This is a genomic window from Microbacterium sp. ZXT2-5 (assembly GCF_055329545.1).
This window is the reverse complement of the sequence record NZ_JBUZWD010000001.1, coordinates 1-112,949: the sequence shown is the minus strand read 5'-3', so window position 1 is coordinate 112,949 and position 112,949 is coordinate 1. Positions and strand designations below refer to the sequence as shown.

108 protein-coding genes (1 of these 108 running past the window's edge) are annotated in these 112,949 nt (G+C 71.4%); 76 read left to right on the top strand and 32 right to left on the bottom strand.

From position 1 onward, the window contains the following. The 3 genes in view from deoC to ACZBH1_RS00530 are tightly spaced (at most 18 nt apart) and all read left to right on the top strand, a layout consistent with a single transcriptional unit that may run on beyond the window. Nucleotides 1-307, top strand: the 3' end of a protein-coding gene (gene deoC / locus ACZBH1_RS00540) for a deoxyribose-phosphate aldolase (protein ID WP_336399089.1). The gene continues 701 nt to the left of window position 1, outside the view; the window shows 307 of its 1,008 coding nt (coding positions 702-1,008); the start codon falls outside the window, past its left edge; it ends in the stop codon at nt 305-307. A gap of 18 nt (nt 308-325) precedes the next feature. Further along, the gene (locus ACZBH1_RS00535) at nt 326-1,822 is read left to right on the top strand and encodes an aldehyde dehydrogenase family protein (RefSeq protein WP_463645179.1); all 1,497 of its coding nucleotides are present in this window, start codon (nt 326-328) and stop codon (nt 1,820-1,822) included. After that, nucleotides 1,819-2,682, top strand: coding sequence for an aldehyde dehydrogenase family protein (locus ACZBH1_RS00530; RefSeq protein WP_336399087.1), 864 nt, complete (start codon nt 1,819-1,821; stop codon nt 2,680-2,682). Before ACZBH1_RS00535 ends, ACZBH1_RS00530 begins: the two co-directional genes overlap by 4 nt. 117 nt (nt 2,683-2,799) lie before the next feature. On the opposite strand, the gene ACZBH1_RS00525 is transcribed toward ACZBH1_RS00530, so the two are convergent. Further along, the gene (locus tag ACZBH1_RS00525) at nt 2,800-3,516 is read right to left on the bottom strand and encodes an NRDE family protein (RefSeq protein WP_463645178.1); all 717 of its coding nucleotides are present in this window, start codon (nt 3,514-3,516) and stop codon (nt 2,800-2,802) included. A gap of 64 nt (nt 3,517-3,580) precedes the next feature. Between ACZBH1_RS00525 and coaBC the strand changes: the two genes are divergently transcribed. From coaBC to ACZBH1_RS00500, 5 genes are all read left to right on the top strand, one after another. Beyond that, nucleotides 3,581-4,804, top strand: coding sequence for a bifunctional phosphopantothenoylcysteine decarboxylase/phosphopantothenate--cysteine ligase CoaBC (coaBC, locus tag ACZBH1_RS00520; RefSeq protein WP_463645177.1), 1,224 nt, complete (start codon nt 3,581-3,583; stop codon nt 4,802-4,804). 80 nt (nt 4,805-4,884) lie between these two features. After that, on the top strand, nt 4,885-5,781 hold the full coding sequence (locus ACZBH1_RS00515) for a glycerophosphodiester phosphodiesterase (protein ID WP_336399084.1): 897 nt from the start codon (nt 4,885-4,887) through the stop codon (nt 5,779-5,781). 113 nt (nt 5,782-5,894) lie between these two features. Next, nucleotides 5,895-6,545: a hypothetical protein gene (locus ACZBH1_RS00510; protein WP_378884727.1), complete on the top strand. Its 651-nt coding sequence runs from the start codon at nt 5,895-5,897 to the stop codon at nt 6,543-6,545. 202 nt (nt 6,546-6,747) lie between these two features. Then, nucleotides 6,748-8,901 (top strand): DEAD/DEAH box helicase, encoded by a 2,154-nt coding sequence (locus ACZBH1_RS00505; protein WP_463645176.1) that lies wholly within the window; start codon nt 6,748-6,750, stop codon nt 8,899-8,901. Nucleotides 8,902-9,045: 144 nt separating this feature from the next. After that, complete coding sequence (locus ACZBH1_RS00500) at nt 9,046-10,074, top strand: 6-phosphofructokinase (protein ID WP_336399081.1); 1,029 nt, start codon at nt 9,046-9,048, stop codon at nt 10,072-10,074. 193 nt (nt 10,075-10,267) lie between these two features. Here ACZBH1_RS00500 and ACZBH1_RS00495 read toward each other — a convergent pair whose 3' ends face one another. Further along, on the bottom strand, nt 10,268-11,239 hold the full coding sequence (locus ACZBH1_RS00495; RefSeq protein WP_463645175.1) for a putative endonuclease domain-containing protein: 972 nt from the start codon (nt 11,237-11,239) through the stop codon (nt 10,268-10,270). A 265-nt stretch (nt 11,240-11,504) separates the two neighbouring features. Next, nucleotides 11,505-13,643, bottom strand: coding sequence for a S9 family peptidase (locus ACZBH1_RS00490; protein WP_452324973.1), 2,139 nt, complete (start codon nt 13,641-13,643; stop codon nt 11,505-11,507). Nucleotides 13,644-13,803: 160 nt separating this feature from the next. Between ACZBH1_RS00490 and ACZBH1_RS00485 the strand changes: the two genes are divergently transcribed. The 5 genes from ACZBH1_RS00485 (at nt 13,804) to ACZBH1_RS00465 (ending at nt 18,559) form a co-directional block, all read left to right on the top strand. Further along, a complete protein-coding gene (locus tag ACZBH1_RS00485; RefSeq protein ID WP_336399078.1) occupies nt 13,804-15,114 on the top strand; it encodes an inorganic phosphate transporter in 1,311 nt (436 codons plus the stop codon). Beyond that, the gene (locus ACZBH1_RS00480; RefSeq protein ID WP_463645174.1) at nt 15,111-15,440 is read left to right on the top strand and encodes a peptidase; all 330 of its coding nucleotides are present in this window, start codon (nt 15,111-15,113) and stop codon (nt 15,438-15,440) included. The genes ACZBH1_RS00485 and ACZBH1_RS00480 overlap by 4 nt, the downstream gene beginning before the upstream one ends. Nucleotides 15,441-15,484: 44 nt before the next feature. After that, nucleotides 15,485-16,390 (top strand): phosphodiesterase, encoded by a 906-nt coding sequence (locus ACZBH1_RS00475; RefSeq protein WP_463645173.1) that lies wholly within the window; start codon nt 15,485-15,487, stop codon nt 16,388-16,390. Nucleotides 16,391-16,536: 146 nt separating this feature from the next. Further along, the gene (locus tag ACZBH1_RS00470) at nt 16,537-18,021 is read left to right on the top strand and encodes an aspartate ammonia-lyase (protein ID WP_378884741.1); all 1,485 of its coding nucleotides are present in this window, start codon (nt 16,537-16,539) and stop codon (nt 18,019-18,021) included. Between the two features lie 61 nt (nt 18,022-18,082). Further along, nucleotides 18,083-18,559 (top strand): DUF4190 domain-containing protein, encoded by a 477-nt coding sequence (locus tag ACZBH1_RS00465; protein WP_336399074.1) that lies wholly within the window; start codon nt 18,083-18,085, stop codon nt 18,557-18,559. A gap of 71 nt (nt 18,560-18,630) precedes the next feature. Here ACZBH1_RS00465 and ACZBH1_RS00460 read toward each other — a convergent pair whose 3' ends face one another. Beyond that, the gene (locus tag ACZBH1_RS00460) at nt 18,631-19,494 is read right to left on the bottom strand and encodes a fumarylacetoacetate hydrolase family protein (protein WP_336399073.1); all 864 of its coding nucleotides are present in this window, start codon (nt 19,492-19,494) and stop codon (nt 18,631-18,633) included. 85 nt (nt 19,495-19,579) lie between these two features. On the opposite strand from ACZBH1_RS00460, the gene ACZBH1_RS00455 reads away from it, so the two are divergent. From ACZBH1_RS00455 to ACZBH1_RS00445, 3 genes are all read left to right on the top strand, one after another. Then, on the top strand, nt 19,580-20,809 hold the full coding sequence (locus ACZBH1_RS00455; protein ID WP_452324931.1) for a PrsW family intramembrane metalloprotease: 1,230 nt from the start codon (nt 19,580-19,582) through the stop codon (nt 20,807-20,809). 170 nt (nt 20,810-20,979) lie between these two features. Continuing rightward, entirely contained in the window at nt 20,980-21,348 is a 369-nt protein-coding gene (locus ACZBH1_RS00450; RefSeq protein ID WP_336399071.1) for an FKBP-type peptidyl-prolyl cis-trans isomerase, read from the top strand. A gap of 164 nt (nt 21,349-21,512) precedes the next feature. Then, nucleotides 21,513-22,076: a YceI family protein gene (locus ACZBH1_RS00445; RefSeq protein ID WP_378884751.1), complete on the top strand. Its 564-nt coding sequence runs from the start codon at nt 21,513-21,515 to the stop codon at nt 22,074-22,076. An 82-nt stretch (nt 22,077-22,158) separates the two neighbouring features. Here the strand turns inward: ACZBH1_RS00445 and ACZBH1_RS00440 are convergent, their stop codons facing one another. Then, on the bottom strand, nt 22,159-23,094 hold the full coding sequence (locus ACZBH1_RS00440; protein WP_378884754.1) for a DMT family transporter: 936 nt from the start codon (nt 23,092-23,094) through the stop codon (nt 22,159-22,161). Nucleotides 23,095-23,178: 84 nt separating this feature from the next. Beyond that, nucleotides 23,179-24,492 (bottom strand): MFS transporter, encoded by a 1,314-nt coding sequence (locus ACZBH1_RS00435; RefSeq protein ID WP_336399069.1) that lies wholly within the window; start codon nt 24,490-24,492, stop codon nt 23,179-23,181. Between the two features lie 177 nt (nt 24,493-24,669). On the opposite strand from ACZBH1_RS00435, the gene rpsO reads away from it, so the two are divergent. Next, entirely contained in the window at nt 24,670-24,939 is a 270-nt protein-coding gene (gene rpsO / locus ACZBH1_RS00430) for a 30S ribosomal protein S15 (RefSeq protein ID WP_039401864.1), read from the top strand. Between the two features lie 117 nt (nt 24,940-25,056). On the opposite strand, the gene ACZBH1_RS00425 is transcribed toward rpsO, so the two are convergent. Then, nucleotides 25,057-26,076, bottom strand: coding sequence for an isopenicillin N synthase family dioxygenase (locus tag ACZBH1_RS00425; protein ID WP_336399068.1), 1,020 nt, complete (start codon nt 26,074-26,076; stop codon nt 25,057-25,059). A gap of 71 nt (nt 26,077-26,147) precedes the next feature. Then, a complete protein-coding gene (locus ACZBH1_RS00420) occupies nt 26,148-27,290 on the bottom strand; it encodes an epoxide hydrolase family protein (protein ID WP_336399067.1) in 1,143 nt (380 codons plus the stop codon). 69 nt (nt 27,291-27,359) lie between these two features. Between ACZBH1_RS00420 and ACZBH1_RS00415 the strand changes: the two genes are divergently transcribed. Beyond that, on the top strand, nt 27,360-28,310 hold the full coding sequence (locus ACZBH1_RS00415) for a helix-turn-helix transcriptional regulator (RefSeq protein ID WP_463645172.1): 951 nt from the start codon (nt 27,360-27,362) through the stop codon (nt 28,308-28,310). Between the two features lie 12 nt (nt 28,311-28,322). On the opposite strand, the gene ACZBH1_RS00410 is transcribed toward ACZBH1_RS00415, so the two are convergent. From ACZBH1_RS00410 to ACZBH1_RS00390, 5 genes are all read right to left on the bottom strand, one after another. Continuing rightward, complete coding sequence (locus ACZBH1_RS00410) at nt 28,323-29,498, bottom strand: acyltransferase family protein (protein ID WP_336399065.1); 1,176 nt, start codon at nt 29,496-29,498, stop codon at nt 28,323-28,325. Nucleotides 29,499-29,603: 105 nt separating this feature from the next. Beyond that, complete coding sequence (locus tag ACZBH1_RS00405; protein WP_378884768.1) at nt 29,604-30,521, bottom strand: carbohydrate ABC transporter permease; 918 nt, start codon at nt 30,519-30,521, stop codon at nt 29,604-29,606. Further along, nucleotides 30,521-31,456, bottom strand: coding sequence for a carbohydrate ABC transporter permease (locus ACZBH1_RS00400; RefSeq protein ID WP_336399063.1), 936 nt, complete (start codon nt 31,454-31,456; stop codon nt 30,521-30,523). Before ACZBH1_RS00400 ends, ACZBH1_RS00405 begins: the two co-directional genes overlap by 1 nt. 1 nt (nt 31,457) lies before the next feature. Further along, a complete protein-coding gene (locus ACZBH1_RS00395; RefSeq protein ID WP_336399062.1) occupies nt 31,458-32,744 on the bottom strand; it encodes an ABC transporter substrate-binding protein in 1,287 nt (428 codons plus the stop codon). Nucleotides 32,745-32,781: 37 nt separating this feature from the next. After that, entirely contained in the window at nt 32,782-34,950 is a 2,169-nt protein-coding gene (locus ACZBH1_RS00390) for an alpha-galactosidase (protein ID WP_463645171.1), read from the bottom strand. Between the two features lie 126 nt (nt 34,951-35,076). Between ACZBH1_RS00390 and ACZBH1_RS00385 the strand changes: the two genes are divergently transcribed. The 3 genes from ACZBH1_RS00385 to ACZBH1_RS00375 all read left to right on the top strand — a co-directional run bounded on the left by ACZBH1_RS00385 (nt 35,077) and on the right by ACZBH1_RS00375 (nt 38,179). Beyond that, nucleotides 35,077-36,192 (top strand): ROK family protein, encoded by a 1,116-nt coding sequence (locus ACZBH1_RS00385; protein WP_336399060.1) that lies wholly within the window; start codon nt 35,077-35,079, stop codon nt 36,190-36,192. 126 nt (nt 36,193-36,318) lie between these two features. Next, nucleotides 36,319-37,530, top strand: coding sequence for an LLM class flavin-dependent oxidoreductase (locus ACZBH1_RS00380; RefSeq protein WP_463646634.1), 1,212 nt, complete (start codon nt 36,319-36,321; stop codon nt 37,528-37,530). Nucleotide 37,531: 1 nt separating this feature from the next. Next, nucleotides 37,532-38,179: an FMN reductase gene (locus tag ACZBH1_RS00375; protein ID WP_336399059.1), complete on the top strand. Its 648-nt coding sequence runs from the start codon at nt 37,532-37,534 to the stop codon at nt 38,177-38,179. Nucleotides 38,180-38,188: 9 nt separating this feature from the next. On the opposite strand, the gene ACZBH1_RS00370 is transcribed toward ACZBH1_RS00375, so the two are convergent. Both ACZBH1_RS00370 and ACZBH1_RS00365 read right to left on the bottom strand, forming a co-directional pair. Continuing rightward, entirely contained in the window at nt 38,189-39,031 is an 843-nt protein-coding gene (locus ACZBH1_RS00370) for a DNA/RNA non-specific endonuclease (RefSeq protein ID WP_463645170.1), read from the bottom strand. Nucleotides 39,032-39,057: 26 nt separating this feature from the next. Further along, nucleotides 39,058-39,666, bottom strand: a complete 609-nt coding sequence (locus ACZBH1_RS00365; protein ID WP_463645169.1) for a DedA family protein — start codon at nt 39,664-39,666, stop codon at nt 39,058-39,060. Nucleotides 39,667-39,805: 139 nt separating this feature from the next. Here ACZBH1_RS00365 and ACZBH1_RS00360 point away from each other — a divergent pair, with 139 nt between their 5' ends. After that, the gene (locus tag ACZBH1_RS00360) at nt 39,806-41,779 is read left to right on the top strand and encodes a GDSL-type esterase/lipase family protein (RefSeq protein ID WP_463645168.1); all 1,974 of its coding nucleotides are present in this window, start codon (nt 39,806-39,808) and stop codon (nt 41,777-41,779) included. A gap of 9 nt (nt 41,780-41,788) precedes the next feature. On the opposite strand, the gene ACZBH1_RS00355 is transcribed toward ACZBH1_RS00360, so the two are convergent. Together ACZBH1_RS00355 and ACZBH1_RS00350 are read right to left on the bottom strand one after the other, a co-directional pair. Further along, the gene (locus ACZBH1_RS00355; RefSeq protein WP_463645167.1) at nt 41,789-42,499 is read right to left on the bottom strand and encodes a response regulator; all 711 of its coding nucleotides are present in this window, start codon (nt 42,497-42,499) and stop codon (nt 41,789-41,791) included. Continuing rightward, a complete protein-coding gene (locus ACZBH1_RS00350) occupies nt 42,496-43,764 on the bottom strand; it encodes a sensor histidine kinase (protein WP_463645166.1) in 1,269 nt (422 codons plus the stop codon). The genes ACZBH1_RS00355 and ACZBH1_RS00350 overlap by 4 nt, the downstream gene beginning before the upstream one ends. Before the next feature lie 182 nt (nt 43,765-43,946). Here ACZBH1_RS00350 and ACZBH1_RS00345 point away from each other — a divergent pair, with 182 nt between their 5' ends. Beyond that, on the top strand, nt 43,947-45,398 hold the full coding sequence (locus ACZBH1_RS00345; protein WP_336399053.1) for a cation:dicarboxylate symporter family transporter: 1,452 nt from the start codon (nt 43,947-43,949) through the stop codon (nt 45,396-45,398). A gap of 52 nt (nt 45,399-45,450) precedes the next feature. Here the strand turns inward: ACZBH1_RS00345 and ACZBH1_RS00340 are convergent, their stop codons facing one another. Next, on the bottom strand, nt 45,451-45,636 hold the full coding sequence (locus ACZBH1_RS00340; RefSeq protein ID WP_336399052.1) for a hypothetical protein: 186 nt from the start codon (nt 45,634-45,636) through the stop codon (nt 45,451-45,453). 64 nt (nt 45,637-45,700) lie between these two features. Then, nucleotides 45,701-45,883, bottom strand: a complete 183-nt coding sequence (locus tag ACZBH1_RS00335; protein ID WP_336399051.1) for a DUF5302 domain-containing protein — start codon at nt 45,881-45,883, stop codon at nt 45,701-45,703. 331 nt (nt 45,884-46,214) lie between these two features. Between ACZBH1_RS00335 and ACZBH1_RS00330 the strand changes: the two genes are divergently transcribed. From ACZBH1_RS00330 to ACZBH1_RS00320, 3 genes are all read left to right on the top strand, one after another. Next, nucleotides 46,215-48,494, top strand: coding sequence for a polyribonucleotide nucleotidyltransferase (locus ACZBH1_RS00330; protein WP_463645165.1), 2,280 nt, complete (start codon nt 46,215-46,217; stop codon nt 48,492-48,494). 291 nt (nt 48,495-48,785) lie between these two features. Next, entirely contained in the window at nt 48,786-49,823 is a 1,038-nt protein-coding gene (locus ACZBH1_RS00325; RefSeq protein ID WP_336399049.1) for an aldo/keto reductase, read from the top strand. Nucleotides 49,824-49,945: 122 nt separating this feature from the next. Beyond that, complete coding sequence (locus ACZBH1_RS00320) at nt 49,946-50,548, top strand: histidine phosphatase family protein (RefSeq protein ID WP_336399048.1); 603 nt, start codon at nt 49,946-49,948, stop codon at nt 50,546-50,548. Between the two features lie 10 nt (nt 50,549-50,558). On the opposite strand, the gene ACZBH1_RS00315 is transcribed toward ACZBH1_RS00320, so the two are convergent. Continuing rightward, nucleotides 50,559-51,032, bottom strand: a complete 474-nt coding sequence (locus tag ACZBH1_RS00315) for a GNAT family N-acetyltransferase (protein ID WP_336399047.1) — start codon at nt 51,030-51,032, stop codon at nt 50,559-50,561. A gap of 71 nt (nt 51,033-51,103) precedes the next feature. Between ACZBH1_RS00315 and ACZBH1_RS00310 the strand changes: the two genes are divergently transcribed. Together ACZBH1_RS00310 and ACZBH1_RS00305 are read left to right on the top strand one after the other, a co-directional pair. Continuing rightward, a complete protein-coding gene (locus ACZBH1_RS00310; RefSeq protein WP_378884803.1) occupies nt 51,104-51,919 on the top strand; it encodes a 4-hydroxy-tetrahydrodipicolinate reductase in 816 nt (271 codons plus the stop codon). Continuing rightward, a complete protein-coding gene (locus ACZBH1_RS00305; protein WP_336399045.1) occupies nt 51,916-52,365 on the top strand; it encodes a hypothetical protein in 450 nt (149 codons plus the stop codon). Before ACZBH1_RS00310 ends, ACZBH1_RS00305 begins: the two co-directional genes overlap by 4 nt. Before the next feature lie 15 nt (nt 52,366-52,380). Here the strand turns inward: ACZBH1_RS00305 and ACZBH1_RS00300 are convergent, their stop codons facing one another. The 4 genes from ACZBH1_RS00300 to ACZBH1_RS00285 form a co-directional block, all read right to left on the bottom strand. Next, a complete protein-coding gene (locus ACZBH1_RS00300) occupies nt 52,381-53,322 on the bottom strand; it encodes a TIGR01777 family oxidoreductase (RefSeq protein WP_463645164.1) in 942 nt (313 codons plus the stop codon). Then, nucleotides 53,315-53,740: an OsmC family peroxiredoxin gene (locus ACZBH1_RS00295; RefSeq protein WP_336399043.1), complete on the bottom strand. Its 426-nt coding sequence runs from the start codon at nt 53,738-53,740 to the stop codon at nt 53,315-53,317. Before ACZBH1_RS00295 ends, ACZBH1_RS00300 begins: the two co-directional genes overlap by 8 nt. Before the next feature lie 103 nt (nt 53,741-53,843). Then, on the bottom strand, nt 53,844-54,386 hold the full coding sequence (locus ACZBH1_RS00290) for a DUF4395 domain-containing protein (protein ID WP_463645163.1): 543 nt from the start codon (nt 54,384-54,386) through the stop codon (nt 53,844-53,846). Beyond that, on the bottom strand, nt 54,379-54,816 hold the full coding sequence (locus ACZBH1_RS00285) for a TlpA family protein disulfide reductase (RefSeq protein ID WP_336399041.1): 438 nt from the start codon (nt 54,814-54,816) through the stop codon (nt 54,379-54,381). The genes ACZBH1_RS00290 and ACZBH1_RS00285 overlap by 8 nt, the downstream gene beginning before the upstream one ends. A 128-nt stretch (nt 54,817-54,944) precedes the next feature. Here ACZBH1_RS00285 and ACZBH1_RS00280 point away from each other — a divergent pair, with 128 nt between their 5' ends. The 17 genes from ACZBH1_RS00280 to dapF all read left to right on the top strand — a co-directional run bounded on the left by ACZBH1_RS00280 (nt 54,945) and on the right by dapF (nt 71,167). After that, complete coding sequence (locus ACZBH1_RS00280; RefSeq protein WP_463645162.1) at nt 54,945-55,754, top strand: thymidylate synthase; 810 nt, start codon at nt 54,945-54,947, stop codon at nt 55,752-55,754. Next, on the top strand, nt 55,751-56,275 hold the full coding sequence (locus tag ACZBH1_RS00275) for a dihydrofolate reductase (RefSeq protein ID WP_463645161.1): 525 nt from the start codon (nt 55,751-55,753) through the stop codon (nt 56,273-56,275). Before ACZBH1_RS00280 ends, ACZBH1_RS00275 begins: the two co-directional genes overlap by 4 nt. Before the next feature lie 19 nt (nt 56,276-56,294). After that, nucleotides 56,295-57,059, top strand: a complete 765-nt coding sequence (locus ACZBH1_RS00270; RefSeq protein ID WP_463645160.1) for an SDR family NAD(P)-dependent oxidoreductase — start codon at nt 56,295-56,297, stop codon at nt 57,057-57,059. Nucleotides 57,060-57,127: 68 nt separating this feature from the next. Next, nucleotides 57,128-58,105 carry a 4-hydroxy-tetrahydrodipicolinate synthase gene (gene dapA, locus ACZBH1_RS00265; protein ID WP_336399037.1) on the top strand — a complete coding sequence of 326 codons (978 nt, stop codon included), beginning with the start codon at nt 57,128-57,130 and terminating at the stop codon, nt 58,103-58,105. A 72-nt stretch (nt 58,106-58,177) separates the two neighbouring features. Further along, complete coding sequence (locus ACZBH1_RS00260) at nt 58,178-59,854, top strand: ribonuclease J (RefSeq protein WP_378884827.1); 1,677 nt, start codon at nt 58,178-58,180, stop codon at nt 59,852-59,854. A gap of 70 nt (nt 59,855-59,924) precedes the next feature. Next, a complete protein-coding gene (locus ACZBH1_RS00255) occupies nt 59,925-60,419 on the top strand; it encodes a GNAT family N-acetyltransferase (protein WP_336399035.1) in 495 nt (164 codons plus the stop codon). A gap of 81 nt (nt 60,420-60,500) precedes the next feature. Continuing rightward, nucleotides 60,501-63,227, top strand: coding sequence for a DNA translocase FtsK (locus ACZBH1_RS00250; protein WP_463645159.1), 2,727 nt, complete (start codon nt 60,501-60,503; stop codon nt 63,225-63,227). Nucleotides 63,228-63,276: 49 nt separating this feature from the next. Further along, nucleotides 63,277-63,849: a CDP-diacylglycerol--glycerol-3-phosphate 3-phosphatidyltransferase gene (gene pgsA / locus ACZBH1_RS00245; protein WP_336399033.1), complete on the top strand. Its 573-nt coding sequence runs from the start codon at nt 63,277-63,279 to the stop codon at nt 63,847-63,849. After that, nucleotides 63,846-64,349 (top strand): CinA family protein, encoded by a 504-nt coding sequence (locus tag ACZBH1_RS00240; RefSeq protein ID WP_378884834.1) that lies wholly within the window; start codon nt 63,846-63,848, stop codon nt 64,347-64,349. Before pgsA ends, ACZBH1_RS00240 begins: the two co-directional genes overlap by 4 nt. Nucleotides 64,350-64,511: 162 nt before the next feature. Further along, nucleotides 64,512-64,820, top strand: coding sequence for a helix-turn-helix domain-containing protein (locus ACZBH1_RS00235; protein WP_109211855.1), 309 nt, complete (start codon nt 64,512-64,514; stop codon nt 64,818-64,820). Nucleotides 64,821-64,861: 41 nt separating this feature from the next. Then, nucleotides 64,862-65,083, top strand: a complete 222-nt coding sequence (locus tag ACZBH1_RS00230) for a DUF3046 domain-containing protein (RefSeq protein WP_336399031.1) — start codon at nt 64,862-64,864, stop codon at nt 65,081-65,083. A gap of 266 nt (nt 65,084-65,349) precedes the next feature. Next, entirely contained in the window at nt 65,350-66,405 is a 1,056-nt protein-coding gene (gene recA / locus ACZBH1_RS00225) for a recombinase RecA (RefSeq protein ID WP_463645158.1), read from the top strand. Further along, nucleotides 66,405-67,235, top strand: coding sequence for a regulatory protein RecX (locus tag ACZBH1_RS00220; protein WP_463646633.1), 831 nt, complete (start codon nt 66,405-66,407; stop codon nt 67,233-67,235). The genes recA and ACZBH1_RS00220 overlap by 1 nt, the downstream gene beginning before the upstream one ends. Nucleotides 67,236-67,298: 63 nt before the next feature. Continuing rightward, complete coding sequence (miaB, locus tag ACZBH1_RS00215) at nt 67,299-68,849, top strand: tRNA (N6-isopentenyl adenosine(37)-C2)-methylthiotransferase MiaB (RefSeq protein WP_463645157.1); 1,551 nt, start codon at nt 67,299-67,301, stop codon at nt 68,847-68,849. Between the two features lie 9 nt (nt 68,850-68,858). After that, entirely contained in the window at nt 68,859-69,821 is a 963-nt protein-coding gene (gene miaA / locus ACZBH1_RS00210; protein WP_463646632.1) for a tRNA (adenosine(37)-N6)-dimethylallyltransferase MiaA, read from the top strand. Further along, entirely contained in the window at nt 69,818-70,240 is a 423-nt protein-coding gene (locus tag ACZBH1_RS00205; protein WP_336399027.1) for a GNAT family acetyltransferase, read from the top strand. The genes miaA and ACZBH1_RS00205 overlap by 4 nt, the downstream gene beginning before the upstream one ends. Nucleotides 70,241-70,279: 39 nt before the next feature. Beyond that, nucleotides 70,280-71,167 (top strand): diaminopimelate epimerase, encoded by an 888-nt coding sequence (dapF, locus tag ACZBH1_RS00200; RefSeq protein WP_336399026.1) that lies wholly within the window; start codon nt 70,280-70,282, stop codon nt 71,165-71,167. Nucleotides 71,168-71,225: 58 nt separating this feature from the next. Here the strand turns inward: dapF and ACZBH1_RS00195 are convergent, their stop codons facing one another. Continuing rightward, on the bottom strand, nt 71,226-71,873 hold the full coding sequence (locus ACZBH1_RS00195) for a class I SAM-dependent methyltransferase (protein ID WP_336399025.1): 648 nt from the start codon (nt 71,871-71,873) through the stop codon (nt 71,226-71,228). Nucleotides 71,874-72,030: 157 nt separating this feature from the next. On the opposite strand from ACZBH1_RS00195, the gene hflX reads away from it, so the two are divergent. After that, nucleotides 72,031-73,548 (top strand): GTPase HflX, encoded by a 1,518-nt coding sequence (hflX, locus tag ACZBH1_RS00190; RefSeq protein ID WP_336399024.1) that lies wholly within the window; start codon nt 72,031-72,033, stop codon nt 73,546-73,548. 68 nt (nt 73,549-73,616) lie between these two features. Here the strand turns inward: hflX and ACZBH1_RS00185 are convergent, their stop codons facing one another. Beyond that, the gene (locus ACZBH1_RS00185) at nt 73,617-75,557 is read right to left on the bottom strand and encodes a S9 family peptidase (RefSeq protein ID WP_463645156.1); all 1,941 of its coding nucleotides are present in this window, start codon (nt 75,555-75,557) and stop codon (nt 73,617-73,619) included. Between the two features lie 269 nt (nt 75,558-75,826). Between ACZBH1_RS00185 and ACZBH1_RS00180 the strand changes: the two genes are divergently transcribed. Together ACZBH1_RS00180 and metE are read left to right on the top strand one after the other, a co-directional pair. Further along, the gene (locus tag ACZBH1_RS00180) at nt 75,827-76,789 is read left to right on the top strand and encodes a methylenetetrahydrofolate reductase (RefSeq protein ID WP_463645155.1); all 963 of its coding nucleotides are present in this window, start codon (nt 75,827-75,829) and stop codon (nt 76,787-76,789) included. A gap of 94 nt (nt 76,790-76,883) precedes the next feature. Beyond that, nucleotides 76,884-79,214 carry a 5-methyltetrahydropteroyltriglutamate--homocysteine S-methyltransferase gene (metE, locus tag ACZBH1_RS00175; protein WP_463645154.1) on the top strand — a complete coding sequence of 777 codons (2,331 nt, stop codon included), beginning with the start codon at nt 76,884-76,886 and terminating at the stop codon, nt 79,212-79,214. Here the strand turns inward: metE and ACZBH1_RS00170 are convergent. Together ACZBH1_RS00170 and lexA are read right to left on the bottom strand one after the other, a co-directional pair. Further along, nucleotides 79,211-80,743, bottom strand: a complete 1,533-nt coding sequence (locus tag ACZBH1_RS00170) for a hypothetical protein (RefSeq protein ID WP_463645153.1) — start codon at nt 80,741-80,743, stop codon at nt 79,211-79,213. The genes metE and ACZBH1_RS00170 overlap by 4 nt on opposite strands. Nucleotides 80,744-80,812: 69 nt before the next feature. Next, nucleotides 80,813-81,493 (bottom strand): transcriptional repressor LexA, encoded by a 681-nt coding sequence (lexA, locus tag ACZBH1_RS00165; RefSeq protein ID WP_336399019.1) that lies wholly within the window; start codon nt 81,491-81,493, stop codon nt 80,813-80,815. A 258-nt stretch (nt 81,494-81,751) separates the two neighbouring features. Here lexA and ACZBH1_RS00160 point away from each other — a divergent pair, with 258 nt between their 5' ends. From ACZBH1_RS00160 to ACZBH1_RS00130, 7 genes are all read left to right on the top strand, one after another. Beyond that, a complete protein-coding gene (locus tag ACZBH1_RS00160) occupies nt 81,752-82,120 on the top strand; it encodes a LysM peptidoglycan-binding domain-containing protein (protein ID WP_378884856.1) in 369 nt (122 codons plus the stop codon). Between the two features lie 61 nt (nt 82,121-82,181). After that, on the top strand, nt 82,182-83,276 hold the full coding sequence (locus ACZBH1_RS00155) for a histidinol-phosphate transaminase (RefSeq protein WP_336399017.1): 1,095 nt from the start codon (nt 82,182-82,184) through the stop codon (nt 83,274-83,276). Next, nucleotides 83,273-83,881 carry an imidazoleglycerol-phosphate dehydratase HisB gene (gene hisB / locus ACZBH1_RS00150; RefSeq protein WP_463645152.1) on the top strand — a complete coding sequence of 203 codons (609 nt, stop codon included), beginning with the start codon at nt 83,273-83,275 and terminating at the stop codon, nt 83,879-83,881. Before ACZBH1_RS00155 ends, hisB begins: the two co-directional genes overlap by 4 nt. Continuing rightward, nucleotides 83,878-84,549: an imidazole glycerol phosphate synthase subunit HisH gene (gene hisH, locus ACZBH1_RS00145; RefSeq protein WP_463645151.1), complete on the top strand. Its 672-nt coding sequence runs from the start codon at nt 83,878-83,880 to the stop codon at nt 84,547-84,549. The genes hisB and hisH overlap by 4 nt, the downstream gene beginning before the upstream one ends. A 52-nt stretch (nt 84,550-84,601) precedes the next feature. After that, a complete protein-coding gene (gene priA, locus ACZBH1_RS00140; protein WP_336399014.1) occupies nt 84,602-85,348 on the top strand; it encodes a bifunctional 1-(5-phosphoribosyl)-5-((5-phosphoribosylamino)methylideneamino)imidazole-4-carboxamide isomerase/phosphoribosylanthranilate isomerase PriA in 747 nt (248 codons plus the stop codon). Then, nucleotides 85,332-86,144, top strand: a complete 813-nt coding sequence (locus ACZBH1_RS00135; RefSeq protein ID WP_463645150.1) for an SseB family protein — start codon at nt 85,332-85,334, stop codon at nt 86,142-86,144. Before priA ends, ACZBH1_RS00135 begins: the two co-directional genes overlap by 17 nt. Nucleotides 86,145-86,243: 99 nt before the next feature. Further along, on the top strand, nt 86,244-87,638 hold the full coding sequence (locus ACZBH1_RS00130; protein WP_463645149.1) for a pyridoxal phosphate-dependent decarboxylase family protein: 1,395 nt from the start codon (nt 86,244-86,246) through the stop codon (nt 87,636-87,638). A gap of 27 nt (nt 87,639-87,665) precedes the next feature. Here ACZBH1_RS00130 and ACZBH1_RS00125 read toward each other — a convergent pair whose 3' ends face one another. Then, on the bottom strand, nt 87,666-88,082 hold the full coding sequence (locus tag ACZBH1_RS00125) for a DUF1844 domain-containing protein (RefSeq protein ID WP_194398005.1): 417 nt from the start codon (nt 88,080-88,082) through the stop codon (nt 87,666-87,668). A 288-nt stretch (nt 88,083-88,370) separates the two neighbouring features. Between ACZBH1_RS00125 and infC the strand changes: the two genes are divergently transcribed. The 10 genes from infC to pheT all read left to right on the top strand — a co-directional run bounded on the left by infC (nt 88,371) and on the right by pheT (nt 97,807). Next, the gene (gene infC, locus ACZBH1_RS00120; protein ID WP_452324978.1) at nt 88,371-89,024 is read left to right on the top strand and encodes a translation initiation factor IF-3; all 654 of its coding nucleotides are present in this window, start codon (nt 88,371-88,373) and stop codon (nt 89,022-89,024) included. Nucleotides 89,025-89,094: 70 nt separating this feature from the next. After that, a complete protein-coding gene (gene rpmI / locus ACZBH1_RS00115; RefSeq protein ID WP_159844935.1) occupies nt 89,095-89,289 on the top strand; it encodes a 50S ribosomal protein L35 in 195 nt (64 codons plus the stop codon). Nucleotides 89,290-89,321: 32 nt separating this feature from the next. Continuing rightward, a complete protein-coding gene (gene rplT, locus ACZBH1_RS00110) occupies nt 89,322-89,705 on the top strand; it encodes a 50S ribosomal protein L20 (RefSeq protein WP_192636104.1) in 384 nt (127 codons plus the stop codon). 115 nt (nt 89,706-89,820) lie between these two features. Continuing rightward, nucleotides 89,821-90,621, top strand: coding sequence for a TrmH family RNA methyltransferase (locus ACZBH1_RS00105; RefSeq protein WP_378884871.1), 801 nt, complete (start codon nt 89,821-89,823; stop codon nt 90,619-90,621). A 90-nt stretch (nt 90,622-90,711) separates the two neighbouring features. Further along, nucleotides 90,712-91,509, top strand: coding sequence for an amino acid ABC transporter ATP-binding protein (locus tag ACZBH1_RS00100; RefSeq protein ID WP_336399010.1), 798 nt, complete (start codon nt 90,712-90,714; stop codon nt 91,507-91,509). A 76-nt stretch (nt 91,510-91,585) separates the two neighbouring features. Continuing rightward, nucleotides 91,586-92,458 (top strand): glutamate ABC transporter substrate-binding protein, encoded by an 873-nt coding sequence (locus ACZBH1_RS00095; RefSeq protein ID WP_336399009.1) that lies wholly within the window; start codon nt 91,586-91,588, stop codon nt 92,456-92,458. An 81-nt stretch (nt 92,459-92,539) separates the two neighbouring features. Then, nucleotides 92,540-93,187: an amino acid ABC transporter permease gene (locus ACZBH1_RS00090; protein WP_336399008.1), complete on the top strand. Its 648-nt coding sequence runs from the start codon at nt 92,540-92,542 to the stop codon at nt 93,185-93,187. Continuing rightward, a complete protein-coding gene (locus tag ACZBH1_RS00085; protein ID WP_378884874.1) occupies nt 93,184-94,134 on the top strand; it encodes an amino acid ABC transporter permease in 951 nt (316 codons plus the stop codon). Before ACZBH1_RS00090 ends, ACZBH1_RS00085 begins: the two co-directional genes overlap by 4 nt. A gap of 95 nt (nt 94,135-94,229) precedes the next feature. Beyond that, nucleotides 94,230-95,270: a phenylalanine--tRNA ligase subunit alpha gene (gene pheS / locus ACZBH1_RS00080; protein WP_336399006.1), complete on the top strand. Its 1,041-nt coding sequence runs from the start codon at nt 94,230-94,232 to the stop codon at nt 95,268-95,270. Further along, nucleotides 95,270-97,807, top strand: coding sequence for a phenylalanine--tRNA ligase subunit beta (pheT, locus tag ACZBH1_RS00075; protein WP_463645148.1), 2,538 nt, complete (start codon nt 95,270-95,272; stop codon nt 97,805-97,807). The genes pheS and pheT overlap by 1 nt, the downstream gene beginning before the upstream one ends. A 25-nt stretch (nt 97,808-97,832) precedes the next feature. Here the strand turns inward: pheT and pdxR are convergent, their stop codons facing one another. Beyond that, complete coding sequence (gene pdxR, locus ACZBH1_RS00070) at nt 97,833-99,257, bottom strand: MocR-like pyridoxine biosynthesis transcription factor PdxR (protein ID WP_463645147.1); 1,425 nt, start codon at nt 99,255-99,257, stop codon at nt 97,833-97,835. Nucleotides 99,258-99,339: 82 nt separating this feature from the next. Here pdxR and ACZBH1_RS00065 point away from each other — a divergent pair, with 82 nt between their 5' ends. The 9 genes from ACZBH1_RS00065 to argH all read left to right on the top strand — a co-directional run bounded on the left by ACZBH1_RS00065 (nt 99,340) and on the right by argH (nt 109,062). Then, on the top strand, nt 99,340-99,930 hold the full coding sequence (locus tag ACZBH1_RS00065; protein ID WP_463645146.1) for a dihydrofolate reductase family protein: 591 nt from the start codon (nt 99,340-99,342) through the stop codon (nt 99,928-99,930). Nucleotides 99,931-99,952: 22 nt separating this feature from the next. Next, complete coding sequence (locus ACZBH1_RS00060; protein WP_463645145.1) at nt 99,953-100,933, top strand: NAD-dependent epimerase/dehydratase family protein; 981 nt, start codon at nt 99,953-99,955, stop codon at nt 100,931-100,933. Between the two features lie 235 nt (nt 100,934-101,168). Beyond that, nucleotides 101,169-102,248 carry an N-acetyl-gamma-glutamyl-phosphate reductase gene (gene argC, locus ACZBH1_RS00055; RefSeq protein ID WP_336399001.1) on the top strand — a complete coding sequence of 360 codons (1,080 nt, stop codon included), beginning with the start codon at nt 101,169-101,171 and terminating at the stop codon, nt 102,246-102,248. Beyond that, complete coding sequence (argJ, locus tag ACZBH1_RS00050; RefSeq protein WP_463645144.1) at nt 102,245-103,402, top strand: bifunctional glutamate N-acetyltransferase/amino-acid acetyltransferase ArgJ; 1,158 nt, start codon at nt 102,245-102,247, stop codon at nt 103,400-103,402. The genes argC and argJ overlap by 4 nt, the downstream gene beginning before the upstream one ends. Beyond that, nucleotides 103,399-104,298 (top strand): acetylglutamate kinase, encoded by a 900-nt coding sequence (gene argB / locus ACZBH1_RS00045; RefSeq protein ID WP_336398999.1) that lies wholly within the window; start codon nt 103,399-103,401, stop codon nt 104,296-104,298. The genes argJ and argB overlap by 4 nt, the downstream gene beginning before the upstream one ends. Next, nucleotides 104,295-105,524 (top strand): acetylornithine transaminase, encoded by a 1,230-nt coding sequence (locus ACZBH1_RS00040; RefSeq protein ID WP_463645143.1) that lies wholly within the window; start codon nt 104,295-104,297, stop codon nt 105,522-105,524. Before argB ends, ACZBH1_RS00040 begins: the two co-directional genes overlap by 4 nt. Beyond that, on the top strand, nt 105,521-106,444 hold the full coding sequence (argF, locus tag ACZBH1_RS00035) for an ornithine carbamoyltransferase (protein ID WP_463645142.1): 924 nt from the start codon (nt 105,521-105,523) through the stop codon (nt 106,442-106,444). The genes ACZBH1_RS00040 and argF overlap by 4 nt, the downstream gene beginning before the upstream one ends. Nucleotides 106,445-106,472: 28 nt before the next feature. Next, nucleotides 106,473-107,579, top strand: coding sequence for a heparan-alpha-glucosaminide N-acetyltransferase domain-containing protein (locus ACZBH1_RS00030; RefSeq protein ID WP_463645141.1), 1,107 nt, complete (start codon nt 106,473-106,475; stop codon nt 107,577-107,579). A gap of 52 nt (nt 107,580-107,631) precedes the next feature. Then, the gene (gene argH / locus ACZBH1_RS00025; RefSeq protein ID WP_463645140.1) at nt 107,632-109,062 is read left to right on the top strand and encodes an argininosuccinate lyase; all 1,431 of its coding nucleotides are present in this window, start codon (nt 107,632-107,634) and stop codon (nt 109,060-109,062) included. Nucleotides 109,063-109,083: 21 nt separating this feature from the next. Here the strand turns inward: argH and ACZBH1_RS00020 are convergent, their stop codons facing one another. Then, complete coding sequence (locus ACZBH1_RS00020; RefSeq protein WP_452324968.1) at nt 109,084-109,680, bottom strand: hypothetical protein; 597 nt, start codon at nt 109,678-109,680, stop codon at nt 109,084-109,086. Between the two features lie 80 nt (nt 109,681-109,760). Beyond that, nucleotides 109,761-110,378: a DNA-binding protein gene (locus ACZBH1_RS00015; protein ID WP_378884907.1), complete on the bottom strand. Its 618-nt coding sequence runs from the start codon at nt 110,376-110,378 to the stop codon at nt 109,761-109,763. Nucleotides 110,379-110,618: 240 nt separating this feature from the next. Here ACZBH1_RS00015 and tyrS point away from each other — a divergent pair, with 240 nt between their 5' ends. Next, nucleotides 110,619-111,920, top strand: coding sequence for a tyrosine--tRNA ligase (gene tyrS / locus ACZBH1_RS00010; protein WP_336398992.1), 1,302 nt, complete (start codon nt 110,619-110,621; stop codon nt 111,918-111,920). A gap of 46 nt (nt 111,921-111,966) precedes the next feature. After that, nucleotides 111,967-112,794, top strand: coding sequence for a DUF4184 family protein (locus ACZBH1_RS00005; protein WP_463645139.1), 828 nt, complete (start codon nt 111,967-111,969; stop codon nt 112,792-112,794). The last annotated feature ends 155 nt before the right edge of the window (nt 112,795-112,949 follow it).

Sequence of the window (112,949 nt, the reverse complement as noted above, 5' to 3'; positions counted from 1 at the left end):
CAAGACGTCGACCGGCAAGGTGCAGCCGGCGGCGACGCTGCCGGTCACGCTCTTGATGCTGGAGGTCGTGCGCGACTGGCACCGTGCGACCGGTGAGAAGGTCGGCGTGAAGCCGGCCGGCGGCATCCGCACGTCCAAGGACGCCATCAAGTACCTCGTCACGGTCGCCGAGACCGTCGGCGAGGACTGGCTGCAGCCGCACCTCTTCCGCTACGGCGCGTCGAGCCTGCTCAACGATGTGCTCCTGCAGCGCCAGAAGCTGAAGTCCGGACACTACACCGGCGCCGACTACGTGACGATCGACTGAGATCAGGGATAACAAGACATGAGTTTCCTCGAGTACGCCCCCGCCCCGGAGTCGCGCGCGATCCTCGATCTGCGCGACGAGTACGGGCTCTTCATCGACGGCGAGTTCCGCCCGGGCGCGGGCGAGTCGTTCGCGACGATCTCACCCGCCGACGAGAAGCACATCGCGACGATCGCCTCGGCGACCGAGGCGGACGTCGACGCCGCGGTGGCGGCCGCGCGCCGTGCCTACAACAAGACGTGGTCGAAGATGAGCGGTCGCGACCGCGGCAAGTACCTCTTCCGGATCGCGCGGCTCGTGCAGGAGCGCGCCCGCGAGCTCGCGGTCGCCGAGAGCCTCGACAACGGCAAGCCGATCAAGGAGAGTCGCGACGTCGACGTGCCGCTGGTGGCCGCGTGGTTCTTCTACTACGCCGGCTGGGCCGACAAGCTCGACTACGCGGGCCTCGGAGCCGACCCGCGCTCGCTCGGTGTCGCCGCCCAGGTGATCCCGTGGAACTTCCCGCTGCTCATGCTCGCGTGGAAGATCGCTCCCGCCCTCGCCGCGGGGAACACCGTCGTGCTCAAGCCCGCCGAGACGACCCCGCTGTCGGCGCTCATCTTCGCCGAGATCCTGCAGCAGGCCGACCTGCCGCCGGGCGTGGTGAACATCGTGACGGGTGCCGGCGCCACCGGGGCGGCCCTGGTGCGGCATCCCGATGTGAACAAGGTCGCCTTCACCGGCTCGACCGCGGTCGGCCGCGAGATCGCCAAGGCGGTCGCGGGAACCGACAAGAAGCTGACGCTCGAGCTCGGCGGGAAGGCCGCGAACATCGTGTTCGACGATGCGCCGATCGACCAGGCGGTCGAGGGGATCGTCAACGGCATCTTCTTCAACCAGGGCCACGTGTGCTGCGCGGGCAGCCGCCTGCTGGTGCAGGAGTCCATCCACGACGAGGTCGTCGACCGGCTGAAGAACCGCCTGTCGACGCTGCGCCTGGGTGACCCGCTCGACAAGAACACCGACATCGGCGCGATCAACTCGCGAGAGCAGCTCGACCGCATCCGCGAGCTCAGCCGCATCGGTGAGGACGAGGGCGCCGAGCGCTGGAGCGCCGACTGCGCCATCCCCGACAGCGGCTTCTGGTTCGCGCCGACGATCTTCACCAACGTGCAGGCCAGCCACCGCATCGCGCGCGACGAGATCTTCGGGCCGGTGCTCTCGGTGCTGACGTTCCGCACGCCCGCCGAGGCCATCGAGAAGGCCAACAACACGCCCTACGGGCTGTCCGCCGGCATCTGGAGCGACAAGGGCTCGCGCATCCTGGCGGTCGCCGACCGCCTGCGCGCCGGTGTGGTGTGGGCCAACACCTTCAACCGGTTCGACCCGTCATCGCCGTTCGGCGGATACAAGGAGTCCGGCTACGGCCGCGAAGGCGGTCGGCACGGCCTGGCCGCCTACCTCAGGAGCGCGCCGCCCGCCGGCGGCGCCACCCGGCTGCTCTCCCGTGCCGCGAAGAAGGAGGTCTCCTCATGAGCACGCGCCTGACGATCCCCAAGACCTACAAGCTCTACATCGGCGGCGCCTTCCCGCGCAGCGAGTCCGGGCGCACCTACGAGGTCGCCTCGCCCAAGGGCGGGTTCCTCGCCAATGCGGCACTCGCCTCCCGCAAGGACGCCAGGGATGCCGTCGCCGCCGCCCGCGGCGCCGTCAAAGGCTGGTCGGGCGCGACCGCGTACAACCGCGGTCAGGTGCTCTACCGGGTCGCCGAGATCCTCGAGGGCCGCCGCGCCCAGTTCGTCGACGAGATCGTGCAGCAGACCGGCGTGTCGTCCTCGGCAGCCACCGCGGAGGTCGACGAGGCGATCGACCGGTGGGTCTGGTACGCGGGCTGGTGCGACAAGTTCGGCCAGGTCGCCGGCAACGGCAACCCCGTGGCAGGTCCCTACTTCAACATCTCGGTGCCCGAGCCGACAGGCGTCGTGGGCGTCGTCGCGCCGCAGGACACCGCGCTCGTCGGGCTCGTGTCGGCCGTCGCCCCGGCTCTGGTCACGGGCAACGCCGTCGTCGTCGTGGCATCCCAGCGCTACCCGCTGTCGGCCATCTCGCTCGCCGAGGTGCTCGCCACGAGCGACGTGCCCGGGGGAGTGGTCAACGTCCTCACCGGCTCGCCCGCCGAGATCGCGCCGTGGCTGGCCTCGCACCCCGACGTGCACGCCCTCGACCTCGTCGGCGCCGGGGACCTCGACTGGATCGACCTCGAGATCGCCGCTGCCGAGACGCTGACGCGGGTGCTCCCGCCCGAGAACGGGTCGGATGCCGCGGCGCCGAGCCTCGCCCGCATCACCGCGTTCACCGAGACCAAGACGATCTGGCACACCAAGAGCCTGGTGTGAGCTGAAGGCTCCGGCGCTGCACAGCGTCGGAGACTTCCGCCGACACGCGGGGGAACGGATGCCGCTCCTCGGCGGGTCGGGCCGAACCTCCGATCCTGTGCGCGGCCGGCGACGAGCTCAGCCGAGCTGGAGGCCGCCCCACTGCCCGGGCTCGCGGAGCTCGCCGTAGTGCACGTCGACGTCGTGCGCCGACACCGACGCGACGCAGGCCAGGAGAGACAGGGTCGGGTAGCCGAGCGGGCGGTTGTCGCGGATGATCGCGCCGTCGTCGGTGGGCGGGAGTTCCGCCGACCGCTCGAGCACCTCGACCCACGGCATCCACCACCGTCCTTCCGATGCCGGCGCGGCGGACTGGAACTCGCCCAGCCACCGGGCGATGCGCGGCGTGCCGGCGTCGTCGACGTCGTCGTGCGCGATCATGTGCGTGCCCGGCGCGAGGTCGGTCGTGCGGAGGGCGGCGCCGTCCCACGTGAGCACGCGGGCGCGGGCGCCCTCGACCTCGACGAGGTTGAAGCCGTGCGTCGCCGGCTCGGCGGCGGGGGAGTGGCCGGCGACGGAGTCCAGCACGATGCCGCCTCGCGACTGCAGCTCGGACTCCGGGCGCTGCGTCTCGTCGGCGCGATTGAGGAGCACGGCCAGGCGCCCCGTCTCAGGGTCGGCCGCGAGCCAGGCGCCGCCCGCCCGCACGTCGCGCACGCCGACGACGCCGTCGTGCGGCTCCGGCCACCAGCGGCCGAGCGGGTTCCACGGGCGCTCGGGATCCTCGTCGCGGATCGCGAGCACGCGGGTCGGCTCGGCGGCGGACTCCGGGACGCGGATGACGACGGTGCACATCGGGGCTCCTCGGGGTTTCGGGCCGCGCGGGCGGCGGGTCGGGCACTCGTGCCAAGATCGGAGGGTGTTCGTCGTGGTCGGGGTCACCGGTGGCATCGCCGCCTACAAGACGGTTCAGCTCGTGCGCCTCCTGGTGAAGGCGGGGCACGAGGTCCACGTCGTCCCGACCGACGACGCGCTGCGGTTCGTGGGTCTTCCCACCTGGGAGGCGATCAGCCGCCACCCCGTGACGACCTCCGTCCACGACGACGTCGCGCGCGTCCGTCACGTCGCGCTCGGCCAGGCGGCCGATCTCGTGATCGTGGCGCCCGCGACGGCGAACACCCTGGCGAAGATGACCGCGGGGCTCGCGGACGACCTCCTCGGAACGACCCTACTCGCCACCACGGCACCGGTCGTCGTGGCGCCGGCGATGCACACCGAGATGTGGCGGCACCCCGCGACGACCCACAACATGCGGGTCCTCCGCGAGCGGGGCGTCATCGTCGTGGGCCCCGAGGAGGGCGAGCTCACCGGCGGGGACAGCGGGCCCGGGCGCATGTCCGAGCCGGAGGCCGTCCTCGAGGCCGCGCTCGCCGCGGCCGAAGGCGGCGCGGGCGACCTGGACGGCCTCCGCGTCGTGGTCAGCGCCGGCGGCACGCGCGAGCCCATCGACCCCGTGCGCTACATCGGCAACCGCTCCAGCGGCCGTCAGGGGGTGGCCGTCGCGCTCGCCGCCGCCGATCGGGGCGCCGACGTCGTGCTGGTCGCGGCGCACCTCGACGACGGCGTGCTGGCCGAGGCATCCGCCGGCGGGCGCATGCAGGTCGTGCGCGCCGGCACCGCGGCCGAGCTCGGCTCCGCGGTCGATGCCGAGGCGGACGCCGCCGACGTCGTGGTGATGGCCGCGGCTGTCGCCGATTACCGGGTCGCCGAGGTCTCGCCCCTCAAGCGCGCGAAGGAGGCCGCCCCGGTCGGCGGCATCACGCTCGATCTGATCGAGAACGACGACATCCTGGCCGGGCTGGTCCGCGCGCGGCGGGCCGGGCAGACGGTCGTCGGCTTCGCCGCCGAGACCCCGGGCGAAGGCGAGACGCTGCTCGACCGCGGTCGGCGCAAGGCCGCGCGCAAGGGGGCCGACCTGCTCGCGGTGAACGAGGTGGGGTGGTCGCGCGGTTTCGAATCCGCCGACAACGCGGTGACGATCATCGACGCCGCCGGAGAGGTCGTCGCCGCCCGCCGCGGCAGCAAGCGCGACGTCGCCGACGCGCTGTGGGACGCGGTCCTGGCGGTCCGGAAGAAAAAGTAACGAAACAGTAACGGCGCATGTAGAGTGGTCCGCACCACGTCGACGAGGACGTGGAGCACGACCCTCGGAGGACATGCCCGATGCCCTACCCTGCGGCATCCGACCGCGCCCGCGACCGGATCCACGCCCTGTTCATCGTGTGCGTGCTCGCGGCCGCGAGCCTCGTCGTCGCGGTGCTGGGCGCCGCGCCGTCCCGCGTCACCGCGCAGGAGCTGCTGGGCGACCCGCGCACTCCCGGCGACGCGGCGTTCATCGCGAGCCACCGGGGCGGTGCCGCCCACGCGCCGGAGAACACGCTGCCGGCGATCCAGGCCGCCCTTGCAGCGGGCTTCGAGTACGTCGAGGTCGACGTCGCGCTCACCGCCGACGGCCACCCCGTGCTCATGCATGACAAGACGGTCGATCGCACCACCGACGGACACGGCCGGCTGTCGGCGCTCACCCTCGCAGAGGTGCGGGCGCTGGACGCCGGCTCCTGGTTCGACGCGGCCTACGCGGGAACCCCCGTTCCCACGCTGCAGGAGTTCCTCGATGCGCTCCTGGCCGACGACGCGCGCGCGATCCTGGAGCTCAAGGGCGAATGGGATGCCGCCGCCGTCGCCGCGGCGGTCTCCGAGGTGTCCGCGCGTGGCCTGGAGCGGCGTGTCGTGCTCGCGAGCTTCGACGCCCGCACGCTCGCCCTCGCCGCCACCGAGTCCGAGGTGCTGTCGCGCCTGCTCATCGTCAAGCACCTGCCGTCCGACGTGGTGAGCGCCGTCACCGAGGCGGGCGCGCGCGGAGTGGTCGTCAGCCGCAAGGCGGTGCTCGCACGACCCGAGATCGTCGACGAGCTCCACGCTGCGGGCGCCCGCGTGGTCGTGTACACCCTCAACGACGACGAGCAGTGGGGCGCGGTCACGGCGCTGGGGGTCGACGGCATCGTCACGGACGACCCCCATACGCTGTCGGAGTGGCAGGCCGCCTACGCCGGTCGGTGACGCGCGCACGGGGGCGGGCGGCGTGCCCCGGTGCATCCGCTCGTGGTGCTCATTAGGGTGAGGGGGAGGGCGCCCCGCACGCGGCGGCGGCGCCGAGCGAGAGGTGTCGGGCGATGGGCGGGCAGAAGGCGATGACGCGGGTCGCGATCGGCGGCGTGGCCGCCGCGGTGGCGGTCGTCGTCCTCACCGGATGCGCCGCGGGGTCGTCGGGCACGCCTACGGGCAGCCCCACCAGCAGCCCGACCGTGACCCTGGAGACCCCGGCGCCGGGTCCCTCGGCGACGCCCATCGAGACGGAGAAGCCGCAGAGCGGATTCACGGTGCCGGAGTCGTGCGAGCAGATCTACTCCGCCGGGATGCTCGGCGAGCTGCAGTCCGAGAACCCGCCGCTCAACGACCCCGGCGTCACGATGCTCTCCACGGAGAACGCCGACCTCCTCGAGATCATCCACGGGGGAGCGCCGACGCTCCGGTGCTCGTGGGGGATGCCGAGCGAGTACGGACTGGCGACCAATGTCACGGCGGTCACCGCCGAGCAGGCCGAGGCCGCCATCGGGGCCCTTCCGGGGGCCGGCTTCGGATGCGAGACGCTCGGCGAGGGCACGGTCTGCCGGATCGAGCAGCGCGGCGTGACGCTCGACGACGAGGAGTACCTCCGCGGCGAGACCCACTACATCGGCGCGGGCGGGCTGGTGACCACCGCGTACATCAACTTCGCGCCGGAGGGCTACACGGAGGACATCGTCGCGACGCTCTGGGGCTGAGGGCCCCGCGTCCCGTAGACTAGTCGCGGGGAGACCTCCGACGACGTCGCAGCTCGCAGAAGCGAGTGCCCGCGACCGTCGGCGGCACATCCCCGATCCCGCGTTCGCGACGGCGACCACGCCGCCCGCGGGAGCACGCAGAACCATCGGTGTCATCCGATCCTTCGCCGGTCCCGATCCGGCACTCACGCTCAGGAGGAGCATGCCGACCACGGCACCCGCCCAGACGGCGCAGCGTCGCCGCAAGTCCTCGTCCGCGCGCCGCGACGACGAGGCACCCATCATCCCGATCCTCGCGCGCAAGGTGCGCGAGGTCGAGGCCAAGGCCCAGCGCGGAAAGCTCGGCCCGACCAACCGCGTCAAGTTCCAGGTCATCGCGTTCCTGGTCCGCGAGGAGCGCGCGCGGGTGAAGGCCGATACCGAGGTGACCGACGCCGCCCGCACCGAGCTGCTCAAGCGGCTCGACGGCGTGGCGACGATCCTCGCGAAGACGGCCGCCCGCGACACCTCCCTCATCCAGCTGCTCGAGGTCGATCAGGCGACGTCGCCGGTCGCCCGGCGCATGCGCCGCGACTGGCTGCTGGAGTCCGGCGCCGAGCTGCCGCCCGACGAGCTGATCATCACCGACGTGGCGCCGGTCGCCGTCCCCGTCGTGCCCGCGGCGCTCGCCGAGCGCCAGGTGGTGCCGCCGCAGGTCGAGGCGCGCCGCGAGGCGAACCCGTTCCTGCCGCCGGACCTGTCCGCGCGCGCCCCCAAGGAGACGCCCCGTCGGCGCCTCGACAGCTGGGAGCTCATGGGCCCGCTGTACAAGGCCTTCGAGACCGGGGCCGGTGGCGGCAGCGCCACGATGGAGCTTCCGCCCGTGCCGGAGTTCGACCGCCTGTCACCCAAGGGCCTGGAGGTCATGCCCCACCAGTCGCGCTTCCTCGAGGCGGTGCGCGCCGGACACCGCACGTTCCTCCTCGCCGACGAGCCGGGCCTGGGCAAGACGGCGGAGTCGGTGCTCGCGGCATCCGTCGCCGGCGCCTACCCGCTGCTGGCGGTCGTGCCCAACGTCGTGAAGATGAACTGGGCGCGCGAGGTGGAGCGCTGGACGCCGCAGCGGCGCGCCACGGTGATCCACGGCGACGGCGAGGGCATCGACGCGTTCGCCGACGTCTTCATCGTCAACTACGAGATCCTCGACCGTCACCTCGCATGGCTCAGCTCGCTCGGGCTGAAGGGCATGGTCGTCGACGAGGCGCACTTCATCAAGAACCTCACGTCGCAGCGCTCGCAGAACGTGCTGGCGCTGGCCACCCGCATCCGCGAGCAGGTGCGCGACCCGCTGCTGCTCGCCCTCACCGGCACGCCGCTCATCAACGACGTCGAGGACTTCGACGCGATCTGGCGATTCCTCGGCTGGACCAACGGCGAGAAGCCGGGTCCGCTCCTCATGGAGAAGCTCGACGAGACCGGTCTGACACCGGCCGACAAGTCGTTCTACCCCGAGGCCCGCGATGCGGTCATCTCGATGGGCATCGTGCGACGCAAGAAGAAGGACGTCGCCGCCGACCTTCCCGACAAGCTCATCGCCGACCTCCCCGTCGAGCTGGACGACGAGTTCGGGCGCTCGATCCGCCAGGCCGAGCGCGAGCTGGGCGAGCGGCTCGCGGCGAAGTACCGGCGGATCATCGAGGCCCGCGGCGACCGCGGGCTCGCGCCCGGCGAGGTCGATGCCGACATCGTCCGCCTCGTGGCGCACAACGAGCTCGAGGAGTCGAAGGCCGCAGGCACCGGGTCCGAGAACGTCTTCACGATGGTGCGGAAGATCGGTCAGGCCAAGGCCGTGCTCGCCGCGGACTACGCGGTGCAGCTGCAGCGCTCGGTGGGCAAGGTCGTCTTCTTCGCCAAGCACATCGACGTCATGGACGCCGCGGAAGCCCACTTCGCCTCGGCGGGGCTCAAGACGGTGTCGCTGCGCGGCGACCAGGCCACGACGGCGCGCCAGCAGGCCATCGACGAGTTCAACAACGATCCCGACGTGGGCATCGCCGTCTGCTCGCTCACCGCTGCCGGCGTGGGGGTCAACATGCAGGCGTCGTCGAACGTCGTCCTCGCCGAGCTCTCGTGGACGGCCGCCGAGCAGACGCAGGCGATCGACCGCGTGCACCGCATCGGCCAGGACGAGCCGGTGACCGCGTGGCGCATCATCGCCGCGCACACGATCGACACGAAGATCGCCGAACTCATCGACTCCAAGCAGGGGCTCGCGGCGCGCGCGCTCGACGGCGAGGCCGTCGACCCGCAGTCGAGCGACTCGGTGCAGCTGTCGGCGCTAATGCACCTGCTGCGGCAGGCGCTCGGCGCGGCGTAGCGGAGCTGCGGACGAAGGGGCGGTGCGGGTTCGCACCGCCCCTTCGTCGTGCCGCCGCCGCGTGTGGCAGGCCGGCCGTTCCGGCACTAGTGTCGGGGGAGGCAGCGTCGCCGTCCCTCATCCCCGACTTGCGAGGAACACAGCATGAAGATCGGCATCCTGACGAGCGGCGGCGATTGCCCCGGACTGAACGCGGTCATCCGCGGTGTCGTGCTCAAGGGCACGACCACCTACGACCTCGAGTTCGTCGGCATCCGTGACGGCTGGCGCGGTGTCGTGGACGGCGACTTCTTCCCGCTCACCCGTCACGAGGTCAAGGGTCTCTCGAAGGTCGGCGGCACGATCCTCGGCACCAGCCGCACCAACCCGTACGAGGGTCCGCGGGGCGGCGCCGAGAACATCGCCAAGACGATGTACGGCCACCGCCTCGACGGCATCATCGCGATCGGCGGCGAGGGCACCCTCGCGGCCGCGAACCGGCTCTCGAACGACGGCATCAACGTGCTGGGTGTGCCCAAGACGATCGACAACGATCTGCGGGCCACCGACTACTCGTTCGGCTTCGACACCGCCGTCAACATCGCCACCGACGCGATGGACCGCCTCCGCACGACCGGCGACTCGCACCAGCGCTGCATGGTCGCCGAGGTCATGGGGCGCCACGTCGGCTGGATCGCCCTGCACGCCGGCATCGCCGCCGGCGCGCACGTCATCTGCATCCCCGAGGTGCCCCTCTCGATCGACGAGATCACCGCCCAGGTCTCCAAGGCCCACGACCGCGGTCGCGCCCCGCTCGTCGTGGTGTCGGAGGGCTTCACGCTCACGGGAATGGACGAGGCCTTCAGCGACAAGGGCCTCGACGCGTTCAACCGCCCCCGCCTCGGCGGCATCAGCGAGGTGCTGGCGCCCGAGATCGAGCGCATCACCGGCATCGAGACCCGGGCCACGGTCCTGGGCCACATCCAGCGGGGCGGCTCGCCGTCCGGCTTCGACCGTGTGCTGGCCACGCGCCTCGGACTGCACGCCGCCGACGCGGTCGTCGACGGCGCGTGGGGCCAGATGGTCGCGCTCCGGGGCACCGACATCGTCCGCGTGCCCTTCATCGACGCGCTCGGCGAGCTCAACACCGTCCCGCTCTACCGCTACGAAGAGGCCGCCGCACTGTTCGGCTGACCCCCTGACGTGCCAGGGACGGATTCCTCGCCCCGAGGCATCCGTTCGCCCCCGACGTGTTCGCTCGGCCCGACGCGCGTCCGCCCGGGCGTCGCCCGCGATCTCCCCGTGGATGTCACACATCTGGTGGCCTGAGGCTCACGGAGGCGGATTCTCGTGTGACACGACGGCCGCGCCCGTCGCAAGTGACCGGTCAGCGGGCCCCGGGGCGCCAGCCGGCCTCGACCAGGGAGTCCGCCACACGGCGCACCGCGACGGTTCGATCGGGATGGAGATGGTGACTCAGGACTCGCACCAGGCGCCAGCCGAGGGCGGGAATGCGGTCCCACCGGTCGGCGTCCCGCGCGAACTGCGCCTCGTCGAACGCGTGCGTGCGCCCGTCGTGCTCCACGGCGACCTTCAGGTCGGGATAGGCCATGTCCAAGCGGGCGACGAACTCGCCGTCGGCGCCTCGCAGACTCCAGTTGAGCTGAGGCTCCGGCAAGCCTGCGCGCACGATGGCGAGGCGGAGCGTGGTCTCCTCCGCGGTCTCGGCGCCGACTCGTATCGCGTGCAGGGCACGCGTCAGCACCCCGCCTGCGACGTCACCCGCCTCCGAGACCTCGCGCCTCAGGTCGTCGAGGGTGACCAGGCGGTTCCGCGGCAGGACCAGGAAGTCACCCGCTGCGATGAGGTCGTCGACATGCCATAGCGCGGCCGCCTGTCGCCACATCCGCGCCGGATGCTCGATCGGCAGGCCGCGAGCGGTCCAGCGGGCCGCTTCCCGCGCCTGCAGCCTGTGGCCGACGACTCCCTCGCGGCGCGGTTTGCCGGCGGGGCGGCGTGCGGACACGTGGAGCTCACGTGCTGCGGCCTTCGTGAACGGAAGCGGCGCGCCGGCGAGGGCGAGGCCGCAATCGTGGCTGAAGAACTGGTCGGGCGTCAGAGCGGGGGCGAAGAGCGCCGCCCGCTCGAACAGCTCACCGCGGAGGCGCGCGAGTCTCTGCGAATGGGTCTCGTCGCCCGATGGCTCGGTCGCCTCACCCCGCGGTGCCCGGACGCCCCGCGTCGGGAGGATGAGGTCGTTCGCGCGGAGGCGCGACGCGGAGACGCCGTGGCCACGCGCTTCCGCAACGGAGAACGCGCGGCCCGCGAGCACATCGGGAAGCGGATTCGCGCGGGACACAGTCCCATTGAGGAGCCTTGCGTACCGGCATCCGTCGCCCAGAGGCGATTGCGTGCATCGCCGGCCCCCATGCGGGACCTGGGGAGGAGCCGCAAGCCACCAACGTGTCCCACTTCACGTGCCCATTCGCTCGCTTCTCCCGCATCTTGTGTGCCATGGCGGAGTGGAGAGTCTCGGTTGCGGGTACCAGAGCGCGCGTGAGGCGCCCCTACTGAGACACGCACGACGGTGACGGATGCCTCGGGCCCGAGGCATCCGTCACCGCTCAGGCGTCGGCGAGGCCGAGCACGTCCAGCAGCCACGCGAGCTCGAAGGCGCGCTCCCGCCAGGCATTGTAGCGGCCGCTGACGCCGCCGTGCCCGGCGACCATCTCGCACTTCAGCAGCGCGTCCGCGCCGACCTCCCGCAGCCGCGCGACCCACTTGGCGGGCTCGACGTACAGCACCCGGGTGTCGTTGAGCGACGTCACGGCGAGGATGCGCGGGTAGGAGGCATCCGTCCGCACGTTCTCGTACGGCGAGTACGACTTCATGTAGGCGTAGACGTCGGGGTTGTGAAGCGGGTCGCCCCACTCGTCCCACTCGATCACCGTGAGCGGCAGCGACGGGTCGAGGATCGTGGTCAGCGCGTCGACGAACGGCACGTCGGCGAGGATCCCGGCGAACAGCTCGGGGGCGAGGTTGGCCACCGCGCCCATGAGCAGGCCGCCCGCCGAGCCTCCCTCGGCCACCAGCTGCGACGGCGACGTGTAGCCGTTGTCGATGAGGTGCAGCGCGCTGTCGACGAAGTCGGTGAACGTGTTGCGCTTGCTGAGGAGCTTGCCGTCCTCGTACCACTGCCGCCCCATCTCCCCGCCGCCGCGCACGTGGGCCACGGCGAACACGACGCCGCGGTCGAGCTCCGACAGCCGTGCCACCGAGAATCCGGGCTCGATCGAGTGCTCGTACGAGCCGTAGCCGTACAGGTGCACCGGCCGCGGCGCGACGCCGGCGTCGCCGAACGAGCGCTTCCACACCAGCGAGATCGGGATCTGCGCGCCGTCCTGGGCGGTGGCCCACACCCGCTCCTGCGCGTATTCGGCGGGGTCGTAGCCGCCGAGCACCGGCTGACGCTTGCGGAGGTGCAGCTCGCGCGTGGCCACGTCGAGGTCGTACACCGTGCCGGGCGTGACGAAGGAGCCGTAGCCGAGGCGCAGCAGCGGAGGAGCCCACTCGGGGTTGCCGCCGGTGCCCACCGAGTACAGCGGCTCGTCGAACGCGATCTCGCTGACGCCGCCGGTGCCGTAGTCGAGCATGCCGAGGCGCGCCAGCCCGCCGCGGCGGTATGCCACCACGCCCCAGTCGCGGAACGTCGAAACGCCCAGCAGGCGCTCGCCGGGACGGTGGGGGATGACGACGGCGCGTTCGCCTGACGGGTCGGATGCCGCGACCCGCACCAGCTCGAAGTCCAGGGCGTCGTCGTTGTGAAGGATGAACAGCACGTCCTCGCCGTCGATGACGGCGTGCTCGGAGTCGTACTCGACGCCCTCGGCGCGCGGCCAGACCACGCGCGGCTCGCCGCGGAGGTCGTCGGCGTCCAGCAGCCACTCCTCCGAGGTGATCGACGAGCCCAGCCCGATCACGAGGTAGCGGTCGCTGCGCGTGAACCCGGCCCCCACCCAGAACCTCTCGTCGGGCTCGTGGAACAGCCGGGTGTCGTCCTCGACGGGCGTGCCGAGCTCGTGCAGCCACACCGTGTCGGGGCGCCACGCATCGTCCACGGTCGTGTACACGATGAACCGGCCGTCCGGCGAGAAGGTGGCGCCCGCGAACGTGCCGGGGATCTCGTCGGGCAGCTGTTCGCCGGTGCGCAGGTCGCGCACGCGCACGGTGTAGCGCTCGTCGCCGGCGACGTCGACGCCGAAGAGCATCAGCGCACCGTCGGTGCTGACCTCGAAGCTGCCCAGCGAGAAGAACTCGTGGCCCTCGGCCTCGACGTTGCCGTCGAGCAGCACCTGCTCGCCGGGAACCTCGACGTCCGGCGACAGCTCGGGCGGGGTCCAGTCATCGGGGGAGGCGAGGGGAGCGCGGCACTGGATCCCGTACTGCTGGCCCTCCACCGTGCGGCCGTAGTACCACCACTCGCCGCGACGCGTCGGCACCGACAGGTCCGTCTCGAGGGTGCGCCCCTTGATCTCGTCGAAGATGCGCGCGCGCAGTCCTTCCAGATGCGCGGTGCGCTGCTGGGTGTAGGCGTTCTCGGCCTCGAGGTGCGCGATGACCGCGGCGTCCTCCTTCGCGCGGAACCACTCGTAGCGGTCCTCGACCTCGTCGCCGTGGTGCGACCGAACGGTGATCCGGTGCTCGGCGACAGGGGGACGGATGCCGGAATCCGGCGTGGACGGGGCGGATGCGGAGTCGCTCAGAGTCACCGTTCCACGCTAGTCGCCCGGCGAGTTGACCGGCAGGTCGACCGATGTAGGATTCTTCTGGCCGGTTGCCGGTTCCTGAATTCCTGGTGAACTCTTCGTTCGTCACGCCGATCCCGTCGGCACCATTCCCTCACTCCCTCACCGAAAGCGAACGGTGGAAACCGCAACCCTCATCACCGCCGTGCTGGTGATCGCACTGGCGCTGTTCTTCGACTTCACGAACGGCTTCCACGACACCGCCAACGCCATGGCGACTCCGATCGCGACCGGCGCGCTCAAGCCCCGCACCGCGGTCCTGCTCGCCGCCGTGCTCAACCTCGTCGGCGCATTCCTGTCGACGGAAGTGGCCAAGACGATCTCGGGCGGAATCATCCGCGAAGAGGAGATCTCGGCCTCCATCTTCCCTGCCGTCATCCTGGCGGGCCTGATCGGCGCGATCACCTGGAACATGCTCACGTGGCTGCTCGGGCTCCCGTCGTCGTCGTCGCACGCCCTCTTCGGCGGACTGATCGGCGCGACCATCGTGGGCGTGAGCGTCACCGCCATCGACTTCGGCGTCGTGATGTCCAAGGTGATCCTGCCGGCCATCATCGCCCCGCTGACGGCAGGGCTCATCGCGTTCACGGTGACCAAGATCGCCTACGCCGCGACCCGCCGGTACGACAGCAAGGCGGACGGCCGGGACGGGTTCCGTGTGGGTCAGATCTTCACGTCGTCGCTCGTCGCGCTCGCGCACGGCACGAACGACGCCCAGAAGACGATGGGGATCATCACGCTCCTGCTGATCACGGTGGGCCTGCAGGATCACCCCGAGCCCGAGTGGTGGGTGATCGTCGCCTGCGCCGTGACGATCGCGCTCGGCACCTACATGGGCGGCTGGCGCATCATCCGCACGCTCGGCAAGGGGCTGACCGAGGTCAAGCCGGCCCAGGGCTTCGCCGCCGAGAGCTCGACGGCATCGACCATCCTCGCCTCCAGCGCGCTCGGCTTCGCGCTGTCGACCACTCAGGTCGCCTCCGGGTCCGTCATCGGGTCGGGACTGGGCCGGCGGGGATCGCAGGTCCGCTGGCGCACGGCCGGACGCATCATGATCGGCTGGGTGCTGACCCTTCCCGCCGCGGGCGGCGTCGGCGCGCTCGCCGCGCTCATCGTCACGTGGCTGGGGTTCTGGGGAATCATCATCGACGCGGTGCTGGCCACCGCCGTGATCCTCCTCATCTTCCTGCGCTCGCGGCGCAACGAGGTCAACGCCTCCAACGCCATGAGCGAGGTGGCCGAGTCCGGTCGCGCGGTCAAGGTCAAGAAGAACCCGCCGCCGACCCGTCGGCAGCGCGCGCTCGCCCGTGAGGAGGCGCGACGCTCGGCCTCGGCGGCCGCCGCGGCGAAGAAGGCGGCCAAGGCCGCCCGGACGCCCACGCCGCCGCAGCCGACGGCATCGGGCTCGAAGGAAGGAGGCGAGCGATGACCATCGACTGGTTCGCCTTCGTGCAGGTGTTCGCCGCGGCGCTCACCGCCGCCGTCCTCGTGGTGGGCTTCTACGCCCTCGGCCTGCGCCTGCTCGTGCGCGCCGGGCGCCCGCCCGTGGTCGCTCCCGTCGAGTTCACCGACGCCATCACGGTGATCACCGAGAAGGAGGCCCGCCGCGCCGAGAAGGCGGCGGCGAAGGCGGCCAAGCGCAGCCCCCTCACCGACGGGCAGAAGCGTCTCGCGCTCGTCGGCGCGTACGCGTGCTTCGCGGTGTGCGCCGCAGCCGTGCTGGGCGGTCTGCTCCTGATCGTCTTCAACCACTGAGCGCGCGGCACGATGCCGCCGCGCGTGCGCAATAGGGTGGGCACATGGTCGCCACCGTCCAGTTCGGTCAGTACCCCCCTGCGCGCCGCACGCTCCTGCATCTGAGCGACACGCACCTGCTCGCGGGCAACCGTCCGCTCGGCGGACGCTTCGACACCGCGGCCAATCTCACCCGGACCCTCGAGGCGGCCGAGGCCATCGGCATCCGTCCCGACGCCATCGTGTTCACCGGCGACCTGACCGATCTCGGCGAGCCGGAGGCGTACGAGGCGCTGCGGGAGGCGGTCGAGCCGGTCGCCGCACGCCTCGGCGCCCCCGTCGTCTGGGTCGCGGGCAACCACGACGAGCGCCCCGCCATGCGCAGCGCCCTGCTCGGGCAGGACCAGAGCCAGCAGCCGATCACCGGCGTCTGGGACCTCGGGGGACTGCGCCTCGTCGCGCTGGACTCGTCCGTTCCGGGGTGGCACCACGGCGACCTCGACACCGCCCAGCTGGAGTGGCTCCGCGGCGTGCTGGCCGCCCCCGCTCCGCTGGGCACCATCCTGGCGCTCCATCACCCGCCGCTGCCGTCGCACGTGCCCCTGTTCGACATCCTCGAGCTGCGCGACCAGGGCCGTTTCGCCGAGGTGGTCGCCGGCAGCGACGTGAGGGCGATCCTCGCCGGTCACCTGCACTACTCCACCAGCGGCACGTTCGCCGGCGTCCCCGTCAGCGTCGCGGCGGCCACGTGCTACACGATGAACCTCGCCCGCGCGGCGGTCGACGTCAACGGGATGGATGCCGGCCAGTCCTTCCACCTCGTGCACGTCTACGACGACACGATCACGCACGCGGTGGTGCCCGTCGTGGATGCCCCGACCTCCGACGTGTTCTCCGCGGAGTGGGTCGAGCGGATGTCGCTTCTCACGCCGGAGCAGCGGCTCGAGGAGTTCTCCCGCAAACGAGCGTGAGGCGGCGCCTCGGAGGCGGCCGTACCTCCGCGGTGTATCGAGATCCGGGGCGCGGTGTACGCGGTGTACAGGTGGGCGGGCATCTCCGCCGAGTAGTCTCGAATCGACCCCCACACCGCTGTGAACGACCCACGAGGACTGCACACATGGCTCTGGACGCAATGATGCGAACCCGCACCGAGACCGATTCCCTGGGATCCCTGGAGATCCCCGCCGATGCGTACTGGGGGATCCACACCGCCCGCGCGCTGGAGAACTTCCCGATCTCCAAGCGGCCGATCTCGGTCTACAAGGACCTCGTGAAGGCCCTCGCCATGGTCAAGCAGGCCTCGGCGCGTGCGAACAAGGAGATCGGGGTCCTCGATCCGTCGAAGGCCGACCTCATTGACCAGGCGGCGCAGCTCGTGATCGACGGGCAGTACCACGACCAGTTCGTCGTCGGCGTCGTCCAGGGCGGTGCCGGCACCTCCACGAACATGAACGCGAACGAGGTCATCACCAACGTCGCGCTCGAGCTCGCCGGTCGGGAGAAGGGCGACTACGCCTTCCTGTCGCCGATCGACGACACCAACCGCAGCCAGTCCACGAACGACGTCTACCCGACCGCCATCAAGGTGGGGCTGGGCCTGGATCTGCTGACCCTGCTGGAGGAGCTCGATCTCCTGCGCAAGGCGTTCCTCAGCAAGGCGGTCGAGTTCCACGACGTGCTGAAGGTGGGCCGCACCCAGCTGCAGGACGCCGTGCCGATGACGCTGGGGCAGGAGTTCCACGGCTTCGCGACGACCCTCGGCGAGGACTACAGCCGTCTCAAGGAGAACGCGTACCTGCTCTGCGAGATCAACATGGGCGCGACGGCCATCGGCACCGGCATCACCACCCATCCCGCGTACAGCCAGGCGGTGCTGGGCCATCTGCGCGAGATCAGCGGCCTCGACCTGGACCTCGCGACAGACCTCGTCGAGTCCACCAGCGACACCGGCGCCTTCATGTCGTTCTCCTCGTCGCTCAAGCGCAACGCCATCAAGCTGTCGAAGATCTGCAACGACCTGCGGCTGCTGTCGTCGGGACCCCAGGCAGGACTCGGCGAGATCAACCTCCCGGCGCGTCAGGCCGGCTCCAGCATCATGCCGGGCAAGGTGAACCCGGTCATCCCCGAGGTCGTCAACCAGGTCGCCTTCGCGGTGGCCGGAGCCGACCTCACCGTCACGATGGCCGTCGAGGGCGGCCAGCTGCAGCTGAACGCCTTCGAGCCGGTGATCGCGCACTCGATCTTCCAGTCGATCACCTGGATGCGCCGCGCCATGTACACGCTGCGGGTCAACTGCGTCGACGGCATCACCGCGAACAGAGAGCGGCTCGGGGCGATGGTGGGATCCAGCGTCGGCGTCATCACCGCGCTGACGCCGTTCATCGGGTACGCGGCCGCCGCGGCGCTCGCCAAGGCCGCCCTGCTGACGGGGCGCAACGTCGCCGACCTCGTCGTCGAGGCCGGCCTCATGTCACGCGACGAGGTGACCAAGCAGCTCTCGCCGGCTCGCCTGTCGGGTCTCGAGACGGTGACCGCCGCCATCCCGCTGGTGCAGGCGCCCGAGGACACCGTCGCCGAGCAGGCGTCGGCAGACACGCGCTGAGCTGTTGCCGCGGGCGGCTCCCGGTCGATAACGTCAGGGAGACTCGAACGAAAGGCGAGAAATGACCGATCCGCAGAACCCGGCCGCGCCGGAGCCGCAGCAGCCCGCGTCGCAGCCGGCTGCGCCTCCGCCCCCCGCCGCCGCCTCGACGCCGCCACCGGCGTACGACGCGCCTCCGCCCGCCTACGGCGCGGCGCCGGCGTACAGCTCCGCCCCGCCCGCCGCCTACGGCGCGCCGGCGGACCAGCAGCCGGTCCCCGGCAAGACGCTCGGCATCGTGGCGTTCATCCTGTCGTTCTTCGTCCAGCTCGTCGCGCTGATCCTCGGCATCGTCGCGCTCGTGCAGAGCCGCAAGGCGGGCGTCAAGAACGGCTGGGCGCTGGCCGCGATCATCATCTCTTCGGTGCTGATCGTCATCGGCATCATCGTGACGATCATCATCGTGACCGTCGTGGCCGGCGGCATGGCGGCGGCGTGCGCAGAGCTCGGACCCGGCACGTGGGAGCTCCAGGGCGGCGGCACCATCACCTGCAACTGACGCAATCCGACGAAGGGCGGGCTCGCAACGGCGGGCCCGCCCTTCGCCGTCGAAGCGCGGGCGCGGACGCCTCAGCCGATGATGCGGCAGTGTGTCGTGAGCGCCCCGATCCCGTCGATGCCCACCGTGACGGTGGAGCGGTCGCGCAGGAACACCTGCGGGTCGCGGGAGTAACCGGCGCCGCCCGGGCTTCCGGTCGAGATGAGCGTTCCCGGCAGCAGGGTCGCCGACGTCGACAGGTGCGAGATCAACGCGGCGACCGGCCGCACCATCTGCGCGGTGGAGGCATCCTGCAGCGTCCTGCCGTCGAGCACCGTCCAGATGTGGAGGCGCTGCGGGTCGGGGACCTCGTCGGCGGTGACCACGAAGGGGCCGGTGGGGGTGAACCCGTCGAACGACTTGCAGCGCGACCACTGGGCCTCGGAGTACTGGATGTCGCGCGCGGTGATGTCGTTGACGACGGTGTAGCCCCACACGTGGTCGAGGGCGTCCTCGGGGGCGACGTCCTTGGCGGGGGTGCCGATGATCACGCCCAGCTCGGCCTCGTAGTCGACGGACTCGCTGAGCGTCCGCGGCCAGATCGTGGTGCCCTGGTGGCCCGCCAGCGAGTTCGGCCAGAGCACGAAGACGGTGGGCGTCGAGTCGGTCTTGAGTCCCAGCTCGCTGGAGTGCGCCGCGTAGTTGAGCCCGATGGCCAGGATCACCGGGGGATCGAGCACGGCCGAGGCGAAGCCCATCGCTCCGAGAGCATGACGCGCCCCTCGGCCCGCGCCGTCGCGCACACGGGACAGCAGCTCGTCGCCGCCTCCGATGAGCTCCTCGAGGGTGCGCGGGGCACCGTCGAAGAGCTGCTCCACGAGGATCGCCTCGTCGTCCTCGATGAGGGCGAGCCTCGGCCTGCCCGACTCGGCCGGCACGACATGGGCGAAGCGCATCCTCCCAACCTACTCATACGGCGAGCGGGCGCGCGTCCCGACCGGATGCGCGTCCGATGCGCGGTCGCAGCCATAGGCTGTGCGCATGACGCACGACCCCGGCGCCTCCCGTCCGCGACCGTCCCTCACTCCGCCGGAGTTCGCCTCCGCGCTCGCGCAGCCCCGTCATGCCGCACCCGCCGCCATCACGCCTCCGGCCACGTCGCCCTCGCCCGTCCCCGTCGGTGCGCCGGCCGTGGCGCGGCGGGGGCGCTCCGCCACGATCTGGATCGTCGGCATCCTCGTCCTCGTCCTCATCGCGCTGGTGGGCTACTTCCTCAACGCGCTCGGGCCGGGGGCGTCGATCGTGGGGATGGTGCTCGCGCTGATCCCTCTCGCCGGGGTGCTCTTCGCCGTCCGCCTCGTCGACCGCTGGGAGCCCGAGCCGCGCGGCCTGCTCATCCTCGCGGTGGCCTGGGGGGCGATCGCCGCGGTCGGCATCGCGCTCGGCGCGGACCTCGTGCTGACCGTGGCCTTCGGCGACGCGGACTCCGCCGCCAGAGACGTGCTGCGCACCGTCGTCCAGGCCCCGGTGGTCGAGGAGCTCGCCAAGGGCATCGGCGTCTTCCTCATCTTCGCCACCGCCCGCCGCGCGTTCGACGGACCCGTCGACGGGATCGTGTACGGCGCGCTCGTCGGCGCGGGCTTCGCGTTCACCGAGAACATCCAGTACTTCGCCGTGAGCTTCATCGAAGGCGGTCCCGCCGAGACGTCCACGACGTTCTTCCTGCGCGGGATCCTCTCGCCGTTCGCCCACGTGATGTTCACGAGCGTGACGGGCTTCGCGCTGGGCCTCGCGGCGCGCCGCGGGCTGTCGACCGGTCAGGCGATCGGCCCGTGGCTCATCGGACTGGCAGGGGCCGTCGCGCTGCACGCGTTCTGGAACGGCTCGGCGATGTTCGGCGACTTCTTCTTCCTCTACCTGACCCTGCAGGTGCCCCTGTTCATCGGGTTCATCCTGGGCATCGTGGCGCTGCGCCGCGAGGAGTCCCGGCTGACCAGACGTCGGCTGGGCGACTACGCCGCTGCGGGGTGGTTCACGCCGCAGGAGGTCGACATGCTGGCCACATCGGCCGGCCGCAAGGCGGCGCTCGCGTGGGCGCGCACCCTGCGCGGCGACCGCTCGGCGCTGATGAGGACGTTCATAGCGGATGCCACGGCCCTGGCCGCGACACGCCAGCGCGCGATCACCGGCCGCGACCCGCTGGCCGCCTCCGAGGAGCGGGATCTGCTGGCCAAGACCGCCGCGGCACGGGCGGCCATGTTCGCCCCGTAGCCCTTGACACCGCGTCGGGGCCCCCGGCAAGCTGAGATCAGGTCAACTCAGCGCTCGGTAGGCACGCAGGCATCGCCGCGGCACCGAGCGCTGAGTCTTTCCGTCCTCCCGGCGTACGCCGGGAGTGAACCCGCCTGCGCCGCCCGTGACAGGCGTGCTTGGATGGAGTCATGACTGACGACCGCACCAAGCCCGAGATCGACGCACCCGCCGGCCCGGCCCCGGCCGACCTCGTCGTCCGCGACATCGTCGTGGGCGAGGGCGCCGAGGCGAAGCCCGGCGACACCGTGACCGTCCACTACGTGGGCGTCGAGTACGAATCCGGCGAGGAGTTCGACTCGTCGTGGAACCGCGGCGAGAGCATCCAGTTCCCGCTCCGCGGCCTCATCCAGGGCTGGCAGGACGGCATCCCGGGCATGAAGGAGGGCGGTCGCCGCGAGCTCGTGATCCCGCCGCACCTCGCCTACGGTCCCGCCGGCGGCCACTTCCTCGGCGGCAAGACGCTGATCTTCGTCATCGACCTCATCTCGGTGGGCTGACGTCTCGACCCGATCGGAGGGAGCGGATGCTGCGGCGTCCGCTCCCTCCGTCATTTCCGCGACCGGGAACTTTTATTCACGGGAATAGAACCATCCTTCGTCGGCGTTCCACCCCGTGTACCCGCAGCAGCGGGCGCTCCCGCGAACCACGACGAAGGACCGATATGACCGACGCCACCGCCATCGACATCCCCGGCTACAAGACGGGCACCTGGGTGCTCGACCCCGCGCACAGCGAAGTGACCTTCAGCGTGCGTCACATGATGATCTCCAAGGTGCGCGGCACCTTCGGCATGAAGAGCGCGACGCTCGTGGCTCCCGAGAACCCGCTCGAGGCGACCGTGGTGGCCAGCGTCGACGTGGCCTCCGTCGACACCAAGGACGAGGGGCGCGACAACCACCTGCGCTCGGCGGACTTCTTCGATGTCGAGAACCACCCCACGATGGAGTTCCGCTCCACCGGCGCACGCGTCGAGAACGGCGACTTCCTCGTCGACGGCGACCTGACCATCCGCGGCATCACCAAGCCGGTCACGTTCGAGTTCGACTTCGGCGGCTTCGGCGTCGACCCGTGGGGCAACTACAAGGCCGGCGCGACGGCGAAGACCGTCGTCAACCGCGAGGAGTTCGGCCTCACCTGGAACGCCGCACTGGAGACCGGCGGCGTCCTGGTCGGCAAGGACATCACCATCACCCTCGACCTGCAGGGCGCGCACCAGCCCGAGTGAGCGATTCGAGAAGCGGATGCCTCGGCGCGAGGCATCCGCTTCTCGTTCGTTCACGTCCGTCCGCCGCGCTGCGCCCCCGCGCTCAAGCGGTGCGGCGGCGGAGGCGGTCCTGGGCGAGCAGGATGCCGAGGAAGATGACGAGCGCGCCGACCGGCTCGTTCCAGGTGATCGTCTCGCCGAGCACCAGGATGCCCAGCAGGACGCCGACGACCGGCGTGATGTACGTGACCGTCGAGGCGCGGGTCGGTCCCCACGCCCGCACCGTGTTCTGGCTCCAGACGTAGGCGATGCCCGTGCCGAGGCAGCCGAGCATCAGCAGGCTCGCGACGATGGACGGGTCCAGGCGCACCGGGGTGAGCACGAGGAACGGCGTCAGCAGCGCCATCACCACACCGGCCATGGCGATGTAGCCGAACGTGAAGGCGAGGGCGGACATCCCGGTGTTCGATGCGAAGCGCCGCATGTAGGCGAGGCTGAAGCCGTAGCTGGCCGTCGCTCCGAGGATCGCGAGCTCGGCGACGAGGCTGCCGTCGAAGGCGATCCCCTCCCACGGCGCGATGATGACGACCGCTCCCACGATCCCCACCCCGATGCCCAGCACCTGCAGCACGTTGAGGCGCTCGACCCGGAACACCAGCCACGCCATGATCGCCGTCATGATCGGAGTGGTCGCGTTGAAGATGCTCGCCACACCCGACGTGACGTGCTGCTGGGCCCAGGAGAAGAGCAGGAACGGGATCACGCAGAACGTGAGTCCCAGCACCGTCAGGTGCCCCCACACGCGGAGACTCCGCGACAGGTGCTCGCGGCGCAGCAGCACGAGGGCGCCGAGCGTCAGCGCCCCCAGCAGGATGCGGGTCCAGGCCACCTGGCCGGGGGAGATGCCGGTGAGCGAGACCTTCATGAACAGGAAGCTCGAGCCCCAGACGATTCCCGCGAGCACGAACTGCACGCTGACCCACCGCGCCGTGGGCGCGGGGGTGGCGCGCACCGGGGGAGCCGTCTGCGTCGTGACCATGGAGCCCACGGTACGACCGCCCGCGTCCCGCGGCGCGCGTCGCGGGATGCGACGTCCGAAATCCGCCGAAGTGCGGCCGTTCGGCTACGGGACCGGGTTCTCGGCGTCGTAGTCGCGGAAGCGGGGGCTGAGCCGCACGAGCGTGGCGACGAGGGCGAGGATGACGAGACCGCCCAGGAGCGGCGGGAACCACAGCGCGGTGAGCGTCGCGAGCACTCCCGCGTAGAGCGCCCCGAGACGCGGCCCGCCCGCGACCACGACGATGAAGATCCCCTGCAGGCGGCCGCGGATCGCGTCGGGCACCGCCGCCTGCACCATGGTGTTGCGGAAGATGGAGCTGATGTTGTCGGCCGCTCCCGCGACGGCGAGCACGACGCACGCGAGCGAGATGAGCACGAGGTTCGGGGTGTCGGCGTCGACGCCCACCGGGGCGAACCAGCCGAGGGCGGCCGCGCCGAGCACGAGCCCGAGCGCGCCGATGGCGCCGCCGTAGACGAGGATCGCCCGCTCGATGCCCAGACCCTGTCGTCGGATGCCGCCGACGCGGCCCGAGAACAGGCTCGACGCGAACGCGCCCGCGGCGATCGCGGCGGTGAGCAGCCCCGTCGTGATCGGTCCTCCGCCGAGGAGGACGGCGCCGATCGCGGGGAACAGTGACAGCGGCTGTCCGAAGGTCATCGCGATGATGTCGAGGACGAACTGGAGGCGGATGTTGGACGCGCGCCTGAGGAACCGCCACCCGTCGCGGAGCGACTCGAGGCCGGGCCGGACGACCGCGCCCTCGGGGCGGAGCGCGGGCAGCGTCCAGAGGCCGAGGAACAGCGACAGCATCAGCACCACGTCGAGGGTGTACGTCCACGCGTAGCCGGTGAGGGCCACGAGCACACCGGCGAGGGCAGGACCGGCCATCACCATGATGCCCACCGTGATACCCCCGAGAGCGGATGCCGCCGGCAGCAGCTCGCGGGGGAGCAGCCGCGGCACGATCGCCTGGCGGGTCGCCAGCACGATCGAGTTCGCCGCGGAGTTGACGATGCTCAAGCCGTACAGCCACCAGACCGTCTCCATGCCCGTCCACGCGAGGACGGCCAGCACGGCGGTCGACGCGAACGTCACGGAGGCGGCGAGCAGCGCGATGGCGCGGCGGTCGAACGCGTCGGCCAGCATGCCGCCGTAGATGCCGGCGACGATCATGGGAACGAGCCCGGCGACCGCGATCATCGAGACGGCGAACGTCGACCCGGTGATGTCGTACATCTGGAGCATGATCGCGACGATCGTGAGCTGGCCGCCCAGACCCGCCAGCGTCGACCCGATCCACATCCGCGTGAACGCGGGACTGGCGCGGAACGGCCGCAGATCGATGAAGTGGCTGCGATGCTCTCCGGGCGCGCTCACTCGCTGACCCCCGCGTGCTGCACGGGTTCGAGCGTACCCGCGCGGGCACGTCGTCCGGTTCGCCGTGGCATCCCGCTGCTGGTAGACTCTTCAGGTTGCCGTTGGATCGGCCGCGGAGAAAGAGAGCTCGCACATCGGGTGACGGGCACCGCGCAACAAGGAGAGAGGGGATCACCTATGGCACTGGATGCAGACGTCAAGAAGGCGATCATCGAAGAGTACGCGACGCACCCCGGTGACACCGGATCCCCCGAGGTGCAGGTCGCGATGCTGACGCAGCGCATCAAGGACCTCACCGAGCACCTCAAGGAGCACAAGCACGACCACCACTCGCGTCGTGGGCTGTTCCTGCTCGTCGGTCAGCGCCGTCGTCTGCTCGGCTACCTCCAGGACATCGACATCAACCGTTACCGGTCGCTGATCGAGCGTCTCGGACTCCGCCGCTAATCGCAGCCAGCGTTCAATCGCGCAAAACATTCTTGAGAAGGCCTCCCCACGGTGTGGGGAGGCCTTCATCGTTGCCGGGAGCGGTCGGCGGCCTCGCTGCGGAGGGGGACGGATGCCTCACCCCGTCGCGGCGCGGGCGGCGACGAGATCAGCGTGGTGGATCCCCGCGACGTCGGGGTGCGCCCGCAGGCGAGACTTGAGGGCGTTCTCGCCGTAGAGGGCGTGGATCGGGTTGGCCGGATCCTGTGTGACGCCGCGAGCCTGGGCGGCGAGGTCAGCAGGCAGCTCGATGAGCGGGAGGCGCTTGTCGAGCGCGGGGTTGAAGAAGAACGGCACCGAGATGCGGTCGTCGGGGTAGCGCGGCGAGATGACCCGGTGCTTCGTCGCGATGAGGTAGCCCTGCGTCGCGTACTCGAGCAGCTCGCCGATGTTGACGACGAACGCGCCCGGCACCGGCGGCGCGTCGACCCACTGTCCGTCGCGCTCGACCTGCAGGCCGCCCTTGCCGGGCTCGACCCACAGCAGCGTCAGCACGCCGGAGTCCTTGTGCGCGCCCACACCCTGCTGGGGCGCCGGGTCGTCCTTGCCCGGATAGCGGACGATCTTGATGAGCGTCGACGGCTCGCCGAAGTGCTCGTCGAAGTACGTCTCTGGGGCGCCGAGCGAGAGCGCCCACGCCCGCAGCAGCTTGCGGGCGACGCCTGAGAGGTGGTCGTGCCACTCCGAGACGACCTCGCGGAGCTCCGGCTGCGCCGCGGGCCACAGGTTCGGGCCGATGAGGCGCGCGAAGTCGGGGGCCGCCGGGTCGGCGACCGCGTCGCGCTCGGGACCGATGTCGATCTGCTCGCGCCAGTCGACCTCGCCCTGCGTGCGCTCGCCGCCGACGCGCGTGTACCCACGGAAGTGCGGGCTGTTCACGTTCTCGATCGCGAGCTTGTCGGCCTCGGGCAGGGCGAAGAAGTCGCGGGCCGCGCGATGCAGCCGACCCTCCAGCTCGGGCGTGACGCCGGTGCCGGTGAGGTAGAAGAAGCCCACGTCGTGGGTCGCGGCGCGCAGGTCGTCGCGGAACCGCGCGGCGGCCTCCGGACCCGCGTCGAGCCGGGACAGGTCGAGGATCGGCAGGTTGAGGTCGGTCATGAGGCGAGGCTAGGCGGATGCCGCGGCATCCGCCCGTTTTGTTGCCTCCCGTTTCTTCCGCCCGTGTTCAGTCAGGGACGGGCGAAGAAGGTGCGGAGATCCTCGACGACGAGCTCGGGCACCTCTAGCGCCGCATAGTGCCCGCCGCGCTCGAAGCGGCTCCAGTGCGCGATGTTCGTGTTGTCGCGCTCGGCGAACACCCTGATCGTCTGGAAGTCGTCCTTGAAGACCGCGACGCCGGTGCGGGCGCCGCTCACGCGGGGCTCCGACTCGAGAAGGGCGTTGTCGCGATAGGCGCGGCTCATGCCGGCCGAGGCGTTGGCGAACCATGCCACGCTCACCTCGGTGAGGATCGCGTCCAGCGGCACGAGCGCCGTCCCGTTGCCGAAGGAGTTGAACAGCTCGGAGTACGCGAGCTGACCGACCGGCGAGTCCGACAGCGCCGCGGCGATCGTCTGCGGCCGGGCGGCATTCATCGTGTTGTACGCCCCCACGGACTGGAACCACTGCATGTGCTCGAGCCCGGCGTAGTCCTGCGGCTCGAGCCTCTCGAACTCGGCCGGATCGCCGGAGGGGAAGGAGAACAGCTGCAGCACGTGCAGTCCCAGGAAGCCCTCGGGATCGAGCAGCCCGAGCTCGCGGGCCACCATCGCGCCGTTGTCGCTGCCGTGGATCCCGTAGGAGTCGTAGCCGAGCCGGCGCATGAGGGTGTCGTACGCCGCGGCGACGCGGGCGACGGTCCAGCCCGCGTCCGTCACGGGCTGGCTGAACCCGAAGCCGGGTGCGTCGGGGACGACGACGTCGAAGGCGTCCTCCGGGCGACCGCCGTGGGCGACGGGGTCGACGAGCGGTCCGATCACGTCGAGGTAGTCGGCGAACGACCCGGGGTAGGTGTGGGCCAGCAGGAGCGGCGTCGCGTCGGGGTGAGGGGAGCGGACGTGGACGAAGTGGATGGTCTGCCCGTCGATGTCGGTGGTGTAGTGCGGCAGCTTGTTCATCCGCGCCTCGACCGCGCGCCAGTCGAAGCCGTCGCGCCAGCGGGCGACCGCCTCGGACAGGTAGTGGTTGGGGGTGCCGGCTTCCCAGTCGTCGCCGGGCGCCGGCTGCGGGAGACGGGTGCGCGCGAGCCGCCCGTTCAGGTCGTCGAGAGCTGCCTGCGGCACGTCGATGCGGAAGGGGCGGATGCCGGCGGGGGAAGTGGTTGCGGTGTTCATGTCTCCGACGTTACGGTCGAATCAGGTACGCTTCCTTCCTGTTATCCGGGCCTTTTCGAATCGAGATCCATGGCCGCGACGTCCGCCCGCATGCTCGCGCTCCTCGCGCTGCTGCAGAGCCGCCCGCGCTGGCCGGGACCCGAGTTGGCGGCCCGGCTGGACGTGTCGGTCCGCACGGTCCGCAACGACGTGGGGCGCCTCCGATCGCTCGGGTATCCTGTCGAGGCCGAGCGCGGCCGCGCCGGCTCGTACCGCTTGGCCGCGGGCGGCAAGCTGCCGCCGCTGCTGCTGGACGACGAGGAGGCCGTCGCCGTCGCCATCGGCCTCCGGGTGGCGCGCGGGATCGCGGGAGTGGACGAAGCCGGGGCGAGGGCTCTGGCGAAGCTGCTTCAGGTGCTGCCCGAGCGGTTGCGTCCGACCGTCGACGCGGTCGCCGCCACGGTCGACAGCGGACCCGAGGACGTCGCGACGGATGCCCCCGATCCGGAGGTCGATCCGCACGTGCTGAGAGCGGTCGCGCAGGCCGTGCACGGGCGGGAGTGGCTGCGGTTCGACGACCGCGGGGTCCCGCGCCGCGTCGAGCCGTACCGGCTCCTCAGCTGGCAGCGTCGCTGGTACCTCGTGGCGCGCGATCCGGACAGCGCCGAGTGGGAGACGTTCCGGCTGGACTGGATCGAGCCGAGGATGCCCACCCGCCGCGTCTTCGAGCCGGTGCCCGTTCCGGGAGGGGACTTCACCGCGTTCGCGCTCCGCTCGATCGCCGCGGGCGGATGGAACGTCCACGCGCGCCTCCGGATCGCCGCGCCCGCCGAGGCCGTTGTCGCACGCATCAACCCCACCGTCGGCGTCGTCGAGGCCGTGGACGCCACCGCCTCGGTCCTGGTCACCGGCGCCGACAGCCTCGAGACGATCGCGGCCTACATCGGCATGCTCGGCATGGACTTCACCGTCGACGCGCCCGCCGAGCTGGTGCCGCACCTCCGCCGCCTCGGCGAGCGGTACCTGCGCGCCGCAGGGTGACCGCGGCGCGGCTCAGCCGTTCTGGCGCGGATCCGCCCGCGGCGTCCTGGGCTGTTCGCGCGGCCGACGCGAACCCGTGGGGTCGCTCCGCCGTCCCTCCCGGCCTGCGAGCGTCCGATCGGCGAACAGCCACGCGGGCCGCGGCTCGATCAGCGGGCGGAACAGCCTGCGGACGGGTCTGGTGGCCAGGCCCAGCGCGATGACCACCGACATGACGATCACCAGCGGCAGCCATAGCCACGTCGGCTCGGCGTTGCGCAGCACCCCGCTCTCGCGGAACGGGTAGAGCACGAACGAGTGCAGCAGGTAGACGTACATCGTGTACTGGCCGAAGTGCGTCCACCAGTGGGTGTCACGGGGAACCAGGGCGAAGAAGGCTGCCGACAGCAGCACGGCGATGATCATGAGCGCGAGCCGCCCGCCGCCGGCCCACCACTGGGTGCCGCCGATCGCCGCGTAGTTCTCGTCGTAGAACAGCCACTCCCGCAGATTCATCTCGCGCCACTGGTCGACGAAGAACCACGCCGCCCACGCCGCGAGCACGAACAGGCCCAGTCCGCCCGCGAACACCCACCAGGGGCGACGGTCGAGCAGGCGCAGGCGCGCGACGACGTCGTGCTCGCGCAGCCACCATCCGAGCGTGAAGAAGGGCAGCAGTCCCAGAGTGCGCGACAGCGAGAACGTCGAGTCGATGTTGGGCAGGTAGCCCGCACCGATCGAGATCACGACCGTCCACACGAGCGGCCAGCGCAGCAGCGCGAGATAGGGGAGGACCACGCGGAAGATGCCGAGCGCGAGCAGGAACCACAGGGTCCACGACGGCTGAGTGAGGTTGGGGTTGGCCTGCCCCTCGACGAGCCACTTCGTGAGCGTCCACAGGCCTTCGAACACCACGTACGGCACGAGGATGTCGGTGATGACCCGGGCCATCTGCCGGCGGGTCGGGGCGTCGGACTTCGAGAAGTACCCCGAGATGATGGCGAACGCCGGCATGTGGAACGCGTAGATCAGCAGGTACAGGCTCAGCGCGATGTCGGAGTCGTATGTCAGGCGCTGCACCGCGTGGCCGAGCACCACGAGCACGATGCACGCGAATCGCGCGTTGTCCCAGAACGGCGTGCGCCGCTTCTGCCGGGGGATCGACCCCGTCGGCGTGGTCGCCGTGGGTGGGCTGCTGCTGCCGGTCATCGTCACCTCTCGCGCGGGCCCAACCAGACTATCCGTGAGGTGACGACGCGACGGATGCCGCCACCGGCGTCGGTGGCGGCATCCGTCGTCCGTTCGCCTGATCGTCTACTTGATGGAGCCCCGGGTGACGCCCGAGATCACCCAGCGCTGGCTGAAGATGTAGACGATGAGCAGCGGCGCCATCGCCATCAGATAGGACGCGAACGCCACCGTGTAGTCGGTGTTGAACTGCCCCTGGAAGACGTACTGCGCGAGTGGCAGGGTCCTCGCCGACGGCTCCGTCAGCACCACCAGCGGCATGATGAAGTCGTTCCACGCCCACACGCACGTGAGGATGCCGACCGTGGCGTTCATCGGCATGAGCAGCGGGAAGACGACCTGCCAGAACACCCGCCACGTGCTCGCCCCGTCGACCCTCGCCGCCTCCTCGAGCTCGATCGGGATCGAGCGGATGTACGCGGTGTAGATGAAGATGTTCAGCGACAGCCCGTAGATCGTGTAGAGGATGATCATGCCGGCCTGGTTGTCCAGCCCCAGGATCGAGGTCTGCTTCACCAGCGGAAGCATGATGATCGGGAACGGGATGAACAGGGCCGCCAGCAGGTAGAAGAACACGCCCTTGAAGAACGGCCGGTGGAGGTTGCGGGCGAGGGCGTAGGCCACGATCGAGCTCGTCAGCAGCGTGAACACCACCGACCCGACGGTGATGATCGCCGTGTTCAGCAGCGCCTGCGGGAAGCTGGTGCGCACCCACGCGTCGGCGAAGTTCTCCCAGCGGATCGGGTTCGGCAGCTCGAACCCGGTGCCCGCGCTGAGCTGGTCGGGCGTCTTGAGCGCGACCACCACCGCGAGGTAGAGCGGGATCAGGACCGTGAGCGAGCAGACTGCGATGAGAGCCGTGGCCCACCAGTTGGTCTTGCGCGTGTCGTCGTCGGGCTCGGTGCGGCGTCGCCGGCGGCCGTTCGCCGTGACGGCGTCGGCCTCCTGCTCGAGCTGCGATGCCGTGTTGGTCATGGTCGTCATCAGAAATCGGCCTCTCTGCGCTGAAGGACCCGGAATTGGAAGAGCGAGACGACCGTGATGACGATGAAGAAGATCACCGCGTTGGCCGTCTGGTAGGCGAACTCCCCGCCGGAGAAGCCGCCGCGGAAGATCAGGAGCGTGACCGATTCGGTCGACGTCCCCGGTCCGCCGTTGGTGAGCGCGACGATCGGGTCGAACACCTGAAGGAAGCCCTTCAGGCTCAGCACGACGTTGATGGTGAAGAAGGCGCCGATGAGCGGGAAGGTGATCGAGCGGAACTGCCGCCAGGGTGACGCACCGTCCAGCGACGACGCCTCGTAGAGCTCTGCCGGGATCGTCTGCAGACCCGACAGGTAGATGATGATCGCGAACGCGCACGCCTGCCAGACGGCCAGCGCGACGATCGCGGTCCATGCCCACGTCTCGTTCGTCAGGATGTTGTCCCGGAAGACCGGGATGCCCGACAGGATCTTCGGCAGCGAGTTCGAGAAGAAGAACTGGAACACGTAGCCGATCACCAGGATCGCGAGGATGTAGGGGACGAAGTAGACGCCTCGGAAGAAGTTCCGCGCCCTGATCTTGGCGTTGAGGCCGAGCGCGATCGCCAGCGAGAACGCGTTCGTGAGGATCGTCGCCACGATCGCGAACAGGAACGAAAAGCCGTACGCCTGCAGCACGCGGTCGTCCTTGAACAGGTTCAGGTAGTTCGACAGACCGACGAAGTTCCAAGCGCCGTACCCGGCGTAGTTGGTGAAGCTGAAGAAGATGCCGACGACGACCGGGAGCGTGTGGAAGGCGGCGAAGGCGATCACCGCGGGCCACACCATCCAGTAGTAGGTCGACGGTGCGCGGCGGCTGTCGCTGCGCAGGCGGGCGGCGCGCTTGCCGGAGGCGCCCGTCGAGCTCGAGCGGACCGCCTGGGTGAGGGTTGTCATGTCACTCCTCCGTCACGGGGATCGTGCGGGCGGCCACCTTGGCCCACTCGCTGTCGAGGGTCTTCAGCGCGGCCTCGGCGTCGCCGTCGAAGAGGAACTGCTGATCGGTGGGGATGAGCGGGATCGACGGCGGGATCTGGTGGTCGATGAAGCCGGTGATCCGCTGATCCTCGAAGTAGGGGCGGACGGACTGCAGGGCGGGGTCGTCGCTCAGCTCGGCGCCCTCGACCGAAGGGATCATGTTCTGCGACGCGGCGAAGCGCTCGATGACGTCGGGCTGGAACACGTACTCGATGAACCGCATCGCCGCGTCGTGCTTCGGGTTGTCCTTGCCGAGCGTGAACACCACGTCGACGCCGGAGACGAGGAGGCTCTCACCGGGCTCGTCGGTCGGGTAGGGGAAGATGCCCATCCGGATGTCGGGGTTCACCTGCGTGATCGGATTCGTCGCCCAGATGCCCTGCAGGAGCATCGCCGACTCGCCGCGGGCGAACGCCGCGTTCCCGTCGTCGTACGTCCTGCCGCGGTAGCCCTCCTGCATGTACGAGTACAGCTGGTACTGCCGGTCCATGACCTCGGCGAAGTCCTTCTGGAACGACACCTCCGAGTCCGGTCCCACGTCCTCGCCCTGTTCGCGCATCTTGTCGAAGAAGCCGTCCTGCGCGGGATACGCACCGAGGGCGTTCCACGACGGGATGGCGGTCCACGAATCGGCGAGCGTGCCGTAGAACGGCTGGATGCCCGCGGCCTCGAGGGCATCGCACACGGCGATGAACTCGTCCCACGTCTCGGGCACCTCGAGCCCCTGCTCCTCGAAGATGTCCTGGTTGTAGATGACGCCGTTGGCGTTGTTGACGTAGCCGAGCCCGTTCACCTCGTCGCCGTAGGTGCCGAGGTCGGCGAGGATCTCCTGCACCGCCGGGTTGATCGTCTCGAGCACCGGCTCATCGGAGAAGTCGTAGAACACGCCGGCCTGCGCCAGCCTGCCGAAGTTCCCGTTGGCGTTGAGCGTGATGACGTCGGGGACGCGGTCCTTCACCAGCAGGGTGCGGATCGCCGTGTCGGCGTCGGCGACCTGGTTCTGCACCACCCTGATGTCGGGGTTCTCGGCCTCGAAGTCCGCGATGATCTCGTTGAAGTCCTCGAGGGCCTCGCCCTTGAACTGGAAGAAGTTCAGCTCGGTCACCCCGTCGCCGGGCTGCTGTGCGCAGCCGCCGATCGCGGCGGCCGCTGCGGCGACGGTCAGAGCCGCGAGCGGCCGGACCCATCGTCGATGACTGGTTCTCATGGTGCGCCTCCTTGCGCGTGGATGGATGGTGGTCCGTTCAGCCCGCTGCGGTGATCTCGATGACCATCGCCTGCTGCGGACGCTGCACGGGAGGACGGACGCCGGTCTCGGCCAGCTCCAGGCCGGTCATCACGATCTCGGCGCCCGCCCATTCGAGGGGCGACTGGCCGGCGTCCTCGCCGTCGCGCATCCGCACCTGCACCCGGTAGACGCGGACGGGGTCGAGCCCCGGCATCCGCACCCGTCCCGCCGGGTAGGCGGCGCTCGAGGCGGTCTGCACGACGGTGAAGACGGCGGAGGCGGTGTCCGCCGCCACGACGCCGCGCACGTCGATGCCGGGCTCCGTGCCGTCGACGTGCACCACGCGCCCGCTCGCGATGAGCGGGCGCAGGCGCTTGGCGAGCGCCACCCACTCCGCGATCTCTTCGCGCTTGCGTTCGTCGACCGTGGTGAGGTCCCACTCGATGCCGAAGTGGCCGAACAGGGCGACCGCACCGCTGAGGCCGAGCGAGACCGTGCGGCCGGACGAGTGGACGACGGGGCTGGTGAGGTGCATGCCGAGCATCTCGGGAGGGACGACCAGCCCGGTGTGCTTCTGGTTCTCGAGGCGCTCGAGCGGGTCGAGGCTGTCGCTGGTCCACACGCGATCGGTGCGGTCGAGGATGCCGAGGTCCACCCGGGCGCCGCCCGAGGCGCAGCTCTCGATCTCCAGTCCCGGGTGGGCGGCCTTGAGCTCGTCCAGCAGGCGGTAGACGGCGAGGGTGTGGGCGTGCACGCGAGCTGCGCCGGCCGGTCCGCCGGCCGCGTCGACGAGGTCGCGGTTGTGGTCCCACTTGAGGTACGCGATGGGGTACTCGTCCAGGAGCGCGTGCAGGCGTGCGGCGATGTGGGCGTATGCGTCGGGGATCGACAGGTCCAGGACCTGCTGCTGACGACCGGACGGCGGCAGCGACATCCGCCCACGGAGGATCCAGTCGGGATGCCGTCGCGCCAGCTCGCTGTCGGGGTTGACCATCTCGGGCTCGACCCAGAGGCCGAACTCCATGCCGAGCGCCCGGACGTGGTCGATGAGCGGGTGCAGGCCGTGCGGCCACACCTCGCGGTCGACGGTCCAGTCGCCGAGGCCCGCGGTGTCGTCGCGCCGGCCCTCGAACCAGCCGTCGTCGAGGACGAAGCGCTCCACGCCGACGGAGACCGCCGCATCGGCCAGCGCCGTAAGGCGCTCGAGCGAGTGATCGAAGTAGACCGCCTCCCAGGTGTTCAGCGTCACCGGGCGCGGGCGCCGCGGGTGCTGGGGGCGGGCGCGCCACTCGTCGTGGAAGCGGTGCGACAGCGCCGTGAGGCCGTCGCCCCACGAGCCGATCACCCACGGCGAGCTGTACGCGGCGCCGGGCGCGAGCACCACCTCACCGGGCAGGAGCAGCTCGCCCCCCGCGAGGAACGCGTCGCCGGTCACGGTCCGCTCGGCGAGGACGCGGTGGTTGCCGCTCCATGCGACGTGGATGCCGTGCACGCGGCCGCGCTCGAAGCCGAAGCCGGGCCGGCCCGCGGCGAGCACGATCGTGGAATCGGCGCCGGTGCGGCCGCGACGGCTCTCCCGCACGTGCGTGGCGATCCCGAGCTGCCGCCGCTGCGGCGAGCGCTCGCGCAGGTGGTGCCCGGTCGTGTCGAACACCTCGGTCGCGTCGGAGGGGACGGGAAACGTCGTCTGGAGCGACTGGAGCGTGTAGTCGGTGGCGCCGGTGTTGCGGACCGTGATCCGCTGGTGGAGCAGACCACTCGGTCCGAGCCGCAGCTCCACCCGGACCGCGAGGCCGGCTTCGGCGTCTGCCAGGGCGATGCTCGCGCGATGCTCGGCGGCCTGCACGTCGACGGTCGCGAGACGGATGCTGACACCGCTGCCGTCGCGGTGTCCCTCGAGCCCGGGCGTCCCGAACCAGCCGTCGGCCGCGACGGGGACGAGCGAGAGAGCGGGGGTCGCGTCCAGGCCGCCCGACACGCGCTGAGCGCGGGCGGCGATCGCCGTCCCCCGCAGGGTGGCGGGCGTGGAGCCGGTCAGCGCGGCGCCCCAGTGCACGATCGACGGACCGGGCGACGCGTCCAGGTCCAGCACGACGCTCGTGCCGCCCCGGGTCAGGTGGAGGACGTGCGGAGCGGAGGTGGTCACGGTCTGCTCGGCGTCGAGCCGCGAGTCGCTGCGGTGCATGAGTTAGTTCTACCATGGAACTAATGCAGGGAGCAAGAGTCGTTTCCAGCGACGATCTCCTGGGGAGAACGCCCCATTGGTGCCACAATGGAAGCATTTCGCTCGGACCGAGGAGGTTCATCGCCGATGCTGACGGACAGTGAACGCGCGCTCGCACGGGCCGTGCTGATCCACGGGCCGATCGCCCGCAGCGCCCTGACGAGCCGCCTCGGCCTGTCGCCGGCGAGTCTCACCCGGCTCGCCAAGCCGTTCCTCGACCGCGGATACCTCGTCGAGCTCGAGGACCTCGCCGACGGCTCGGTCGGTCGCCCGGTGCGCCCGCTGGACGTCGCGCCCGGGCTGGGGCGGTTCATCGGCGTCAAGATCACCGGCGACGCGATCCACGTCGTCGCCACCGACGTCCGTGCGGACCTGCTCGCGCAGCGCACCGAGGCCCTGCGCTCGCACGAGCCCGAGGCGGTCGCGGCGCAGATCGCCGATGCGGTGGCCGCGATCGGCGTGGACGGCGTGATCGGTGCCGGCGTGGCCCTGGGTGGCGCCGTCGACGGCGCGATCGCCCGCTACGCGCCGTTCCTCGAGTGGGAGGACGTCCCCTTCGGCGCACTTCTCCAGCGCGGGCTCGGCGTCCCCGTCGTCCTCGAGAACGATGTCATCGCGCTCAGCGAAGCCGAGAGGTGGTTCGGGCTCGGGCGCGGCATCCCGGGCTTCTTCGTCATCACCATCGGCGCCGGCGTCGGCTACGGGCTCGTCGTCGACGGTGAGGTCGTGCGATCGACCGAGGCCGGGCTGGGCTTCGGCGGCCACATCCCGCTCTCCGACAGCGGCCCGCTCTGTCCGTCGGGCCACCGCGGCTGCTCGCAGGCGATGCTGACGTCCGGCTCGATCGCCGCGCAGGTCTCCGCGGCGCTCCAGCGCACGGTGGGCTACCCGCAGGTCCTCGAGCTGGCGTCCGCGGGCGATCCTGCCGCGCTCGCGGTCGTCGACGCGGCGGCGGATGCGCTCGGGCGGTTCATCGCGCTCGCGGCCAATCTCACGTTCCAGCCCGCGGCGGTGCTCGCAGGGGAGGGGATCGCCCTCTTCGACATCGCCGAGGAGCGCGTCCGCGCGGCGATCGCGGCGGGGCGCGATCCGCGGGCGGACGCGGTGCGGCTCTATGTCGACGACTCGGGGTTCACCGCCTGGGCGCGAGGCGCCGCCGCCGTCGCGATCCAGGCGGCCGTCGATCGGCTCCGCCTGGATTAGGGAATAACCTCGACCTGCACACGTTGCACGATATACATTCATTTGCATAGATTCGTCCGCGACGGAGAACCCGCACGGCGAAAGAGCGGAGAAGCGATCGTGAGCGAGAGCACCACGTGGTCGGGAATGCAGTTCGGAATCTTCACGGTGAGCGACATCACCGAGGACCCGACGAACGGCACCACCCCCAGTGAGGCCGAGCGCATCAAGGCGACCATCGAGATCGCCAAGCACGCCGAGGAGGTGGGGCTCGACGTCTTCGCGCTGGGCGAGCACCACAACCCGCCGTTCTGGTCGTCGTCGCCGACGACGACCCTCGCGTACATCGCCGCGCAGACCGAGCGCCTGATCCTGTCCACCGCGACGACCCTCATCACCACCAACGACCCGGTGAGGATCGCCGAGGACTACGCGATGCTCCAGCACGTGTCGGACGGTCGCACCGATCTCATGATCGGCCGCGGCAACACCGGCCCGGTGTATCCGTGGTTCGGCAAGGACATCCGCCAGGGTCTGCCCCTGGCGATCGAGAACTACAACCTGCTGCACCGCCTGTGGCGCGAAGACGTCGTGGACTGGGAGGGTCAGTTCCGCACCCCGCTGCAGGGGTTCACCTCCACGCCCCGGCCGCTCGACGGCGTCGCGCCGTTCGTCTGGCACGGATCGATCCGCACGCCCGAGATCGCCGAGCAGGCGGCGTACTACGGCGACGGGTTCTTCGCGAACAACATCTTCTGGCCGAAGGAGCACTACCAGCGTCTGATCGCGCTGTACCGCCAGCGCTTCGCGCACTACGGCCACGGCACGCCCGAGCAGGCGATCGTCGGGCTCGGCGGACAGGTGTTCATGTCGAAGAACTCGCAGGACGCCGTCAGCGCGTTCCGGCCGTACTTCGACAACGCGCCGGTGTACGGCCACGGCCCGTCCCTCGAGGACTTCAGCGAGATGACGCCGCTGACCGTGGGCTCGCCGCAGCAGGTCATCGACCGGTACGCCGCGATGCGCGAGACGTTCGGCGACTACCAGCGCCAGCTGTTCCTCATCGACCACGCCGGCCTCCCGGTGAAGACGGTGCTCGAGCAGCTCGACATCCTGGGCGGCGAGGTGGTGCCGGTGCTGCGCAGGGAGCTGCAGCAGAACCGGCCGGCAGAGGTCCCGGATGCCCCGACCCACGCCAACCTGGTCGCGGCCGCGTACGGCGACCAGGCGCCGCGCCAGGCGGTGCCCGGAGCCAACCGCGGCGACAACCTCGTCGGTGCGAGCCCTTACCGGGATGCGGCCTCGAAGGCCGGATCCGCCGCAGGCGCGTCGTTCGGCCTCGGCCGGAAGGGAGCCTGACATGACCACGGCACGCCGTATCGCCGTCGTCTCGGCAGGGCTGTCGAACCCGTCGTCGACCCGCATGCTGGCCGACCGGCTCGCCGCCGCGACCGTCGAGCACCTGACCGACCGCGACATCCAGGTCGAGGTCGACGTGTTCGAGCTGCGCGACTACGCGCACGACATCACGAACAACCTGCTGACCGGCTTCGCGCCGCCGGCCCTGGAGTCCGTGGTCAACGCGGTCGTCTCGGCCGACGCGGTCATCGCGGTGACGCCGATCTTCTCGACGAGCTACTCCGGGCTGTTCAAGTCGTTCATCGACGTGCTCGACCCCGACGCGCTCACCGGCAAGCCGGTGCTGATCGGAGCGAACGCCGGCACCGCGCGTCACTCGCTGGCGATCGATTACGCGATCCGGCCGCTGTTCACGTACCTCCACGCCGAGCCGGTGTCCACCGGCGTCTTCGCGGCCTCCAGCGACTGGGGTGCGTCGGCAGACAACGTCGCGCCGCTCGCGGAGCGGATCGAGCGCGGTGCGCGCGAGCTCGCCGACGCGGTCGCGCGGCGCGAGCCGGCGACCGACGCCGACCCGTTCGACCCGGCGAACTATCTCGGCGAGGGCCGTTCGTTCGGGCACCTGCTCGGCGGGCTGGCGGGGGAGTAGCCCCCGGCCTCATCCGAGGCAGATGTCCTCGGGTGCGCGGAGGGGACGCCATTCGTCCTCTCCGCGCGCCTCCCTGCCCCTGAGCTCGTCGACGGCCGGCAGCACGTCGGCCTCCACGAGCGGTCCGAGATCCACGCCGGCCAGCTCCTCGATGTCGGCGATCGGCACCTGGAACGTCCGGAACGCCCCGAGCGCCGGCACGGCCAGCGCGCCCTGCCTCACGTCGATGAGCGCGGACTGGTCCAGGACGAATCCGGCCGCCGCGAGCTGCGGCATCCGCTCGTCGTGCGCCGACGCCCACGCGGCGACCTTGAAGAAGCGACGCGGGATCCGGATGCCTCGGTACGGCGGGTCGTCGGGCGCCAGCACGGGCGCGGTGAAGACGCTGAGGCGCTGGTCGGTCGTGTCGGCGAACTCGAGCACGTGATCCTCGAGGCCGAGCCACAGCTCCTTCGACTGGTTGAAGCCGCTCGCCTGCGGTGCGGCGTTCGGGTATGCGAACGTCGCCTCGGTCGCCCGCCTGGCCTCGGCCGGCGTGCCCCACCCGGGGTCACGGCGGCGCACCAGGTGACCGCGGTCGAGGTCGTTGGCGGCGTAGACCTCGGGCCCCGCCTGCTGGGCTGCGGGCACACGGGGGTCCAGCCACCACTGGCCGGTGCGAGGAAGGTCGTGCAGCGTCGAGCCGTCGATGTTCACCGCGGTCGCCATGGCGAGGCGGCGGACCGTGTCGAGCAGGACCGTGAAGCGCGGGTACGTCAGCTCGCGGACCTCGCCGTCGCCGAGCGGCTGCGGGAGGGGGAGCGGGATGCCGAGGAAACCGCCGTCGTATCCGTCAGGGGTCGCGTCTGCCACATCTCCATCCTGACCTGTCGCGAGGCTCACTCGGCGCCGGGTGAGCGCCGGGCACGGAGCCGGCGTGCCAGCACGGCGTCGACCGCGAGCCCGAGTCCGACGGCGACCGCGACGGACACGACCACCGCCGCGACGGGACCTCCCGGCACGAGCGTGGCGACCACCGCGCCCACGAGCGCCTGGTAGAGCGCCCAGGCGAGGGCTGCGAGGGTCGCGACGGCGAGGTAGCGCGGCGCCGGAAGCCTCGTCGCCCCGGCGGTGAGATTGACCGCGAGCCGGGCGAACGGGATGAAGCGCGCGGTGAACAGCACCAGCGCCGCACGTCGCTCGAGCCGGAGCCGCGCCCAAGCGAAGGCGGCCTGGCTGCGGGGTGCGCGCATCCACCGCCAGCGCTGCAGCCCGATGGTCCGGCCCACGAGGTAGCAGGCGCCGTCGCCGGCCAGCGCCGCCGCTGCGGCGACGAGCACGATCGCGGCGAGCGCCGGGCGGCCCTCCGACACGGCCAGCGCGCCGAGCGCCGTCACCGCCGCCTCGCCCGGGACGACCACGAGGAACGCGTCGCCCAGGACGAGGGCGAACAGCAGCGGCAGCGCCCAGGGGCTGTGCGCGATCTCGGTCAGAAGCTCCTCGACCATGGGTCCTTGATAGCCGGGCGTGATGAACGGCGACGGAACAGGGCACGTCCGGTGACCTCCCGCGGTGCATCGGGTGAACACTCCCTTGCAGGGGCCGATTCTCGCCGGCAGGACGTGCCCGCGCCGCCACGCTGGAGGGGTGAGAGTCGCACTCCTCGCCGAATCGTTCCTGCCGCACATGAACGGGGTCACGGGGTCCGTGCTCCAGATCCTGCGTCACCTCGCCGCCGAAGGCCACGACACGCTGGTCATCGCACCCCGCGCCGGCGAGATCACGACCGACCTGCACGGGGCCCGCACGGAGCTGCTGCGCTCGGTGCCGCTGCCGTCGTATCCGCAGGTGCGCGTCGTGTTCGCCCGGGCTGCCCGCCTGGCCTCGATCCTCCGCGCGTTCGACCCCGACGTGGTGCACCTGGCGTCGCCCTTCGTCCTCGGCTGGCAGGGCCTCGCCGCCGCCGACGCCCTGCGCGCGCCGGCCGTCGCGGTGTACCAGACCGACGTGGTCGCCTACGCGCAGAAGTACGGCATGCCGCACGCGACCGCGCTGGTCGGCCGCCACACCGCCCGGCTTCATCGGCGCGCGACGCTCACGCTCGCCCCGTCCACGGCCTCGCTGGAGCAGCTGGCCGGTCTCGGCGTCGACCGGCTCCGGCGCTGGGGGCGCGGCGTCGACACCGAGCGGTTCGCCCCCGCCCGCCGCAGCGACGCCTGGCGGGCCGCGATCGCGCCCGGCGACACCGTCGTCGGCTACGTCGGTCGCCTCGCGCCCGAGAAGCAGGTGGAGGATCTCGCGGCGCTCGCGGGCCTCGCCGGGACCCGGCTGGTGATCGTCGGAGACGGGCCCGCGCGGCCGGCCCTCGAGCGCGCACTGCCGGGGGCCGTCTTCACCGGGCACCTCGCCGGCGATGCGCTGGCCGCGGCAATGGCGAGCTTCGACGTGTTCGTCCACCCCGGCGAGAGCGAGACCTTCGGGCAGACCATCCAGGAGGCGCTCGCCAGTGGCGTGCCCGTCGTCGCGACGGGGAGCGGCGGCCCCCTCGACCTCATCCGCTCGAGCGTCGACGGGTGGCTGTACCGCCCCGGCGATCTGCGGGACCTGCGTGCGCGCGTGACGGACCTCGTGGGCGACGACGGCAAGCGCCGTGCCTTCGCCGCGGCCGCCCGCGCGTCGGTCAGCGACCGATCGTGGGGCGCGGTCTGCCGGCAGCTGGTCGAGCACTACGAAGAGGCGCGGATGCTGCGCCCCATCGACGACGCGCTGCTGCAGCGTGCGGCGACAAGACCGGCGGCTCCCGGTCCGACCGCCGCGCCGCCCAGGCCGTGGTCGCGCCTCGTCGCGCTGGGCGACTCGATCACGGAGGGGCTGTGCGATGCCTCCCGTATGCCGGCCGGGCAGTACCGCGGCTGGACGGACCGGCTGGCGCAGCTGCTCGCGCACGCCTCAGGCGCCGGCGCGCCCTTCCGCTATGCGAACCTCGCGGTCCGCAGTCGCCGGGTGCAGCACCTGGTCGAGGAGCAGCTGCCGCACGCCCTCGCGCTGCGTCCCGACCTCGCCGCAGTCCTCATCGGGGCCAACGACCTCGTGGGCGCGCGGGTCGACCCTGTCGCGGTGGCGGCCCGGCTCGAGGAGGCGGTCCGCGCGCTGCGGGCCGCGGGCGCCGACGTGCTGCTGGTGACGCCGTTCCTCCCGCGGCGCCGCGCCGCGCTGCTGTTCGCACGCCGCTTCGCCGTCTACGCCTCGGAGCTGCGGCGCATCGCCGCCGAGACGGGTTCCGTGCTGCTCGACCTCGAGGCGCTTCCGGTCATCGGGGACCCCGAGCTCTGGGCGGACGACAAGGTGCACCTGCGCCCGCGGGGACACCGCTTCCTGGCGTATCGGGCGGCCGAGGCGCTGGGGGTTCCGCACGCCGAAGCGCTGGGCGAGCTCGACGCGAGCCTCCACGCCGACGACGATCCGGCGCTGCCGGGCTCGTGGCTGCGCCGTGACGCGCTGCCCTGGGTGTGGCGGAGGCTGCGCGGCGCGACGGCGGGTGACGGGCTCACCGCCAAGCACACCGGGTACGTGCTCGTCGGCCCGCAGGGGAGCGTGGCGGCGTCCGAGCGCGCCGGCTGAGGCATCCGCTCACCCGTCCGCGGTGCCACCGTGCGTCTGGGCGTCATGCACCCAGCCGTACTCCGACTCGGGGCGGCCGCCGGTGCCGTAGCGCGGCGCCCGGTGCGCTCGGCCGGCCGTGACGAGGTGCTCCAGGTATCGCCTCGCCGCGACGCGGGACATCCCCAGGCGGTCCGCCGCCTCCGCGGCCGAGACCGGACCGCGCTCGCGGACCTCGTCGCTGATGCGGGCGAGCGTACCGGCGGAGAGCCCCTTCGGCAGCGCCACCGGCACGGCGGGGCGAAGCGCCCCCAGCAGCGCATCGATCTCGGCCTGAGTGGGTGCGCCTGCGGCCGCGACGGCGCGGCGGCGGAACTCGCGGTACTGCTCGAGGCGCTCGCGGAAGGCGGCGAAGGCGAAAGGCTTCACCAGATACTGGGCGACCCCGAGCGCGACCATCTGGCGCACGACCTCGGCGTCGCGCACGCCCGTGATCGCGATGACGTCCACGGCGATCCCGCGCGCTCGCAGGTGCCGCAGCACGTCGAGCCCCGTGCCGTCGGGCATGGTCACATCGAGCAGCACCAGATCGATGTCGTCGTGGCGCGTGAGCACGGCGTCGATCGCGGCGCGGGCGCCGGTGCACTCCGCGACCACCCGGAAGCCGTCCAGGCGCGCGACGTACTCCCGGTGCAGCTCGAGCGTGAGCGCGTCGTCGTCCACGAGCAGGACGCCGATCATGCGTCCGGCCCCGCCGGGAGGGTGACGACGAAGGTCGTCGGGTGGTCCCGCAGGGTGACCGATCCGCCGGCGCCCGCCACGATCGAGTGGACGAGCGCCAATCCGACACCGCGCCCCTCCGCGCCTCGCGGCTTCGTCGAGAAGCCGTGCTCGTAGATCCGGTCGCGCACCCCGGCCGGCACGCCGGGACCGCTGTCGGACACCTCCAGGCGCAGCGCGGGCGGCGACGAGGGCGCGGTGCCGAAGGCGACGCGCACCCAGCGCGGTGCGTCAGCGGCGGCTGCGGCATCCATCGCGTTGTCGATGAGATTCCCGACGACCGACACCGCGTCGACGGGCGAGAGCGCGCTGCGAGGCGCCTGCGGGTCGATCTCGGCCGACCACTCGATTCCGCGCTCGCGGGCCTGCGCGGCCTTGCCGAGCAGCAGCGCGCCCACGGTGGGATCGCCGCCCCGGCGGGAGGCGACCTGATCCACCAGCTCCTGACTCTGGCGCGAGGTCTCGGTGAGGATATCGATCGCCTCACGCGTGCGGCCGAGCTCGAGGAGCGAGACCGCCGTGTGCATGCGATTCCCATGCTCGTGGGTCTGCGCGCGCAGCGCCTCGCCGAGGGTGCGCACCGACTCGTACGAGGCGACGGCGTCGCGGATCGTGCCGGCCGGCAGGTCGCCGGCCAGGCGACGCGTGGTGCGACGGGCCAGCCATGCCCCGATCAGTCCCGCGGCCAGCAGCGCGAGCGCGATCGACACGACGAAGGGCAGCCGCGGCACGATGTCCGACCAGATGCTGCCGATCGTCACGCCGACCGACACCCAGCCGACGAGCTCGCCGGCGGACTCCACCGGCACGATCGTGCGGACGGAGGGGCCGAGCGTCCCGGTGAACTCCTCGGTGACCGCCTGCGGCGCTGCGGGGATCGTGCCGAGGTAGTGCCGGCCGATCTGGTCCGGGTCCCGGTGGGTCACGCGGATGCCGTCGGGCGTCATGATCGTCACGAAGTCCACCCCCGCGCGCGTCATCACGTCCTCGGCGACCGGCTGCAGTCGCGCCGAGGCCCCCGCCTCCGTCAGCGCGGCGCCCACTTCGGGAAGGACGGCGAGGGATGCCGCCACCGCCCGGGTCACCTCCTCGGCCTCGCCCCTCTCGGACCGTTCCGCATCCAGCACCAGCACGCCGGCCAGAGCGGCCACGATGACCGCGGCAGAGAGCGCGACCACGGCGAAGACGCGGGATGCCGCGCTGCCGCGCTCTGTCTTCGCTGACATGGCTCTCCTCCTCGATGCCGCCGCATCCATCCTCGCGCCTGCGCGCTGCTGCGCCGAGCGTCCGGGCGCGACCAATACGACCACAAGTAGGACCATGCCGGCGCCTGCGCGCACGCTGTGGTCACGCCGCCGGATCGTGCGGCACCGCGGACACACCGTCGTACATCCCGCAGGAGGCAAAGATGGCTCTCTCGACCCGCACCACGTCGTTCACGCTCCCCGGCTTCAACGCCAGGCGCGGCAAGCAGGCGTGGGACAAGCACACCTGGCTCTACATCGCCGTGATCGTCGCGGTGGTGCTCGGCGCCGTCGTCGGCCTCGTCTGGCCCGACGTCGGCGTGGCCCTCAAGCCGCTCGGCGAGGGCTTCGTCGCCCTCATCAAGATGATGATCGCCCCCATCATCTTCTGCACGATCGTGGTCGGGGTGGGCTCCATCGCCAAGGCCGCGACAGTCGGCAGGATCGGCGGGCTCGCGCTGCTGTACTTCATGGTGATGTCGACCTTCGCGCTCGCCATCGGCCTCGTGGTCGGCAACCTCCTCCACCCGGGCGAGGGCCTCAACATGACCAGCGCGAGCTACGAGTCCACCGCGGAGGCCAAGACCACGCAGGAGTTCATCCTCGGCATCATCCCGACCACCTTCTTCTCGGCCTTCACCGGGGAGAGCGTGCTCCAGGTGCTCTTCATCGCGCTGCTGGTGGGCTTCGCCCTCCAGCAGATGGGCGACAAGGGCGCGCCGATCATGAATGCCGTCAAGCATCTGCAGAGCCTGGTGTTCCGCATCCTCGGCATGATCCTGTGGCTCGCGCCGATCGGCGCGTTCGGAGCCATCGCGGCGGTCGTCGGCAACACGGGCATCGCCGCGATCTGGGCCCTGGGCACGCTGATGATCGCCTTCTACATCACGTGCATCGTCTTCATCGTCGGCATCCTGGGCACACTGCTGTACCTCGTCGCTCGCGTCAACCTCTTCAGCCTCATGAAGTACCTGGCGCGCGAATACCTGCTGATCGTGGGCACATCGTCGTCCGAATCAGCGCTGCCGCGGCTCATCGCGAAGATGGAGCACCTCGGCGTGTCGAAGCCGGTCGTCGGGATCACCGTGCCGACGGGCTACTCGTTCAACCTCGATGGCACGGCGATCTACCTCACGATGGCGTCGCTGTTCATCGCCAGCGGCATGGGAGCGCCGATGTCCATCGGCGAGCAGATCGGCCTGCTCGTCTTCATGATCATCGCCTCGAAGGGCGCGGCGGGTGTGACGGGCGCAGGCCTGGCGACCCTCGCAGGCGGTCTGCAGGCCTACCGCCCCGACCTCGTGAACGGGGTGGGCGTCATCGTCGGCATCGACCGCTTCATGTCGGAGGGGCGTGCGCTCACCAACTTCACCGGCAACGCCGTCGCGACGGTGCTCGTCGGCACCTGGACCAAGGAGTTCGACGCGGGCCGCGCGCGCCGCGTCCTCGCCGGAGAACTGCCGTTCGACGAGACGACGCTGTCAGGGCACGACCACGACGGGATGTCGGCATCGCCCGAGGCCGTCGGCGTGCAGGGTCTCGAGGAGGCCGCGATCACCGAGGCCGAGGCCAAGGAGCGGCGCGCCCGCGAGCGCGACGCCATCCTCTCGCGCTGAGGAGGGCGAGGAAGGGAGGGTGCGGGGAGCCGCACCCTCCCTTCCTTGCGTCTCAGTCGTGGGGGTCGATCTCGCCCGATTCGATCGCCGACTCGCGCTCCTCGAACTCGAGCTCGTCGACGTCTTCCTCGACCGCTTCGAGCGGGTCGATGGTCGGCGGCGGCAGCTCGAGCTCGACGTCGTCGTCGATCGGCACGTCGCGCTCGTCGTCCGGCACGCGCTCGCGGAAATCGCTCATTGCGCGCCCCGATCGTGCCCCGCCGCCCTGGCGTGGCCTCTGGTCGGCCCGAGGCTCATGTTTCCTATCCGCTCTTGCGCCGGAACTCGCGCTTGGTCATCGCGCCGTGCGTGCCGTGGATGGCCGAGTCCGCGTCGAGGTGGGACTCGCCCTGGCGGTGGTTGGCGTTCTTCCTGTCGAGAGCCTCCTTGAACTTGCGCTTCATCTCATCGGATGCCGAGGACGCCGGCTTCTCGTCGGTGCTCATGCCCCCCACCCTAGGCGGGGCATCCGACGCCCGCCAGGGTTCCTGAGAAGGAGGACCCCGCTGGTAGGCTTGTGCGGGTTGCCCCCTGGGCATCCGCTCAAATCAATATGAGCACCGTGCCCGAGACGGGCATTGTGGAGCAGGCCGGCAGGAAGCTGGTCCCCTGTGGTGGGTTCCCCGACGCGAGAAGCGCCGGGTGATCTTCGACTGGTGACCAGCGCTGGCGAGTCCGCGGAATCACCGCGCGCCGAGATCTGCCTGTTCCTGCTCCTTCGATTGACCCTCGCCCGGCACACGGCCGGACGAGGCTAAACAAAGAAGGAGGGACCTCTTGGAAGGTCCGGAAATCACCGCCGCCGAAGCCGTCCTCGACAACGGCCGCTTCGGCACCCGCACCGTCCGGTTCGAGACCGGCAGACTCGCGCAGCAGGCACAGGGTGCCGTCGCCGCGTACCTCGACGAGGAGACCATGCTCCTGTCGGCCACCAGCGCCGGCAAGCACCCCCGCGAGGGCTTCGACTTCTTCCCGCTCACCGTCGACGTCGAGGAGCGCTCGTACGCCGCCGGCAAGATCCCGGGATCGTTCTTCCGTCGTGAGGGCCGCCCCTCGACCGAGGCGATCCTCGTCTGCCGTCTGATCGACCGCCCCCTGCGCCCGTCGTTCGTCGACGGCCTCCGCAACGAGGTGCAGATCGTCGTCACGGTGCTCTCGATCGCGCCGGGCGAGTTCTACGACGCGCTCGCGATCAACGCCGCCTCGCTGTCGACCCAGATCTCGGGTCTGCCGTTCTCGGGTCCGATCGCGGGTGTTCGCCTGGCGCTCGTCCCCGGCCACGGCGAGCACGCCGACCAGTGGGTCGCGTTCCCCAACGCGAAGCAGCTCGAGGAGGCCGTGTTCGACCTCATCGTCGCCGGCCGCGTGCTCGACGACGGCGACGTCGCGATCATGATGGTCGAGGCCGAGGCCACCGAGGGCTCCTGGAACCTCATCAAGGGCGGCGCGACCAAGCCGAGCGAAGAGGTCGTCGCGCAGGGCCTCGAGGCCTCGAAGCCCTTCATCAAGGAGCTCGTCGCCGCGCAGAACGTCGTCGCCGGCTCCGCGGCGAAGGAGATCCAGTCGTACCCGGTCTTCCCGGCATACAGCCAGGAGACCTACGACTTCGTGGCGGGTCGCGCGTACGACGAGCTCGTGGGCATCTACCAGATCGCCGACAAGCAGGAGCGTCAGAACGCCGACGACGCCGTCAAGGACCGCGTCAAGGCCGAGCTGATCGCCGCGGTCGAGGCCGAGCAGCTGCCCGGCACGGCGACGCTGGAGTTCAGCGCCGCGTACAAGTCGGTGACGAAGAAGATCGTGCGCGGTCGCATCCTCACCGAGGGCGTCCGCATCGACGGTCGAGGCCTCGCCGACATCCGCCCGCTCGACGCCGAGGTGCAGGTCATCCCGCGCGTCCACGGCTCGGCGATCTTCCAGCGCGGCGAGACCCAGATCCTGGGCGTCACCACGCTGAACATGCTCAAGATGGAGCAGCAGATCGACTCGCTGTCGCCCGTCACGCACAAGCGCTACATGCACCACTACAACTTCCCGCCGTACTCGACGGGTGAGACGGGCCGCGTGGGCAGCCCGAAGCGCCGCGAGATCGGTCACGGCTTCCTGGCCGAGCGCGCGCTCGTGCCGGTGCTGCCCGGACGCGAGGAGTTCCCCTACGCGATCCGCCAGGTCTCCGAGGCTCTCGGCTCGAACGGCTCGACGTCGATGGGCTCGGTGTGCGCCTCGACCCTGTCGCTGCTGAACGCGGGTGTGCCGCTGCGCGCTCCTGTCGCCGGCATCGCCATGGGCCTGGTGTCCGACGAGGTCGACGGCCAGACGCGGTACGCCGCGCTGACCGACATCCTGGGCGCCGAGGACGCGCTCGGCGACATGGACTTCAAGGTCGCCGGCACGAGCGAGTTCGTCACCGCGATCCAGCTCGACACGAAGCTCGACGGCATCCCGTCGTCGGTGCTCTCGGCGGCGCTGACGCAGGCCAAGGACGCGCGTCTGACGATCCTGGGCGTGCTGAACGCCGCGATCGACGCGCCCGACGAGATGGCTCCGACGGCCCCGCGCGTCATCAGCGTGCAGATCCCGGTCGACAAGATCGGCGAGCTCATCGGCCCCAAGGGCAAGACGATCAACGCCATCCAGGACGAGACCGGCGCCGACATCTCCATCGAGGAGGACGGCACCGTCTACATCGGCGCCGTCGACGGCCCGTCGGCCGAGGCCGCCCGTGCCCAGGTCAACGCGATCGCCAACCCCACCAACCCGGAGGTCGGCGAGCAGTTCCTCGGCACGGTCGTGAAGATCGCGACGTTCGGCGCGTTCATCTCGCTCCTGCCCGGCAAGGACGGCCTGCTGCACGTCAGCGAGGTCCGCAAGCTCGCCGGCGGCAAGCGCGTCGAGAACGTCGACGACGTCCTCTCCGTCGGCCAGAAGCTCCTCGTCAAGATCACGAAGATCGACGACCGCGGCAAGCTCTCGCTCGAGCCGGTGCTCGAGGAGGCCGCCGACCAGGAGGGTCGCGACGCGGCCAACCCCGGTCCGGAGGCTCCTGCCGAGGGATGATCGCCCGAAGCCCCGAGCGGCCGGCACGGCCGGCCCATCGCAGCGGATGCCCGCCCCGACACCGGGGCGGGCATCCGTCGTCCGGTTCGCTCGCGCGCCGGCATCGCCGCGCCGGCGGACGCGGATCTCGCCGGACCGGCCATTCGTGATCAAACCGTTATGCAATGTTTATCGACAGTTCGCCTCAGCGCGCGGCGTGCTGTCCGGACTGCCCTACCCTCGAAGTACGCGCCGGGGGGTGCGGACATTTGATCACAAGGTTCGGCGACGAGCTGAGTGAGGGGGTGGCACATGGCTTTCTTCGGCGTTGACTCGACGCTTCCGTCGGTGAGCCCGGATGCCGCCACCGGCGCGCTCGGCCCGCATCCGTCGGCACCCATCCCGGTTCAGGGGCCCTCGGTGGGCAGCAACATCCGCGTGCCGCTCGGCGAGAGCGGCGCGCACGTGTTCCCGCTGATCCTCGGCGCGGCCGAGTTCGGGTGGAACGTCGACCTCGAGTCCAGCCACGCGATCCTCGACACGTACGCCGAGCTCGGCGGCAACGCGGTGCACACCGCCGACAGCTACTCCAGCGGGCGCAGCGAGCACATCATCGGCCAGTGGCTGCACTCGCGCGGGCTCCGCGACGACATCGTGCTGACCGTCCGGGTCGGAGGTCACGCCGACAACCCGGGGCTCGGCCCGGTGAACCTGATCCGCGCCGTCGAAGCGTCTCTGACGAGGCTGCGCACCGACCGGATCGACGTGCTGTCCCTCGACGCGACGACCGACCCCGGATCGTCGCTGGAAGACACCCTCGCGACGGCGGAGTGGCTCGTCGACACCGGGAAGGTGCGCGCGCTCGGCGCGTTCGGCTACACCGCGGCGCAACTGGTGGAGGCCCGCATCTTCTCGTCCGCGGGCTATCCGCGCATCACGGTGCTCGACGTGCCGTTCAACGTGCTGAGGCGCCATGAGTTCGATGCCGACCTGCGCCTCGTCGCCGGTGCGCAGGGCATGGCGGTCACGCCGTCGCACGCCCTCGAGCACGGCTTCCTGGCGGGCCGGCAGCGATCGAAGATCCGCGGGGCGCTGTCGGTGCGCGGAGCGCAGCTGGCGGCCAATCTGAACCGGCGGGGGAGCCGGACGCTGCGCGCGCTCGATGCCGTCGGCGCGGACCTCGGCGTCCCCGACGCCGCGGTCGCCGTCGCCTGGCTCCTGTCCCAGCGGCTCGTGACCGCGCCCATCGTCAACGCCTATGCGCCGCAGCATGTCGAAGAGCTCGTCCAGGGCGTCGGGGTGCGGCTCAGCCGTTCCCAGCTGGCCGACATCGGACGCGCCTCGGAGTAGCCGCAGCGGTCCGCCGGGCCGGTTGCACGGGCGCGTCCACAGCCCGCCGGCCGGCACGGGCACGTGTCGTAGGGTGGAAGGGTGCCTTCCCCCGGCACGCGACCCCCGACGGAGTGAGCTGCGTGACGCACTACATCTACCTCGTGCGGCATGGTGAGCATCAGGATGCCGAGCACGGTCTCATCGACGGACCCCTCTCCCCGCGCGGACGCCGCCAGGCTTCGCTGCTGGCGGACCGCCTCTCGGGGGTGCCGTTCGATGCCGTGTGGCACTCGCCGCTGGAGCGGGCGAGCCAGACGGCGCGGGCGGTCGCCGAGCGGATGCCGTCGGTCTCGCCCGAGCCCTCGGCCCTCCTCTTCGACTGCGTGCCGACGGGGATGACCGACGACACGCCCGCGGTGTTCGAGCCGTTCTTCGGATCGGTCACCGAGGCCGAGGTCGAGGCCGGGCGCGCCCAGATGTCCGACGCCGTCAGCGAGTACCTGGTCCGCAAGCGCGGCGACGTCCACGAGCTGCTGATCACGCACAACTTCGTGATCGCCTGGTTCGTGCGCGAGGTGCTGCAGGCGCCGGAGTGGCGATGGATGACGCTCAACCAGGCGCACTGCGGGCTCACCGTCATCGCGCAGAAGCAGGGCCGGCCGTGGACGATGCTCTCGCACAACGACATGGCGCACCTGCCGGTCGAGCTGCGTACGGGTCTGCCCGAGATCTATCCCGTCTGACGCCGGACGCTCACAGCGTCTTGCCGTACCACCGCGTCGCGTTGGGGTTGTCGTTGTAGGGATCGATCGGCGTGAAGCCGGTGCGGGCGTACAGCGCTCCCGCCGCCTCGAGGGAGTGGTGCGTGTCCAGCACGAGCTCGGCGGCCCCGAACCCGCGCGCCCGGCGCTCGAGGTCCTCGACCAGCAGCCGGCCCCATCCCCGCCCGCGCGTGCCCGGTCGCAGATACAGGTGCTTGAGCTCGTAACGGATGCCGAGCGCACCCGGGGGGATGAGACGGATGCCGCCGCAGCCCTGCGCGACGCCCTCGTCGTCGTCCAGCACGACGAAGACGCCCGCCGGCGGGACGAATGCCGCGGGGTCGGGGAAGGAGGTGCGGTAGGAGACGTCCATGAGCGCGAACCCCTCGGTGCGCGCGCGGAAGTACTCGGCGAGCAGCTCGTGGGCGTCGGGGGCGTCAGCGGGGGAGGGGCGCAGTGTCACCACCTCTCCAGCGTAGGCGCCGGTTACCCCGCGGCCGCCCGGCCGGGTGCAGGGCGCCCGCCTAGGATGGACGCATGACGACACGCGTGGCCATCGTCGGCGGCACCGGCAAGCTCGGCGGCATCATCCGCGACGTGGTCGAGGCGGAGCCCGGCTTCGAGCTGACCGCCGTGCTGACCTCGCGTTCGGACCTCTCCGACCTCGACGGCGCCGACCTCGTCGTCGACGCGTCCACGCCTGCCGTGTCGATCGACGTCGTCCGGGCCGCCATCGAGCGCGGGATCAACGTGCTCGTCGGCACGTCCGGCTGGTCGGCCGAGCGCATCGCGCTGGTGCGACCGCTCGTCGACGCCGCGGCGACCGGCGCCGTCTTCATCCCGAACTTCTCCATCGGCTCCGTGCTGGGCTCCGCGCTGGCCGCCGCCGCCGCCCCGTTCTTCCCCTCGATCGAGATCGTCGAAGCGCACCGCGAGACGAAGATCGACTCGCCCAGCGGCACCGCCGTGCGCACGGCGGAGCTGATCGCGGCGGCGCGGGAGGGCGTCGGGCCCGTCGAATCGCCGCACGTCGACCAGCGCGCCCGCGGGCAGCAGGTCGCGAGCATCCCCATCCACTCGCTGCGCCGCCCCGGCGTCCTCGCCCGGCAGGAGACGATCCTGTCGGGACCGGGGGAGTCCCTCACGATCGTGCACGACACCGTCGAGCCGGCGAGGGCGTACGGTCCCGGCATCCGGCTGGCACTGGCGGCCGCGCGCGACGCCACGGGTGTGACCATCGGCCTGGACAGCCTGATCGACATCGGGATCGGCCGGCGCGCAGCGCACACCGAAGCGCGCCCGCTGGACGAGGGCGGCGTCACGGGGCAGGTCGCCCGCACCACGTCCGCATGACCGCCCGGATCGGCGTCGCCGTCATGGCGGTGCTGCTCGCGCTGTACATCGTGCTGGTGGGACAGCGCGCATGGCTCCTGATGACCAGCGGCGAGGCCGTCGGCGTCGCGATCGGGATCGCCCTCGTGGTGCTGCCGCTCATCGCGGCATGGGCGCTGGGGCGCGAGCTGTGGTTCGGCGTGCGCGCCGAGCAGCTGGGGCGTCGACTCGAGGCAGAGGGGGGACTGCCCGAGGACGAGGTGGCGGTGCTGCCGAGCGGCAGGGTCGTCCGCGCCGACGGCGACGCGGTGTTCCCCGCCTACCGCGCCGATGCCGAGGCGCACCCCGACGACTGGCGGGTGTGGTTCCGGCTCGGCCTCGCGTACGACGCCGCCGGTGATCGTCGGCGCGCGCGCGAGGCGGTGCGCACGGCGATCCGCCTCGAGTCGGCCGAGCGAGCCCGCTGACGCGGACGGCCGGGCTCAGACGCGCGCCGGCACGGCGGCGGCGACGGCGTCCTCGACGGTCGGGTGCGCGAAGACGAACCCGGATGCCGTGAGCGCGGCGGGCACGACGTGCGCGTCGGCGGTGAGGATCGCCTCCGTGGCGTCGGCCCCGAGCACCAGCTTCATGCCCCACACCGGAGCACGCAGCAGGAACGGGCGGTTCATCCGCAGCGCCAGCGCGAATCCGAGGTCGTTCGCCGTCGCGCGCGTCGGGCCCGTGAGGTTCACCGGGCCTGTCAGTCGCGCGTCGATGATGTGCCGGATCGCGCGCACCGAGTCCTCGAGCGAGATCCACGGCCAGGCCTGCGTGCCGGGGCCGATCGGCCCGCCGAGCCCGAAGCGCGTGAGGAGCAGCAGCGGCTTCAGCACGCCGTCCGCGTGCACCACGGGCGCCGTGCGCAGCAATGACACCGCGGCATCGGGCCCCGCTCCGAGCGCTGCCGCCTCCCACTCCCCGCACAGATCGGCGAGGAACGTGTCACCGCGCGGCGAATCCTCGGTCAGCCGGGCCCCCGGGGCCGAGCCGTAGTAGCCCACGGCGGAGGCCGCGACGAAGTGCGGGGCATCCGCTCCCCGCTCCCGCACGGCGCGGGCCAGCGCACGCGTCGGCGTGACGCGCGACCACAGCAGCGTGCTCTTGTACGAGGGCGTCCACGGGAACCGTCCGATGTTCGCGCCGTTCAGCCCGACGACGGCGTCGGCGCCGTCGAGCACCGCGGGGTCGAGCGGCTCGTCCGTTGTGAGCCACTCGATCTCTCCGGCCTCGACGGGCGGGCGCCGCACGAGTGTGACGACCTCGATCCCATCGGCCCGCAGGCTCTCGACGAGGGCCGCTCCGATCAGCCCCGACGCGCCGGAGACGACCACCTTCCGCGGGGTCGCCGGGGCGGCGTCGGCGGCGCCGGGGGAATCAGGCAAGCGTGGCCTCGATGGTGATCTCGACGCCCGCGAGGGCCTGCGAGACCGGGCAGCCGGCCTTCGCCTCCTGCGCGATGCGCTCGAACTCCTCGGGCTCGATGCCCGGGACGACGGCGTTGACGTTGAGGTGGCTGCCGGTGATGCCGGTGCCGGGCTTGAAGGTCACCGACGCCGTGGTGTCGATCGACTCGGGCGGGGTGCCGTTCTCGGCGAGGGCGAGCGAGAACGCCATGCTGAAGCAGGACGAGTGCGCGGCGGCGATCAGCTCCTCGGGCGTCGTGACCGAGGTGGAGCCCTCGCTGCGCGCCTTCCAGTTGACAGGGAACGTGCCCAGGCCCGACGAGACGAAGGTGGTCTCTCCGGAGCCGTCGAACAGTCCGCCGTTCCAGGCGGTGGTCGCTTCGCTCGTGACGGTCATGGGGGCCTCCTCGCTCGCGGTGCGCCTGCGTCGCAGGCGTCTCGCGTCAGCCTAATCAACACGGATGCCGCGCCGCGACGGTTGCGCGGCGATGCGCGACGTGTCAGGCGGAGGCCGGCCGGGCGCGGCCGACGATGCCCGCGCGCTGCAGCAGCAGGTACAGCTGGCACCCCAGGCAGAGGCCGAAGACCGCGTTGAGGAAGGCCGCGACGAAAGCTGCTGCGGCCGCGATGGTGAGGCCCCAGGGCACGCCGAGCAGGTGCAGCGCGAGTCCGATGACGGAGACGAGGAGACCGACGCCCTGCGCGAAGCGCGGCGGGCGCGGGTCCTCGAGCGCGGTCGGGGCGCCGAGGCGGGGCGCGACGAGCGCGCGGTACAGCGCGCCCCACGGCGCCGTGCGCGGCGAGGCCACTCCCCACGCGAACAGCACGGCGATCGCGAGGAGGAGGAAGAAGGCAGGGTCCAGGAACCGCTCGCCGGGCGTCGCCGAGGCGATCGCCCAGCCGTCGGCGGTGCGCGCGGTGGACAGGCCCGTCAGCCCGAGGAACACGTCGACGAGGAGCAGCACGGCGGTGATGCCTGCCACGAACCGCGGTCCGCGCGGATCGATGCCGCGCGGGGTCGCGGCATCCGCTCTCTCAGACACTCGCACCCTCCGCACTCAGCCGGTTCAGCTCGAGCTCGAGCACATCGCGCCCCGGGGTGCCGCCGAAGCGGGTCCGCACCACCCCGTTGCGGTCCAGCACGAGGGTGGTGGGGGTCTGCAGGACGTGGAAGTGCTTGGCGATGTCGGGGCGATGCGTGAGGTCGACGTCGAGGTGCAGCACACCCTCGTGATCGTCGGCGATGGCCGCGAGCGTGCGGTGCACCCCGGGGCAGCGGGCGCACATCTCGGTGCTGAACTGCAGCAGCGTGGCGACTTCACCCAGCCCCTCGGCCCCGAGCCGGTGGGGCTCGACGACTTCGTGGGCCACGTTGCGGCGAGCGTGCGACTGGCGCCAGTTCAGGTACGCGCCGAGCGCGATCGTCGCCGCGAGGAGCACGGCGAGTGCGATGAGGGCGCCGACGAGGGTCACAGCAGACCAGGCTAACCCCTTTCCGCCGCCGAGGACGCGCCGATCGCTCAGATGACGCGACGCGGCGTGACGCGAAGCGCTGCGCGGCTGCCGGGCCGGACGTGCTGGCGGCGGGTATCGTGGCAGCCGTGACGACGCCGATCCCGACTCCGTACGAAGACCTCCTGCGCGACGTGCTCGAGAACGGCACCCACAAGGACGACCGCACCGGCACCGGGACGACGAGCGTCTTCGGCCGTCAGATCCGCTTCGACCTGTCGCAGGGGTTCCCCCTCGTCACCACGAAGCGGGTTCACTTCAAGTCGGTCGCCTACGAGCTGCTGTGGTTCCTCCGCGGTGAGTCGAACGTCGCCTGGCTGCAGGAGAACGGCGTCACGATCTGGGACGAGTGGGCCGATGCCGACGGAAAGCTCGGTCCCGTCTACGGGGTGCAGTGGCGCTCGTGGCCGACGCCGTCGGGCGAGCACATCGACCAGATCGCGCTCGTGCTCGACCAGCTCCGCGCGAATCCCGACTCGCGGCGGCTCATCGTCTCGGCGTGGAACCCCGCCGACATCCCCGACATGGCCCTCGCGCCGTGCCACGCGATGTTCCAGTTCTACGTCGCCGACGGCCGGCTGTCGTGCCAGCTGTACCAGCGCAGCGCCGACCTCTTCCTCGGCGTCCCGTTCAACATCGCCTCCTACGCGCTGCTGACCCTCATGGTGGCGCAGCAGGCGGGCCTCGAGCCGGGCGACTTCGTGTGGACCGGCGGCGACTGCCACATCTACGACAACCACCTCGAGCAGGTGCGCGAGCAGCTGACCCGCGACCCCTACCCGTACCCGACGCTGCGCCTCGCGCGCACACCCGGCTCGATCTTCGACTACCGGTACGAGGATTTCGTGCTCGAGCACTACCAGCACCACCCCGCGATCCGCGGCGCGGTCGCGGTATGACCGCCGCTGACCCGCGTCGCCCGATCGGCCTGATCTGGGCCGAGGCCCGCGACCGCGTGATCGGCGCGCAGGGGGGCATGCCGTGGCACGTCCCCGAGGATCTCGCCCATTTCAAGGCGGCGACGCTCGGCGCGCCGGTGGTGATGGGCAGGCGCACGTGGGAGTCGTTCCCCGCCCGCTTCCGGCCGCTGCCCGGGCGGCGCAACATCGTGGTCACGCACCGGGACGACTGGGCGGAGGCCGGCGCCGAACCCGCCGGCTCGCTCGAGGCCGCGCTCGCGCTGGCGGCGGAGGGCGACCCCGACCGGATCTGGGTGATCGGCGGCGGGGAGCTGTTCCGCGAGGCGATCGGGCAGGCGGATCTCCTGGAGGTCACCGAGTTCGACCTGCAGGTGCCCGGCGACACCACCGCGCCCGAGCGCGAGGGGTGGATCCCGTCGAGGATCGATCCGCCGGAGGGCTGGCACACGTCGAGCTCCGGCATCCGCTATCGGTTCCTGACGCTCGTGCGGGCGCAGTAGAGCGGCGGGACGAGGCGACGTGGCGAAGACCGCTCTCATCACCGGCGCGAGCTCGGGCCTCGGCGCCGAGTACGCCCGCCAGCTCGCTGCCAAGGGCGCCGACCTCGTGCTCGTGGCGCGCGACCGCTCCGCGCTCGAGGCCCTCGCGTCCCGCCTGCGCACCGTGTACGGCGTGGAGGTCGAGGTGCTCGCCGCGGACCTGCTGAAGCCCCGGCAGCGGGACCGCGTGATCGAGCGGGTGGCCGACGAGGCCCGCCCGATCGAGATCCTGGTCAACAACGCGGGGTTCGGGCTGCCGCTGGCGTTCGAGAGCAACGACATCGCCGACGAGGTCAGCCACCTGCGCCTGCACGTCGACGTGCCCATGCGCCTCACCCACGCGGCGCTCGGCGGCATGCTGGCGCGCGGCCGGGGCCGCATCCTCAACGTGGCGTCGGTCGCGGCGTTCATCCCGCGCTCGACCTACGGCGCGTGCAAGGGGTGGCTGGTCAGCTTCAGCCGCTGGGCGAACGGTCGCTACGGACCGCGCGGAGTGACCGTGACCGCCGTCTGCCCCGGCTGGACGCACACGAGCTTCCACGAGCGCCTCGGCCTCCCGCCGGGACAGGAGGGCGTGCCGGACGCCCTCTGGCTGGACGCGCGGGACGTCGTGGCGGCGTCCCTGCGCGACGCCGCGCGCGGCGTGCCCGTCTCCATCCCGTCGCTGCGGTACAAGCTGCTGGTGTGGGGGGCCCGATTCGCCCCGCCGGCGCTCGCCGCCCGCATCGCCGAGCGCGGGCGCTGAGCGCGCGCGAGCCACACGGGCCTGCTCCGGCGGCACGCGGAGTCGCGGCATCCGGATACCCTGAGAACATGACGCATCCGGGCAATCCCTTCGGACAGGTGCTCGTCGCCCTCGTCACCCCCATGACGGCCGACGGCGAGGTCGACTGGCCCGCTGTCGAGAAGCACATCGACGACGTCATCACCGCGGGCGCCGACGGCATCGTCGTGACCGGCACCACGGGTGAGACGTCGACCCTCACCGATGCGGAGAAGATCCGCCTGGTCGAGGTCGGCAAGGATGTCGCGGCCGGGCGGGCGAAGATCATCACCGGCGGCGGATCCAACGAGACCGCGCACGCGATCGAGCTGTACAAGGCCAGCGAGAAGGTCGGCGCCGACGGCATCATGATCGTCACGCCGTACTACAACAAGCCCACGCAGGCGGGCATCCTGACGCACTTCCGCCTCGTCGCCGACGCCACCGATCTGCCGGTGATCCTCTACGACATCCCCGGGCGCACCGGCGTGCCGATCCGCTACGAGACGATCCTGCGCCTCGCCAAGCATCCGAACATCCTCGCCATCAAGGACGCCAAGGGCGACTTCAGCGAGGTGAGCCGCGTGCTCAACCAGACCGACCTGATGTACTTCTCCGGCGACGACGCCAATGTGCTGCCGCACCTGGCGATCGGCGCGACGGGCCTCATCGGCGTCACCGCGAACATCGCGGCCCAGCCGTACCGCGTGATCGTCGACGCCGTCAACCGGGGCGACCTGAAGGCGGCGACCGCGGCCCACAAGCAGCTGGAGCCGCTCGTGCGCGCCGTGATGACCCACGTGCCCGGCACGGTGTCGGCGAAGTACATCCTGCACGGCCTGGGCCGAATCGGCAGCCCGCGCGTGCGCCTGCCGCTGGTGGGCCCCGAGGAGTGGGAGGCCGCCAAGATCGAGGACGAGCTCGCCCTGGTGACCGACGTCCCGGGTGCCGACTTCTCGAACTTCCGTCCCGACCGCAACGCGGCCGCCGGCGGTGCGCTGCCCAAGGTCTCGGGCACGACCAGATGACGAAGTGCCGTCGCCGATCGGGCGACGGCACGATGATGAACGGATGCCACGGCATCCGGAGGAGGCTTCACAATGCCCACCACCCCGTACGATCCCCCCGAGCTGGAAGCGGGCACGCTCCGCGTCGTGCCGCTCGGCGGCCTCGGCGAGGTCGGCCGCAACATGACCGTCTTCGAGTACGGCGGCAAGCTCCTCGTCGTCGACTGCGGCGTGCTCTTCCCCGAGGAGCACCAGCCCGGCGTCGACCTGATCCTGCCGGACTTCGAACCGATCAAGGGACGCCTCGACGACATCGTCGGCGTCGTGCTCACCCACGGCCACGAAGACCACATCGGCGCGGTGCCGTACCTGCTCAAGCTCAAGAGCGACATCCCGATCGTCGGCTCCGGCCTGACGCTCGCGCTCACCGAGGCCAAGCTCAAGGAGCACCGCATCCGGCCGTACAGCCTCACGGTGACCGAGGGGCAGCGAGAGAACCTCGGGCCCTTCGAGCTCGAGTTCATCGCCGTGAACCACTCGATTCCCGACGCGCTGGCCGTCGCCATCCGCACGCCGGCCGGCACGGTGCTCGCGACCGGCGACTTCAAGATGGACCAGCTCCCGCTCGACGGGCGCCTCACCGATCTGCGCGCTTTCGCGCGGCTGGGGGAGGAGGGCGTGGACCTCTTCCTCGTCGACTCCACGAACGCGGACGTCCCCGGCTTCACGCCGCTGGAGCGCTCGATCGGCCCGGTGCTCGACCAGGTCATCGGCAAGGCGCCGCGGCGGGTGATCGTCGCCAGCTTCTCCAGCCACGTCCACCGCGTGCAGCAGGTGCTCGACGCCGCGGCCGCCCACGGTCGCAGGGTGGCTCTCCTCGGCCGCAGCATGCTGCGCAACATGACCATCGCGGAGGACCTGGGCTACCTGCACGTGCCCGAGGGCGTGCTGATCGACTACAAGAAGGCGCGCGACCTCCCCGACGACAAGATCGTCTACATGTCCACCGGCTCGCAGGGCGAGCCCATGGCCGTCCTGAGCCGCATGGCGAACCTCGACCACGCGATCGAGCCCGGCGCCGGCGACACGGTGATCCTGGCGTCGAGCCTCATCCCCGGCAACGAGAACGCCGTGTACCGCGTCATCGACGGGCTCACCAAGCTCGGCGCCAACGTCGTGCACAAGGGCAACGCCAAGGTCCACGTCTCCGGACATGCCGCCGCCGGCGAGCTGCTGTACTGCTACAACATCCTCAAGCCCCGCAACGTCCTGCCGGTGCACGGCGAGTACCGCCACCTCATGGCGAACGCCCGCCTCGCCCAGGACACCGGGATCGCGCCCGAGCGCACGCTCCTCGCGGAGAACGGCACCGTCATCGACCTCAAGGACGGCGACGCGCACATGGTCGGCCAGCTCGACCTCGGGTTCGTGTACGTGGACGGCTCGACCGTCGGCGAGATCACGGATGCCGACCTCAAGGACCGCCGGATCCTCGGCGAGGAGGGCTTCATCTCGGTGATCGTCGTGGTCGACGCCGCGACGGGCAAGGTGATCTCGGGTCCCGAGATCCACGCGCGCGGCTTCGCGGAGGACGACCGCGTCTTCGAGGACGTCAAGCCGAAGATCGCCGCGGCGCTCACCGAGGCCGCCAAGTCGGGCGTGCGCGACCCGCACGCGCTGTCGCAGGTGGTGCGCCGCACGATCGGGCGCTGGGTGAACCAGTCGCTGCGACGCCGGCCCATGATCGTCCCGCTCGTGATAGAGGCATAGCGGGATCACCGCCGGGCGGAGAATCGAAGCGTAGCCCGCACGTAACACGGATGGCCGTACCATCGGCCTCGTGGGTACCTCGTTCCGCATCCGTCCCGCTGTGCCGGCGGACGGCTCGTTCCTCGGCGACATGGTCGTCGAGGCGGCGAACTGGCGGCAGGGCGGCGCACGGCCGCGGCACGAGGTGATCGGCGGGGAGGAGCACGGGCGGTACGTCGCCGGCTGGATGCGGCCTGGCGACGCGGGCTTCGTCGCCGAGGCCGCGACGGGAGAGCCGATCGGCGCCGCCTGGTACCGGATGCTTCCGCGCAGCGATCCCGGGTTCGCATACGTCGGCACGGGCGTCCCCGAGCTGATCATCGGCGTGAAGCCGATCTGGCGCGCCCACGGCGTCGGCCGGGCCCTGCTGCAGCGGCTGTGCGAGCACGCACGCTCCGAGGGGTTCGCGCGCATCAGCCTCAGCGTCGAGCGCGACAACTTCGCCTCGACGCTGTACCGCAGCGAGGGGTTCGCGGTGACACAGCGGGGGACGGGCCGCGACACCATGGTGAAGCGCCTGCGCTGAGACGTCCGCCGTCGTCGCGACTCGTGGCCCCGGGCGGCGTGGTTGCCCTGATTTGTCGGAGTCCCCGCCTACCGTGGAGGGATGGCCAGGAGCACAAGCCCGACCAAGGGGTCGCGTGCGTCTTCGAGCGCGTCCGCGAACGCGCGATCCGGTGCGTCGTCGACGCCGCGCAAGCCCGCCGCGGCCAAGCCCGCGCCGGCACCCAAGCGCTACGTCGGGGACGCGGACCGGCCGCCGGTGATCGTGCGCGCCTGGATGGGGCTCGCGCACGGGACCGGCGGACTGTTCCGGGCGTTCGGCCCGGAGTCGCTCGAGAAGGAGCAGCGCCGCGACGGCTTCCCGTTCCTGCTCGTGCTGCTGGCGATCGCCGGCGCCGTGAACGAGTGGTTCTTCATCGGCAGCGAGGTCGCGAAGACCATCAGCGCCTACACCGTCGGCGGCCTCATCGGCCGTGAGGCCTTCGTGCTGCCGGTGCTCCTGCTGCTGCTCGCGGGCTGGATGTTCCGGCATCCGTCATCCGTGCACGACAACGGGCGCGTCGGCATCGGCTTCGGCCTGCTGATCCTCACGATCGCCGGCTTCTGCCACGTCGCCGGCGGCCGCCCGCAGCCGAACGAGGGGCTTCCCGCGCTGAGCGAGGCGGGCGGGCTCTTCGGCTGGATGGTGGGCGAGCCGCTCGCGCTGGTGCTCACCGACGTCGGCGCCTACATCGTGCTGTCCCTCCTGGCGGTGCTGAGCGTGCTGATCATCACCAAGACGCCGCCCAACCGCATCGGTCGGCGGCTCGGCGAGCTGTACCTGTGGATGTTCGGCGCCGAGCCCCGAGAAGACAAGACGACGGATGCCGCCGGCGACGACTCCGACGACGACGGCGACCCCTCCCTCCCGTGGTGGCGCCGCAACAAGACGGGTCGCGAGACCGACCCCGAGGACGGGCTCGGCTCGGACGCCCTCACCGAGCTCCTGCCTCCGGGGTCGTCGCAGGGCGGCTTCGAGCAGGCGATCGCACCGACGGTGACCCCGCCCCCGGCGACCGTCACCGACGACCTCACGGAGGTCATCGACCCGGCGGTGCTGTCGGCGGCCAAGGCTGCCACCTCATCGCGCACGTCGCTGCGCGACGACGCCGAGATGATCGAGGACGACGGCACGCTGCCCGGCCTGGACGGCATCGGGTCGTCCACCGCGGTCGACTCGCCCTCGGCGCCGTACCGCCTGCCGTCGGTCAACTCGCTCGCGGCCGGATCGCCGCACGTCGCACGGTCGCAGGCGAACGACGACACGGTGCGCGCCATCACGAGCGTGCTCGACCAGTTCGGGCTGGACGCGCGCGTGACGGGATTCTCGCGCGGCCCGACCGTCACCCAGTACGAGATCGAGCTCGGCCCGGGCGTCAAGGTCGAGCGCATCACCGCCCTGACGAACAACATCGCCTACGCCGTGGCCTCGAACGAGGTGCGCATCCTCGCGCCCATCCCCGGCAAGAGCGCCATCGGGGTCGAGATCCCCAACACCGACCGCGAGATCGTGACCCTCGGCGACGTGCTCCGCTCGACGGCGGCGACGAATCAGACGCATCCGATGACGATCGGCGTCGGCAAGGACGTCGGCGGCGGCTACGTCGTGGCGAACCTGGCCAAGATGCCGCACCTGCTGGTGGCCGGCTCCACCGGCTCGGGCAAGTCGAGCTTCGTCAACTCGATGATCACGAGCCTGCTCATGCGCGCCAAGCCCGCCGACGTGCGGATGGTGCTCATCGACCCCAAGCGCGTGGAGCTCACCTCCTACGCGGGCGTGCCGCACCTCATCACGCCGATCATCACGAACCCGAAGAAGGCGGCCGAGGCGCTGCAGTGGGTCGTGAAGGAGATGGACATGAGGTACGACGACCTCGCGTCCTTCGGCTTCCGGCACATCGACGACTTCAACAAGGCCGTCGTCGCGGGCGAGATCACGCTCCCGCCCGGCAGCGAGCGCGTCCTGAAGCCCTACCCGTACCTCCTCGTGGTGGTCGACGAGCTCGCCGACCTCATGATGGTCGCCCCGCGCGACGTCGAGGACTCGATCGTGCGCATCACGCAGCTCGCCCGGGCGAGCGGCATCCACCTCGTCCTGGCGACGCAGCGGCCCTCGGTCGACGTCGTGACCGGACTCATCAAGGCCAACGTGCCGTCGCGCCTGGCGTTCGCGGTCACGAGCGTCACCGATTCGCGCGTCATCCTCGACCAGCCCGGCGCCGACCGCCTGATCGGCCAGGGCGACGGGCTGTTCCTGCCGATGGGGGCCTCCAAGGCCCTGCGGGTGCAGGGCGCGTGGGTCAGCGAGAGCGAGATCGAGGCCGTCGTCAAGCACGTCACGGCGCAGGCGCGCCCCGAGTACCGCTCCGATGTGCAGGCCGCCGCCGAGAAGAAGGAGATCGACGCCGACATCGGCGACGACCTCGAGCTGCTCCTCGCCGCCGCCGAACTCGTGGTCTCGAGCCAGTTCGGGTCGACGTCGATGCTGCAGCGCAAGCTGCGGGTCGGCTTCGCGAAGGCCGGCCGTCTCATGGACCTCCTCGAGTCCCGCGAGATCGTCGGCCCCTCCGAGGGCTCCAAGGCCCGTGACGTGCTGGTGACCGTCGAGCAGCTGCCGACCGTTCTGGCCCGTCTGCGCGGCCAGGACGTGCCCGACGAGGCCGCCGCGGCACCCCCGGTCGCCGAGGACCCCTACGGCTCGGATGCCGTCGGCGCGCAGTACGACGGCTACCCGGTCGTCGACGGCGACGAGGGCTCCGAGGACGCCTGGGGCCTCACCGGACGCGACTGAAGCCTTCAGCCCCGTCACGGGCGGGCGCGTGCGCCGATAGGCTCGGGCCATGGCGATCCCGCGGCAGCTCCCCAACGCGATCACGATCGTGCGCATCCTCTGTGCGCCGGTGTTCCTGTGGATGCTGCTCGCCGACGGCGGCGCCGACGGTGCGCTGCGCTGGTGGGCGGCGGTGCTGTTCATCGTGGCGATCGCGACCGACGGGATCGACGGCTATCTCGCGCGGGCGAACGACATCGTCACCGACCTCGGCAAGCTGCTGGATCCGATCGCGGACAAGGTGCTGACGGGCTTCGCCTTCATCGGGCTGTCGATCCTCGGGGAGCTTCCCTGGTGGATCACGATCGTCGTCCTCGTCCGCGAGGTCGGGATCACCGTGTACCGCTTCGCGGTGGTCAGCGACCACGTCCTGGCGGCGGCGTGGATGGGCAAGCTCAAGACGCTGGCGCAGGGCGTCGCGCTGTCGCTGGCGCTCCTGCCCCTGTGGACGCTCGTCGGCGAGTGGATCTACTGGGTCAACGGCGTCACGATGGCGATCGCGGTGATCCTCACGATCGCCAGCGGCATCGACTACGTCGTCAGCGAGGCGCGCGCCGCCCGCGCGAAGCGGGGGAGGAAGTGAGCGGCTCGACGCCCGACGGCGAAACGGCGCCGTCTGCGCCCGACCCGGCTGTCGCCGTGCTGCGCGCGCTGGATGCGCGCGGGTGGTCTGTCGCCGCGGCGGAGTCGCTCACCGGCGGGCGTCTGACCGCGGCTCTCGTGGACGTCCCCGGCGCCTCCGCGCATCTGCGTGGGGGCATCGTGGCGTACTCCACGGATCTGAAGACGAGCGCGCTCGGCGTCGAGGCGGACCTGCTGGCCGCCCGTGGCGCCGTCGACCCCGCGGTCGCGGAGCAGATGGCGCAAGGCGTGCGGCATGTGCTCCGCGCGGACGTCGGCCTGGCCACCACGGGGGTCGCCGGGCCGGATCCGCAGGACGGTCAGCCTGTCGGCACCGTCTTCGTCGCGGTGTCCACGCCCGAGACGACCGTCGTCACGTCGCTGACGCTGTCGGGCACGCGGGACGAGATCCGCTCCCGGGCGGTGATCGGGGCGCTCGAGCTGGCGCTCACGCTGCTGTGACGCGCCCCGCGATCGTCGACTCGGGAACAGACCGTGTTTCGTCTCGGTTACATTCGGTGATTCCCACCCGATGCTCAGCGCACGGGTCTAAATTGGCATCAGCTGGTGCTGTACTGTTGTCCACCCGGACAACGCGGAATCCGAAGTGAGGAGGGGGCCAAAATGATCCTGGTACGTCAAGAGATCGGCGAAGTGCTTCGTGATTTCCGCCAGCAGAAGGGGCGCACCCTCCGTCAGGTCGCGAGTCGCGCGAGCGTCGCGCTGGGCTACCTCAGCGAGGTGGAGCGCGGCCAGAAGGAGGCCTCGAGCGAGATCCTCGCGTCGGTGGCCGAGGCGCTCGACGTCCCCATCTCGACGATCATGCGCGAGGTCGGCGACCGCATCTCGGTGCTCGAGGGACTGCAGACCTTCCCCGACGTCGTGCCCGACGACCTGGTCGCGTCGGTCGACGCGGAGCTGTCGCTGCGCTGATCCGCGCCTCCTGTACGAAGTGTCGAAACCAGCGAGCACGCATGCGCCGGAGTGAGTTCCATCGCGCCGTCTCGGACGAGTTCGGCGCCCGGGCGAACGCGGTGGTGACCGACCTGGTCCTGTCGGGCGTCGGCGGCCGCACGGCCACGGATGCCATCGCCGCCGGGGTCGATCCCCGCGAGGTCTGGCTCGCGCTGTGCGAGGAGCTGGACGTGCCCGCCGAGCGGCGGTACGGCGTCGGACGCCTCGAGCCGCGCCGCTGACCTGCCGCGACCGCGCGGCATCGTCCATCGCCGTCCGCCGCGGCGTGTCTGCTCGAATCTTCGTTCGATACCGGCGTAGGCTCCTGCACAGCGGGTGTCGAGAACGTGTTTTGCACGGATCCGGGAGGAGCGAGGGCCGATGTCGGAGCCCCTCCCTAACGTGAACACCGTCGAACGACACCTCACGCCTTGTCGCAGCATCCGTCCCGCCGGGTCGGAGCGCGACAGCCTACAGGCGACGGAACGCGAGCATAGAGGAGCACGTCATGCCATCACCCGTTGACCGCGAGAAGGCCCTGGAATCGGCCCTCGCCCAGATCGACCGGCAGTTCGGGAAGGGCTCGGTGATGCGCCTCGGCAGCGACGAGCGCGCGCCCGTCGAGGTCGTGCCCACCGGCTCGATCGCCCTGGACGTCGCCCTCGGCATCGGCGGGCTTCCGCGCGGCCGCATCATCGAGATCTACGGACCGGAGTCGTCGGGTAAGACGACGCTGACCCTGCATGCCATCGCCAACGTGCAGCGCGCCGGCGGAATCGCCGCGTTCGTCGATGCGGAGCACGCGCTCGACCCCGACTACGCGCAGAAGCTGGGCGTCGACATCGACCAGCTGCTCGTGTCGCAGCCCGACACCGGCGAGCAGGCGCTCGAGATCGCCGACATGCTGGTGCGCTCGGGGGCCATCGACCTCGTCGTCATCGACTCGGTCGCAGCCCTCGTGCCCAAGGCCGAGATCGAGGGCGAGATGGGCGACTCGCACGTCGGCCTGCAGGCGCGACTCATGTCGCAGGCGCTCCGCAAGCTCACCGGCGGGCTCAACCAGACCAACACCACGATGATCTTCATCAACCAGCTGCGCGAGAAGATCGGCGTGTTCTTCGGCTCGCCCGAGACCACCGCCGGTGGCAAGGCGCTGAAGTTCTACGCATCGGTGCGCCTCGACATCCGTCGCATCGAGACGCTCAAGGACGGCACCGAGGCGGTGGGCAACCGCACGCGCGTCAAGGTCGTCAAGAACAAGATGGCGCCGCCGTTCAAGCAGGCCGAGTTCGACATCCTCTACGGCGTCGGCATCTCCCGCGAGGGCAGCCTCATCGATTTCGGGGTGGAGCACGGCATCGTCAAGAAGTCGGGTGCCTGGTACACCTATGACGGCGAGCAGCTGGGGCAGGGCAAGGAGAACGCCCGCAACTTCCTCATCAAGAACGAGGACGTCGCCGCCGAGATCGAGTCGAAGATCAAGACGAAGCTCGGCATCGGCGTGCCCAAGGGTGGCGCTGAGGGCACGGTCGGCGACGAGCTGGCGGCGCGCCGCCCGGCGTGATGGTCCGCTTCGTCGACAGCGGGGACGAGTCCGACGTCGGGACCGACGACGGACTCGCCCCCGTGATCCCGCTCTTCGGCGACCGGGCTCCCGGCTCCTATCCCAAGACCGCGGCGCAGGTGCAGCAGACGCTGGACCGCCTGCCCGGGGCGCGCACGCCGTCACGCCCCGCCGAGGAGCGCGCGACCGTGGATGATCGCGGCGGCGCCCCCGCCGATGCCGGTGCGCGGACTGCTGACCCCGCCGGTGCGTCGACCGCTGACCCCGCCGGTGCGCGGACTGCTGACCCCGCCGGTGCGCGGACTGCTGACTCCGCTGGTGCCGCCGACGCTGCTGCCGCCGCCGAGGCCGCCGAGCAGGGCCTGGTGAAGAAGCTCCGGTCGCGGCAGCTCTCTGTCTCGGAGGCGAGGACCCACCTCGTCCGGCTCGATGTCGACGCCGACGCCGCCGATGGCATCATCGACGCCTTCATCGCGCGCGGCTACCTCGACGACGCGAGGCTCGCGGAGCAGATCGTGCACGCCGGCGTCGACCGCAAAGGCCAGGGCCGGCAGGCCATCGCGCAGAGCCTCGTCAAGCGCGGCGTGCCGCGCGACGTGGTGGACGCCGCCCTCGCCGAGCTCCCCGACGACGACGCGGAGCGGGCCCTGGTGTTCGCGCGAAGCAAGGCGGGGTCGATGCGCGGTCTGGATCGCGACGTCGCACTCCGCCGTCTGGCCGGACAGCTGGCTCGCCGCGGCTACGGCGGCTCGGTCGCGCTGAGCGCCGCGCGGACGGCGCTCGACGAGACGACGCAGTCCTCCGGGCGGGTCCGGTTCGAGGAGCGCTGACGACGCCGAACCGTCCGCGCCCCGCCGTCCGCTCACCGGCACGGCTCGTAGAATGGCGTGATCATGTCTTCGCCCTCCGCAACCCCGACTCTCATCGCGCCGTCCGCGGCTGCGCACGACGTCGACGGCCGCGCCCGCACCTACGAGGTGCGCACCTTCGGCTGCCAGATGAACGTGCACGACTCCGAGCGCCTCTCCGGCTCGCTCGAGAGCGCGGGCTACGTCCGCGCCGAGGCGGGCGAGGACGCCGACGTCGTCGTGATCAACACGTGCGCGGTGCGCGACAACGCCGCCGGCAAGCTGTACGGCACGCTCGGCCACCTCAAGTCCCGCAAGGACAAGCACGAGGGCATGCAGATCGCCGTCGGCGGCTGCCTCGCGCAGATGGACAAGGACGTCGTCCAGCAGAAGGCGCCGTGGGTCGACGTCGTGTTCGGCACGCACAACATGGGCTCGCTCCCCAGCCTGCTCGAGCGCGCCCGCCACAACGGCGAGGCCGAGCTCGAGATCCTCGAGGCGCTCGAGATCTTCCCGTCGACCCTCCCGACCAAGCGCGACAGCGTCTACAGCGGCTGGGTGTCGATCTCGGTCGGCTGCAACAACACCTGCACGTTCTGCATCGTGCCCAGCCTGCGCGGCAAGGAGAAGGACCGCCGGCCCGGCGACATCCTGAACGAGATCCGCCTGCTCGTCGACGACGGCGCCATGGAGGTCACCCTCCTGGGGCAGAACGTCAACTCGTACGGCGTCGAGTTCGGTGACCGCCAGGCATTCGGCAAGCTCCTGCGCGCTGCCGGCGAGATCCCGGGCCTCGAGCGGATCCGCTTCACGAGCCCGCACCCGGCGGCCTTCACCGACGACGTCATCGACGCGATGGCAGAGACCGCTGCCGTGATGCCGCAGCTGCACATGCCGCTGCAGTCCGGCAGCGACCGCATCCTCAAGGCGATGCGCAGGTCCTACCGCAGCGACCGGTTCCTCGGCATCCTCGACCGCGTCCGTGCCAAGATGCCCGACGCCGCGATCTCCACCGACATCATCGTCGGCTTCCCCGGCGAGACCGACGAAGACTTCGAAGACACGATGCGCGTCGTCGAGCAGGCCCGGTTCGCCAGCGCGTTCACCTTCCAGTACTCCATCCGCGAGGGCACGCCGGCGGCGACCATGCCCGACCAGGTGCCCAAGGAGGTCGTGCAGCAGCGCTACGAGCGCCTCATCGCGCTGCAGGAGCGGATCTCGCTCGAAGAGAACCAGAAGCAGGTCGGCCGCGAGGTCCACGTGCTCGTTTCGACCGGTGAAGGCAAGAAGGACGCAGAGACCCACCGCCTGACCGGACGCGCCGAAGACAACCGCCTCGTGCACTTCGAGGTGCCGGCCGGGTCCCAGACGCCCCGCCCCGGCGACGTCGTGACCGTCGTCGTGACGCACGCGGCGCCGTTCCACCTCCTCGCCGACGCCCCGGACGGCGCGCCGCTGCGCATCCGCCGCACGCGGTCCGGCGATGCGTGGGACCGGGCGCAGGCCGAGTCGTGCGGCATCCCGGCACCGGCGGGCGACGCCGGAGCACCGCGGGCGGTGTCCCTCGGCCTGCCGACGCTGCGCATCGGCGTCTGACACGACGTGGTGACCTCCGAGGCGGGGGAGCGCCCGACTGCGGCGCCGCGCCCGGCCGCGGCGCCGCGCCTGTGGGCCGTCGTCGGCGCGACCGGGACCGGCAAGACCGCGCTCTCGCTCGACCTGGCCGAGGCGCTCGCGGAGCGCGGCCGCCCCGCCGAGATCGTCAACGCCGACGCGATGCAGCTGTACCGGGGCATGGACATCGGGACCGCCAAGCTGCCTGAGACGCAGCGGCGCGGCATCCGTCATCATCTCTTCGACGTGCTGGAGGTCACCCAGGAGGCGGCGGTGGCGTGGTACCAGGAGGCGGCGCGCGAGGTGATCGCCGACATCCACCGGCGGGGCGCGGACGCCGTGCTCGTCGGCGGATCGGGTCTGTACGTGTCGAGCCTGCTGTTCGACTTCCGATTCCCGCCGCGCGACGCCGACGTCCGCGCACGACTGGAGACGGAGCTCGACGCCCACGGACCGGGCGCCCTGTTCGCCCGCCTGCGCATGCTCGACCCGGCGACCGCCGAGCGGATCGACCCCCGCAACGGACGCCGCATCGTGCGCGCGCTCGAAGTGCTCGAGCTCGGCGAGCGCACCCACGGGGCCGCGCTTCCCGAGGCGCCCACGCTGTGGCACGACCGAACGCGGATCGTCGGCGTCGCGGTGCCCCGCGACGAGCTCGTGCGGCGACTGGACCTGCGCGTCGAGGCGATGTGGCGCGACGGCATCGTGGACGAGGTGGCGCGGCTGCGCACGCAGGGACTCGATCGAGGAGTCACCGCCCGGCGCGCCATCGGCTACGCGCAGGCCCTCGCCCAGCTGGCGGGCGAGATGACCCAGGCGGAGGCGATCGCCGAGACGCAGGCGCTCACCCGGCGGTACGCCCGCCGGCAGGTGTCGTGGTTCAAGCGCTACGAGGGCGTCCTCTGGGTCGAACCGTCGACGGATGCCTCGTCCCTGGCAGACTCGATGCCATGACGATCGCCATCCGCCCCTTCGACGTCGCCGACACGGAGGACGTCGTGTCGCTCTGGCAGGCCACCGGGCTGACGAGGCCCTGGAACAACCCGTACCAGGACATCAGCCGCAAGCTCTCGGTGCAGCCGGAGCTGTTCCTGGTCGCTGTCGACGAGCGCGCTGTGGTGGGGTCGGTGATGGCCGGCTACGACGGGCACCGGGGGTGGCTGTACTACCTCGCGAGCGCGCCCGAGCGTCGCGGCGAGGGGATCGGCAGGCGATTGGTCGGCGAGGCCGAGGATCGGCTGCTGGCGATGGGGTGCCCGAAGGTGCAGCTCATGGTGCGGCCCGAGAACGGCGTGGCGCGCGGGTTCTACGACTCCCTCGACTACGAGCCGTTCGAGATCTGGGCGACGGGCAAGCGCCTCATCGCCGACTGAGGCGGCGGTCGCGCATCGTCGCGACCCTAGACTGGGACGATGCCGCAGACGATCGCGTTCACCAAGGGCCACGGCACCGGCAACGACTTCGTGATCGTCCCCGACCCCGACGGCGCGCTCGATCTCACCGACGACCAGGTCGCCGTGCTGTGCGACCGCCGGTTCGGCATCGGCGGCGACGGCATCCTTCGGGTCGTGCGCGCGAACGCGATCGCCGAGGGCGCCCAGGCAGCCGCCTCCGGCGCCGAGTGGTTCATGGACTACCGCAACGCGGACGGCTCCAAGGCGGAGATGTGCGGCAACGGGGTGCGCGTGTTCGTGCGCTACCTCGTGGACGTGGGCTGGGCCGACGTGGAGGACGCACCGCTCGCGGTGGGCACGCGGGCGGGTGTCAAGACGGTCACTCGCAGCGACGGCACGCTCGGCGAACGCGGCTACGAGGTGGATCTGGGCCCGTGGCGCGTGGAAGACGCCGAGGTGCTCGTCCGCACGCGCGGGGGCGGCGCGCCGCGCCCGGGCATCGGGATCGACGTCGGCAACCCCCACGTGGTCGTCGCGCTGCCCGACGAGACGGAGCTGGAAGGCCTCGACCTGGCCGCACAGCCCCTCCTGCAGCCCGAGCCGCCGCACGGGGCCAACGTCGAGTTCGTCGTGCCGAGCGATCCGCTCGTGCGGGAGGGCGTCGGCTCCATCCGGATGCGGGTCTTCGAGCGCGGCGTCGGCGAGACCCTCAGCTGCGGCACCGGCGTCGCGGCCGCGGCGCTCGCGGTGCGTCACTGGGCGGGGCCGGCTGCGCCCGATCGCTGGATCGTCGACGTCCCCGGCGGGACGCTGGGGGTGCGGATGCCGGAGGTCGACGGCGAGCGCCATGTGCTGCTGTCCGGGCCGGCGACCCTCGTCTACTCCGGCGAGGTCACGCTCGCCTGAACTGCCTCCGCCGACGGCGGGACGCGGTGGGACGCGGTGGGACAGCCCTGGCGCGTTGTCAGAGCTCCGGGATCCGGATGGGCTCGCTCGGGGGAGACCCGTGCCGGCGGATCTTCAGGACGCGGAACCCGCGCGCCGTCGCCGCGCGATGCACGCTGAACCTCCGGTCGAGCGTCGCGGCGAGCCACCGCTGGAGCGAGTCCGAGCCGAGGTTGCGCTGCACGACGAGCCAGGCATCCGCTCTCTCGTCCAGCCGCGGGATCCATCGCTCGAGCAGACCGTGCAGCTCGTGCTTGCCGACGCGGATCGGCGGGTTCGACCGGATCGTGCGGAACATCACGTCATCGGGAACATCGTCGGGCAGGACGGCGTTGACGTTCTCGAGGCCGAGATCGGCCGCGTTGCGGCGCACCAGATCCAGTGCCCGCTCGTTCACGTCGACGGCCCACACCGTCGCACGAGGGGAGTCCATGGCGAGGCTGAGCGCGATCGGGCCCCACCCGCAGCCGAGGTCGAGGAAGTGCCCGCCCGCGGGCGGCGGGGGCGTGTTCGACAGCAGCACCGCGGTGCCGGAGTCCACGTGGTCGGGGCTGAAGACGCCTCCGGCCGTCGTGACCTCCAGGTCGCGTCCGGCGAGCCGGACGCGGACACGGCGCAGATTCTCGGGGCTGGCGGGCGTCGCACTGAAGTAGTGGTCGCTCCCCATGGGTGACGAGCCTAGCGGAGGTGCTGCCCGAGCTGGGAGCGCATCGGACGACCGCCATTCCCTGTCCAGGCCCACCTCGGAGGACTAGAATTCACGGATGCCGCGAACCGGCCGATGAGCGTCGGAAAACGGCATCCCATCCACAACGAAGGAACACATGACGGATACGACAACCCCCCAGAGCACCGACGAGACGCCGGTCGACCCGGTGGATCGCGTGCTGGCGCGCGCCGAGGCGCGCTCGGGGGTGCACGTCTTCGGAGCCGCGCAGGCGCTCCAGGACGAGGCCACCATCGGGCTGGGCGACAGCGACGGCGAGCAGTGGGACCGTGAGGAGCGCGCGGCGCTGCGGCGCGTCCCCGGCCTGTCGACCGAGCTCGAGGACGTCACCGAGGTCGAGTACCGGCAGCTGCGGCTCGAGAACGTCGTGCTGGTGGGGGTCCATCCGCAGGGCGAGACGGAGGACGCGGAGAACTCGCTGCGCGAGCTGGCGGCCCTCGCCGAGACCGCGGGCGCCGTCGTCCTCGACGGCGTGCTCCAGCGACGCCCCCACCCCGACCCCGCGACGTACGTCGGCCGGGGCAAGGCCGAGGAGCTGCGCGACATCGTGGCGGCCGTTGGCGCCGACACGGTGATCGCCGACACCGAGCTCGCACCCAGCCAGCGGCGTGCGCTCGAGGACGTCGTCAAGGTCAAGGTCATCGACCGCACGACCGTGATCCTCGACATCTTCAGCCAGCACGCGAAGAGCCGCGAGGGCAAGGCCCAGGTCGAGCTCGCCCAGCTCGAGTACCTCCTGCCGCGACTGCGCGGCTGGGGTGATTCGATGAGCCGTCAGGCCGGTGGGCAGGTCGGCGCGGGCGGGGCGGGCATGGGCTCGCGCGGCCCCGGTGAGACGAAGATCGAGCTCGATCGTCGGCGCATCCGCACCCGCATGGCGCAGCTTCGCCGGCAGATCCGCGACTTCGCGCCCGCACGCGACGCCAAGCGCGCCGAGCGCAAGCGGCACACCGTGCCGTCGGTCGCCATCGCCGGCTACACCAACGCCGGCAAGTCGAGCCTGCTGAACCGGCTGACCAGCGCCGGCGTCCTCGTCGAGAACGCCCTGTTCGCGACCCTGGACGCCACCGTGCGCCGGGCCGAGGCGGCCGACGGCCGGGTCTACACGCTCACCGACACGGTCGGGTTCGTCCGGAACCTCCCGCACCAGCTCGTCGAGGCGTTCCGCTCGACGCTGGAAGAGGTCGGCCAGGCCGATGTCATCCTGCACGTGGTCGACGGGTCGCACCCCGACCCCGCCGCTCAGCTGGCGACGGTGCGCGATGTGATCGGCGACGTCGGTGCGCGCGACATCCCCGAGATCGTCGTGTTCAACAAGGCCGATCTCGTGGACGCCGACACGCGCCTCGTGCTGCGCGGACTCGAGCCCCAGGCGCTCTTCGCCTCCTCCCGCACGGGGGAGGGCGTCGACGAGCTGCGCGCCGCGATCGAAGCGGCGCTCCCGCTCCCGGCCGTCGAGGTGCACGCGCTCGTGCCGTACGACCGGGGCGACCTGGTGTCGGCGATCCACGAGCAGGGGATGATCCTGTCCCAGGCGCACGAGGAGGGCGGCACGGCCGTGCACGCCCGCGTCGGCGAGCATCTCGCCGCCCGCCTCGCCCCGTTCTCGGTCTGAGACGCAACCTCCGCCCGAGACGCCTCCCACGGCCCCGCACCCTGTCCGGTGCGGGGCCGTCGCGCGTCTCAGTCGAGGGGGAGGGGCGGGATGCCGGGAGTCTCGAACCCGAACACCTGCCCGAGGAACGCCACCTCGGCCTCGAGGGTGCGCACCAGCGTCTCGGCGCCGCGGAACCCGTGACCCTCGCCCTCGAACGCGAGGTACGCGTGCGCGACGCCGTTGGCGGCGAGCGCGTCGCGCACCGCCTCCGACTGCGACGGAGGGACCACACGGTCCTCCAGGCCCTGCTCGATGAGCAGCGGCGTCCGCAGCCGGTCGAGGTGCGTCAGCGGCGATCGCTGGACGTACAGGTGCTCCGCGTCGGGGAGCGGCCCCACCATGCCGTCGAGGTAGCTCGCCTCGAAGTCGTGCGTGTCCTCCGCGAGGCGCCGGAGGTCGGCCACCCCGTAGCGGCTGATGCCGGCGCCGAAGACGTCGGAGCCCGTCAGCGCGCAGAGCACCGTCCACCCGCCGGCCGAGCCGCCGGCGATCGCCAGCCGCTCCGGGTCGGCCGCGCCGGCCGCGGCGTGACCTCGCGCGGCGGCGACCACATCGTCGACGTCCACGACGCCCCACTGTCCGAGCAGGCGCTCGCGGTACGCGCGGCCATAGCCGGTGGAGCCGCCGTAGTTCACGTCCAGCACGCCGATTCCGCGGCTGGTGAGGTACGCGATCTTCCCGGATGCCGCGCCGCCGACGTGGTCGGTCGGCCCGCCGTGCACGAAGACGACGTAGGGCGGCCGCTCGTCCTGCGGACCGCGGGCCTCGGGATTGCGGGGCGGGTAGTCGAACGCGTGCACCGGGCCGTGCGGCCCGGGGAAGGTGACGGCGCGGGAGCGCGGCATCCACTCGTCACCCCAGGGTGATTCCCCTCCGACGATCAGCCGCCGGGCGTCGGGGCTGTCGACGTCGAGCTCCCACAGTCCCGCTCCGCGCGAGCCGGCGCCCGACAGCAGGAGGCGTGTGCCACGGACGTCCTCGATCGACAGGCGGGTGACGGCGTCGGCGGGAAGGTCGTGCGCAGCGCCGTCCGTGCCGATCAGCACGAGTGCATCCGCCCCGTTCGTGCGGACGGCGACGATGCGGCCGTCCTCCAGCGCCGCGAACCAGCGGGTGCCGAGCACCCACAGCGGGCCGCCGGTATCGGCGTCGGCCTCGGCGACCGGCTCGTGCGGGAGGTCAGCGGTCAGGCGCATCCGCCACACGTTCCAGCGGCCCGACGGGTCGTCGGCGAACAGGAGGGCGTCGTCGGCGGTCCACACCGGCTGCAGCGGCGAGGAGTCGCCGCCGGCGACGGTCGTCCACTCCGCCACGGCGCCGTCCTCGATCCGGCCGATGCGCAGCTCGGCGCGGTCCCACGCCATGTGCGGATGGTCCCACGCGATCCACGCCAGGTGCCGCCCATCGGGCGAGAGGGCGGGGTGGGCCACGAAGTCGCTGTCGCTCGCGAGCGACACGATGCGGGCGGCATCCCTCGCACCCGATCCGTCCAGCGGGATCTCGACGATGTCGCGCAGCGGCAGGCGGCCTTCGCGGTGCGCCTCGCGCACCGCGAGCAGGCGTCCGCGCTGCAGGCTCAGGCCGCCGTAGCGCACATCGCCCGCGTCGGGGGTGAGCGGCTGCGGCTCGGACCCCGGCCGCAGACGGCGGACGCGCTGGTCGGCCTTCTCGACGAAGTAGAGCACGCCCTGGTCGTCGGCGGTCCACGAGCCGCCGCCGTACTCGTGCACGCGCGACCGGGCGCTCCACGGCGCGGGGAGGACGTCCTCGACCGACCCGGACGAGGTGCGCCGCCGCACCGCCGACCGGCCGGCTTCCTCCGGGACCGACTCGCCCCACCACACCTGGGGCGCACTGCCGCCGCCGACGAACCGCGCCCCCTCGATGCGCGGCGATGCGGCGGACACCGACGCGGCGGAGATCGGAGAGGGCCAGCTGCCGTAGGGGAGTGCGCGGGTGGTTGTCACGACACCACGGTACGACGAAGGCCGCCACCGCTCGACCGAAACAGTAGGTCACAGGACGGTGCACGCCGCCCGCCTCCGCTACCGTGGACGCATCGTCGCCCGGTCGTCCTCACGGACGCCCCGAACCACGGGGTACCGGGCAGGAGCGACAGCCGAGCCCGGCACCCGCCCGCGATGACACCCCTTCCGCTGCGGCGGTGAGCGTGGTGCCGCGGCCGCCCGGGCTTTCCGTTCGGCCCAGCCCTGTCCCCGACCTGAGAAGCAGACCCATGCCGATCGATCTGAGCACACCTGGCGTGCCGATCTCGTTCGAGGTGTATCCGCCGCGCTCCGACGCGGGCTTCGCCGCACTGCACGAGACGATCCGCCACCTCGCCGCCGTCGACCCCCGGTTCATCTCGGTGACGTACGGCGCCGGCGGCTCCACCGGCGGCCGCTCCCTCGAGCTGCTGACCCACATCCTCCGCGAGACGCACGTCGAGCCGCTCGCGCACCTGACCTGCGTCGGCAACGGCTACGCCGGCGCGACCTCGCTCATCCGCGAGTTCCTCGATGCCGGCATCACGAGCTTCCTCGCCCTCCGGGGCGACCCGCCCGCCGGATCGTCCGAGGACGACGCGTTCCTCGGCGACCTGGAATCCGCCGCACAGCTCGTGCAGCTGATCGACTGCGTGCAGGCCGAGCGGGCCCCGTACACCGAGGCGCCCGTCCCCGGCGTGCCGGGCGCCGTCCGCGTCGCGGAGAGACCGCGGGTCGACATCGCGGTCGCCGCCTTCCCGAACGGGCACCCGCGGGCCCGCCACGCATCGAGCGACATCGACGCGCTCCTCGCCAAGCAGGCGGCCGGTGCCACCCTGGCCATCACGCAGCTCATCTTCCACGCCGAGGACTATCTCGGGTTCGTGCAGCGCGCGCGCGACGCCGGCGTCACGATCCCGATCCTGCCGGGGATCATGCCCATCACCTCGCCCGCGCGGCTGCGGCGCGTGCTCGAGCTCACGGGGGAGCAGCTGCCCGCCGAGCTGGCCGTCGCGCTCGACGTCGAGCCGACCGCCGAGGGGCAGCGTGCGGTGGGCGTCGCCCACGCCGCGCAGCTGGCCCGTGAGGTCGTCGAGGGCGGGGCCCCCGGCATCCACCTCTACGCGTTCAACAACCACGACACGGTCCTCGAGGTCCTGGGCGAGGCCGGGGCGCTCCCGTCGGCGTCACGGCTGCCCGATCCCGTCCACTGACACGCGGGCGCCGCGCTCCGTCGGAGAGCCCGACGGTGTCTTCGGCGACCCCGGAAACCCCCTGCCGCACACCCAGAAGGAAAGAGAGACGCACATGTCCGACCCTCGCCCGCAGTTCCCGAGAGGCACCATCCTCGGCTACCCGCGCATCGGCCGCCGCCGCGAGCTGAAGCGCGCCGTGGAGGCGCACTGGTCCGGAGCCACGGACGTCCAGACGCTCGAGCGCGCCGCGGCCGAGCTGCGCCGCGCGACGCGCGAGCGTCTGGCCGCCCTCGGCCTCGGCCGCGACGACTCGTCGATCCCGGAGTCGTTCTCGTTCTACGACCAGGTGCACGACGCCGCCGTCGCGGTCGGCGCGCTGCCCGAGCGCTTCGGCGCGCGGCGCGGTGACGACGGCCGGATCGGCCTCGACGCCTATTTCGCGGCCGCCCGCGGCGCGGGCGACGATGCGCCGCTCGAGATGACGAAGTGGTTCGACACCAACTACCACTACCTCGTCCCCGAGATCGGCCCCGAGACCGCGTTCGCGATGTCGTGCGACCGCTTCGCCCGCCAGGTGGCGGAGGCCAGGGCCGACGGCTTCACCGTCCGGCCGGTGCTGGTCGGTCCCGTCACGCTGCTCGCCCTTTCGAAGGCGACGGATGCCGCGCCCGCCGGCTTCGACCCGCTCAGCCGCCTGGACGACCTGCTGCCGGTATACGTCGAGCTGCTCGAGGGACTGCGGGCAGCGGGCGCGGAGTGGGTCCAGCTGGACGAGCCCGCCCTCGTGAGCGAGAGCCTTCCGGCGACCACGGCGCAGTTGGCGGATGCCGCCGCCAGGGCATACGGGGTGATCGGCGCCGCCACAGGCCGCCCGTCGCTCCTCGTCGCCGCCCCGTACGCGCAGTTGTCCGATGCGGCGTGGGCGGCGCTGGGCGCGGCGCCGATCGAGGCGATCGCGGTCGACCTCACGCGCGGCGGCGTCCCGGCCGCGGTGGACGGCCTCGCCGGCAAGACGCTCGTGGGCGGCGTGATCGACGGCCGCAACGTGTGGCGCGGCGACCTGGAGGCGGCGTGGGGCCGTCTGTCGGACCTCGCGGCGCTCGGCGCCGGCTCTGTCGCCGCCGCCACGTCGACCTCTCTGCAGCACGTGCCGCACGACGTCGACGACGAGTCCGCGCTCGATCCGCGTCTGGCGTCGTGGCTCGCGTTCGCCGACCAGAAGGTGGGGCAGGTCGTGACGCTCGCGACCGGTCTGGCGGAGGGACGCGCGGCGATCGAGAACGCGCTGACAGAGGCATCCGTCGCCCTCGCCGCCCGGCGATCCTCGCCCGGCGTGCGCGACGGTGCCGTGCGGGCGCGCACGGCCGGCCTGGTCGATGCCGACTTCGACCGCGGCGCGTACGGCACGCGCGTCGCTGCCCAGGACGCGCAGCTGGCCCTGCCGCTGCTGCCCACGACGACGATCGGATCGTTCCCGCAGACCGACGAGATCCGGCGTGCGCGTGCGCGGCACGGCCGCGGCGAGCTGGACGCCGCGGAGTACGAGCAGTTCCTCCGCGACGAGATCGCGCGCGTCGTGACCCTGCAGGAGGATCTCGGGCTGGACGTCCTCGTCCACGGCGAAGCCGAGCGCAACGACATGGTGCAGTACTTCGCCGAGCACCTCGACGGATTCGCCGTCACCGAGAACGGCTGGGTGCAGTCCTACGGCTCGCGCGCGACCCGGCCGTCGATCCTGTGGGGTGACGTGTCGCGTCCGGCGCCGATCACGGTGGCGTGGTCGACGTTCGCCCAGTCGCTCACCGACAAGCCGATGAAGGGCATGCTGACCGGGCCGGTGACGATCCTCGCCTGGTCGTTCGTCCGCGACGACCAGCCGCTCTCCGAGACCGCGAACCAGGTCGCCCTCGCGCTGCGCGACGAGATCGCGGACCTCGAGGACGCTGGCATCCGCGTGATCCAGGTCGACGAGCCGGCGCTGCGGGAGCTGCTCCCGCTGGCGGTGGCCGACCAGCCGGCGTACCTCGCGTGGTCGGTGGCGTCCTTCCGCCTCGCCACAGCCGGCGCGGCACCCGCGACGCAGGTGCACACGCACCTGTGCTACTCGGAGTTCGACGTCGTGATCGATGCGATCGCGGCACTGGACGCCGACGTCACCTCCATCGAGGCCGCCCGCAGCCGCGGCGAGGTGATCGGCGACATCGCGTCGTCGGGCTTCGCGGCCGGCATCGGGCCGGGCGTGTACGACATCCACTCGCCGCGCGTGCCGTCCGTCGACGAGATCTCGGAGCTCCTCGACCGCGCGGTCGCCGAGCTCCCGCTGCGCCGCGTGTGGGTGAACCCGGACTGCGGCCTCAAGACGCGGGGGTACGGCGAGACGGTGACGTCGCTGCGGAACCTCGTCGAGGCGACGCGGGCGGCGCGGACGCGCGTTCCGGCCTAGCGGCGCTTCTTGGTCCCGGATGCCGCGGCCCCGCCGGTCGCGGCATCCGGCGTCTCCACCACCACGGTGTCGGCATCCGCGTCGATCACGAGGGTGTCCGCCTCGGAGTCGAGGACGAGGGTGTCGCCGTCGGTGACGCCCGCCGGCCCGGCGCCGTCGGCGGGGGGCACCGCGACCACGTCGGTCGCGGCCGCCGCCTCGGCGTCCTCCGGCCGGCGCTGCAGCAGTTCGGTGACCCACCACACCAGGAGCCAGACGATCAGGACCAGGAAGACTTCTCCGACCGACAACGGCCGCAGGAGCATCAGCCACAGCACCGCGAGGACGCCGAGGACCACCCGGACGAGCACGCGCTGTGCGAAGAGCCACGAGCCGACTCGGCCGGTGTCCACGCCCCGCCGGAGGGCGGCGGTCCGGATCCCGGCGTTCATCGACGCGACCCCGTGGCGTGCCGCCTGAGCGCCGCGCCAGCGCCCCGACATCCACGCGATCACCGCGATCACCACGCCGAGGAGCGTCAGCACCACCGCGGTGTCGCGCATGGCGCCGGTGATCTGCTCGTACATCGAGGCGAGCGCGCCGGCCGGCACGCCGAGGTTCGGTCCGCTCAGCGCGAGCACGGCGCCGCCGGCGCCCAGGGCGATCGCGAGCGCGGCCGCGCCGACCGCGATGCCGACGCCTGTTCCCAGGACCGCCGTGGAGCGCCGCCGGGCGATGGCGATCCCCGCGACGAAGAGGACGAGGGCCAGCAGCGGCGTCCACCACCCCGCGGCCACCGCGAGGTTGTAGACCGTGCCGACGACCGTGAGGGCGTCGCTCTGGGCCACCACGATCGTCCTGTCGATCTCGGGGATCTGCTCGGCGATCCCGATGCCGCGGTCGACGAGGCGGTCCTTCACCTCCGCGATGATCGGGCCCAGCTGGATGCCGATCTCCCCCTCGCCGGTGATCACCACGGCGCCGCCGGCCGTACCTCCCGCCGCGACGGCCTGCAGCGAGCGGTGACTGGCTCGCAGAGCCGTCTCCCACACGTCGGCGAAGGCCTCCGACTGCACGAGGCGCGTGACGGTCGTGTCGACGAGGTTCTGCACGCCCTGCGCGGCGGGGGAGCGCAGCAGATCGAGGGCGGCGAGGGCGCGCGGCGGCAGATCGAGCTGCTGGATGCCGTCGAAGAGATCGTTCACGACCGTCTCGAGGTTCAGCGACTCGTCGATCGCCGCGGTGACCTCCTGCACGACCAGCGCCTGAACCTGCGGGTCGTCGGCCAGCGGTGCGAACGTCTCGACGAAGCGCGTCTCGTCGACCAGCTCGACGCGTGCCCACGCGGCGACGATCGACACCGGCACCAGAATCGTGGCGATGACGATGCACAGCGCCGAGAAGAAGGCGCGCCAGCGGCTGCCGGGCGGCTCGGTCGACGTCCTGGCGCCCTGCGCGGAATCACCGCGGAGTCGGGCGTTCTCCGCCTCGAGCGCCTCGAGGCGCGCGCGGAGGTCGGCGGCGTCGGCGATGCCGGTCGTGTCGGTCATCCCCCCCTTATAGCGCGCCGCGCCGCTGCCCCGCCAGGACCTTCGTCACGCGTTTCGGGTGAAAGCCGCTCAGACCGCGCGCAGCACCGCCACGACCTTGCCCAGCACCGTCGCCTCGTCGCCCAGGATCGGCTCGAACGCGGAGTTGCGGGGGAGCAGCCATGTGTGGCCGTCGCGCTGCCGGAAGGTCTTGACCGTGGCCTCGCCGTCGAGCATCGCCGCGACGATCTCGCCGTTGTCGGCGGTGGCCTGCGCGCGCACGACGACCCAGTCGCCGTCGCAGATCGCGGCGTCGATCATCGACTCGCCCGAGACCTTGAGCATGAAGAGGTCCCCCTTGCCGACGAGCTGGCGGGGCAGCGGGAAGATCTCCTCCACCTGCTGCTCGGCGGTGATGGGCACGCCGGCGGCGATCCGCCCGACGAGGGGCACCAGGGCGGCGTCGCCCAGCGAGGGCGCGGCGTCGGCCGGGCTCTCGGTCGCCGACCCGGGGAGGTCGATGAGCACCTCCATCGCCCGCGTCTTGCCGGCGTCGCGGCGGAGGTAGCCGCTGAGCTCGAGCTGGTTGAGCTGGTGGGTCACGCTCGACAGCGACTTCAGGCCGACGGCGTCGCCGATCTCGCGCATGCTCGGCGGGTACCCGTGGCGCGCGATGGAGCGCTGGATCACCTCGAGGATCGCGAGCTGCTTGTCGCTGAGGCTCTTGCGCCGACGAGTCTGGGGCTTGTCGCGCCCGGCCGCGTCGCTCATCTTCCGGCTCCCGTCCTGCGCCCGCGAGCGCTGTTTCTTCGAATGTCGGAGGCCCGTGGTGGGGTTCTCGTATCGAAACCGTATCCGCATACCGGGGGTACGGGGAACAACCCGTCCGCGTGTCGCGTTCGATCATTCGGCACTCGGGCCGAGTCTTGACACCGTCGAGAGTCGAAGATAGCTTCGGAAGAGAGGTTCGCACTCCCCGCTCCCGGCCGAGCGGGGAATGCGAATCTCTCCCCATCACGAGGAGACACCATGACCGCGATCGCTTACACGACGTCCGTTCCCTCGCCGGCGCGTGCGACGCGTCTGCGACTCACGGTGCGGGGCCGCCGCGTCCTGGCCACGCTGGCGGCGATGCCCGCGGTGATCGCGCTCAGCGCCGCGGTCATCGGCGGCGGGGCGGCTCTCGCCACCCGCGACGCCGGTGCGCCGGCGGGGTCGTTCAGCACCGTCACCGTGTCGCACGGCGACTCGCTGTGGACGATCGCGGAGGACGTCGCGCCCGGGCACGACCCCCGCGACGTGGTCGACGCCATCGTCCGCCTGAACGCACTCGACGGCGTCACCGTCCAGGCCGGGCAGAGCCTGGCGATCCCGGCGGAGTACGGCTCGGCGGAGTAGGGCCCGGCCGAACCGCGCCGCCGACGTCATCCGAGGCGGGAGCGTGTCGCGCGGCTCTACCATGGGAGGGGTGAGTGCACGTCTCGAAGACCTCCCTTTACGCGCCGATCTCCGCGGGCAGACGCCCTACGGCGCTCCGCAGGCACCGCTTCCCGTCGCCCTGAACGTCAACGAGAACACGCATCCGGTTCCGCAGGAGGTCGCGGACGACATCCTCGACTCCATCGCCCTCGCCCTGCGCGATGTGAACCGGTATCCCGACCGCGAGTTCACCGCCCTGCGCGAGGGCTTCGCCGACTACCTCGGACACGGGCTCACCCGCGAGCAGATCTGGGCCGCGAACGGGTCCAACGAAGTGCTCCAGCACATCCTCCAGGCCTTCGCCGGACCCGGCCGTACGGCGTTCGGCTTCGGGCCCACCTACTCCATGTACCCGCTCCTGACGCGGGGGACCGGGGCGGATTGGATCGCCGGGACGCGGTCCTCCGACTACTCGATCGAGGCTGCGGACGCGGCCGCGCAGGTCGCCCACGTGTCGCCGGCTGTCGTCTTCCTGTGCTCGCCGAACAACCCCACGGGCACGCCCCTGGGCCTCGACGTCGTCGAGGCGGTCTACGACGCGACCGACGGCATCGTCATCGTGGACGAGGCGTACTTCGAGTTCGCGCCCCACGACGAGCGCTCGGCGCTGACGCTGCTGCCCGGTCGCGAGCGGCTCGTGGTGTCGCGCACGATGAGCAAGGCGTTCGCCTTCGCGGGTGCCCGCGTGGGGTATCTCGCGGCCGACCCGGCGCTGATCGACGCGCTCCGGCTGGTGCGGCTCCCGTACCACCTCAGCGCCTTGACGCAGGCGGCGGCCACGGCGGCCCTGCGTCACGCCCCGACGATGCTGCGCATGGTGGATGAGATCGTGGGGCAGCGCGACCGCATCTCGGCGACCGTCGAGGCCCTCGGCTACACGCCGCACGAGTCGTGGACGAACTTCGTGCTGTTCGGCGGGGTGCCCGATCCGGGCGCGACCTGGAGCGCGCTGTACGACGAGGGCGTGCTCATCCGCGATGTCGGCATCCCGAATCACCTCCGCGTCACCGCCGGGACCGAGGAGGAGACGACCGCGTTCCTGGACGCACTGGCCTCGGTAGGATCGACGTCATGAGCGCCGCATCCCGCACCGCCTCGCTGCGGCGGGCCACGAGCGAGTCCACGGTCGAGCTCGAGCTCGATCTCGACGGCACCGGCCGCAGCCGCATCGACACCACGGTGCCCTTCTTCGACCACATGCTGACCGCGTTCGCGAAGCACTCGCTCACCGATCTCACCGTCCGCGCCTCCGGCGACACCGACATCGACGCGCACCACACGGTGGAGGACATCTCGATCGTGCTCGGACAGGCGATCCGCGAGGCGCTCGGCGACAAGTCCGGCATCTCGCGCTACGGCGACGCGCTGGTCCCGCTCGACGAGGCGCTCGCGCAGGCGGTCGTCGACATCAGCGGCCGCCCCTACCTCGTGCACACCGGTGAGCCGGCCGGTTTCGAGCACCACCTCATCGGCGGCCACTTCACCGGCTCGCTCGTGCGCCACACGTTCGAGGCGATCTCGTACAACGCCGCGCTGACCGTGCACGTGCGCGTGCTGTCCGGCCGTGATCCGCACCACATCGCGGAGGCCGAGTACAAGGCTTTCGCGCGGGCGTTCCGGCAGGCCAAGGCGCTGGACCCCCTCGTCGAGGGCGTCCCGAGCACGAAGGGCGCGCTATGAGCGCAGCGGCGTCCGCCGACCGCGAGAGGCCGCTCGTCGCCGTCCTGGACTACGGGTCGGGCAACGTGCACTCGGCGGTCAAGGCGCTCGTCGCGGCCGGCGCCGACGCCCGGCTCACCTCCGACCGCGGCCTCGTGATGGACGCCGACGGGCTCTTCGTCCCGGGCGTCGGGGCATTCCGCGCCGTCGCGGAGGCGCTGCGCGCCAGCCGCGGCGACGAGCTCATCGAGCGCCGCCTCGCGGGCGGGCGTCCGGTCATCGGCGTCTGCGTCGGCATGCAGATCTTCTTCGAGCGCGGCGTGGAGCGCGGCATCGACACCGAGGGCATGGGCCAGTGGCCGGGCGTTGTGACCGAGCTCGACGCGCCGGTGCTTCCGCACATGGGCTGGAACACCGTGCAGCCCGGCGAGGGCTCCCGGCTGTTCCGAGGGATCGAGCAGGAGCGGTTCTACTTCGTCCACTCGTTCGGTGCGCAGAAGTGGCTGCTCGATGTGCAGCCGCCGTTCCCCGAGCCGGTGCTGACCTGGTGCGAGTACGGCACGCCATTCCTCGCCGCCGTCGAGAACGGACCCCTCTCGGCGACGCAGTTCCACCCCGAGAAGTCGGGGGAGGCCGGCATCCGCCTGCTCTCGAATTGGATCGAGGGGCTCGGCGGGGATAACCTCTGAGACCGTGCCAACTCCGGGAGCGTCTGCTCCCGACATTCCCGCACGAGGAGCCATGAACGATTTCGCGTCCACACCCGAGCTCGTCCTTCTGCCCGCCGTCGACGTCGCCGACGGCAAGGCCGTCCGTCTGACCCAGGGCGAGGCAGGCACCGAGACGAGCTACGGCGATCCGGTCGACGCCGCGCTCGACTTCGCCCGCCAGGGCGCCCAATGGATCCACCTGGTCGACCTCGACGCCGCATTCGGCCGCGGAAGCAACGCCGGCGTGCTGCGCAAGGTCATCAAGCAGGCCCGCGGCGTGCAGGTCGAGCTGTCGGGCGGGATCCGCGACGACCGCACGCTCGAGGCCGCCCTCGAGAGCGGCGCCGCCCGCATCAACCTCGGAACCGCCGCACTGGAGAATCCCGAGTGGGCGGCGGACGTCATCGGCCGGTACGGCGACGTCATCGCCGTCGGACTCGACGTGCGCGGGACGACGCTGGCGGCGCGCGGCTGGACGCGCGACGGCGGCGACCTGTGGACGGTCCTCGATCGCCTCGAGGCGGCCGGCTGCAGCCGCTACGTCGTCACCGACGTCACGAAGGACGGCACGCTCAAGGGCCCGAACCTCGACCTGCTGCGCGAGCTCACGTCGCGCACGCCGAAGCCGATCGTCGCCTCGGGTGGCGTGTCGAGCCTCGACGACATCGTTGCCCTCCGCGAGCTCGTGCCGCTGGGCGTCGAGGGCGCGATCGTGGGCAAGGCGCTGTACGCCGGTGCCTTCACGCTCGCCGAGGCGCTGGATGTCGCCGGACACTGACCCGCCGTCCGGCGGTGCGCCCCACGGCCACAGCCACCACGGCGACCCCGCCGCCGACTCGGCGGGCGTCCCGTGGGAGGGACGCGCCTTCCACTCCAACCCGCACGCCTCCGACGACGGATCCGCCGATCCGGCGCTCCTGGCCGCGCTGACGGCGTTCCGCGCCGGCACCGGCGCGCAGGCGCAGGTCGTCGACGCGTACCGTCGCGCGCGGCTGCTCATCCCGCTCATCGCGGAGAAGGGCGACCACGGCGTCGGCGCGCACGGCCTCGAGGTCGACAAGACCCAGGAGCTGTCGATCGTCACGGTCGCGGCGCCGGACGGTCGCCGGGTGCTCCCGGTGTTCACGTCGGTGGACACCATGAGGCGGTGGGATGCCTCCGCCCGGCCGGTCCCGGTCGAGGGCGTCCGCACGGCTCTGGCCGCCGCCGCCGACGACACCGACCTCATCGTGATCGACCCGGCGTCGGAGACCGAGTTCGTCATCCGGCGCCCCGCGGTCTGGGCGATCGGCCAGGGACAGCCGTGGGAGCCCAGCTTCCTGTCGCCCGAGGTCGTCGCGGGACTGCACGCCAGCATCGGCGGCGAGCTCTCGGTCATCGACCTCGTCGTCGACGCGGGCGACCCGGACGCCCGGCTGCGCGGCCCCGAGCTCATCGTCAAGCTCCAGCTCATGGACGGCCTCGAGAAGCTCGAGCTCGACGCCGTGCTCGCGCGCCTGGCCAAGCGCTGGGCGGCCGACGACCGGATCGCGGTGCTCGTCGACTCGCTGACGGTCAAGCTCGTCCGCTCCTGAGCCCCGGCCCGTCGCGCCGGCGCCCGCCGGGCGCGGAGTGCGCGGTGCCCTTGCGAGCCCGGAGTGCTCGGTGGAGGATCGGCACGGCAAGGGGGTCGCATGGACGACGCGTCGACGACGGAGCAGTACCGGCGGGCGCTCGAGGCCGCGCACCGCGAAGCGCTGCGCTGGCTGGATTCGCTGCCGGATCGGCCCATCCGTCCCGAGGCCGACGCGGACGCCATCCTCGCCCGCCTGGAGCGGACGCTGCCCGAGACGGGAGCGTCGCCGACGGCGGTCGTCCAGGAGCTGGCGGAGGCCGCCGAACCCGGTCTGATCGCACTCGGGTCCCCGCGATTCTTCGGGCTGGTGATCGGGGGGACGTACCCGGCCGCACTGGCTGCGGACTGGCTCGCCTCGGCGTGGGACCAGAACAACGGCGCGCGTCAGCTGACGCCCGCGACCGCCGCCGTCGAGGAGGTCGCCGCGGCCTGGCTGCTCGAGCTCCTCGGTCTTCCGGCCGGCAGCGGCGTCGGATTCGTCACCGGTGGCACCATGGCGAACTTCGCGTGCCTCGTCGCGGCACGCGACGAGGTGGTGCGCCGGGCCGGCGGCGATCCCGCCGCGGGCCTCCAGCGCGCTCCCGAGGTCCGGTTCCTCGCCGGCGGCGCCGTCCACACATCGATGGTGCTGGCCGGGCGCCTCGCAGGCCTGGGCGCGCCACGGACGGTCGGCGCGGACGACCAGGGACGCATCGACGTCGCCGGCCTGGAGCGTGCTCTCGCCGAGGCGACCGGCCCCGCCGTGGTCGCACTCCAGGCGGGAGACGTGCATTCCGGCGACTTCGACGACTTCGTGGGGGCTGTCGAGGTCGCCCATCGTGCCGGGGCCTGGGTGCACGTGGACGGGGCGTTCGGGCTCTGGGCGGCGGTGAGCCCCCGACTGCAGCACCTCGTTCGCGGGATGGCCGATGCGGACTCCTGGGCGACCGACGCCCACAAGACTCTCAACGTGCCCTATGACTGCGGCGTCGCGATCGTCGCCGACGAGGCGGCCATGACGGCTGCCCTCGGCGCGCACGCGCCGTACCTGCCGGCCGTGACGGGCGTCTCCGACCCGTACGACCGCGTGCCCGAGTTCTCCCGCCGCGCCCGCGGAATCTCGGTGTGGGCGGCGCTGCGCGCCCTCGGCCGACGGGGAGTGGTGGGGCTGGTGGACGGACTGGCGGATGCCGCGGCCGCCCTGGCCGATGGGTTCCGCACCGTCGCGGGTCTCGAGGTGCTCAACGACGTCGTCTTCACGCAGGTCTGCCTCGCGGCGGGCGACGACGCGCAGACGGCAGCGCTGGGAGAGTGGCTGCGCGCGGAGGGGACCGCCTGGGCCTCGTCGTCCACGTGGCGAGGGCGCACCGTCCTGCGCTTCGCGGTCAGCAACCACGGCACCGACGCGGACGCCGTGCGCCGCACCGTCGACGCCGTGCGCAGGGGCGCCGCGGCTCTCGGCATCGGGGGGTGACCCCGGGTGGGGCCGCTCCGGGCCGGGTCAGGTGACCGGGCCGGTCCACTTCTCGCCGGGACCCTTGCCGATCGGGTCCGGGATCACGGATGCCTCGCGGAAGGCCAGCTGCACCGAGCGCAGGCCGTCGCGGAGCGACCGGGCGTGCATGTCGCTGATCTCGGGGGCGCCCGCGGTGATGAGCCCGGCGAGTGCGTTGATGAGCTTGCGGGCTTCGTCGAGGTCGGTCTGGGTGGCGGGGTCGTCGGCGAGCCCGACCTTGACGGCGGCGGCGCTCATCAGGTGCACGGCAGCGGTGGTGATGACCTCGACGGCCGGCACGTCGGCGATGTCGCGGGTGGCCGCGGAGGCTGCCCGCTCCTGCTCCTCCCACCGCGCCTGGCGCTCGGCGTCCACCGCCGCCGCGTTCGCCGATGGGTCGTCCTGGTCTCGAATCGTGTCCACGCCGTTCTCTCTGATAGACTGCTGCGGTCTCCGGTGCGTTCTGCATCGGATCGGAAAGTGGATCACATCCCACCCGCGCTTGCCGTTCCAGGCTACCGGGTCACGCACTCCGCCCCGACCGTCCTGCGGCCGGGGTAGCCGCGGCGGATACGGCGCGGAAGGCTCCGTCACCGGGGCAGGGTGCAGAAGTCGGCGCTGAAGCGTCCTGACGGGTGGAGTGGCTCTCGTTCCGCCCGCGGCACGGCAGTGTGTCGCGGAGGTCCAACCCTCTTACCCAAGGAGTTCCGCATCAGCGATCCCCGCACCAACGACCGCATCCGGGTGCCCGAGGTACGCCTCGTCGGCCCGAACGGAGAGCAGGTCGGCGTCGTCCGCATCGAGGTGGCGCTGCGCCTGGCTCAGGAGGCCGACCTCGATCTCGTCGAGGTGGCCCCCAACTCGAAGCCGCCCGTGGTCAAGATCATGGACTACGGCAAGTTCAAGTACGAGGCCGCGCAGAAGGCCAAGGAAGCGCGTCGCAATCAGGCGAACACCGTCCTCAAGGAGGTCCGGTTCCGTCTGAAGATCGAGGCTCACGACTACATCACCAAGCTCAAGCGCGCCGAGGGCTTCCTCCAGTCCGGCGACAAGGTCAAGGCGATGATCCTGTTCCGTGGTCGCGAGCAGTCGCGTCCCGAGCAGGGTGTGCGTCTGCTCCGCAAGTTCGCGGAGGACGTCGCGGAGTTCGGCACTGTCGAATCGAACCCCACGATCGACGGCCGCAACATGGTGATGGTGATCGCGCCGCACAAGAACAAGTCCGAGGTGAAGACCGAGCAGAACGCCCAGCGTGCTGCCAACAAGGAGGCCGCCCGGTCCGCCCGCAACGGCGGTGCACCGGACTCCGACGCCGCGGACGCGGAGTCGCCGGCCCCCCAGGCCGAGGCGACCACCGCCGAATAGGCCCCACGAACTCCCGCACCGCGGGATACCGACTCCCGCCTGAGCGGGAAGTGAAACGAAGGAAGAAGAGATGCCGAAGCAGAAGACCCACTCGGGCGCCAAGAAGCGCTTCAAGGTCACGGGCAGCGGGAAGCTCATGAAGCAGCAGGCGAACCTTCGCCACAACTTCGAGGGCAAGCCCACGCGCCGCACCCGCCGCCTGTCGCAGGAGCAGGTGCTCGCCCCGGGCGACGCCAAGGTCGCGAAGAAGCTCCTCGGCCGCTGACGCGCGCCGACGCAAGTTAGGAACATCAAGAAATGGCTAGAGTCAAGCGGGCCGTCAACGCCCACAAGAAGCGTCGCGTCATCCTCGAGCGCGCCTCCGGTTACCGGGGCCAGCGGTCGCGCCTGTACCGCAAGGCGAAGGAGCAGGTCACCCACTCGCTCGTCTACGCGTACCGCGACCGTCGCAAGCGCAAGGGCGACTTCCGCCGTCTGTGGATCCAGCGCATCAACGCCGCTGCCCGCCAGAACGGCATCACGTACAACCGCTTCATCCAGGGCCTCGGCCTCGCGGGTGTGCAGGTCGACCGTCGCATGCTCGCCGAGCTCGCGGTGAACGAGCCCAAGACGTTCGCGTCGCTCGTCCAGACCGCCAAGGGCGCGCTGCCCGAGAACGTCAACGCTCCCAAGAGCGCCTGACCGACGGCATCCGTCTGACGAAAGGAGCGTCCTCCTCACGGAGGGCGCTCCTTTCGCGTGCCCGGACGGCTCCGTGCGTACCGGGGAGCGCAGACCGCGACCCTAGACTGATGCCGTGCTCGAGAACCCCCGCTCGCCGCGCGTCCGCGCCGTCGCGAAGCTGACCAAGAGGAGCGCCCGCCAGGAGACCGGGCTGTTCCTGCTCGAAGGACCGCAGGCCGCGCGGGAGGCGCTGGCGTATCGACCGGACACCCTCGTCGAGATCTTCGCCACCCCCACCGCCTTCGAGAAGCACGCCGATGTGCGCGACGCTGCCGAAGCGGCCGGGCTCGAGGTCGTGTACACCACCGAGGCGGTGCTCGACGCGATGGCCGACACCGTGACGCCGCAGGGGATCGTCGCGGTCGCACGGCAGTCGCCGACGTCGGTCAGGGAGGTCTTCGCGGCCTCGCCCCGCCTCGTCGCCATCTGCGAGGAGGTGCGCGACCCGGGCAACCTCGGCACCATCATCCGCGCGGCCGACGCCGCCGGCGCGGACGCGGTCGTGCTGACCGGGCGCACCGTCGACCCGTACAACCCCAAGGTGGTGCGCGCCACGACCGGCTCCCTCTTCCACGTCCCCGTCGCGGTCGGGGTCGATCTGGCATCCGCCGTCGAGAAGGCCCGTGCCGCGGGCGTGCGCGTGATCGCCGCGGACGTCGGCGGCGGTGACTTCCTCGCCTCCCGCGACCTGCTCGCCGAGCCCACCGCGTGGCTCTTCGGCAACGAGGCCAGGGGACTGGACGAGGAGGCGCTCGCCCTCGCCGACCTCTCGCTGCGCCTGCCGATCTTCGGTGCGGCGGAATCGCTGAACCTCGCCACCGCCGCGAGCGTGTGCCTCTACGAGACCGCTTTCGCGCAGCGCGCGGCACGCTGACGCCTCGCCGGATTCCGGTGCTGTTACGGAACGGTAAAGGCACGGCGTACCTCTGGCCGAGTGTCGTCGCGCACCCGTAGGGTGAAGGGCATGGCGACACCTGACGCACCGGCAGCGGCGCCGCGCACTTCGAACATCAACGTCCGTCGCGGCGAGCCGCTCGTGGTCATCGACCACGTCGACAAGCACTTCGGCGAGCTGCACGTCCTGAAAGACATCAACACGGTGGTAAACCGCGGTGAGGTCGTGGTCGTGATCGGTCCTTCGGGGTCGGGCAAGTCGACGCTGTGCCGCGCGATCAACCGCCTCGAGACGATCGACTCGGGCAGGATCACCATCGACGGCGTGCCCCTCCCCGAAGAGGGCAAGGGGCTGGCGAAGCTGCGCGCCGACGTGGGCATGGTCTTCCAGTCCTTCAACCTCTTCGCGCACAAGACGGTCCTCGAGAACGTGACGCTCGGTCCGATCCGCGTCCGCGGCATGAAGAAGAAGGACGCCGACGAGAAGGCCATGCAGCTTCTCGACCGCGTGGGCGTGGCCAACCAGGCCAAGAAGATGCCCAACCAGCTCTCGGGCGGTCAGCAGCAGCGCGTGGCCATCGCGCGCTCCCTCGCGATGAATCCCAAGCTGATCCTCATGGACGAGCCGACGAGCGCGCTCGACCCCGAGATGATCAACGAGGTTCTCGATGTCATGGTGGGTCTCGCGCAGGAGGGGATGACGATGATCGTGGTCACCCACGAGATGGGCTTCGCCCGCAAGGCCGCCGACCGCGTGCTCTTCATGGACGGCGGCGTGATCGTCGAGGAGGCAACGCCCGACCAGTTCTTCACCAACCCGCAGAGCGAGAGGGCCAAGGACTTCCTGTCCAAGATCCTCGAGCACTGATTCCGCTCGGCCGCGTGCCGCGGTCGGGAACCCAGAGGATCGTCACGAACGGTCCCGCACAGCAAAGGACGAAGACATGAAGCGAATGCGACTTCCGCTGATCGCGCTGGCAGCCGCCGGCGCGCTCGCACTGTCGGCGTGCGCCTCCGGCGGAACGCCGGCCGGCGAAGACACCGCGGCCCCCGAGCCCGAAGAGGTCACCTTCGAAGAGGGCACCACGATGGCCGAGCTCAACGAGGCGGGCTCGATCACGATCGGCACCAAGTTCGACCAGCCGCTGTTCGGTCTCATGGGACCCTCGGGCGTGCCGGAGGGCTTCGACGTCGAGATCGGGAAGATCATCGCCTCCGAGCTCGGCATCGCCGAGGAGGACATCGAGTGGAAGGAGGCCGTGTCGGCCAACCGTGAGCCGTTCATCCAGAACGGCGAGGTCGACATCGTCATCGCCACCTACACGATCAACGACAAGCGCAAGGAGGTCGTCTCCTTCGCCGGTCCGTACTACATGGCGGGTCAGTCGATCCTGGTGCTCGCCGACAACGAGGACATCGAGAGCGAAGACGACCTCGTCGGCCAGCCGGTGTGCTCGGTGACCGGCTCCACCCCGGCGGCCAAGCTCGCCGAGATCGGCGCCGAGCCGGTGCTGACCGACACCTACTCGAACTGCCTCGAGCCGCTGCGCAACGGGCAGGTCGTCGCGGTGTCGACCGACAACGTGATCCTCGCCGGTCTCGCCGCCCAGAACGAGGGCGAGTTCAAGGTCGTCGGAGAGCCCTTCACCGAGGAGCCGTACGGCATCGGCCTCGAGCTGGAGGACACCGAGTTCCGCATGTGGATCAACGACGTGCTGGAAGAGGCGTACGAGGACGGCCGCTACGAGGAGGCGTGGAACTCGACCGCCGGGACGGTCCTGCCGTTCGTCGAGCCGCCGACCCCCGACCGCTACTGATCGACGACGGATGCCTCGGGCCGGCCGCACGCGTCGGCCCGGGGCATCCGCCTCCGCCATCCCGTTCCCGAAAAGAGGCGCATGGAGCAGCTCTGGTCGCTGATGCCGACCTTCCTCGAAGGCTTCCGCGTGACGCTGATACTGCTCGCGGTGTCGGGCGTGTTCGCGCTCGTGCTCGGCACGCTCATCGCCGCGATGCGGATCTCGCCGGTTGCCGCGCTGCGCGTCTTCGCGGCGTTCTGGACCGAGATCGCGCGCAACACCCCGCTGACGCTCGTCTTCATCTTCACGGCGTTCGTGCTGCCCATGCTGGGCGCGCGCATGCCGTACCTGATCCTCGCCTTCATCGCCCTCACGTACTACACTTCGCCGTTCGTCGCCGAGGCGCTGCGGTCCGGGATCAACGGCGTCCCGGTGGGGCAGGCCGAGGCCGCCCGCAGCATCGGCCTCGGGTTCGGTCAGACGGTGTCGCTGGTCGTGCTGCCGCAGGCGTTCCGCATGACGATCCCGCCCCTCATCAACGTCTTCATCGCCCTCACCAAGAACACGTCGGTCGCCGGCGGGTTCTTCGTGGTGGAGCTGTTCGCGACGACGCGACAGCTGGCCAACGACAACGGGAACATCGTGATCCAGATCCTCCTGACGGCGGCGGTGCTGTACCTCGTGGTGACGGTCCCGCTCGGCTTCGCCGCCGGGCAGCTCGAGAAGCGGTGGGTGGTGCGGCGATGAGCGGCTCGAGCGTCCTCTTCGATGCGCCCGGACCGCGGGCGCGCAGGCTGTCGCTGATCCTGTCCATCGTCGCGGCGGTGCTGATCATCGCCGGCGCGACGTGGGTCATCATGACGCTGGCCGCGCCGCGGACCTCAGGCGGCATCACGCTGCCCGGCATGTTCGACCCCAGCCGCTGGGACATCTTCCTCGACCCCGAGGTGTGGGCATCGATCGGCCGCGGCGTGGTGGCGACCCTCCAGGCGGCCGCCGTCGCGGCGGTCGGGGCGATCGCGCTCGGCATCGTGCTGTCGCTGCTGCGCAGCTCGCTGATCCCGTGGGTGCGCATCCCGACGGCGTGGGTGATCGAGTTCTTCCGCGGGATGCCCGTCCTGCTGATGATGCTGTTCATCCTGCTGGTGGCGTCGACCGGCGCCTTCTGGGCCGTCGTGATCGCGCTGATCCTCTACAACGGCACGCTGATCGGCGAGATCCTCCGCGCGGGCCTCGCCGCCCTGCCCAAGGGGCAGCGCGAGGCCGCGCTGAGCGTGGGCATGCGCGAGTTCCAGTCCAAGATGCTGGTGGAGTTCCCGCAGGCGTTCCGGCAGATGCTGCCGATCATCGTCGCCCAGCTGGTCGTCCTGCTGAAGGACACCTCGCTCGGCTACATCGTCGGCTACAACGAGATCATCCGGAACAACATCAACAACCTGGGCAGCTTCTACGGCAACCGGTACCTCTTCTCGCTGTTCGTCGTGACCCTGGCGATCTACCTCGTGATCAACCTCGCGCTGTCGTGGTTCGCCCGATGGCTCGCCCGCCGCACCGCGAGCGGTGGGACCCGCCGTGGCAAGGCGGTCGATCCGCTGAACCCGGCGGCCGTGCTCGAGGCTGAGGCGCGCGCCGATGAGGCGGAGCGGACGGCCGCAGGCAAGGGGCTGGGCCGGAACGACGGCACTGCCGTCTGAGGGCGAGCGGACAGGCGCCGGCAGGGACTGCGGTTGCGAACCGGCAGCGCTGACGCGCGCAGGGTGACGATCCACCGTCGGTAGACTCGTCTCTCGTGTCTGACGTTCCCGAGATTTCGCCTGAGGCGGTGAACGCCGCCGTCGATGAGGCTCTCGCCGCCATCTCCGCCGCGGCCGACACCGCCGCGCTGAAGGCCGCACGATCCGCGCACTCCGCAGAGGGCTCGCCGCTGGCGAAGCTCAACGCGCGGCTGCGGGACGTGCCGAACGACAAGAAGGCCGAGTTCGGCAAGCTCGTCGGTCAGGCCCGCGGCCGGGTGAACCAGGCGCTCGCCGCGCGCGAGCAGGAGCTCGCCGCCGCCGAGACCGCCGCGCGACTCGAGGCCGAGCGCGTCGACATCACGGCGCTGCCGTCGCGGGCGCGCGTCGGGGCGCGGCATCCGATCTCGCTGCTGCAGGAGGAGATCGCCGACATCTTCGTGGGCATGGGCTGGGAGATCGCGGAGGGGCCCGAGCTCGAGCACGAGTGGTTCAACTTCGACGCGCTCAACTTCGACGTCGACCACCCCGCGCGCCAGATGCAGGACACGTTCTTCGTCGACCCCGTCGAGCGCCACCTCGTGATGCGCACGCACACCAGCCCCGTCCAGGTGCGCTCCATGCTCGAGCGCGATCTGCCGCTGTATGCGCTGTGCCCCGGCCGCGTGTACCGCACCGACGAGTTCGACGCGACGCACCTGCCCGTCTTCACCCAGTTCGAGGGCATCGTCGTCGACAAGGGCATCACCATGGCGCACCTCAAGGGCACCCTCGACCATGCCGCCCGCGTGCTGTTCGGGCCCGAGGCGAAGACGCGCTTCCGCGCCAACTACTTCCCGTTCACTGAGCCGTCTGCCGAGCTCGACCTGTGGCACCCGACCTTCAAGGGCGGCGCCCGATGGATCGAGTGGGGCGGCTGCGGGATGATCAACCCGAACGTGCTGCGCGCGGCGGGGATCGACCCCGAGGAGTACTCGGGCTTCGCGTTCGGCATGGGGATCGAGCGGACGCTCATGTTCCGCAGCGACGTCCAGGACATGCGCGACATGGCCGAGGGCGATGTCCGCTTCAGCGAGCAGTTCGGAATGGTGGTCTGATGCGCGTCCCGCTTTCGTGGCTGCGTGAGTTCGTCGACGTCCCGGCGGATGCCTCGCCCGAGGACGTCCTCGCGGCGCTCGTGCGCGTCGGGTTCGAAGAGGAGGACATCCACCGCTTCGAGCTGCAGGGGCCGATCGTCGTCGGCGAGGTGCTCGACTTCGTCGAGGAGCCGCAGTCCAACGGCAAGACCATCCGCTGGTGCCAGGTCCGGGTCGCGCCCGACGGCGAGACCGCGGCCGACGGCGGCGACGCCGTCCACGGCGTCGTGTGCGGTGCCCGCAACTTCTTCGCCGGCGACAAGGTCGTGGTGACGCTCCCCGGAGCCGTGCTGCCAGGTCCGTTCCCGATCGCCGCGCGCAAGACGTACGGCCATGTCTCGGACGGCATGATCGCCTCCGCGCGTGAGCTCGGCCTCGGTGAGGAGCACAGCGGCATCCTCCGTCTGGTCGAGCTCGGGATCGACGCGCCGGTCGGCACCGACGCGATCTCGCTGCTCGGACTGGACGACGTCGCCGTCGACATCAACGTGACGCCCGACCGCGGCTACGCGCTGTCGATTCGCGGCGTGGCGCGCGAGTACTCGCACTCGACCGGCGCGGCGTTCCGCGACCCGGCCGAGCGCCCGTGGGACGAGCTGGCCCCCGGGTCCGGCTTCCCGATCGCCGTCGACGACACCGCACCGATCCGTGGACGCGCCGGGGCCTCCGAGTTCGTCGCCCGCGTGGTCCGCGACGTCGATCCCACCAAGCCGACGCCCGCGTGGATGATCGCACGCCTGTCGCTGGCGGGGATCCGCTCGCTCGGCATCCTCATCGACATCACCAACTACGTCATGCTCGAGCTCGGGCAGCCGATCCACGGCTACGACCTCGACAAGCTGCAGGGCGGCATCACCGTGCGCCGGGCGCAGCCGGGGGAGAAGCTCGAGACGCTCGACGGCAAGGTGCGCACGCTCGATCCCGAGGACCTCCTCATCACCGACGAGTCCGGGCCGATCGGCCTCGCCGGCGTCATGGGCGGCGGGGCGACGGAGATGAGCGACACGACGCGCAACGTGCTCATCGAGGCCGCGATCTTCGACACCGTGTCGATCGCGCGCACGGCGCGCCGCCACAAGCTGCCCAGCGAGGCCTCGCGCCGCTTCGAGCGCGGCGTCGACCCGCTCGTGCCGTTCGTCGCCGCCCGCCGCGTGGCCGAGCTGATGGTGGAGTACGCCGGCGGCACGAGCGACGAGGAGCACGGCGGAGCCCTGTTCGCCGAGGTGTCCGTGCCCGCCATCGAGCTTCCGCCGCTGTTCGTCCAGCACCTCATCGGCGTCGACTACACCGACGGCCAGATCGAGGCCGCGCTGCGGCTCATCGGCTGCGAGGTCGTGCCCAACGAGGACGACGCCGCCGGGTGGCAGGTCATCCCGCCGTCGTGGCGCCCCGATCTCAGCGACAAGTGGACGCTCGCGGAGGAGGTCGCCCGCATCGAGGGGTACGACCGCATCCCCTCGGTGCTGCCGCTGCCGCCCTCGGGCCGCGGTCTCACCAGCGCCCAGCAGGGCCGTCGCCGCGTCGCCAACACGCTGGCCGCCGCCGGCTTCACCGAGACGCCGTCGTTCGGCTTCACCACCGAGGAGCAGAACGACCTCCACGGCTCGCCGTCGGGGGCGCACCTCCCGAGCGTCAAGCTCGCCAACCCGCTCGACGGCCAGGCGCCGTTCCTGCGGCGTTCGCTGATCCCGGGCCTGCTGCAGGTCGCGCACCGCAACGTCTCGCGCGGTCTCACCGACCTCGCGCTCTTCGAGACGGGCGCCGTCTTCCTCCCGCAGCCGGGGGTGCAGTACGGCACGACGCACGTCCCCCCGCTCGCGGTGCGACCGGATGCCGCGACCCTGGCCGAGCTCGACGCGTCGATCCCGCCGCAGCACCGCCACGTCGCCGTGCTGCTGACGGGCAGCGTCGTGCCCAAGCAGCCCGGGATCGCCGCGGTCGCGGCCGAGCTCGCGGACGCGCTGGACGCCGTCCGCACGATCGCCGCCGCGGCGGGCGTCGCCATCGACGTCGCGCAGGCGGAGCGCGCAGCGCTGCACCCCGGGCGCACCGGCGTCCTTTCGGTCGCCGGCACCGAGGTGGGCTACGTCGGCGAGCTGCTGCCGGCGGTGGCGGAGGCATCCGATCTCTCCGGTCGTGTGATCGTCGCCGAGCTCGACCTCGACCTCGTGCTGTCGCTGGCGGGGGAGAAGGTCGTCGCGGCGTCGCTGTCGGGCTTCCCCGCGGCGACGCAGGATGTCTCGCTCCTCGTCGGCGCCGACGTGCCGGCCGCCGACGTACGCTCGGCGCTCACCGAGGGCGCGGGGGAGCTGCTGGAGTCGCTGCGCCTCATCGACGACTACCGGGGCCAGGGCGTGCCCGAGGGTGAGAAGAGCCTCACGTTCTCGCTGCGCTTCCGTGCCCCCGATCGAACGCTGACGGCCGCCGAGGCGACGGAGGCGAAGCTCGCCGGCGTCGCGCTGGCGACCGAGCGGTTCGGCGCGTCCCTGCGGGAATAGCCACGGCGGCCGTCGCTGATGGCTCTCACCGTTCCCGGCTGAGGACACCTCCGCCCGCCGCGGCGATCACGGACGCGAGGCGCTGAATCGCCTCGACGACGGCCTCGTCGTCGATGTCGCCGAAACCCAGGACGAGGGCCGGCGGGAGGTCGCGTCGGTGACGGGTGAATGCCGCGAGGCCGGTGACGCGGAGGGAGGCGTCCGCGGCAGCGGCGACGACCTCGTCTTCCGGGACGCCAGGCGGAAGCCGCAGCACACCGTGGAATCCGGCCACCAGACCCGTCATCGTCAGCCCGGGAGAGACCCGGGCGAGCGTCTGGAGGACGATGGCGCGGCGCGCAGCGTACACGCCACGCATGGTTCGCACGTGCTTGTCATGGCGGCCCGACTCCAGCAGTGCCGCGAACGCGAGCTGGTCGATCACTGGGCCGCCGCGGTCTGCCGCGATCCTTCGCGCGGCGAGATCGTCGACCAGCTCGCCGGGCACCGCCATCCACGCGATCCTCACGCCGGGCGCATGGGCCTTGCTCGCCGACCCGACGAGGACGATGCGGTCGGGCGCGAGGCCTTGGAGAGCGCCGAGAGGCTGTCGGTCGTAGCGGAATTCCGAGTCGTAGTCGTCCTCGATGATCCAGGCGGCGCTGCGCGTGGCCCACTCCACGAGCTCCAGGCGCCGCGACGCCGACAGCACGACGCCGGTGGGGGACTGGTGCGCCGGTGTGACGAGCACCGCGTGAGCGCCCGACTCGTGGAGCAGTTCGGTGCGGAGGCCGTGCGCGTCCAACGGGAGCGGCGCGAGCTCGATCCCGGCGGCGCGGACCGCGTCGTCGACGGCCCGATCGCCCGGATCCTCCACCGCCAGCACCCGGACCCCGCGCGCGGCGAGCACCGGCAGCAGGAGGGCGAGACCCTGCGCGAACCCCTGGCAGAGGACGACGTGGTCGGCGTCGGTCGCCGCCGCGCGGACGCGTCGCAGGTGGCCGGCCACCGCCTCGCGCGCCGTCGGGTGGCCGCGGCCGTCGCCGTAGTCGAGGTCGTGCGACCCCGCGCTGCGCACCGCGCGCGCGTACGCCCACGCCCAGTCGCGGGCCGGGAACCGGCGGAGATCGGGGACCCCTGGCCGCAGATCCGCACCGCGCGGAGCCGCCGCGGGCCGCGGCTGCGCCCTGCCGCGCGGTGGTACGGCACGCGAGGAGACACGGGTGCGACCGCCCGCACGCGCGACGAGATAGCCCTCGGCGCCGAGCTGTTCGTAGACGTGCACGACGGTGCCCCGGGCGACGCCCAGCTCTGCCGCCAGCTCACGCGTGGCGGGCAGCGCATCACCGTCGCCGAGCACGTCTTGCCGGATCGCGTCGCGCAGTGCCGCCTGCAGCCGCTCGCCGGGCCGGGGGCCGGCCGGGAGAGCCAGGACCAGCGCGAGGTCCGAAGTGGTCCAATCCTGTGCCATGCGACTGGACCATACCAGTGGGCCACTCGCGTCCTACGCTCAGAACGCCGGGGAATCCGGCGACGTCCGGAAGGAGCGGCTGATGTGTTCGACTGTCCTCTACGTCACGGTCTCCGTCGACGGGTACGCGGCCGCACCACGCGACGACCTCTCACGGTTGCATCGCTGGCTCGACGACGCCGGACCCCAGGGCGGGGATGACATCGCGCGGGAGCTGGTCGAACGATTCCGCCGGGCGGGCGCCATCATCTTCGGCCGACGCACCTGGGACGCCGGCCAGGAACCATGGGGCGACGATGACGTCTTCTCGAGCCCGGTCTTCGTGGTGACTCACGAAGCTCGAGCACCCGAAGCCAGGAACGGCACGCTCTTCACCTACGTCTCGGGAGAGCCGTCGAGCATCCTCGAGCAGGCGACCGCCGTCGCCGGCGACGCCGAGGTGGTGATCATGGGAAGCCCGCACACGGCGCAGCAGTTCCTCCGCGCAGGCCTCGTGGACGCGCTGCTCCTGCACATCGTGCCGGTGCTGGTGGGTGGCGGGATCCCCCTGTTCGCCGACCTGCCGGCATCCCGTGAGCTGGAGCTTCTCTCCTGGCGTCGCGCGCGCGACGTGTTCGCCGTGGAGTATGCGGTACTCCCCGCCGGTGAGCGACGGGCCCTGGCCACCTCGTGAGCGCGTCTGGTTGGGTGTACCCATGACCGACGTGCTGGTGCTGGGTGGGACGGGTTGGCTGAGCGGGCGCATCGCCGAGCGATGGGCCGATGCCGGGGCGTCGGTGACGTGCCTGGCCCGCGGCGGACGACCTGCTCCCTACGGCACGACGCTCGCCGTCGGTGACCGGGGTGAGGCCGGCGCGTACGCCGAGCTCGCGCGCCGGGAGTGGGACGAGATCGTCGACGTCTCGTCGAACCCCGTGCACGTCTCGGCGGCGCTGGAGGCGCTCGGCGCGCACGCCGGGCACTGGACGTACATCTCGACCGTGTCCGTCTACGCCTCGAGCGACGACCCCGGCCAGGACGAGAGCGCTGAGCTGCTGACACCCGCCGGTGCGGGGGAGGAGCCGGACTACGGGCGCGCGAAGGCCGAGGCCGAGGCATCCGTCCGCGCCGCGCTCGGCTTCCGCGCGGCGGTGGTCCGGCCCGGGCTGATCGTGGGGCCCGGCGATCCGACCGATCGCTTCGGGTACTGGGTGGGCCGGCTGGCGCTCGCCGGCGACGGCGAGGTCCTGGTTCCCGACACCGAGGGCCGGGGCGCGCAGGTGATCGACGTCGACGACCTCGCCGGCTTCGTGCAGGCGATCGGGCGGGAGCGATGGACGGGCGTCGCCAACGCCGTCGGCGACCCCGTCGACCTCGACCGGCTGCTGTCGGAGGCGCGCGAGGTCGCCGGGCACACCGGGACCCTCGTCCCCGCGGGCGATCCATGGCTCGAGGAGCACGGCGTGGCGTACTGGATGGGGCCGCGGTCGCTGCCGCTGTGGCTGCCGGCGGGGATGGCGGGCTTCTGGACCCGCTCCAACAGCGCCTACCGGCTGCTGGGCGGACGCCTGCGCCCGCTGCGCGAGACGCTGGAGCGCGCCCTCGCGGACGAGCGGGAACGCGGTCTCGAGCGCGAGCGGCGGGCCGGCCTCTCGCGCGACGACGAGATCGCGCTGCTGCACGATCTGCAGACCTGATCGGCGGATGCCGCGGATCGCCGATTTGGCACGAGCTCGCGGCAGCGGCTATCGTCGCCCCATGCCTTCGGCCGCCCAGGGACTCTCGACGCCGCTTACGAGCGTCGTCCCTGCGCGCCGACGCCGTCTGGGCGAGCGCCGACTCTAGGCGACCCCGCACGCCGTCCCGTCATGGACCGTCGCGAGCGGGCGTCGCCGTCTCCCGGCCCCGCACCCAGACTCTAAGGTGGAATCCATGACATATTCGGTCGCCGTCTCCGGCGCATCCGGCTATGCGGGCGGCGAGATCCTGCGGATCCTCGCCGCGCATCCCGACGTCGAGATCCGCACCGTGACCGCGCACTCCAACGCGGGACAGCCGCTCATCCAGCATCAGCCGCACCTCCGCTCCCTCGCGCACCTGACCCTTCAGGACACGACGCCCGAGACCCTCGCCGGGCACGACATCGTCTTCCTCGCACTGCCTCACGGCCAGTCGGGTCAGTACACCGACGCCCTCGGCGACACCGCGCTGGTCATCGACGCCGGTGCCGACCACCGTCTGGAGGCGGTCGCGGACTGGGACGCCTTCTACGGCGGCGACTTCCACGAGCCGTGGGTGTACGGCGTGCCGGAGCTGCCCGTCGCCGGCACCAAGCAGCGCGAGCGTCTGGTGGGGGCGACCCGCATCGCCGCGCCCGGGTGCAACGCCTCGACCGTGTCACTGTCGCTCGCCCCGGGCGTGGCCGCCGGTGTGATCGATCCGTCCGACATCGTGACGGTGCTCGCGGTCGGGCCGTCGGGCGCGGGCAAGAGCCTCAAGACCAATCTCCTCGCGGGCGAGATCCTCGGCACCGCCAACCCGTACGCCGTGGGCGGCACCCACCGCCACATCCCCGAGATCCGCCAGGCGCTCGCCGCCGCGCGCACGTCGGCGCACACGGCGACGGCGGCGGATGCCGCGGACCAGGGCATCCGCATCTCGTTCACGCCGGTGCTGGTGCCGATGGCGCGGGGCATCCTCGCGACGTCGACCGCCCCGATCGCCGCGGGGGCGACCGACGACGAGATCCGCGCCGCCTGGGAGGCGGCGTACGGCGACGAGACCTTCGTGCAGCTGCTGCCGGCGGGGGAGTTCCCCCGCACGGCCGACGTGCTGGGCGCGAACACGGCGCTCATCGGCCTGGCCATCGACCGGGCCGCGAACCGCGTCGTCGTCGTCACGGCGGTCGACAACCTCGTCAAGGGCACGGCCGGAGCCGCCGTGCAGTCCATGAACATCGCACTGGGCCTCTCCGAGGGCACCGCGCTGACCGTGAACGGAGTCGCCCCGTGAGCGTCACCGCCCCCCGGGGATTCGAGGCGGCGGGCGTCGCCGTCGGCCTCAAGTCGACCGGCCGGCCGGACGTGGCCGTCGTGGTCAACCGCGGCCCGCTCAAAGTGGGGGCGGCGGTCTTCACGAGCAACCGCGCCAAGGCGAACCCGATCCTGTGGTCGGAGGAGGTCATCCGCGACGGGGTCGTCGAGGCGATCGTCCTCAACTCCGGCGGTGCGAACTGCTTCACCGGCCCGTTCGGCTTCCAGACCACCCACCAGACGGCCGAGAAGGCCGCGGCACTGCTCGGCGTGAGCGCCGGCGACGTCCTCGTGTGCTCGACGGGGCTCATCGGCACCGGTGACGAGGCGTTCCGCGCGAAGGTCCTCGCCGGCACCGCGCAGGGCATCGCCGAGCTGTCCGCCGACGGCGGGGAAGCGGCATCCCTGGCCATCATGACCACCGACTCCAAGCCCAAGCGGGCCGTCGCGACGGGCGACGGCTGGACGATCGGAGGCATGGCCAAGGGCGCCGGGATGCTGGCGCCGGGCCTTGCCACGATGCTCGTGGTGATCACGACCGACGCGGTGCTCGACGCGGCGCAGGCCGACGAGGCGCTGCGCGCGGCGACGAGCCGCACCTTCGACCGGCTCGATTCCGACGGCTGCATGTCGACCAACGACCAGGTGACGCTCATGGTCAGCGGCGCCTCGGGCGTCACACCCGACGGGGAGGCGTTCGCGGCCGCCCTCGCCGGCGTGTGCCAGGACCTGGCGCGGCAGCTGCAGGGCGACGCGGAGGGCGCCAGCCACGACATCACGATCGACGTGATCAACGCCGCGTCCGAAACGGACGCCGTCGAGGTCGGGCGCTCGGTCGCCCGCAACAACCTCTTCAAGGCCGCGATCTTCGGCAACGACCCGAACTGGGGCCGCGTGCTCGCCGCCATCGGCACCACGACGGCCGCCTTCGACCCGTACGACGTCGACGTCTGGATGAACGGCGTGCGCGTGTGCTCGCAGGGCGGGCCCGACGCGCCGCGCGAGGCCGTCGATCTCACCCCGCGTGCCACCGACCTCGTCATCGACCTCAAGGTCGGCGCGGCATCGGCGACGATTCTCACCAACGACCTCACCCACGACTACGTCCACGAGAACAGCGCATACTCCTCATGACCGATCTGCAAGACACCGATCCGTCCGAGGCCAGCGCCCGGGCGGTCACCCTCATCGAGTCCCTGCCGTGGCTCAAGCGCTTCCGCGACCAGATCGTCGTGGTCAAGTACGGCGGCAACGCGATGGTGAGCGAGGAGCTGCAGGATGCCTTCGCCGCCGACATCGCCTATCTCCGGTACGTCGGCGTCAAGCCCGTCGTCGTCCACGGCGGCGGCCCGCAGATCTCGTCGATGCTCGACCGCCTCGCCATTCCGAGCGAGTTCAAGGGCGGCTACCGCGTCACCTCGACCGAGGCGATCTCGGTGGTGCGCATGGTGCTGACCGGGCAGATCAACCCGCAGCTCGTGTCGAAGATCAACGCCCACGGGCCGGTCGCGACCGGCCTCAGCGGTGAGGACGCCGGCCTGTTCGGCGGTCGCCGCCGTGGCGTGGTGATCGAGGGCGTCGAGCACGACCTCGGCCGCGTCGGCGACGTCGTGCAGGTCGACCCGCAGCCGGTGCTCGACCAGATCGACGCCGGCCGCATCCCGGTCGTGTCGAGCATCGCCCCCGACCTCGACCACCCGGGACACTCGCTGAACGTCAACGCGGATGCCGCGGCATCCGCTCTCGCCGTCGCGCTGGGGGCGGCGAAGCTCGTGGTGCTCACCGACGTCGCCGGGCTCTACGCCGACTGGCCGAACCGCGACTCGCTCGTGTCGCACCTGAACTCGACGGAGCTGCGTGCGATGCTGCCGAAGCTCGAGTCGGGCATGATCCCGAAGATGACGGCGTGCCTGGAGGCCGTCGAGGGCGGCGTCGAGACCGCCGCGATCATCGACGGGCGGGTGCCGCACTCGGTGCTCGTGGAGATCTTCACCAGCAAGGGAATCGGAACAGAGGTGGTGCTCGGATGACGTGGCAGGATGACGCGGGGCGCGACCTCGTGAAGAGCTTCGGGGCCCGCATGCAGATGTTCGTGCGCGGTGAGGGCTCCTATCTGTGGGACGCCGACGGCAAGCGCTACCTGGATTTCCTGGCGGGGATCGCGGTGGACTCGCTGGGCCACGCCCACCCGGTGTTCGTGGATGCCATCGCGACGCAGGCGGCCACGCTCGCGCACGTGTCCAACTACTTCGCGACGCCGCCGCAGCTCGCGCTCGCCGCGACGCTCAAGCGCCTCGCCGGCACCGGCGACGCCGGCCGCGTCTACTTCGGCAACTCCGGCGCCGAGGCGAACGAGGCGGCCTTCAAGCTCGCCCGCCTGCACGGCGGCACCGAGCGGCCCCGCATCCTCGCGCTGAACGACGCCTTCCACGGCCGCACCATGGGCACCCTCGCCCTCACCGGCAAGCCGTACATGCAGGAGCCGTTCCTCCCGATGACGCCCGGCGTCGAGTTCATCGACTCGACCGCGGAGGCGCTCGAGGCCGCGATCGACGACCGGGTCGCCGCGCTCTTCGTCGAGCCCGTCAAGGGCGAGGCGGGCGTGCTGCCGCTGCCCGAGGGATACCTCGCGGCCGCGCGGGAGATCACCGCGCGCCACGGGGCCCTGCTGATCGTGGACGAGATCCAGACCGGCGCGGGACGGACGGGGGAGTGGTTCGCCTTCCAGCACGAGGACGTCATCCCCGACGCGATCACGGTCGCCAAGGGCATCGGCGGCGGCTTCCCGATCGGCGCGCTCATCACGTTCGGTGAGGCGAGCGAGCTCTTCTACCCCGGAACGCACGGCTCGACGTTCGGCGGCAACGCCCTCGGGACGGCCGTCGCCGGCGCGGTCCTCGGCGAGATCGAGCGGGCGGAGCTCGTGCGCAACGCCGCCGAGCGCGGCGCGCAGCTGCGCGAGGCGATCGAGGGCATCGACTCGGAGCTGATCGACGGATGCCGCGGCCTCGGCCTCCTCATCGGGGTGGGCCTGCGGCATCCCGTCGCCAAGGCGCTCGTCGCGGCCGCGCAGGAGCACGGTCTCGTCATCAACGCCCCCAACGACGAGACGATCCGCCTCGTGCCCGCCCTCACGATCGGCGACGTCGAGATCGACGAGTTCGTCGAGCTCTTCACGGCGTCGCTGCGCACGGTCGAGGACGCCCTGGTGCTCGAAGGCTCGACGCACGCCACGAGCACGGAGGTGCCCACATGACCCGCCACCTGCTGCGCGACGACGATCTGACGCAGTCCGAGCAGAACGAGATCCTCGAGCTCGCGGTCGCGCTGAAGAAGGACCGCTGGAAGCTCAAGCCGCTCGAGGGTCCGCAGACGGTCGCGGTCATCTTCGACAAGTCCTCCACGCGCACCCGCGTGTCGTTCGCCGTCGGCATCGCCGACCTCGGCGGCTCGCCGCTGATCATCTCGACGGCCAACAGCCAGCTCGGCGGCAAGGAGACCCCCTCCGACACGGCGCGGGTGCTGGAGCGCCAGGTCGCCGCGATCGTCTGGCGCACCTACGCGCAGGCGGGGCTCGAGGAGATGGCCCGCGGCACGCGTGTGCCGGTGGTCAACGCCCTCAGCGACGACTTCCACCCCTGCCAGCTGCTCGCCGACCTGCTGACGATCAAGGAGCACAAGGGCGACCTCGAGGGGCTCACGCTCGCGTTCTTCGGCGACGGCATGTCGAACATGGCGCACTCGTACGTGCTCGCCGGCGTCACGGCGGGCATGCACGTCAGGGTCGCCTCACCCGAGGCGTACGCGCCGCGCGACGACGTCATCGCCGATGCCGACCGCCGTGCCGCCGAGACCGGCGGCTCGGTCACCCTCTACACCGATCCGAACGAGGCGGCCGCGGGCGCCGACGTCGTGGTCACCGACACGTGGGTGTCGATGGGCAAGGAGGAGGAGAAGCTCGCGCGCCTGCGCGACCTCGGCGCGTACAAGGTGACGCAGGATCTGATGTCGCTGGCGCAGGACGATGCGATCTTCATCCACTGCCTGCCCGCCGACCGCGGCTACGAGGTCGACGCCGAGGTGATCGACGGCCCCCAGAGCGTCGTGTGGGACGAAGCCGAGAATCGGCTGCACGCGCAGAAGGCCCTGCTGGTCTGGCTCCTGCGGCAGGACTGAGCCCGCCGGCGCGATGGGACCCCGATCGGTGAGCGCCCCCAGCTGGGTCGCCTCGCGGTGGGCGCGCCTCAATCGCGCACCCCGCATCACCGGGGTGGACCTCGCCCGGGGACTCGCCGTGCTCGGGATGCTCGCCGCCCATCTCCTGTCGATCACGGAGGAGTTCGACCTCTCGGACTCCGGCACGTGGGTGGCCGTGGTGGAAGGCCGATCCTCCATCCTGTTCGCGACGCTCGCGGGCGTGTCGATCGGCCTGATGACCGGGGGACGGATGCCGCTTCCCGCCGCCGCCATGACCACGGCGAGATACCGCATCGCCGTGCGCGCGTGCCTGCTCTGGGTGATCGGCGCGCTGCTGCTCGCGACGACCGTCCCGGTCTTCGTCATCCTGCCCGCCTACGCGGTGCTCTTCCTCCTCGCGCTCCCGCTCACCGGCCTCGGGGCGCGCCCGCTGCTCGCGCTGGCCGCGGTGCTCGCGGTGACGATGCCGCTCGTGCAGGTGATCCTCGATGCGCTGCCGGTGTGGGACACCGCCCTCGGCGCCGAGGCGTCCGTCGCCCTGGGCTGGCACTATCCGTTCACGACGTGGATCGTCTTCGTCGTCGCGGGGCTCGGCGTGGCGCGCGCCGGTGTCACGCGACTGCGGGTGCAGGGTCTGCTGGTGGCCGTGGGCATGGTGCTCGCGGCGCTCGGCTACGGGCTGGATGCCACGACCGGGTCGTCGTCGGCGGAGGAGGCGACGTCGTACCTCGGCGCGCTGTGGACGGCGCGGCCGCACTCCACCGGTCTGCTCGAGGTGATCGGGTCGGGCGGCTTCGCGCTGTTCACGCTCGGAGTCTGCCTCCTCGCATGCCGGACGGTGCTGGTGTGGGTCGTCCTGCCGCTGCGCGCGGTCGGGGCGATGCCGCTCACCGCCTACACGCTGCAGCTCGCGGTGTGGGCGGTCGTCGCCGCGCTGACGCTGGATCGCGTGAGCGATCTCGCCGGGTTCCGCGCGCTGGAGCCGTTCTGGCCGCTGACGCTCGGCACGGTGCTCTTCTGCACGGCGTGGGCGCTGCTGGTCGGGCGCGGCCCGCTCGAGACGCTGCTCGACCGCGGCTCGCGCTTCGTCGTGCCGGGCCGCCGCTCCCGCTGACTCCGGGCCGCGGCGGGCTCGAGCGCCCGGCCGCCGTCGGTAGGCTGGGACGGTGAGTGAATCGAAGGCCGACGGCACCAACGAAGGCGCACTGTGGGGAGCACGCTTCGCGACGGGGCCGTCCCCCGAACTGGCCGAGCTCAGCCGGTCCACGCACTTCGACTGGGATCTCGCGCTCTATGACATCGCCGGCTCCCACGCGCACGCGAAGGCGCTCGCCGCAGCGGGCTACCTCACCGCCGACGAGGAGCAGGCCATGCACGACGGCCTCGACACGCTGGCGCAGGGCATCACGGAGGGGACGCTTCGGCCGTCGGCATCCGATGAAGACGTGCACGGTGCACTCGAACAGGCGCTGATCGGCGTCGTGGGCGCCGAGCTCGGCGGCAAGCTGCGCGCCGGACGCAGCCGCAACGACCAGATCGCGACCCTCGTGCGCATGTACCTGCTCGACCACTCGCGCACGATCGCGCGGGAGATCCTGCGGCTGGTGGACGCCCTCGTCGCCCAGGCCGAAGCCAACGCCGAGGCGATCATGCCCGGGCGCACGCACCTTCAGCACGCGCAGCCCGTGCTGCTCGCGCACCACCTGCAGGCCCACGCCTGGCCGCTCGTGCGCGATCTCGAGCGATTGCGCGACTGGTCGGTCCGCGCCTCGGTCTCGCCCTACGGCGGCGGGGCGCTGGCCGGATCGACGCTGGGTCTGGATCCGCAGCTGGTCGCGCGCGAGCTCGGCCTCGCCCGGCCCTCCGAGAACTCGCTCGACGGGACGGCGGCGCGCGACGTCGTGGCGGAGTTCGCGTTCATCGCGGCGATGGTCGGCATCGACGTGTCGCGCTTCGCCGAGGAGATCATCCTCTGGAACACCCGCGAGTTCGGCTTCGTGACCCTCGACGACGGGTACTCGACCGGGTCGAGCATCATGCCGCAGAAGAAGAACCCCGACATCGCCGAGCTCGCGCGCGGCAAGGCCGGTCGTCTGATCGGCAACCTCACCGGCCTGTTGGCGACGCTGAAGGCGCTGCCGCTGGCGTACAACCGCGACCTGCAGGAAGACAAGGAGCCGGTGTTCGACTCGGTGCGCACCCTCGAGACCGTGCTTCCGGCGTTCGCCGGCATGGTCGCGACGATGCGCTTCCACACCGACCGCATGGCGTCGCTCGCCCCGCAGGGCTTCTCGCTGGCGACCGACGTCGCCGAGTGGCTCGTCAAGCGCGGGGTCCCGTTCCGTGACGCGCACGAGATCTCGGGCCACCTCGTGCGGGTCTGCGAAGAGAACGGGCTCGAGCTGCACGAGGTGTCGGACGAGCAGCTGGCCGCGGTCTCTCCTCACCTCGCCCCCGACGTGCGCGACGTGCTCAGCATCGAGGGCTCGGTGGCGAGCCGCACGGGCGTCGGCGGGACCGCTCCGGTGCGCGTCGAGGAGCAGCGCGCCGAGCTGATCCAGCGGGTGCAGGCGGCAGCGCACGCGCTAGGACTGTAGCGCTCGAGACACCCGCCGCGATCACCAGATCGCGAGCCGCACGAGTGCGCCGACGACGCACGCCCACACCAGGCTCGCGAGGGTGCCGATGATGAACCGTTCGCGGGCCTCGGCGCTGGCGAGCTCGGTGAACCGGCCGATGCCCTTGAGGGCCACCACGACGGCGATCGCCTCGGGGAACCCCGCGATGATGCCGAGCACCACTGCGACGCGTTCGAGGTACCCGATGGTGGTTCCCCCTCGCATCACCTCGCGGACGGCGCCCTCGCCGGCGACCGCTCCCGGCAGGGACGGGGCACGCAGGAGGATGCCGCCGTTGTCGCCTTCTTCCACGCGGCCGTGGCTGGCGACGTCGAGGATGCGCCGCGTGATGGGGTTGCCGCCCAGGACCGCCAGGGTGGTTCCGAGCAGTGCGATGCCCAAGCCGAGGAGCAGCGGCACGTTGACGGGCGACACCGTCACCGCGAGCAGGCACAGCACGACGAGGACGCCTGCGACGATGAGCGGGACGTCCGTCGGCTTGCGAAGACTGACGACCACCAGCACGAGTGCTGCGCACAGCACGACGAACAGGAAGATCGAGAGCGCGGCGGTCAGCACGACGTCGGGGAGGACCATGGCGTCAGTCTGGCATGGGGCTCGGACGGCGCCCGGGTGCGGCATCCCGTGTGCCGTGAGGCCGGTCGGCGTCGTCGTGCTCAGCTGCGTTCGGGCGGCGAGACGGCGCGCGTCTCCTCATCCAGGCGTGCGAGCGCGCGCTCCAGTGCGGGCACGGCGGCCTCCTCGACACGCAGGGCCGCTGCCTTGGCGCGCAGGCTGATCGCGCCCTCCGAGACGCCCAGGCGTGCGGCGGCGTCGCGCTGGGTGAGCCCGTCGGCGAGCAGGTCGTAGACCTCCCAGCCCTCCGGTGTGCGCCGGTCGCGCAGCTCGATGAGAAGGGCGACGAGCGCCTCGGCGTCCGCTCCGCCCACGGGTGCGGTGACGGCCATCCGGGTGGATGACTTCTTGGCGCGATCGACAGCGTCCCTCGCGTTGATGAAGGCCTGCCCGCGTGCGGCGCGGACGCTCTGCGGAAGCGGCGATTCGACGGTGCCCACCCCGAGCCCGACGCTCCATTCGCCTGTCCTCGTCAGTTCGAGCACGATCGACAGCGCCACCGACGCGTCGGCGACCGCGACCTGGAGCTCGTCACCGGCGGTGCGCTCGGGAGGCAGCGCAAGCCCACCGGCGCCGTGGCGCGCGACGACGGCGAGAGCGGACGGAACAGCGTCGGCGTTCGCGCGGCTCGCGCGCTGATCGGCGGTGAGGACGTACATCGGGTTTTCCTTCAGTCCTGGAGATCAAGTCCCCTTTAGTTTAGCCCCCAGGCTGAATCAAACATAGTCAGTAGGCTAAAGCAGACAGTACTTAAGCTTTGCAACTATAGCGACGACGATGAGGCGATCGCCGCGGGGTCGTCTCGACCCCGGTACCAGTCCAGCTTCTCGAGCCGGGCCGAGGCATCGGCCCTCGGCGACGCACGGGGCCAGGCATCGGTCGCTGATAGCCTGAAACGCGTGTCTGAAACCGTCGTGAGCGCGACCGCGCCCGCCAACGACCCGGCGTTCGAGAACGTCTGGGACGAGATCGTGTGGCGTGGGCTCGTGCATGTGTCCACCGATCAGGAGGCGCTGCGCGCCCTTCTCGGCGGGGACCCGATCACGTACTACTGCGGCTTCGACCCGACCGCGCCGAGCCTGCACCTCGGCAACCTCGTGCAGCTGCTCACGATGCGCCGCCTCCAGCTCGCCGGCCACCGGCCGCTCGGCCTCGTGGGCGGGTCCACCGGGCTCATCGGCGACCCGCGCCCTTCCGCCGAGCGCACGCTCAACACCAAGGAGACCGTCGGCGAGTGGGTCGGCTACCTGCGGGAGCAGGTCGAGCGCTTCCTGAGCTTCGAGGGCGACAACGCCGCGCGCATCGTCAACAACCTCGATTGGACCGCGCCGATGAGCGCGATCGACTTCCTGCGCGAGATCGGCAAGCACTACCGCGTGGGCACGATGCTGAAGAAGGACGCCGTCGCGGCGCGCCTCAGCTCCGATGCGGGCATCAGCTACACAGAGTTCAGCTACCAGATCCTCCAGGGCATGGACTACCTCGAGCTGTACCGCCAGTACGGCTGCGTCCTGCAGACCGGCGGCAGCGACCAGTGGGGCAACCTCACCAGCGGCACGGACCTCATCCACCGGGTGGAGGGCGTGCACGTCCACGCGATCGGCACCCCGCTCATCACCAACAGCGACGGCACGAAGTTCGGCAAGAGCGAGGGCAATGCGATCTGGCTCGACGCCGCGATGTGCAGCCCGTACCGGATGTACCAGTTCTGGCTCAACACCGACGACGCCGACGTGATCCAGCGCCTGAAGATCTTCACGTTCCTCACGCGGGCGCAGATCGAGGAGTACGAGCGTCTCGTCGCCGACGAGCCGTTCCGTCGCGCCGCGCAGAAGCGCCTCGCCCTCGAGGTGACGACCTTCGTGCACGGGACGGATGCCACGGCCGCCGTCGTCGCGGCCTCGGAAGCGCTCTTCGGGCAGGGCGACCTCGCGGCGCTCGACGCGACGACGCTGCGGCACGCCCTCGAGGAGCTCCCGAACGCCTCCGTCGCGGCGGGGACGAACGTGGTGCAGGCGCTCGTCGACACCGGGCTGGTCTCGAGCCTCTCGGAGGGCCGCCGCGCGATCGCACAGGGCGGGGTGTCCCTCGACGGCGCGAAGGTCGAGGACGACGCGGCCGTCGTGTCGGGCGGTCTGCCCGGCGGGGTGTCGGTGCTGCGACGCGGCAAGAAGACGCTGGCGGGTGTGTTCGTCGGCTGAGACGACGATCGTGAGCGGGTTCGCCGCGACGACGGAGGGGTGACGGATGCCGTTCACGCCGAGTCATGCCGTCGTCGCGCTGCCCTTCGTGCGCACACCGCTCGTGCCCGCCGCGATCGCGATCGGCGCGATGACGCCGGACCTGCCTCTGTTCGTGCGGGCGCTGCCGCTGGACTACGGTGTCACGCACTCGCTCGGCTGGCTCCCGGCGACGATCCTGATGGGCCTGCTGCTCCTGCTGGTGTGGCGCTGCGTGCTGCGCCCTGCCGCACGGGAGCTCGCGCCACGGTGGCTCGCGGCCCGGCTGCCGGAGTCGTGGGACGCGGGAGCAGGCGCCGCCCTGCGCGAGACCTTGGCGATCGCTCCGGGTGAGGCCGGTGCGAGGTCCACGCGGATGCTGCTCCTCGCGGTCTCGCTCGCGATCGGCGTCGTCAGCCACATCGTGTGGGACCTCTTCACGCACGAGGGCCGGTGGGGCACCACCTCGGTCCCTGCTCTGGCGGAGGACTGGGGTCCGCTTCCGGGTTACAAGTGGCTGCAGCACGGCTCCAGTGCGATCGGGCTCGCCATCCTCGGCGTCTGGATGATCCTGTGGCTTGCCCGGCGGGAACCGGGCGGCACGCCTTCGCAGGTGCTGCCGCGATGGGTGCGATGGGGATGGTGGATGTCGTTGCCGGTGGTCCTCGCTGTCGCGTGGGTGTGGGGGCTTTCCGTTCATGGCGGCCTCGACGCCGAGTTCACGGCGGCCCACCTGGCCTACCGCGTGCTTCCGCCCGCGTGCGCGGTGTGGGGCGCCGCCACCGTCATGCTCTGCGGCGCCGTCCAGGTGCGCCGGCGACTCGCCTCCGCACCGAGACGCTCGGCCGTCCGGTGACGAGCCGCGAGAACCGCGTGATTCTGCGGAAGAACCGGCACGACACGCCCGGGATGCGGGGTGGATTCGACGTGATCGGGGATCGCACGTAAAGTATTCCTTGTTCGCCCCAAAGGGTAGAGCGGAAGGCCGGAAGGCCTGGCTCCCCTCAAGCA

Excerpts from the sequence above, each read along its gene's own strand:
- ACZBH1_RS00525 (WP_463645178.1), bottom strand. The coding sequence starts at position 3,516 with ATGTGCACCGTCGTCATCCGCGTCCCGGAGTCCGCCGCCGAGCCGACC.
- priA (WP_336399014.1), top strand. The coding sequence starts at position 84,602 with ATGAACGATTTCGCGTCCACACCCGAGCTCGTCCTTCTGCCCGCCGTC.
- ACZBH1_RS00380 (WP_463646634.1), top strand. The coding sequence starts at position 36,319 with ATGCAGTTCGGAATCTTCACGGTGAGCGACATCACCGAGGACCCGACG.
- ACZBH1_RS00535 (WP_463645179.1), top strand. The coding sequence starts at position 326 with ATGAGTTTCCTCGAGTACGCCCCCGCCCCGGAGTCGCGCGCGATCCTC.
- ACZBH1_RS00445 (WP_378884751.1), top strand. The coding sequence starts at position 21,513 with ATGACCGACGCCACCGCCATCGACATCCCCGGCTACAAGACGGGCACC.
- ACZBH1_RS00470 (WP_378884741.1), top strand. The coding sequence starts at position 16,537 with ATGGCTCTGGACGCAATGATGCGAACCCGCACCGAGACCGATTCCCTG.
- ACZBH1_RS00335 (WP_336399051.1), bottom strand. The coding sequence starts at position 45,883 with ATGAGCACCGACGAGAAGCCGGCGTCCTCGGCATCCGATGAGATGAAG.
- dapF (WP_336399026.1), top strand. The coding sequence starts at position 70,280 with ATGCCGCAGACGATCGCGTTCACCAAGGGCCACGGCACCGGCAACGAC.
- ACZBH1_RS00235 (WP_109211855.1), top strand. The coding sequence starts at position 64,512 with ATGATCCTGGTACGTCAAGAGATCGGCGAAGTGCTTCGTGATTTCCGC.
- ACZBH1_RS00100 (WP_336399010.1), top strand. The coding sequence starts at position 90,712 with ATGGCGACACCTGACGCACCGGCAGCGGCGCCGCGCACTTCGAACATC.
- recA (WP_463645158.1), top strand. The coding sequence starts at position 65,350 with ATGCCATCACCCGTTGACCGCGAGAAGGCCCTGGAATCGGCCCTCGCC.
- ACZBH1_RS00135 (WP_463645150.1), top strand. The coding sequence starts at position 85,332 with ATGTCGCCGGACACTGACCCGCCGTCCGGCGGTGCGCCCCACGGCCAC.
- ACZBH1_RS00475 (WP_463645173.1), top strand. The coding sequence starts at position 15,485 with ATGGTCGCCACCGTCCAGTTCGGTCAGTACCCCCCTGCGCGCCGCACG.
- ACZBH1_RS00275 (WP_463645161.1), top strand. The coding sequence starts at position 55,751 with ATGACCGCCGCTGACCCGCGTCGCCCGATCGGCCTGATCTGGGCCGAG.
- ACZBH1_RS00015 (WP_378884907.1), bottom strand. The coding sequence starts at position 110,378 with ATGTACGTCCTCACCGCCGATCAGCGCGCGAGCCGCGCGAACGCCGAC.
- ACZBH1_RS00395 (WP_336399062.1), bottom strand. The coding sequence starts at position 32,744 with ATGAGAACCAGTCATCGACGATGGGTCCGGCCGCTCGCGGCTCTGACC.
- ACZBH1_RS00180 (WP_463645155.1), top strand. The coding sequence starts at position 75,827 with ATGCCGATCGATCTGAGCACACCTGGCGTGCCGATCTCGTTCGAGGTG.
- metE (WP_463645154.1), top strand. The coding sequence starts at position 76,884 with ATGTCCGACCCTCGCCCGCAGTTCCCGAGAGGCACCATCCTCGGCTAC.
- ACZBH1_RS00160 (WP_378884856.1), top strand. The coding sequence starts at position 81,752 with ATGACCGCGATCGCTTACACGACGTCCGTTCCCTCGCCGGCGCGTGCG.
- ACZBH1_RS00385 (WP_336399060.1), top strand. The coding sequence starts at position 35,077 with ATGCTGACGGACAGTGAACGCGCGCTCGCACGGGCCGTGCTGATCCAC.
- ACZBH1_RS00195 (WP_336399025.1), bottom strand. The coding sequence starts at position 71,873 with ATGGGGAGCGACCACTACTTCAGTGCGACGCCCGCCAGCCCCGAGAAT.
- ACZBH1_RS00230 (WP_336399031.1), top strand. The coding sequence starts at position 64,862 with ATGCGCCGGAGTGAGTTCCATCGCGCCGTCTCGGACGAGTTCGGCGCC.
- ACZBH1_RS00455 (WP_452324931.1), top strand. The coding sequence starts at position 19,580 with ATGACGCACGACCCCGGCGCCTCCCGTCCGCGACCGTCCCTCACTCCG.
- argC (WP_336399001.1), top strand. The coding sequence starts at position 101,169 with ATGACATATTCGGTCGCCGTCTCCGGCGCATCCGGCTATGCGGGCGGC.
- rpmI (WP_159844935.1), top strand. The coding sequence starts at position 89,095 with ATGCCGAAGCAGAAGACCCACTCGGGCGCCAAGAAGCGCTTCAAGGTC.
- ACZBH1_RS00090 (WP_336399008.1), top strand. The coding sequence starts at position 92,540 with ATGGAGCAGCTCTGGTCGCTGATGCCGACCTTCCTCGAAGGCTTCCGC.
- lexA (WP_336399019.1), bottom strand. The coding sequence starts at position 81,493 with ATGAGCGACGCGGCCGGGCGCGACAAGCCCCAGACTCGTCGGCGCAAG.
- pdxR (WP_463645147.1), bottom strand. The coding sequence starts at position 99,257 with ATGGCACAGGATTGGACCACTTCGGACCTCGCGCTGGTCCTGGCTCTC.
- ACZBH1_RS00065 (WP_463645146.1), top strand. The coding sequence starts at position 99,340 with ATGTGTTCGACTGTCCTCTACGTCACGGTCTCCGTCGACGGGTACGCG.
- ACZBH1_RS00365 (WP_463645169.1), bottom strand. The coding sequence starts at position 39,666 with ATGGTCGAGGAGCTTCTGACCGAGATCGCGCACAGCCCCTGGGCGCTG.
- ACZBH1_RS00375 (WP_336399059.1), top strand. The coding sequence starts at position 37,532 with ATGACCACGGCACGCCGTATCGCCGTCGTCTCGGCAGGGCTGTCGAAC.
- argF (WP_463645142.1), top strand. The coding sequence starts at position 105,521 with ATGACCCGCCACCTGCTGCGCGACGACGATCTGACGCAGTCCGAGCAG.
- ACZBH1_RS00400 (WP_336399063.1), bottom strand. The coding sequence starts at position 31,456 with ATGACAACCCTCACCCAGGCGGTCCGCTCGAGCTCGACGGGCGCCTCC.
- ACZBH1_RS00305 (WP_336399045.1), top strand. The coding sequence starts at position 51,916 with ATGACCGCCCGGATCGGCGTCGCCGTCATGGCGGTGCTGCTCGCGCTG.
- ACZBH1_RS00345 (WP_336399053.1), top strand. The coding sequence starts at position 43,947 with ATGGCTCTCTCGACCCGCACCACGTCGTTCACGCTCCCCGGCTTCAAC.
- ACZBH1_RS00020 (WP_452324968.1), bottom strand. The coding sequence starts at position 109,680 with ATGGTCCTCCCCGACGTCGTGCTGACCGCCGCGCTCTCGATCTTCCTG.
- ACZBH1_RS00260 (WP_378884827.1), top strand. The coding sequence starts at position 58,178 with ATGCCCACCACCCCGTACGATCCCCCCGAGCTGGAAGCGGGCACGCTC.
- ACZBH1_RS00500 (WP_336399081.1), top strand. The coding sequence starts at position 9,046 with ATGAAGATCGGCATCCTGACGAGCGGCGGCGATTGCCCCGGACTGAAC.
- pgsA (WP_336399033.1), top strand. The coding sequence starts at position 63,277 with ATGGCGATCCCGCGGCAGCTCCCCAACGCGATCACGATCGTGCGCATC.
- ACZBH1_RS00505 (WP_463645176.1), top strand. The coding sequence starts at position 6,748 with ATGCCGACCACGGCACCCGCCCAGACGGCGCAGCGTCGCCGCAAGTCC.
- ACZBH1_RS00460 (WP_336399073.1), bottom strand. The coding sequence starts at position 19,494 with ATGCGCTTCGCCCATGTCGTGCCGGCCGAGTCGGGCAGGCCGAGGCTC.
- rpsO (WP_039401864.1), top strand. The coding sequence starts at position 24,670 with ATGGCACTGGATGCAGACGTCAAGAAGGCGATCATCGAAGAGTACGCG.
- miaB (WP_463645157.1), top strand. The coding sequence starts at position 67,299 with ATGTCTTCGCCCTCCGCAACCCCGACTCTCATCGCGCCGTCCGCGGCT.
- pheT (WP_463645148.1), top strand. The coding sequence starts at position 95,270 with ATGCGCGTCCCGCTTTCGTGGCTGCGTGAGTTCGTCGACGTCCCGGCG.
- ACZBH1_RS00355 (WP_463645167.1), bottom strand. The coding sequence starts at position 42,499 with ATGATCGGCGTCCTGCTCGTGGACGACGACGCGCTCACGCTCGAGCTG.
- ACZBH1_RS00415 (WP_463645172.1), top strand. The coding sequence starts at position 27,360 with ATGGCCGCGACGTCCGCCCGCATGCTCGCGCTCCTCGCGCTGCTGCAG.
- hflX (WP_336399024.1), top strand. The coding sequence starts at position 72,031 with ATGACGGATACGACAACCCCCCAGAGCACCGACGAGACGCCGGTCGAC.
- ACZBH1_RS00420 (WP_336399067.1), bottom strand. The coding sequence starts at position 27,290 with ATGAACACCGCAACCACTTCCCCCGCCGGCATCCGCCCCTTCCGCATC.
- ACZBH1_RS00295 (WP_336399043.1), bottom strand. The coding sequence starts at position 53,740 with ATGACCGTCACGAGCGAAGCGACCACCGCCTGGAACGGCGGACTGTTC.
- ACZBH1_RS00005 (WP_463645139.1), top strand. The coding sequence starts at position 111,967 with ATGCCGTTCACGCCGAGTCATGCCGTCGTCGCGCTGCCCTTCGTGCGC.
- ACZBH1_RS00465 (WP_336399074.1), top strand. The coding sequence starts at position 18,083 with ATGACCGATCCGCAGAACCCGGCCGCGCCGGAGCCGCAGCAGCCCGCG.
- ACZBH1_RS00350 (WP_463645166.1), bottom strand. The coding sequence starts at position 43,764 with ATGTCAGCGAAGACAGAGCGCGGCAGCGCGGCATCCCGCGTCTTCGCC.
- ACZBH1_RS00310 (WP_378884803.1), top strand. The coding sequence starts at position 51,104 with ATGACGACACGCGTGGCCATCGTCGGCGGCACCGGCAAGCTCGGCGGC.
- argB (WP_336398999.1), top strand. The coding sequence starts at position 103,399 with ATGACCGATCTGCAAGACACCGATCCGTCCGAGGCCAGCGCCCGGGCG.
- ACZBH1_RS00530 (WP_336399087.1), top strand. The coding sequence starts at position 1,819 with ATGAGCACGCGCCTGACGATCCCCAAGACCTACAAGCTCTACATCGGC.
- rplT (WP_192636104.1), top strand. The coding sequence starts at position 89,322 with ATGGCTAGAGTCAAGCGGGCCGTCAACGCCCACAAGAAGCGTCGCGTC.
- ACZBH1_RS00250 (WP_463645159.1), top strand. The coding sequence starts at position 60,501 with ATGGCCAGGAGCACAAGCCCGACCAAGGGGTCGCGTGCGTCTTCGAGC.
- ACZBH1_RS00325 (WP_336399049.1), top strand. The coding sequence starts at position 48,786 with ATGGCTTTCTTCGGCGTTGACTCGACGCTTCCGTCGGTGAGCCCGGAT.
- ACZBH1_RS00425 (WP_336399068.1), bottom strand. The coding sequence starts at position 26,076 with ATGACCGACCTCAACCTGCCGATCCTCGACCTGTCCCGGCTCGACGCG.
- ACZBH1_RS00515 (WP_336399084.1), top strand. The coding sequence starts at position 4,885 with ATGCCCTACCCTGCGGCATCCGACCGCGCCCGCGACCGGATCCACGCC.
- ACZBH1_RS00450 (WP_336399071.1), top strand. The coding sequence starts at position 20,980 with ATGACTGACGACCGCACCAAGCCCGAGATCGACGCACCCGCCGGCCCG.
- ACZBH1_RS00060 (WP_463645145.1), top strand. The coding sequence starts at position 99,953 with ATGACCGACGTGCTGGTGCTGGGTGGGACGGGTTGGCTGAGCGGGCGC.
- ACZBH1_RS00170 (WP_463645153.1), bottom strand. The coding sequence starts at position 80,743 with ATGACCGACACGACCGGCATCGCCGACGCCGCCGACCTCCGCGCGCGC.
- hisB (WP_463645152.1), top strand. The coding sequence starts at position 83,273 with ATGAGCGCCGCATCCCGCACCGCCTCGCTGCGGCGGGCCACGAGCGAG.
- ACZBH1_RS00040 (WP_463645143.1), top strand. The coding sequence starts at position 104,295 with ATGACGTGGCAGGATGACGCGGGGCGCGACCTCGTGAAGAGCTTCGGG.
- ACZBH1_RS00390 (WP_463645171.1), bottom strand. The coding sequence starts at position 34,950 with ATGCACCGCAGCGACTCGCGGCTCGACGCCGAGCAGACCGTGACCACC.
- ACZBH1_RS00440 (WP_378884754.1), bottom strand. The coding sequence starts at position 23,094 with ATGGTCACGACGCAGACGGCTCCCCCGGTGCGCGCCACCCCCGCGCCC.
- ACZBH1_RS00410 (WP_336399065.1), bottom strand. The coding sequence starts at position 29,498 with ATGACCGGCAGCAGCAGCCCACCCACGGCGACCACGCCGACGGGGTCG.
- ACZBH1_RS00130 (WP_463645149.1), top strand. The coding sequence starts at position 86,244 with ATGGACGACGCGTCGACGACGGAGCAGTACCGGCGGGCGCTCGAGGCC.
- ACZBH1_RS00095 (WP_336399009.1), top strand. The coding sequence starts at position 91,586 with ATGAAGCGAATGCGACTTCCGCTGATCGCGCTGGCAGCCGCCGGCGCG.
- ACZBH1_RS00220 (WP_463646633.1), top strand. The coding sequence starts at position 66,405 with ATGGTCCGCTTCGTCGACAGCGGGGACGAGTCCGACGTCGGGACCGAC.
- dapA (WP_336399037.1), top strand. The coding sequence starts at position 57,128 with ATGACGCATCCGGGCAATCCCTTCGGACAGGTGCTCGTCGCCCTCGTC.
- ACZBH1_RS00510 (WP_378884727.1), top strand. The coding sequence starts at position 5,895 with ATGGGCGGGCAGAAGGCGATGACGCGGGTCGCGATCGGCGGCGTGGCC.
- ACZBH1_RS00405 (WP_378884768.1), bottom strand. The coding sequence starts at position 30,521 with ATGACGACCATGACCAACACGGCATCGCAGCTCGAGCAGGAGGCCGAC.
- hisH (WP_463645151.1), top strand. The coding sequence starts at position 83,878 with ATGAGCGCAGCGGCGTCCGCCGACCGCGAGAGGCCGCTCGTCGCCGTC.
- ACZBH1_RS00085 (WP_378884874.1), top strand. The coding sequence starts at position 93,184 with ATGAGCGGCTCGAGCGTCCTCTTCGATGCGCCCGGACCGCGGGCGCGC.
- ACZBH1_RS00155 (WP_336399017.1), top strand. The coding sequence starts at position 82,182 with ATGGGAGGGGTGAGTGCACGTCTCGAAGACCTCCCTTTACGCGCCGAT.
- ACZBH1_RS00340 (WP_336399052.1), bottom strand. The coding sequence starts at position 45,636 with ATGAGCGATTTCCGCGAGCGCGTGCCGGACGACGAGCGCGACGTGCCG.
- ACZBH1_RS00480 (WP_463645174.1), top strand. The coding sequence starts at position 15,111 with ATGACCATCGACTGGTTCGCCTTCGTGCAGGTGTTCGCCGCGGCGCTC.
- ACZBH1_RS00205 (WP_336399027.1), top strand. The coding sequence starts at position 69,818 with ATGACGATCGCCATCCGCCCCTTCGACGTCGCCGACACGGAGGACGTC.